Raw genomic sequence first — 105,228 nt, 5'->3', positions numbered from 1 at the left:
ACGGTTTATATCTCATTGGTTTCACGGTATAAATTTTTGCGAGCCGTGATGTGTGAATGCGGTAGTCCCGTGTGGGGCGGGGGCGTGCGGGGCCTTGTCTTCAAACCACCTTTTCGCTGATCAGCGCGCAGTTGTGGGCGTGTTCGTCGATTTCGATCTGCACGGTCGCATGGCCGATGCCGAAATCATGATCGAGCGCATCGGCTAGCCGGTGAAGAAACGCATCGCCCGGATGCCCCGCCGGGATGACGAGATGCGCGGTCAGCGCGGTTTCGGTCGTGCTCATCGGCCAGATATGCAAATCGTGGACCGCCGTTACCCCGGCCTGCTTTCCCAGGAACGTGCGCACCCTTTCCTCGCTGATCCCCGCCGGGACGCCCAGCAGGCCCATGTGCAGCGCATCGCGCGCCAGCCCCCAGGTGCTCCATCCGATCAGCGCGACGATGGCCAGGCTGACCGCCGGGTCGATCCACCAGGCATGGGTCAACCGGATCACGAAAGCCGCCGCGACCACACCGGCCGAAACCGCCGCATCGCCCGCCATGTGCAGAAACGCGCCGCGCAGATTGATGTCGTGATGACGCCCGCCCATGAACATCAGCGCGGTCGCGGTATTGATGGCAATGCCGATCGCGGCGACGATCATCACCGGGCCGGTGGCAATCGGCTGCGGGTCGGCGAGGCGGCGAAAGGTTTCCAGCGTGATTGCGCCCAGCGCCACCATCAGCAGCGCGGCATTGGCCAGCGCGGCCAGAATCGAGCTCGATTTCAGGCCATAGGTAAACCGTGCCGAAGGGGGCCGCGCGGAGAGCACGGCGGCGCTCCATGCAATCAGCAGGCCCAGCACATCGGACAAGTTGTGCCCGGCATCGGCGACCAGCGCCATCGACCCCGCCAGCACGCCATAGATCGCCTCGACCGCCACAAAGCCGGTGTTGAGCGCAATGCCGACGGCAAAGGCGCGGCCAAAGCTCGCCGGGGCGTGAACGTGCCCTCCATGCCCATGCCCATGCCCATGCCCGTGATGGTGGCCATGGTCGTGGTCATGATGGTGCGCGTGGTCGTGGGAATGGGCCATGGGGCGCCTTCTAGCGAGCGGGCGCGGCGCTTGCAAAACGCTTTCGGCCCAAGGATGCCAGGGGGCCTGTAAGCCGGGTTCTGTCGCACCGACGGTATCCGATTGTCGGACCGTATCGGCACGGGCAGCCATTCCTCTAGGCGGCGCATTGCTGCGACGCTCAAGCAACCAACCCGGACGGCGCAGAGCCTTTCGACTCTTGGCGTGAAACCCGCCTGCCGGATACCCCGGCGCGTCGCCCCTATTCGGTCTTGCTCCGGGTGGGGTTTGCCGTGCCGCGGCCGTTACCGGCGCGCGCGGTGCGCTTTTACCGCACCGTTTCACCCTTGCCGCCGGATTGCTCCGGTTTGGCGGTCTGTTCTCTGTGGCACTTTCCCTGACCCCGGAGCAAGTCCGGAGCCGGCGGGCGTTACCCGCCACCCTTGTTTCATGGAGCCCGGACTTTCCTCGGCATCGACAAAGCGATGACGCGGCTGCCCGGCCCCCTGGCGGGCCAGCGCGTAGCAGGCCGGTGCGGCCTTAGCAATCCTGCCCCAGATCCCGCGCGATCAGCAGCTCGAACAGCAAGGCGCCGATCTGCCCGTCGATTTCGCCGGTAATGCGGTGCGGGCGCCAGCGGCGTTCAAAGGCGCGGATCGCCGCCGGACCGTCGGAAATGTCATAGCCCAGCCGTTCGAGCGCAAGGAAGAATGCGCCGTCGTTATCATAGATCAGGCGCATGCGGGGCCTGGGCCGGGCCAGCGCAAGGCGATAGCGCGCGAGCATGTCCCAATCGAACAGTTCGCCCGGATCGGTCTTGCGCGCCGGGGCGACATCGGAATGGCCGATCACGTTGGCCGGGCTTATCCCGTGGCGTCGGACAATGTCGGCGAGCAGCGGGACGAGCGATTCCATCTGCGCGTCGCTGAACGGGCGATAGCCGAATTCGTGTCCGGGATTGACCAGTTCGATGCCGATGCTGGCCGAATTGATGTCGGTGACCCCGCGCCAGTACGACCGCCCGGCGTGCCAGGCCCGCTTGTCCTCGTCGACCAGCCGGATCACCGTGCCGTCTTCGTCGATCATGTAATGGGCGGACACTTCTGCCGCCGGATCGCACAGCCGATCGAGCGCCTCTTCCGCGCTTTGCATGCCCGTATAATGCAGCACGACCATCGAGACCGGCAGCTTGCGCTCGTTCCAGTTCGGCGAGGGGGCCTCGCGATGGACGAGCCAGCGATTCATGTGCGGATCGCTTTCATGGCGAGGCTGCCCCGGCTGAAATTCACGCTGCGGGCAGCACCGCGCCCATGACCAGCGTGTCGGTCGACACATGGATCTGCAGTCCGCCGCCCAGGTCTGCGGCCAATTGCTGGATCATGTAGGCAGGCGCGGTCTTGCTCGACAGCGCATCGGTCGGCAGCGTGCCGTCGAGCGCATGGCCGACCGCCGGATCAAACGCGATCCGCGCGCCCGACGCGCGCACCACGATCTCGCTGGCGAGACCGTGGTCGGTCTGGCGCGTTTCGGCGGCAATATCGAGCGTGCCGCCGCGCACCAGCGCCTCGATCCCGATCAGCGCAAGATTGAGCAGCACCTTGATCGCGGATTTGGGCATCGAATCGCTCGCCAGCGCCCAGTTGACCGCGATCCGGCCATTGTTGCCGACCAGCGCATCGATCACCGCGCGCGGCTCGTTGAGCGGAATGCTTTCGCCAAACCCGCCGCCTGCGCCGAATGCCAGGCGGAAAAAGCGCAATTTGTCCGCCGATGTCTTTGCGCTTTGTTCGAGCAGTTCGAAACAGCGCTGGCGCATGTCGGGGTCTTTTTCCTCGGCAAGCAGTTCGAGGCCGTTGGACAGCGCGCCGACCGGGCTCAACATGTCGTGGCACAGGCGCGAGCAGAGCAGGCTGGCAAGTTCGAGCGAAGCGATGGTCATGATCCGGGGTCGGGGCCTTTTATCGTCTGGCGTTCGGCAAAGTTCAATCGGGAGGGCACGATCGATTGCGCCCCCTCGCAATCCTCCTACGCCTTAACCGGCAACCACGTCATAGGAAAGCGGTTCGAAACCGGATAAGCTATCATGCCATAGCGTGATGGCGTCGCCGGCGACAATGGCCCAGATCCGCCCGTCGCGCGCGGCCATGGCGGCATCGGTCGGCGAAGGGTGGGCGGCGCCCGTCGGGTGCGAATGAAAATAGCCCAGAACCGCCGGGCCGCCCGCCCGCGCGGCGCGGTGCGCGGCGATCAGCGCTGTGGGGTCGATCTCGAAATGGCGCTCGGGCTGCGGGGCGACATTGGCGGCGGGCCATGCCGTGGCGATCGCGTCGCCTTGCCCCAGCAGGATGCCGCAAGCCTCGCACGGGTGACAACGACGCGCTTCGGTCCTGATCGTGTCCAGCGCCCCGGCGGTGATGCAAATCGGCATTCCCCGATTGTAGCCCCGAACATGGGGTCAGACCACCTTCTTGGCGCCCCGCTCTTGCCTGCCTTCTTGCCTGCCCTCTTGTCAGCCCCGCGATATGCTCCATATCGCAAGGCACAATGGGGGCACAGACACAGATCCTGACCGGCACGATCGCCGATGGCGGCCAGCGGCTCGACAAGGCGCTCGCCGATGCCTCGGCGCTGTCGCGCGAACGCGTCAAGGCCTTGATCGGCGAAGGTGCGGTCATGCTCGACGGACGCCCGGTGGCACAGGCTTCGGCCAAAGTCGCGGCGGGCAGCGTCTGGACGATCGCGGTGCCCGCCGCCACCGCCGCCGAGGCGGAGGCGCAGGACATCCCGCTGGTCATCGCCTATGAAGACGATGCGCTGATCGTGGTGGACAAGCCGGCAGGGCTGGTGGTCCATCCCGCCGCCGGAAATCCCGACGGGACTCTGGTCAATGCGCTGTTGCATCATTGCCGGGGGCAACTGTCGGGAATCGGCGGGGTGGCGCGGCCGGGAATCGTCCATCGGATCGACAAGGATACGTCCGGGCTGCTCGTCGTGGCCAAGACCGATGCCGCGCACGAAGGGCTGGCGCGCCAGTTTGCCGACCATTCGATCATGCGCGCCTATCGTGCGATCACCGCCGGAGTGCCGATGCCGCCCGCAGGCACGATTCGCGCAAGCATCGCGCGATCGTCGCATGATCGCAAGAAGATGGCCCTGGTCGAAGAAGGGCGCGGCAAACACGCCGTGACGCATTACCGCACGCTGAAAGCGCTCGATGGCGCGGCGCTGGTCGAATGCCGCCTGGAAACCGGGCGAACCCATCAGGTGCGCGTTCACCTTGCGTCAATCGGTCATTCGCTATTGGGCGATCCTGTCTATGGACGATGCCCTTCCCGATTGCGCCCGATTCTCGCCCGCCTCGATTTCCGGCGGCAGGCCCTGCATGCGGCGGAACTGGGGTTTGCCCATCCGATCGACGGTCGGGCGCTGCATTTCACCAGCGCGACGCCGGTCGACATGGAACAGCTGCTTGTCGAACTGGGGTTCTGAATGGCGCCGCGCACCACCAAAGTACGTCTTGCGCGGCTCCGCTGCGGATGGAAACCTTACGGAATGCAGCATTTTGAAGTTCAGTTGTTGTTTGAAACCGAGTAGAAATCTTGTGTGGTCCCGCCGCACGACGCCCATTAGGGGTTGTTGCCAAGAGGTACTGACGCTCTCGAAAGGAATGTCCGGTGCGTGATACGAACAAGGCGCTGACGGTCCCCGCGCTTGCGGGTGAAGCCAGCCTCAACCGCTATATGTCGGAAATCCGAAAGTTTCCGCTGCTGACGGCGGAAACCGAATACATGCTTGCCAAACGCTATCAGGAACATGGTGATCCCCAAGCCGCCGCGCAACTGGTCACCAGCCATCTGCGACTCGTGGCCAAGATCGCGATGGGCTATCGCGGCTATGGCCTGCCGGTTTCGGAGCTGATCTCCGAAGGCAACATCGGGCTGATGCAGGGGGTCAAGAAATTCGACCCCGAGCGCGGTTTCCGCCTTGCGACGTATGCGATGTGGTGGATCAAGGCGTCGATCCAGGAATTCATCCTGCGCAGCTGGTCGCTCGTGAAAATGGGCACGACCGCTTCGCAGAAGAAGCTGTTTTTCAATCTGCGCCGGATGAAGAAGAATCTCGAAGCGTTCGAGGACAGCGATCTTCATCCCGACGATGTGAAAAAGATCGCCACCGATCTTGGCGTGCCCGAAGCCGACGTGGTTTCGATGAACCGGCGGATGATGATGGGTGGCGATGCCAGCCTCAACGTCTCGGTGCGCGAAGACGGCGAAGGATCGTGGCAGGACTGGCTGGCCGATGATCGCCCCTTGCAAGACGAAACCGTCGCCGAGACGCAAGAGGCGCAGATGCGCCACGGCTTGCTGGTCGAAGCGATGGGCAGCCTGAACGAGCGCGAACGCCACATCCTGACCGACCGGCGCCTGATCGACGAGCCCAAGACGCTCGAAGAGCTGAGCCAGGTCTACAACGTCAGCCGCGAACGCGTGCGCCAGATCGAAGTGCGCGCCTTTGAAAAGCTGCAAAAGGCGATTCAGCACATTGCCGGCGAACGCCATTTGCTGCCCGCGCTCTGAAATATCGGGTTTTGAGCAGGCCGGTTGCAACCTGGCGGCGAATCGGTTCTAGTGGCCCGATGCGGATGATCGGGCGGCGATGAATCAGGAATGGGATGGCCTGCGCAACGAGCGTCCGGCACAGCCTGTCGGGCGTCGGCGCGCGGGCGGCGCGATCGGTCGGATCGGCGCGATCGTCATGCGGCTGGTGCTCGCCTTTGTCGCGCTGAGTCTTGCGCAAGTGGTGATCTACAAGTTCGTGCCGGTGCCGTTTACTTATACCATGCTGTTCGACCACAATGGCGACACGCGGCAATGGGTGCCGATCAACCGGATAAACCGCACCATGGTCGACGCCGCGATCGCGGGCGAGGATGCCAGGTTCTGCCGCCATATCGGCTTTGATCAGGATGCGATGCTCGCCGCCTGGCAACGCAATCAGGAAGGCGGGCGGATTCGCGGCGGCTCGACGATCAGCCAGCAGACCGCCAAGAACACCTTTCTGTGGCAGGGCGGCGGTTATCTGCGCAAGGCGCTGGAGGCCTGGTACACGATTCTGATCGAGGCGATCTGGGGCAAGCGCCGGATCATGGAAGTCTATCTGAACGTGGCGGAAACCGGCATCGGCACTTATGGCGTCGAAGCCGGGGCGCAGCGCTATTTCGGCAAGCCCGCAGCGGGGCTGTCCACGCTGGAAGCGGCGCGAATCGCGGCTGCCTTTCCCCAGCCCAAAGTGCGCGCGGTGGTCGGCGCGACCGGACGCGTGCGCCGCCACGGCAATGTCATCGCCGCGCGCGAAGGCGTGGTGCGCGGCGATTATGACGCCTGTGTTTACAATTGAAGCGCGTTTACAATTGAAGCGCGTTTACAATTGAAGCGCGTTTACAATTGAAGCGCGCCTGTAATTGACAGTCAGGCGGGCGCATTCTCGTTCGCGCCTGGTCCTTCGGCGACCACCAGCCAGCGCTCGGTTCCTTCGAGGCCGATTGCGGTCAGCCGATGGCTGTCAAAGGCGCCGGTGTCGATGCCGATGCGAAAGGGGTGAAGCTCCGGCTCGGAGGTGATCGTGTGGCCATGTACCACGGTGAAATCGCGCGGGGTCGGATCGTCGAGGAATTCGGCGCGAATCCAGCGCAAGTCTGCCCGGCTCTGGTTTTCGAGCGCGATCCCGCCCCGGATTCCGGCATGGACAAAGACATAGTCGCCGATACGGATCAGGTCTTCCATGCTCTCGAGAAAGGCGATGTCTTCCGCCGGGATGCGTTCGCGCATCAGCACCTGCAACTCTTCGAGCGTGACCGGTCCGTATTCTTCGGGCGTGATTGGATAGCTCAGCAGCGTCTCGCGCCCGCCGTGGCGCAGGAAATGGCGCAAGGTGACCTCGTCGGCAAACGAGGCGAGGAACATCTCTTCATGATTGCCGGACAGAAAGCGCACTTTGCGACGGCGGGCCCAGTCGCGCGCGGCGGCGATCACGCCCGCACTGTCCGGCCCCCGGTCGACCAGATCGCCCAGCAGGATCACGGTGGTATCAGCCGGTGCCCGCGCGCTGTCGTCCTGTTCGATTCTGGCGATGATCATCTCGAACAAGTCGAGCCGACCATGGATGTCGCCGATCGCATAGACACGCTGATTCGCGGGCACACTGCTTGGCGATATGGCGCTGCCGGATTCGGGTGCCCGCTGCGGGGCAAAGAGATTGCGAATTTTGTTGAGCATGGGCCGATGATTCACTGTGCGTGGTGCATATCGGGCGCTTGCCCTGCGGTTGCAAGTTCCTTGCGCGCATTTGTCGGCATCGCGCCACGTTTGCCGTGTTCGGGGCGATCGCGTGACGCTAAGTCAATCATTGGGTGGTGCATAAAAGTCACTTATGGTGCAAATCTCGCAACGGTACGAGGGATTGGTCTTGTTTCCGCTTCAGGGTCGGGACAGGGGCTCTGGCGAAAGAACAGGGGCATCGGATCATGCAAGTCGAAAGCCCCGATTCGCCACAGGAAAACTGTGGGAACAAATAAGGGAAAGATGAAAAAGCGTATGACGGCGAAATCACTGTCCATTTTGTCGATGTGTATCGCATTTACTGCAATTTTGCCGTCGCAGGCATTTGCTGACAGCAATCCGACAGCACCTCCTGGTGACTGGACTATAACCGGCAGTGCGGCGGTGGCCAGCCAATACCGTTATCGCGGTATTGCGCAATCGGACAACCGGCCGGTGATCCAGGGCGCGATAACCGTCGCCCATGCTTCGGGTTTCTACGTTTCGACCTGGGGGTCGAGCGCGTCTGCCGGAAACAGCCCGGTCAATATCGGCGGAACCGAACTCGACGTCTATGGCGGCTATACCCATGCCCTCGGCAAGAGCGGGATCACCGTTGACGGCGGGTTGTACGGCTATATCTTTGCCGGTGCGCCCAACGGTAATTTCTACGAGATCTATGGCTCGCTGTCGGAAACGCTGGGCCCGATCACGGGCAAGATCGGCGGCGCCTTTGCCCCGGCGCAAAAGGTTTTCGATTATAACGTGTCATCGCCGTCGCGTTCGAACCTTTACGTCTATGGCGAATTGTCGGGCTCGATCCCCCATACGCCGATCAGCCTGCATTCGCATCTCGCCCATACCGGCGGCGGGCTCGACTATGGCCGGCCCTATTTCGACTATACGGTCGGCGCGACGGTGAAATGGAAAAATCTGGGGCTCGACCTGTCGCTGGTCGGCACCGACATCAGCCACAGCGATTTCGCGAAATCCGGGCTTGCCTCGGATGGCGCCGGCGGGGTCGATCCGCTCAAGCTCGATGCCTTTTACCGCATGGGCAAGCCGGTCGCGGTCATTTCGCTGACAGCCTCGTTCTGATTCAAATCCTGCACGAGGGGGGGTGCCAATCCGCGCGCCCCCCTCTATTCTGGCATGGCGCGGTCCGTTCGGACCGTTCCCATCACCGCCTTGCCAGAGGACGTGCCGTGACCAAGTTCCTCCATTCCATGATCCGGATCACCGACCCGGATGCCACGATCGCCTTTTTTCGCCTGATCGGACTGGACGAAGTGCGTCGCTTTGACAGCGAAGCGGGTCGTTTCACGCTGATTTTTCTTGCCGCGCCGGGGCAGGAAGGCGTGGCCGAAGTCGAATTGACCTATAACTGGCCGCCGGCGGACGGCAGCGCCGAAGTCTATGGCAGCGGTCGCAACTTTGGCCATCTCGCGTTTCAGGTCGACAATATCTACGAAACCTGCGCGCGCATCGCCGCCGCCGGCCACATCGTTCATCGCCCTCCGCGCGACGGACACATGGCTTTCGTGAAATCGCCCGACGGCATTTCGGTCGAACTGCTGCAGGACGGGCGGCTTGAACCGGCCGAGCCCTGGGCCAGCATGCCCAACACCGGCACCTGGTAATGTCGGATCGGCGGGGCGCAGAAGCGATTTTGCGCCCCGCTTGACAGCGCGGAAATCAAAAATATAGTCATCGCTATCGAATCTCGGTTTTGAGAGGAGAATAAGCGTTGCCGAACCATTTCGTGCCCGATTTCGAGCGCGCCTCGCCGCCGGTGCAGGATCGCGCGCATCGCACGCGCGAACGGTTGCTCGATGTCGCGGGCGAACTGCTTGGCGAAGTCGGGATCGAGCGGATCTCGACCAACATGGTCGCCGCGCGCGCCGGGATGACCCCACCCGCGCTCTATCGCCATTTTCGCAACAAATACGATCTGCTCGGCGCGCTGTGCGAACGGTTGATGCGGCGGCAGGACGATGTCCTGATCGCCTGGCTCGATCGCTGGCGTCCGCTGGGGCAGGCGGGGCTGTCGGCCAACCTTGGCGAACTGTTTCGCCTGACCGCGCAAGTGACCGATGCCGAGCCTGGCGGGGTGTGGATCGAACGGGTGCTGCGCGCCGTGCCGCAACTGGCGCCGATCCGTGTTGCCTCGCACCGCTATGTTACCGACCGGATCACGGATGTCTTTGTCGAGCTGGCGCCGGAACGCGATCGGGCCGTGCTGTGGCGCCGCGTCCGGCTGGCGGTGGAACTGGGCTATGCCGTCGACGAGATGGCGCACGAAGAAGACCGCATCGCGCCCGAAGACCTGTTTGCCGAAGCGGCGCGCGCGATCGAGGCGATCTTTGCGGAACGAGAGGGGGATGGCGATGCGTAAGGCGCCCGTGGCGATGGTCGTGTTGGCGCTGGCGGCATGTCATGGCGCGCCCCCGGCCCCGCCTCTGACCGAGGCGCAAAGCGCCGCGCGCCGTCCTGCCGATGCGCATCTGGCGGCGCTCTATGATGGATCGTGCCGCGCCTGTCATACCACGCGGGACAGCGGGGCGCCGCTGTCGGGCGATCATGCGCAATGGGATGCGCGCTGGGCCAAGGGCGCGCCTGTGCTGCTGCAAAGCGCGGTGGCGGGGTACAACAAGATGCCTGCGGGCGGGCAGTGCGCGACATGCACCGCCCATGACTACGAAGCGCTGATCCGCTTCATGGCTGACCAGCAAAACTAGAAAAAGCCACGGGAGAGCGATGATGGGAACGACACGAAGGGCGCTTTTGATAGGCGGCGGGGGCGTGATTGCGGGTGCCGCAGGCCTTGCCGGACGACGGATCTGGCTCGATCGCGAACCGGCGGCTTTGCCTGCGGTCGATGGCTCGGGCCGCCTCTTGTGGCAGAACTGGGCGGCGACCGAGCATTCCTATCCCGCGACCCGGCTTGCGCCGAAAAGCGCGGACGAAGCGGCGCATCTGTTGCGACGCGCGCGCGGCCCGGTCCGCATGGTCGGCGCCAGCCACAGCTTTACCGGGCTCGTCACCACCGATGCCACTCTGGTCAGCCTCGACGGCATGACCGGCGTCCTGGGGCACGACGCCGCGACCTGCCAGGCCAGTGTGCTTGCCGGAACCCGGCTTTATGACCTTGGCCCCGCGCTGGCCGCGATCGGCCAGGAAATGCCCAATCTGCCCGACATCAACAAGCAATCGCTGGCCGGCGGCACCCAGACCGGGACGCATGGCACCGGCCGCGCGTTCAAGGCGGTGCATGGCGGGATCGTCGCGTTCGACATCGCCACGCCGCGGGGCGATGTGCTCGAATGCAGCGCGACCAGCAATCCCGAGGTGTTCAATGCCGCGCGCGTCGGGCTTGGCGCGTTTGGCGTGATGACGCGCTATACTTTGCAGAACCATCCGTTGCAGCGGGTAAAGAAAGTGACCGGACTGCGCCATCGCGAGGAGCTGATGGAGGGGTGGGACGATCTCGTGCGGCGGCACCGCAATGCCGAATTCTATGTCATCCCGTTCAGCCATTACGGCCAGTTGATCACGCATGACGAAACCGACGAGCCGGTGCGCCCGCGCGGCCCCGATACCGATACCGACGGGCAGATGAAGCTGAAAATGGCGCGCGACGTGTTTGAATTCGCCGCGCCCTTGCGGTTCTGGACGCTCGACCGGGTGATCGCCGACATGCCCGACCAGATCGCGATCGACGAAGGCTGGAAGCTGTTGTCCAACGAACGCTCGGTGCGCAATCGCGAGATCGAATACCATGTCCCGCGCGAAAACCAGATCGCCGCGCTGCGCGAAGTGGTCGCCGCGATCGAGCGCACTCGCAGCGATGTGTTCATCCCGGTCGAAGTGCGCAGCATTGCCCCCGACGATGCCTGGCTTTCGCCGTTTTACGGGCGCGAAAGCGGCTCGATCGCGGTGCACACGTATTACAAGGACGACTATGCGTTCTTTTATACGCTGATCGAGCCGATCTTGCGCCGCTATGGCGGGCGGCCCCACTGGGGTAAGCTCAATAGCCTGAAATATGATGATTTTGCAGCGCTGTACCCCCGATGGAAGGATGCTCTGGCCGTGCGTGAGGCGCTCGATCCCGAAGGCAAGCTGCTCAACCCCACTCTCGCCAAGGTGCTGCGTCGTGGTTAGGCTGTCGCGCAGAAAAGCAATGGCGGGCGCCGCGCTCGCAGGCGGCATAGTGGTGCTGGGGGCCGGGGGTTTCCTGCTTCGCCGGGGCGATCATGGCGGCAATCATGATGCCTATTTCGGCGCGCTTCAGGCGGCTCTGGCGCAAGGCGGGCTGGCCCAGCCGACGCTGGTGATCGATGCGGCTCGGCTCGATGCCAATATCGCGCGGCTGCGCGATGCGGTGGGCCAGGCGCATTTGCCGTTGCGCGTGGTGGTCAAGTCGCTGCCCTGTCCGACTCTGCTCGACCGCGTCGCCAAAGGGCTTTCGACCAACCGTTTCATGGTGTTCAACGGGGCGATGCTGTCGGCGATGCTCGCGCTCCATCCCGATGGCGATTATCTGTTTGGCAAGCCGTTGCCGGCGGCCTTGGTGGCCGAGCTTTACGCCCGGCAAGGCGCGGCGGCGCTGGCGAATGTGCAATGGCTGGTCGATACGCCCGAACGCATTGCCGCCTATGCCGCGATCGCCCGCGCCAATGCCGCGCGGATGAAGCTGAGCCTTGAAATCGATGTCGGGTTGCACCGCGGCGGCTTTGCCGATCCGGCTGCTCTGGCCGAAGGGGTGAAAGCGGCGCTCGCGGCGGATTGCTTCGAAATCGGCGGGCTGATGGGCTATGACGCGCATGTTGCCAAACTGGGCAATCCCGATGCCGCCTGGGCCGACGCGCAAAGGCGCTACGGCGCGGCAATTCGTGCCTTGGGCGACATCGTTCCCGGCGATCCCCGGCGGCTGACGCTCAATTCGGCGGGCAGTTATACCGTGATGCGCCACACCCGCGGCACCGTTGCCAACGAAGTCTCGGTCGGTTCGGCATTTGTGAAGCCCCATGATTTCGACATTGCCGAAAACGGTCGGCTCGATCCCGCGCTGTTCATCGCGACTCCGGTGATCAAGGCCGGGCACAAGCTCGATCTGCCCGGCCACGAATATCTCGACGGGCCGCTCGCGTTCATGGACCCCAACACGGCGCAGGCGATCTATATCTTCGGCGGGCACTGGATGGCCGACCCGGTTTCGCCGCCGGGGCTGCAATACAGCGATCTGATCGGCCATTCGAGCAATCAGGAACTGCTCACCGCGTCATGGCGCACGCACCTGAAGCCCGATGACAGCGTGTTTCTGCGACCGCACCAGAGCGAGGCGCTGATGCTGCAGTTCGGCGATCTGGCGCTTTACGAAAAGGGCCGGATCACCGAACGCTGGCCGGTGTTCAGCGCTTCGGCGTAGGCGGATGGGAGGGCTGGGGCGGATGGGAGGGCTGGGGCGGTTGCCAGCCGCCGCCGAGCGCTTCGAACAGCGCGGCGGTATCGGTCAGGCGGGCGACCTGGGCCTGGACCAGCGCCTGTTCGGCCTGCCGCAATGCGGTTTCGGCGGTGAGCACGCTGGCAAAGGGAGTCTGCCCCTGTTCGAACTGGCGCCGTGCGATGGTCAGGCTGGCCTCGGCGGTGTCGCGCGCTTTGCCATCGGCGCGCAGCGCTTCGGCATCGGTGCGCAGCGCGGCGAGCGTGTCGGCGACATTCTGGAATGCGGCGAGCACGGTCGACCGGTATTGCGCATCGGCCTGTTCATAAGCCGCGCGCGCCGCGCGTTGCTTGTGCAGCAGCGCGCCGCCGGCAAAGATCGGCTGGGTGATCCCTGCGCCGACCGACCAGAACGAATTGGCCGCCGACAGGATGTCGGACCATCCGCCCGAACTGCCGCCAGCGCCCGCCGACAGCGTCAATTGCGGCAGGCGATTGGCAATCGCGATGCCCACGCCCGCGCTGGCGACATGCAGGTTGGCTTCTGCGGCGCGGATGTCGGGGCGTTGGCGCACCAGTTCCGAAGGCAGCGACAGCGGCAGGTCTTTGGGCAGCGTCACTGTGTCGAGATCGATCGCGTCGGGCAGCGCATTGGCGGCGCTGCGCCCGGTCAGATAGGCGATCAGATCGCGCGCCTGGGCATGGGCGCGGCGCAAGGGCGGCAGCCCCGCCTCGGTCTGGGCGAGCGCGGCTTCCTGCGCCAGCACGTCGGCACCGGCGGCCTGGCCCTGATCCTGCTGACGCTTGAGAATGGCGAGCGTTTCGCGGCTGATCGCGATCATGCGGTCTTGTGCGGCCAATTGCGCGCGCAGCGAGGCTTCGAGAAAGGCCGCCGCCGCGACATTGTTGATCAGCGAGATTCGCGCGGCCTCGGTCTGAAACGCCTGCATGTCGTATTGGGCATGCGCCTGTTCGACCGTGCGCCGGTTCAGCCCGAACACATCGAGCGAATAGCCGACCGAGACTTGCGCGGTCTGGAGCCCGTAATTGAACGTCGTCGAATTGAGCACCGGCGAGAGGTATTGCGAGCTCTTGTTCCGGCTCGTGCCAAGCCCGGCATCGACCTGGGGCACGAGAATCCCGCGCGTCGCCAGCCATGATTCGCGCGCGATCTTGAGCGCGGCCTGCGCGGCGGCAAGATCGGTATTGGCCTTGAGCGCTTCGTCGATCAGCGTATCGAGCTGCGCCGAGCCATAGGCATGCCACCACATGTCTTGCGGTGCGCCTGCGACCCATTGCTGGGTGCCGCCGGGCGCGGCCATGGCGGCGGTGCCCTCGCGGTCATAGGCGGTTTCGGTCGGTGCCGCCGGGGCATGGAAATTCGGCCCGACCGCGCAGCCGCCCAGCAGCAGCGCGGTGGCGGCGCACAGGCGTGATCGCAGATGGATCGTCATGCCACGCCCTCCTCGTTCAGCTCTTCATGATTGTCGGGCCCCTTGCGCTTCGAAAACTGGTCGATCAGCACGGGAAGCACGATCAGGATCAGCACGGGCGCCAGCAGAATGCCGCCGACCACCACCAGCGCCAGCGGCTTTTGCACCTGGCTGCCGATGCCGGTCGCCACGGCTGCGGGCAAAAGCCCGACGCAGGCGGCGATGCAGGTCATCATGACCGGCCTGAACTGGGTTCGCGCCGCATGGATGATGGCCTGTTCGCGCGCCATGCCGGCGGCGATCATCTGGTTGAAATAGGACAACACGAGAATCCCGCCCATCACCGATATGCCGAACAGGCCGATGAACCCGATCGCCGCCGAGACCGAAAACGGTGTCCCGGTAAAATAGAGCGCGAAAATGCCGCCGACCAGCGCCATGGGCATCACGCTCGCGGCGAGCAAGGTATCGCGCAATGACCCGAAATTGGCGAACAGCAGTACGCCGATGGCCAGGAACGCGATCGGCACGACGATTTCGAGGCGCGCCAGCGCGGCCTGCAACTCGCCGAATTCACCGACCCATTCGATGTGGGTTCCCGCCGGCAAATGAACCTGCTTGTCGATCTTGGCCTGTGCTTCGAGAATGGCGCTGCCGAGATCGCGGCCGCGCACGGCAAACCCGATCGGAATGTAGCGGCTTTGATCCTCGCGATAGATGAACGAATACCCGGCGACGAGCTTGATGTCCGCCACAGTGCTCAGCGGAACTTGTGCCACTCCGCCGATGGCATTGGGCACCGCGACGGGAATGGCGCGGATGGCATCGAGGCTTTTGCGGTATTCCGGGGCAAGCCGGACAACGATCGGGAAATTGCGGTCGGAGCCATACTCATAGAGATTGCTGCCCACGGCTTGTCCGCCGATCGCGGCCTGAACAACCGCGTTCACATCGCCCGGGGCAAGCCCGTAACGCGCGGCCTTGAGCCGGTCGACCTTGATGTTGACCGTTGGTTGGCCAACCGCATCGAACACCGACAGATCGGTAATGCCCTGGACCCCGGCCATGATCGATTTGATCTGATAGGCCGCCTTCTGGATCGCTTCGAGATCGTTGCCATAGAGCTTGATCGAATTCTGCCCCTTCACGCCCGAAGCGGCTTCCTCGACGTTGTCTTCGATCGTCTGCGAAAATTCGAAGGCGACGCCGGGAAACGGTGCCGAAAGCTCGTCGCTGACTTGCTTGGTCAGTTGTTCCTTGGTCGGGTGGCCGGGCCATTCGCCGGCCGGTTTGAGCGGCACATAGAATTCGGCGTTGTAAAAGCCGGTGGTGTCGGTGCCGTCGTCCGGGCGTCCGAGCTGGCTGATCACCGTCTTCACTTCGGGATATTTCATCAGGATGTGGCGCATCCGGTTGGTATAGACTTGCGCTTCTTCGAGGCTGATCGAAGGGGGCAGAGTCGCGCGGATCCAGAAATTGCCTTCTTCCAGCTTGGGCATGAATTCGAGACCGAGGCTGGAGACGCAGATGATCGCCGCGAGCAGGAGCGCGCCCATGCCGCCCATCGCCAGCGTGCGGTTGGCAAGGGCAAAGCGCAGCGCCGGATCATAAAGCGTCCGAATCTTGCGCACGAGCCAGGTTTCGGTTTCCTCTTCCTTGTTTTTCAAAAGCATGGAAGCGAGAACCGGAGTGATCGTGAATGTGGCGACCAGCCCGCCGAGAATGCCGTAGGCATAGGTGCGGGCCATCGGGCCAAAGATGTGCCCTTCGACCCCGGTCAGCGTGAACAGCGGCAGGAACCCGGCGATGATGATCGCCGCGGCAAAGAAGATCGCCCGGTTCACTTCGCTGGCCGACAGCGCGATCGTGCCCAATTTGCCCGAGAACGGCTGGATGCCGCTCATCCGGTCGAGCACCCCGCGGGTAAATCGCTTTCTTGGATCCTGACTGAGATGTCGGAATATGTTTTCGACCATGATCACGGTCGCATCGACGATCAGGCCAAAGTCGATCGCACCGATCGACAGCAGATTGGCGGATTCCCCCCTTGCGACCATGATCAGCACGGCAAAGGCGAGCGCAAAGGGGATCGTCATCGCGACGATCGCCGCCGAACGCCAACTGCCCAGGAAGATCCACTGCACCGCAAAGATCAGCACGATGCCGCTGATCATGTTTTCCAGCACGGTGTGGATGGTGACGTTGATCAGTTCGGTACGGTCATAGATCTTTTCGAGATGGACGCCCGGCGGCAGGATGCCCTCGCTGTTGATGCGATCGACTTCGGCTTCGACGCGTTGCAGCGTCGGCAGGCTTTCTTCGCCCCGCCGCATCAGGATGATGCCCTGGACGATGTCGTCGTCGTCGTCCTTGCCGACAATGCCGAGGCGCGGCTGATTGCCGACCTGGACGGTCGCGACATCGCTGACCAGGACCGGCTTGCCGTTGTTCGGCGCGATCATGGTGTTGCGAATGTCATCCATGGTGTGGATGAGGCCGACCCCGCGCACGACGGCCGACTGCGGGCCGATGTTGATGGTCTGCCCGCCGACATTGACATTGGCGTTGTTGATCGCGCCCAGAACCTGGGAAAGCGACAGGCCATAGGCGACCAGCTTGCGCTGATCGACGGTCACTTCGTAGGTCTTGGACTTGCCCGCCCAGCCGTTGACGTCGATCACGCCCGGCACTGCCTTGAAGCGGCGTTGCAGGATCCAGTCCTGGATGGTCTTGAGGTCGGTAACCGAATAGCCCTTGGGCCCGACGATCTGATAGCGATAGATTTCGCCGATCGGACTGGTCGGCGAAATGACCGGTTGCGCCCCGGTCGGCAGCCCCGACAGCTGCGAAAGCTGATTGAGAACCTTCTGCTGCGCTTCTTCGTACGTATAGTCGTATGTGAACTGCACCCGCACGTCGGACAGGCCGAACAGCGAAATGGTCTCGACTTTCTTGACGTTCTTGATCCCGGCGAGCTGAATCTCGATCGGAATGGTGATCGTCCGCTCGATTTCCTGCGCGGACAGGCCCGAGCTTTGCGTAATGATTTCGACGCGCGGCGGGACCGGGTCGGGGTAGGCCTCGATATTCAGTTGCTTGTACGCGATCATGCCGCCGACCAGGAATACGGCCAGAATCGCAAGCACCATCATCCGCTGCCGCAGCGCGAAATTTACGATCGGGTTCATCTGTGTGGCCCCTCAGTCGGCTTTGGAGCCACGGTCGATAAACAGGCTGCCGGCGGTTACCACGGTTTCGCCCGCGTTCAGCCCGGCGGTGACTTCGACGGTGCCGTTGGTGACTTGCCCGGTGGAAATCTGGCGCAGCGCAAGGCGATGGTGCTTTGCATCGGCGACCCACACGCGCGCGGTCTGGCCTTCAAAGATCACCGCTTCTTCGGGGACGATCAGCGATGGTCGATCCTTGCCGGTCAGCAGCGTAAAGCTGGCGAAAGTCTCCGGCTTGAGATGCCCGTCCGGGTTCGGCAGTTCGGCGCGGACGGTCAGGCGGCGGGTATTGGGATCGATCGACGGCGCGACATAGGTGATCCGCGCGTGAAGCACTTCGTTGCTGCCGATCGGGCGCACTTCGGCGCCCATCCCGACGCGGGCGCGCCCGGCGTCTTCTTCGCGCAGATTGCCGACCAGCCAGATCCGGTCAAACCCGGAAATCGCAAAGGCCTGCGTCGCGCTGCCGCCGCTCGCGCTCGATACATATTGGCCCGGCCCGATCAGGCGTTGCGTGACAATGCCCGAAACGGGCGCGCGCACCACGCCTTCGCCATGTTCCACCGCTCCGCCCAGCGCCTTGCGGCGGCCCGCGGCTGCGGACAGGCTCGCTTCGGCGGCGGCGAGGTCGGCCTGCGCCTGCTGCCAGTCCTTGAGCGCGGCGCCCTTGTGATCATAAAGGTCGTGCTGGCGTGCTTCGGCAGCGCGCGCGACTTTGACTTGCGCGGCGGCCGTGGCGAGGTCGGCATCGCTTTGCGCGGCCTCGTTTGCGGCAACTGCGAACAGGACTTGCCCGGCAGAGACATGGTCCCCGGCCTTGGCCAGAATGCGCGTGACGCGGCCGGTGAACGGCGAAAACACCGCCGTCGTCAGATCATCATCGACCGCGATCTTGCCGTCGCTTGCGGCATTTTCGCCCATCGTCACAGCCTGAGCCTGGGCAAAGCGCAGTGTCTGCCATTCGCGGTCGGTCGCGGCAAAAGTGCCGTCAGCGGGCGCAGCCGGCGGCGGCGGCACCGGGGTCCAGGCGCTGATGACCTTTGGCACGAGCCAGAACAAGGCGATGACGATGACGAGGAGGACAGCGGCGATCCGCCATTGCGTGGCCGGCGTCAGCGTCGCGACCGGCGCATCCTGCCCCTCGGTTGGGCTGTGACTCATTTGCTTGCATGCCCCGCACAATTGGAATTTTCGAGGCGTGCGATGGGTTGCTTGCCGTTCGCTTGCAATGTTTTTTTGCACTGCGGCGGATTAAAGAATCGCAAGGGTTTCGCCATGGCGAGACAAGTGTCGCCCGCGCGCGCCCGGCTGGATTGACAAGACCCCCGGATTGGCGATGCTCGTGGTCAAGCTCGAAAGGCGTTGGGCTCGAAAGGCGTTGGCGGTTGCAGTCTGTTTCCGACACAGTGAATGACCTGGGGGATGATCCGGGGGTTGATCCGGTTGGGGGCCGGGGCAGCGGTCTTTCGCGCGAACAGCGCGCAAAGCTGCCGCCGTTTGCCGCCTTGCGCGCGTTCGAGGCGGTCGGTGCGCTTGGCGGCATCCGCCGCGCGGCGGTCGAACTGGCGGTCGATCATGCCGCGATCAGCCGCCATCTGCGCACATTGGAACAATGGACCGGCACCGCGCTGGTCGAACGCGGCGCGGGGCGCGGCGGGCGGCTGACGCCGCAGGGACTGATCTATTACCGTCATGTCATGCGCGCGCTGGCAGAACTGGCCAACGCGACATCCGATTTGCAGTTTCAGGGCAGCGACACGCATTTGCGCATCTGGTGCATGCCGGGCCTCGCCTCGCAATGGCTGGTCGGGCGCATCGGCGGGTTTCAGGCGAGCTATCCCGATCTCGGGCTCGAAGTGCAGCCAAGCGAAGTCCTGCCCGATTTCGATGCGCAACAGGCCGATGCCTGGGTGCATTACGTGATCGACGGCCAGGTGCCGACCCTGCCCGACCGGCTGCGCAGCGTGACAGTGGCGCGGCCTCGCATCCTCGCGGTGGCGGCGCCATCGTATCTGGCCGCCGCACCCGTTGTCGACCGGCCCGCCGATCTCTTGCGCCACACGTTGCTGCACGAGGCGAACGCCAACCAGTGGCGCCGCTGGCTGGGCTGTCTGGATGTCGAGGCGCCGACGGATTTGCGTGGCTCGCGTTTCTGGCAGGGGCATCTGACGCTCGGCGCGGCGCGCCAGGGGCAGGGGATCGCGCTCGCCAACACGCTGCTCGTGCTGGATGACCTTGCCGAGGGACGGCTGGTCGAAGTGGGTGCCTGGGATCCGGTCTTTCTCGGCAGTTACTGGTTTACCGCGCGCGCCGACGGTTGGCGGGGCCGGGCGATCGGCAATTTCCGCGATTGGCTGGTGCGCCATCTGGCCTCGGTCGCACCGGCCTGAAGTGTTGTCTTGAAGTCACCATGGGGCGGTGACGCAAGGCCTTTCGGCGGGGCGCGTGCCGGAGCATAGTCATGGCGCAGATCGGCAGCGCCACGAGGGCGCTGTCGCGAACGGGAACCAGCCTTGTCACCAGCCGATCGATCGACCAGCCTGACGCGCCGCACGGCGGTTGCGGGGCTTGTGGCCGGCGGATTGGGCGCGGCGATGCTGGCGGGGTGCGGCAAAGCGGCCCGCGATCCGCGCACCGTCGTCATCGGCGCTTCGCCGAGCGGGGTGCCGTTCAGCTATGTCGATCCGTTCAGCAACCGGTTGACCGGCGCCATGGTCGATATTGCCGGGATGCTTGCCGCGCGGCTGGGTCTGGTGCCCGAATTTCGCATCGTGCCGTTTGCCGCGCTGATCCCTTCGCTGACCACCGGACGCATCGACCTGATCGCTGCGGCGATGTTGCGCACCCCGGCGCGCGAGGCGCTGGTCGGGTTTTCCAGCCCGGTGTTCGCTTATGCCGGGGGGCTGGTGCTGCGCGCCGATCATCCGGGGCGTTTTGCCGATCTTGCGGCCTTGCGCGGGATGCGCGTCGGCGCGCAGATCGGCACGCGCTTTGTCGATCAGGTGCATGACGCGGGGGTGGAGCAGGTCATGACCTATCAGGGGCTGGGCGACATGCTGCGCGATTGTGTCCATGGCCGGATCGATGCGGTCTATGGCGATGAACCGATCCTGCGCACGATCTTGCGCGTCGGTCCGCGCTGGCCCTTGCGGCTGGTCGGCGAGTTCCGCTCTCCGGGCAAGGAGCCGTTGTGCCTGATCGGGCGCAAGGATGCCGCGCTGATCGCGCGGATCGATGGCGTGCTCGACGGGCCGGGGCGCCGGGATCTTGCGCCGATCCTGCATCATTGGCGGCTCGATGAAGGGGAGGGGCAGGCATGAGCGACTTTTGGGCCGATACCGTGCTGTTCCTGCCGGTCCTGCTGCGGGGGCTGGCGGTCACGCTGGAACTGACGCTTTGCGCGCTGTCGCTCAGTCTTGTGCTGGGCATGGTCTGGGTGGTGATGGGCCGGGCAAAGGCGGCGCCCTGGCGCTGGACCGCGCGCACGGTGATCACGGTGGTGCGCGGGATTCCGATCATCGTGCAACTGTTCTTCATCTATTTCGTGCTGCCCGACTGGGGGCTCGATCTGCCGCCCTTTGCCGCCGGGGTGATCGGGCTTGGCCTCGCCTATTCGGTCTATCAGGCGGAAAACATGCGCGGCGGGATCGGCGCGGTCGACAAAGGGCTGATCGAGGCGGGCGATGCGCTGGGGATGAACCGCTTTACGCTGTGGCGCCGGGTGATCGCGCCGCTGGGCTTGCGCCATGCCTTGCCCGCGATGGGCAATTCGATGGTCATGCTGTTGAAGGACACCTCGATCGCATCGACCATCACGATTGCCGAACTCACTCGCGAAGGCCAGCTTCTGGCGATTTCGACTTTCAAGAACGGATCGGTCTATGCGCTGATCGCGCTGCTTTATCTCGCCGCCAGCCTGCCGCTTTCGGCGCTGGTGCGCATGCTCGAACGGAAAGGGCGGGTGGCATGATCACGCTCGAAGGCGTCACCAAGCGGTTTGGCGACAGGCATGTGCTCAACGGCGTCGATCTGACCGTCGCACGCGGCGAAGTGCTGTGCCTGATCGGCCCGTCGGGATCGGGCAAATCGACCGTGCTGCGCTGTATCAACGGGCTCGAACGCCACGATGGCGGCACGATCCGCGTCGACGGGACAGTGGTGACCGACGCATCGCTGCCCGCGATCCGCCGCCGCGTCGCCATGGTGTTTCAGCGGTTCAATCTGTTTCCGCATCGCACCGTGCTCGAAAACGTGATCGAGGCGCCGGTCTATGTTCATGGCGAGCCCCGTGCCGAGGCAAAGGCGCGGGCGATGGACCTGCTCGCGCGCGTCGACATGGCCGATCATGCGCACAGCCTGCCCCACGCGCTCTCGGGCGGGCAGCAACAGCGCGTCGGCATTGCCCGCGCGCTCGCGCTGCGGCCCGAAGCGATCCTGTTTGACGAGCCGACGTCCGCGCTCGATCCGGAGCGTGTCGGCGAAGTTCTGGCGGTCATGCGCGAGCTGGCCGAGGAAGGCATGACCATGCTGATCGTCACGCACGAGATCGATTTCGCGCGCGGCGTTGCCGACCGCGTTGCCTTTGTCGATCAGGGCGTGATCGCCGAACAGGGCGTGGCGGCAGACGTATTGACGCACCCGCGCGAGGCACGCACCGCGCGCTTCCTCGCCCGCGTGCTGCACAGGACTTGACCCTTTGGGGCCTTGCACAACGGGAATGAGCATCATGAGCGAGACGGCAACGCGCTATGGCGCGATCTACTGGATGGAAAGCTGCGGCGATGACCTGACGCCGCGCGCGCCGCTGGCGGGCGACGCGACAGTCGATGTCGCGATTCTGGGCGGCGGGTTTTCCGGGCTGTGGACGGCCTATTTCCTGCTCAAGGCCAATCCCGATCTCAAAGTCGCCGTGTTTGAGCGCCATATCTGCGGCCATGGCGCTTCGGGTCGCAACGGCGGCTGGTGTTCCCCGCGGTTTCCGGTGCTGATCGACGAGCTGGAAAAGCAGTTTGGCGCCGATGTCGCGCGCAAGACGATCCGTGCGCAGCATGCGATTGTCGAAGACATCGGCCGGATCTGCGACGAGGAACGGATCGACGCGCATTACACGCATGGCGGCCTGCTCGCGATCGCGCGGACCGAGCGGCAATTGGCTTCGTTGCAAGCGACTTATGCCGCCTATGACCGGCTCGGCCTTGCCGAAGACAGCGCCATGCTCGGCGCGGGCGAGGCGCAGGCGCGCGTGCGGGTCAGCCGGGTGCTGGGCGGGATGACCACGGCGTCGGGCGCTTCGGTGCATCCGGCGCGGCTGGTGCGGGGGCTGGCCCGCGCGGTCGAGGCACGCGGCGGCCGGATTTACGAAGGCACCGAAGTGACCGCCGTGCGCCCCGGACAACCCGCCATGCTGGAGACGCGTGGCGGCATGGTGACCGCGCGGCGCGCCGTGGTTCTGGCGGGCGAGGCCTATCTGTCGGGCCTGCCCGGCTGGCATCGGCAATTGCTGCCGATCTCGTCGATGATCGTGGCGACCGCCCCGCTCGATGCGGCGACCTGGGATCAGATCGGCTGGGCGGGACACGAAAGCCTCAGCTCGCAGGCCTATACCAAGGACTATCTGACACGCACGCGCGACGGGCGCATCCTGTTCGGCAGCCGGGGCGCGCCCTATCTTGCCGGATCGCGCATGCCCGAAGCCGCGCTGGCCGACCCCGCGCTCTATCAACCGATCATCGCGACTTTGCGCGACTGGTTTCCGGTCTTGCGCGATGTGCCGATCGCCCATGCCTGGGGCGGCTATCTCGGGGTGCCGCGCGATGGCCTGCCTTCGGTGCATTTCGATCGTGCGCGCGGGCTTGCCAATGTGTTCGGCTATACCGGTCGCGGCGTGGCAACGAGCGCCTTGGCAGGGCGGACGCTGGCGGGGCTGATCGGCGAAACCCCGGCCTATGCCTGCGATCTGCCGATGGTCCGCGCGCCCGGGCGGCTGTGGGAAATCGAACCGCTGCGCTGGGTCGGCGTGCGCTATATCCAGAACGCCTTTGCCCGGATCGATGCCGCCGATTTCCGCAACGGCGGCGCGCCGGTCGATGCCAAGTTTGCCAAGGCGCTTGCCCCGATCTGATGGTGCGCGGGCCAAAAGCGGATGACAGCCTCGCGGCTCTGGCGTAAGTCGCCTTGGCAATGAACCGTTTGCGCGCCTTTTTTCTGCGGAATCGCGGCATGGCTGTGGCCGTGATCGCGCTCGCGTTGGCGATGAAGGCGCTGGTTCCCGCCGGATACATGATCGGCGGCGAGGCCCACGTGCTGACCGTGCGGATTTGCGACGGTTATGCCGACAGCGAACCCCATTTCGGCCAGGCCGTTGTGCTTGTCGCCAAAGGGCAGGTCGGCAAGCAGGGCGATGCGGGCAAGTCGCTGCACGATCAACAGGCCTGCCCGTTTTCCGCGCTGGGCCACGCCGGTTTGGCCGGGGCCGATCCGATCCAGCTTGCGCTGGCGCTGGCCTTTATTCTTGTGCTGGGCGTTGCGGGGCCTGCCTTCCCGGCGCCGCGACCGTTTTCGCGCCTTCGGCCGCCGCTGCGCGCGCCGCCTGCCCTGGTCTGACATTCTGATCCGCGCGACCGGCTGAATCCTCCATGGGTTGGCCGCGCTCGGGTCCGTTGCCAGACCGGGCCGGTCGTCGGCGAGCCTTCTCCCTTGCAGGCGCACCGGCCCTTCTCCTCATCCGAGGCGAGAGGATGCTTTACTTGATGTACGAAATTCTGCGCCCTGCGGCGCGTGGCGCGTTTGCCGCTTTCACTCCGATCCGTCGTTCGGCACTGACCGGCCTTGCGCTGATGATCGGGTTTGCCCCGGCAAGCGCGATGGCCTGCGCCTGCGGCTGCGGGATCTTTGATGCGGGGGTGACGTCGATCACGCCGCAGGATTCCGACAGCGGCCTGTCGGTGTTTGCCCGCTTCAGCGCGATGGATCAGGACAAGAACCGCGAACAGGGCCATTCCGCGAGCCCCGACGACAATTCCGACAAGCGCATCCAGACCGATTTCTACACGCTCGGCATCAACTATGTGATCCATCACAAGTGGATGATCATGGCCGAATTGCCGCTGGCGCATCGCAATTTCACGACCACCGGCGCCGATGCCAATGGCAACCCGATCACCGAAAAGGTGCCGCTGACCGACCTTGGCGATGCCATGCTGCGCGTGACGTACACCGGCTTTGCGGCGGATATGTCGACCGGGATCGGGATCGGGATCAAACTGCCGACCGGGCGCTATACCAGTCCCACCGATCAATACGGCAACCAGCCTTATGACCGCGACACATTGCCCGGCACCGGCAGCACCGATCTGGAGATCAGCGGCTATCATGTCGGGCATATTGCCGGTGCGGCGCGTTGGTTTGTCCAGGCACAGTACAAATTTGCCGTGGCCACGCGCGACGGCTATCGCCCCGGCAACGAGTTCGACGGCGGACTGGGTGTGACTTATGATCTTCCGGCGGGCAAAGTGATCGTGTCGCCGACGCTGCAACTGCTCGGCTCGGTTCGCGCGCGGGACAGCGGCGACAATGCCGATCCGCTCAATTCCGGCTATCAACGCCTGATGATCGCGCCGGGCCTGCGCGTCCAGATCACGCGCAAGCTGTCGCTCTATGGCGATGTCGAATTCCCGATCGCGCAATATGTCAACGCCGCCCGTCCGTCCGACAATGCGGATACGATGGGGCAGCTGGTTGCTCCGGCGTTGTTCAAGCTGCAGGTCAACTACGGCTTTTGACGCCTCCGTGACGGGATGAAAGCCGCGCGCGCCGGCATGTCATCGACTTGTCGCACGCGGCTGTCACACGCCCCCCATCGCGCCTCGCGGGTTCGGGCAGAACCCGCGAGGCCAATGTCATTCAGCTCGTGGGGGGCATATGTCTATCAAATCGCTGCATCTGGCGTCGATTTCGTTTTTGGGCCTGATCGCTTTTGCGCCGCAATCGGGCTTCGCCGCCGATGGCGCAAAGGCGGAGGACGAAGCGCAAATCGTCGTGAACGCGCGTCTGGAAAAGACCGCGCGCAGCGAGGAAAAGATCGCGCCCAATCTGCAGAACATCCAGGCCGCCGAAGCGATCGCCAAATATCCCGATTACAACGCCGCCGAAGCGCTCAGCCGCATTCCGGGCGTTTCGCTGTCGATCGACACCGGCGAAGGCCGCTTTGTCAATATTCGCGGGATCGACAGCAATCTCAACGGGGCCACGTTCGGCGGTGCGCCGCTGCTCAATACGCAGGCGGGCGGCACGGCCTTTTCGGGCAATGGCCGCGCGGTCGAATTCGACACGATTCCGGCGGGCTCGATCGACCGTCTCGTCGTCACCAAGACCGGCCTGCCCGATCATGAGGCCGAAGGGATCGGCGGCTCGGTCGAGCTGACTCCGCGTTCTGCGCTGACCCATTCGGGCTTCTTCTTCGAAGGCCAATTGGGCGAAGGCTATGAAACCCGGCGCAAGACCACCAATCTGACCGAGGAAGTCGCATTCGGCGACAGCTTTGGCGATAATGGCGATGGCGGCAAGCTGCTGCATATCGTCGTCGCCCAGAACGAACACAACGACGCGCGCGGCTTTGACGATATCGAGATCGGCAATTATGCCGACAGCTTCGACCTTCAGGGCGGGCCGATCACGTTTGGCACCAAGACCGCCGACAAGGTCGTCTCGTCCTACGAACTGCGCCGCTATCAATATCACCGCGAACGCTTCGGCTATTACAGCGAAGTCGACATCACGCCCAACGACGATCATCGGATCTATCTGCGCGGCTCGATGGCCGGGTATCAGGAACGGGTCAATCGCCAGCGCCTGATCATCAACGGGCTCGACGGCAGCCAGGGCACGATCGCGGTCGATCCGGCCAATCCCAACGGCTTTGCCGTGACCGGCGCCTCGGCGGACAACACATTGCGCGATGAAAAGGAAACCCATCGCAACGTCGCGCTGCAAATCGGTGGCGAACACGAGTTTGAAAAGCTCAAGCTCGATTGGTCGGCCAGCTATATCCAGGCGACCTATAACAAGCCCTATGACTACAACTCGACGTTCGTCGGTCCCGGCGATTACAATGCGGCGCAGGCTTTCAACGTCAATTACGACAATATCAGCAATTCCAGCCGTCCGCTGCTGAACGTCAACGGTGCAAACCTCACCGATTCGACTCAATATCACCTGGCCAGCATCTACAATAACAACGAATATGCCAAGGACGCCGAATACTCCTATCGCTTTAACGCCGCTTATGAGCCGGGTCTTACTCACGATGATGAAATCAAGCTCGGCGGTGAACTGCGCTATCGCCACAAGTATGATCTCGTCGGCCAGAAAGTGACCTATAGCGCGGCCGGCCAGACGCTTGCCTCGCTGACCGGCAACGGGCCGTTCACCAGTTTCTATGGTGCCTACAACATCGGCTATGCGGGCAATGCCGCAGCGCTGGAAAGCCTGTTCAACGCCAATGCGAGCCTCGCGCCGCTCGCCGCGGGAACTCCGATCCTGGGCAACAGCGCCTATCGCGGCGGCACGTTCGACGATGTCGAAGACATTACCGCAGGCTATGTCCAGTATCATGGCCATATCGGCGCGCTGGGGTTGCTCGCCGGGGTGCGGGTGGAGCATACCAAGTCGCTGCTCGGCGGCCTGCAGTATAACCAGTCGACAAGCTACACCAACTGGTTCCCCACCGTGCAGCTGCGTTATGAATTTTCGCCCCGACTGGTCGCGCGCGCGACCTATTCGACCGGTATCGCGCGCCCGGGTTTCCTGCAGACCATTCAGGACGGATCGGTCGACGACGCCAACAAGAAAGTCACGCTGGGCAATCCCAACCTGAAGCCTGCGACCAGCAACAATTTCGACGTCAGCCTGGAATATTACCTGCCCGATGACGGGATTGTCTCGCTCGGCTTCTTCGACAAGGAAATCCAGAACTACATCGCCCCGCGCGTGTTCTACGCCTTGCCGCCCGCCGGGGGGGCTGCGCTCTATCAGTGGACCTCGTTCCAGAACGCACAGAGCACCTATGTGCGCGGGGTCGAATTGCAATATGTCAATCGCTTCAAGCATCTGCCTGCGCCGTTCGACGGGCTGGGGATCGATGCCAACGGCACTTTTGCGGACAGTTCCGTTGTGCTGGCGAGCGGTGCGCCTTCGGTGCGCATGCCGGGCACCGGGCGGTTCACCGCCAACACCGCGCTGTTCTATGAAGCCCGTCGCGTCGAATCGCGGCTGTCGCTCAAATATGACGACCGCACGATCTTTGGCATCGGGGGCGCGCCGACAAGCTTTGTCTATGCCTCGATCCCCACGGACGTCTATCTCGATCACCGCCTGACGCTCGACTACACCGGCAGCTATCAGGCGACCTCGATCGTGAAAGTCTACTGGTCGGTCAAGAACATCACCAACGCGCCGCTGCGCTATTACGAAGGCAATTCCGATCGCCCGATCCAGCGTGAATACTACGGTCAGACGTTCGAAGCGGGCGTCAAGGTCAAGTTCTGATCGGCTGCTGATCACGGACGCCGCGTTCCCCCGCGGCGTCCCGCTTGCATTTTCACTGTGGCCGGTTTGCCTTTGACCGGGGGGGGCGCCCCGATGGCAGTCGCATCCCGGGCCTTGTTGTGCTAGGGTGGTGCGATCACGGTGGTTCACATGTATCGCGCGCCGCTTTGGGTGCGCGCCCGTGATCGCAGAAGGGTATCAGTACACACATATGGCAGGATACAAGGAACCGGGCTTTCAGGATCGGGTGGCGGCTGCTGCTCAGGCCCGTGAGAGGGCGCTCGCCCGTTTGAAAGCAAAGCCTCCGATCGATCCGCAGGTCTTGGCCGATCGCGTCGCCAAGGCGCGCGAGCGCGAGGAAGCGCTGGCAAAACGCGCAGCGGAGCGCGCCGAGGCGCGGGAAATCGCCAAAGCAAAGAAGGCCGAGGTGATTGTCCCCGAGCCCGAACCGGAGCCCGTGCCCGAACCGACCGAGGCCGAACGCAAGGCGGCGCGCGACGCACGCTATGCCGCGCGCAAGGCTCGCAAGGCATCTCGCTAGTGGATTGTTTTTGACATTTGCATCCCGCCATCCGGATAGCACGGTCGCAAATGTCAGAATCGGACCACTAGCGGCGGTTCGCTGTCACGCCGGGAGAAGTCGAGAAGTTGATTGATTTCAACACACACTCTCTCAGCCAGATCTGCGATGCATCCGAATCGTTGCTGGCGTGCCAGTAAAGACAGATGCTGATTTCGCCCGTTTCGACCGGGATGTCGAACAGCGTCAGGCCATTTTCAAGGCTGGCCGCGTCGATGAACGGCGAGGCCAGCGTCAGGACAAGATCGGTTTCGCGCACCAGTTGGAGCGCGGACCCGATCAACTGACACCGCGCGGCGATCCGCCGGGTTCTGGTCGTCGAACGGGCGATGAGGATGTCTTCGAACGTCGCGCCCTGTGGCCGGGTCGATACCGCGATGTGGCCGAGCGCCATGTAATCGTCGAGCGAAACAGGCGCTTTGCCGGTGACCACGGGATGGTCGCGCCGCGCGACGCCGACGATCCGGCCCGAAGCGAGGCGCCGGCTGTGGATCATCTCGCCGGGGTTGGCCATTTCGATGTCGATGACGGCGTTGAGCTGTGAACTGGCCAGCGCCATGGCCATGTCGGCCCGGTTATAGCGCACCGCTTCCACGCGGATGCCGGGCGCCTTTGGCAGAATCGCGCAGACGATGCGCGGCAGCAGCGCGGCTTCCATCAAGGCATTGAAGCCGATGCGGAACTGCATTGCGGCAAGCGCCGGATCGAAGCTCTCGATCGCTTTGACCGCTTGCTCGATTTCGCCCAGCGCCTTGCGCACCGGCCCGATCAACTGGTGCGCGACCGGCGTCGGCACCATGCCCTGGCCAAGCCGGACGAACAGCGGATCGCCAAGCTGATCGCGCAACCGGGCCAGCGCATGGCTGACCGCGGGCTGAGTCAGATGCAGCACTTCGGCCGCCGCCGAGACGCCGCCATTGGTGTAGATCGCCGCAAAGACGCGGAACAAGTTGAAGTCGACGCGCATGTCATGCACGCTACGCATGACTGGCCATGCGGGCAATTCATTTTACTAATTGCGCCGCTGCCTGCAATCTTGCCCCGACAGATCAGGACGGCTCGCCAGTGGATCGGGCCGCCGAGCAGGGAAGGACAGGCGATGAAGGGCGGGAAACCGTTCGATACCGTGCGGCTTGCGGATTACCTCGCCGGGCATATCGACCTGCCGGGTACGGGGCTTGATCTCGATGCGATCGGCCATGGGCATTCCAACCCGACATTTGCGCTTCGTTCGGGTGCGACGCCGCTTCCTTATGTTCTGCGCAAGCAGCCGCCGGGCGAGCTGCCCAAATCGGCCCATGCGATCGATCGCGAATACCGCATCATGAAAGCGCTGGCCGGAACGGCTGTCCCGGTGCCGGACATGCTGCATTTCTGCGAGGATCGCGCGGTGATCGGCACGCCGTTCTATGTCATGGAGCGCGTCGCCGGGCGGGTGTTCGAAGACAATGCGCTGCCTTCGGTTCCGCGCGAAGAACGAGCCGCTTTTTTCGAGGCGATGGCCGACACGCTGGCCGATCTCCATGCGCTCGATTGCGATGCGCTGGGTCTGCGCGATTTTGGCCGCGGCGGCGATTTCTTTGAGCGCCAGATCGGCACCTGGGGGCGCCAGCACGCCGCGTTGCGCCTGCCCGAATGTGCCGAACTGGATCGCCTGATCGACTGGCTGAATGCGCATCGCCCGCCGGCCGACGCAGCGACGACGATCGTTCACGGCGATTATCGTCTCGGCAATCTGATGTTTCACCCGACCGAGCCGCGCATCGTGGCCGTGCTCGACTGGGAACTGGCGACCACCGGGCATCCGCTCGCCGATCTCGGCTACAATCTGATGGCCTGGGTCCAGCGCCATGACGAATACAATGGCCTCGGCGGTCTGGATCTTGCCGCGCTCGGCATTCCGGCGATGGCTGATTATGCCGTGCGCTATTGTCGGCGGCGCGGCCTGCCGACCGAGGTCGATCCGTTTTTCATCGCTTTTTCGTTCTTTCGCCTCGCGGTGATTTTCGAAGGGGTCGCCCGGCGCGAGGCCGCAGGTACCGGCACCGGCACCACCGCCAATCACAGCCCAGAGGATTTCGCGCGCATTTTCATGCGCCACGGCCTCGCCATCGCAGGGATCTGAAGCCCATGGACTTTGCCTTTTCGCCCCAGGTCGAAGCGCTGCAGGAAAAGCTGCGCGCATTTATGGATGATCATGTCATTCCGCGCCATCGCCAGTTTGTGCACGAGGCCGAACAGGGCCTTTATCCGCTGAGCTTTCTCGAAGATCTCAAGGCTCTGGCGCGATCGGAAGGGCTGTGGAACATGTTCCTGCCCGCGCTGCGCGAGGATGAGCCGGGCACGCGGCTGAACAATCTCGACTATGCGCCGCTCGCCGAAATCATGGGGCAATTGCCCTGGGCCTCCGAAGTGTTCAACTGTTCCGCGCCCGATACCGGCAACATGGAACTGCTCCATATGTTCGGCACGCCCGAACAGAAGCAGGAGTGGCTGGTGCCGTTGCTCGATGGCGCGATCCGGTCGTGCTTTGCGATGACCGAGCCCGATGTCGCCTCGTCCGATGCGACCAATGTGACGACCGCAATCCGTCGCGACGGCAACGGCTATGTCATCAACGGGCGCAAATGGTTCATTACCGGCGCCGCCAATCCGGCATGCAAGCTGGCGATCGTGATGGGCAAGACCGATTTCGACGCCGAAACCCATCGCCAGCAAAGCATGGTTCTGGTGCCGCTCGACACGCCCGGCGTCCGGGTCGTGCGCAACATTTCGGTGATGAACCACCATAGCCACGAAAGCCATTGCGAGATCGTTTTCGAAAACGTGCGCGTGCCCGCCGCGAACTTGCTGGGCGCCGAAGGCGATGGTTTTGCCATGGCCCAGGCGCGGCTGGGGCCGGGGCGGATTCACCATTGCATGCGCTCGATCGGGCAGGCCGAGCTTGCGCTCAAGCTGATGATCGACCGGTCGATCGAGCGCAAGGCGTTCGGATCGTATCTTGTCGATCAGGGGGTCGTGCAGCAGGCGATCGCGCGGTCGCGCTGCGAAATCGAACAGGCGCGCCTGCTCGTGCTGCGCGCGGCGTGGACGATCGACAAGCTGGGGGTCAAGGCAGCGCGCAACGACATCGCCATGATCAAGGTGGTGATCCCCACCATGCAGGTCACCGTGATCGACCGGGCGATGCAGGTATTTGGCGCGATGGGCCTTTCGCCCGACACGCCCTTGCCTGAACTGTGGACGATGGGCCGCTCCTTGCGCATCGCCGACGGGCCCGACGATGTTCACTTGCGCTCGATCGCGCGTGCCGAAATCAAGCAGGGCCGGGCCACGTTCGGCGACAGCCATCGCTTTCTGGTCGCGCCCGATCGCGCTGCGGAAACCAATATCCGCAGCAAGTTCGAGGCATGACCCGATGACAGGGGCGGTGATGCCCGCAATAGCGATCGATGGGGCGTCGCATCTGGCGGCCGAGGAAGCGCGGTTGATCGCCGGCGCGCGCGCCGCGGTGGCACGGTTGGGGCGGCGCGATTGCCGCCTCGGCGTGGTCGGCGCGGGCACGATGGGGCGCACGATCGCGCTCGCCGGGCTCGAAGCCGGGCTCGATGTGGTGCTGGTCGATAACAATCCGGCGCAATTGCAGGCGGCTCGGGCCGATCTTGCGCGCTGGGCGGCCAAGGCAGGGCTGGCCGCCGTGCCCGCCTGTTCCGACGATCTCGTGGCGCTCGCCGGGGCGTCGGTCGTGGTCGAGTCGGTGTTTGAGGATGTCGCGATCAAGACCGGCGTGCTGCGCGCGATCGAGGCCGTCGTCGATGATCACGCGCTGATCACGACCAACAGTTCCTCGCTCGACATCGATCGGCTGGCTGCGGCGCTCGATCGGCCCGATCGCTTCATCGGCACGCATTTCTTTTTGCCCGCGCATCGTACCCCGGTCCTCGAAATTGTGGCCGGTCGGGCCAGTGCCCCTGCGACAAGCGACCGGGCGCAGGTGCTCGCGCTGATGCTGGGTAAATTGCCGATCCGCGCGGGCAATTGCGACGGCTATGTCGGCAATCGGCTGTTCGATAGTTTCTGGCAGGAAGCAGCCTTTCTGGTCGAGGAAGGCGCCTTGCCCGAAGCGGTCGATGCCGCGCTGACCGGGTGGGGCATGGCGCTCGGTCCGTTGGCGACGCTCGATCGCATCGGCAACGATTTGCTCGCCGCCGTGCTGACGCGCCGCGCGGCGGAGCGGCCGGGGATTCGCCAACCGGCGATCGTGGCGCGGCTGGTTGCCGAAGGGCGCGTCGGCGTCCGCGCCGGGCGGGGCTGGTATGACTATCCCGACGGGGGGCGTCAGGGCGTTCCGTCCGCGCGGTTCGACACGACTGGTCGGGCTGTTGCGCCCGAGGCCATCGTGGCGCGCTGTGTCGGCGCGGTGATCCGCGAAGGTCGCGCGCTGCTGGGCGAAGGCATGGTGCAATCTGCGGGCGACATCGACGTGATGTTTGTCCGCGCTTATGGTTTTCCCATGGCGACGGGCGGTCCGATGTATCTTGCCGCAGAGTGACGGCCCGGATGAAGATCCCCGAAAAAGGGACGCGAGAGAGGAATGACGATGGCCATGTTCGGTTTCGCGATTGGTGACATCGCGATCACGCAAATCGAGGAATTCGTCGATCCGGGCGTTCCGGTCCAATTCCTGCTGCCCGATTTGCCCGACGATGTCATTCCCGCCAATCTCGACTGGCTGGCGCCGCGCTTTCTCGATCCCGCGACCATGGGCGTCGACATCACGATGCAAAGCTGGCTGATCCGCACGCGGCATCACACCATCCTGGTCGATACCTGCGGCGGCAATCACAAGCCGCGCGAGCATTTTCCGGTGTTTCATCAGCGCCGGAGCAGCGCCTGGCTCGACAATCTGTGCGCGGCGGGGGTTTCGCCCGAAGACATCGACTATGTCTTTTGCACCCATCTGCATATCGATCATGTCGGTTGGAACACGCGGCTGGAAAACGGCGTGTGGGTGCCGACTTTTCCCAATGCCCGCTATTTGTGGTCGCAGGCCGAGTATGATCATGCCCGCCCGGCAGGCGATGGGGCCGATGACGGCGAACACGCGATCTTTGTCGACAGCGTCCTGCCGGTGGTCGAGGCGGGGCTGGCGCAGATGGTCGGGCCGAGCTTTGACCTCGATGATCAGATCGCGATCGAAGCCGCCCCCGGCCATACGCCGGGGCACAGCCTGTTGCGCGCGAGGTCGGGCGGGCAGGTCGGCCTGTTTACCGGCGATGCGCTGCACCATCCGCTGCAGATCGCCGCGCCCGACTGCAACAGCTTTGCCTGCGCCGACGCGCATCAGGCGCGCGCGACGCGGCGGCGCATCCTGGGCGAATGCGCCGATCACGGCCATCTTCTGGTGCCCGCCCATTTCGCCGCTCCGCATGTCGGGCGGATCACCCGCGCGGGCGATGCCTTCCGGTTTCATCCCGGCATCTGAAAAACGCGGCTTCCGGCCGGGATAACAAACAAGGGGGTGCCGTGGCGGCATATTCACGCGAGGCGCAATCGTTGATTCCGGCGCCGATTTCGGTGCGCGCGACGACGATCGCGATCATCGTGCTCAGCCTCAATTTCGGCGTGGTGTTCTTCGATCGCAATGCGGTCGGATTTCTGGTGCCGTTTCTTCAGGCCGATCTGAAGCTGTCGAACACGCAGATCGGTGGCCTTGCCGCGGCGCTGGCGTTCAGCTGGGCCTTGTCGGGCTATGTCATCGGGCATCTTGTCGACCGCCATGGCCGACGCAAATTGGCCCTGATCGCCGCGACACTGGTCTTTTCGCTGTCCTCGTTCATCAGCGGGCTGGCCTGGTCGTTCATGAGCCTGTTCGTGGCGCGCCTGGCGATGGGGTTTGCCGAAGGCGGTGTCTTGCCGGTCAGCCAGTCGCTGACCACGCGGCTGGTGTCGGAACGGCGGCGCGGTCTGGCGATGGGCATGATGCAGGCGTTTGGGTCGAACCTGTTCGGGGCGATGCTCGCGCCGGTGGTGCTGATCGCGCTGGCAACGCACTTCGGCTGGCGCATGACGTTTTACCTGACCGCGATTCCGGGGTTGAGCTGCGTCGCGCTGATCGCCTGGCTGGTGCCCGATCCCGGCGATCCGGCACAGGGCCGGGCCGACGGCACAAGGGACAAGCGGGTGGTCTCGCTGTTCCGGCGCAATGTCGTGCTGTGCTGCGTGATCGCGTCGCTGCTGGTCGCCTACAATTCGACGTGCTGGTATTTTGTACCGCTTTTCCTGACGAAAGTGCGCGGGCTGTCGACGGCGGAGATGGGCTGGCTGGTCGCCGTGCTCGGTCTTTCTGCGGTTGTCACCAGCATGCCGGTCCCGGCACTGTCCGATCGCTGGGGGCGCAAGCCGGTGATGATCCTGTTTGCGCTGCTTGGCGCGATCATGCCGCTTTCGGCGCTGGCCCTGCCCGCATCGTTTGCCGTTCTGGCGGTGCCGTTCTTTGTCGGCTGGACAGTGCTCGGGATCTTTCCGATCTTCATGGCGATCATCCCGGTGGAAACCGTCGGGATGGCAGGCGCAGCGCGGGCGCTGGGGTTGGTCGTGGGCTGCGGCGAGATGATCGGGGGGGCCTTGGGGCCGATCGGGGCCGGGATCGTCGCGGACCATACCAACCAGAGCGCGCCGCTGTGGATCATGGCCGGGCTGTCGCTCGGCGCTGCGGTCGTCGCGTTGTTCGTGCGTGAGACAGCGCCGCGCAGGCGTCGCCGGGGGTAAAACGACGCCCCCGGCACGCGGTCACCGGGCGAGGAAAGCCAGCACCAGGTCGTTGAAGCTGTCGGCATGTTCCCATTGCGCCCAATGGCCGCAGCGCGAAAAGACATGCAGTTCGGACCGCGCAATGCCCGCGAGCAGCCGCAGCCCCACATCCATCGGCACGAAGCGGTCGTCGCGGCCCCAGACGATCAGCGTCGGCGCGGCGATTTCGTTGAGCCGCGCGTTCTGGTCGGGAAACTGGCGCGGGTTAACCGTCAGGCTCTTCACGAAATTTTCGAGGTGATCGCGCCGCGACAGCATGTTGGTCAGCCGCAACTGCATCTGCTCTTCGGTCAGCGCGCCCGCGTCGAACACGAAGACGTTCATCATCGCCTTGAGCTTTTCGATGGTCGGGTCGCGATAGAGCCCCTGAAGCAGCTTGATCCCTTCGGTCGGCATCGAGGCATAGAGGCTGGGCCCGCCGGTGCCGCCGCCCATCAGAACCAGCTTGCCGATACGGTCGGGATGGGCGAGCGCAAAGGCGACCGCGCTGTGCCCGCCCATCGAATTGCCGACGAGATGCGCCTTTGCCGCGCCCGCCGCGTCGAGCACGCCGAGCAAGGCCGCCGCGTTGAAGTTCGAGCGCGATCCGGTGCAGACCACGGGATCGCTTTGGCCCCAGCCGGGGCTGTCGACCAGCAGCACGCGGTATCCCGCCGCCAAGAACGGATCGATATTGCGCACGAAATTGGCCCAGCTCGTCGCGCCGGGGCCCGATCCGTGCAGCATGGCGACGACTTTGTCGCCGGTGCCGATCTCGTTGTAATGGACGCGATAGGTGGTGCCGTCGATCACCGCTTCGGCAAAGCGGGTGGTCGAGGCTTCGGTATAGGCGGGCACTTGGGTCATGGTCGGCTTTCTGCTTGGATGGGATCAGGCATGCGGCAAATGGTGAAACGCGCCATTGCAATAAAGCAGCGCTGCGGAATCGTCAGGGCCATCGCCCGGGCCGCGTTCTCGCGTGGCGAGAATCTCGCACAGAAATGCGTGGTGCGTGCTTTCCTCGAACACCTTGATCACGCGGCAGTCGATCGCGACCAGCGCGCCGTCGAGCACCGGCGCGCCGGTGACCAGTTCGCCCCAGCGGCCATGATCAAAACGGGCCGGGCCGATCACGCCCGGAATCATCCCGGCAAAGGCGCGGGCGACCTCTTCCTGATCGCCGGCCAGCACGTTGACGCATACTGCGCCGCTGGCCATGATCGCGCTGTCGGCGAGCGTCTGCTTGTTGATGAAAACGACGATCCGGGGCGGATCGGCCGTGACCGAACAGACGGCGGTCGCGGTCAGGCCAACCGGGTCATTGTCCTTGCGGCTGGTCACCACGGTCACGGGCGAGGCGAAATGGCGCATCGCGCCGCGATGGGTCTGCGGATCGACCGCTTCCAACGTGGCGAGATGGGCCGGGCTTTGCCAATCGCGCAACTGGTTGATGGTTTTGGGCATGGTCTTGCTGCCCTCACTCAGACTTTTACGCCAAACGGATTGCCCGGCGCCAGCGGCACGCCGAGCAGGTGGCCGCCCAGCAATTCGCCGATATTGTCCTGATTCTGGGTAATGTGATTGGCGCCGACCAGAATGTCGCGCATCTGGCGCTGCATCGGGCTCGACAGCCAGATTCCGCGCGTCGAGGTTTTCTTGAAGATCATGTGCGCCGCATCGAAGCATTCGCCGCCGGTGAACTGGTTGGTGGCAAATTGGCGGATGCGCACGTCAAGCGGAACGAGTTCCCCGCGTGAGGCATAGGACCATGCTTCGTCGGTGTTGTAGAGCACGCGGGTCATCGCGCCCAGGATCCTGGCTTCGGCTTCGCCCAGTCGGCCCTTGATGAAAGGGTCTTTCACCGCCGCGCCGATCGCCTGATTGATATTCTGGCGCGGCACCATGTGTTCGATGTAAAGATCGACCATGCCGCGCGCCATGCCGATCACCACCGAGGAAATCGCCGCATAGAAGACCGAGAAGAACGGCATCTTGAAGAGATTGGCGACGTTGCCATGGGTTTCTTCACCATAGGCGGCAATCACATGGGCGCGGTGTTCGGGCACGAACACGTTTTCGAGGAAGATCGACTTGCTGCCGGTGCCCGCCATGCCGACCACGAACCAGTCGTCGATGATGCGGAAATCCTTGGCCTGAATCCAGAACGAGCGGAATTCCACTTCGCCCGCCGCATTGGCCACGCGGCCGCCGACAAAGGCGCCGCCGTTGGCATGATCGCAACCGCTCGACGTTTTCCATTCGCCATTGAGGATATAGCCGCCACTGGTGCGCTCGACCGTGCCGAACGGCGCATAAGACGACGAGATCAGCGCCGAATTGTCCTCGCCCCAGACTTCGTCACCGGCACGCGGATCGAGCAGGCCGAATTCGAACGGGTGAAGCCCCAGCACGGTCACCACCCAGGCGCTCGACGGGCAGCCGCGCGCCAGTTCCATCAGCACGCGATTGAACGTGTTGGGGCTCATTTCATAGCCGCCCCAGCGCTTGGGCTGAAGGATGCGGAAAAAACCGGCTTCCTTGAACAGCGCGATCGTTTCGACGGGCACGGAGCGCGCCTTTTCGCAAGCTTCGGCGCGTTCGCGCAGCAGCGGGATCAGTGCGTTTGCGCGCGCGACGATTTCGTCTTCGGTGGGAATGTCGCGTGACAGAACCGGGGCAACCTGGGTCATGTCTTTACTCCTTTGGATATGATGGCGGAAATTCGGGGAAATAGCGGATCAGGCCGCGTCGGGCTCGGCGCTGACAATGCCGTAACCGGCGATCCAGGCGTTGATCGGGCGATAATAATCGAGCCGCCCGGTGTAGCTGCCAAAGGCCGACAGTGCGGCAAAGGCGGCGACCCAGGTGCGGATTTCATGCGACGACCGACCGGCCTCCTGCGAGGCTTTGGCAATGTCGAACCGGTCAAACGCGGCGAGATCGCCGTCGAGCAGCAAGTCGATGATGCGCTGGTCCCATTCCGGGTTCAGCGGGGTCAGCGTGCTTTCGGGCGTACCGTAGATCGTGCCCGCCGCCAATGTGCGCGCCTGACGTGCGGCGCGCGCTTCGGGGGTGGGATTGCGCCCGGCGATCAGGAAATTGCGGATGTCGTCGGGCGCTGCGGCGATCAGCGGCACGGGCGGTTCGTGCGACAGACCGCCGCTGCCCAGGATCAGGATGCGCTTGTCCAGTCCGGCGAGGAACTGGCCAACGACTTCGCCAAGGCGGCGAATTCGGCGATAGGGGGAAAAGGGCGGCGCCACGCTGTTGATGATGATCGGGATCACCGGATAGCGGGTCAGGCTGCCGGTGGTTTCCTCAAGCGTCTGCGCGCAGCCGTGATCGACTTGCAGGCGGTGCGAAATGGCCAGATCGACGTCATGATCAAGCACATGCACGGCCAGTTGCGCGGCGATGTCGCGCGCGGTGTTGAGCGGCCCGGGCGTGGTCATGTAATCGCCGACCGAGATCGCCTCTGTGGCCAGCACGAACGGCGGCATCAGGTCGTAGAACAGCCCGTTGTAATGATCGGGCGCAAAGATCACGATCAGCTCTGGATCGAACGCTTCGACCTCGGCTCTGGCGCGCGCCAAAGCGCGGTCGACTTCGGCCGTTACGTCGGCGCCGGGATCGTTGAGGCCACGCAAAGGCGTATGGGACAGGCATTTGAGATGAACGGCCATGGCTTGCACTTCCTTGACAGAACGGCCCCGGCGAAAGCGCGCAGCCGTCCGCACGGCGCGGCACGCTGCGCGTCAGGGGACTGCGGTTCCCGGTCCGGGCCGGGGGGATGGCGACGAAATTCAGTCTGCGGCCGGGTCGGGTCGGCGCCTGATCAGGATCGTGTCGTAAAGCGAGAGCAGCGCGCGACCATCTTCGCGCAGCAATTCGCAATAATGGCGAACAATGCCGACGCCGGGGCGCGAATCCGATAGCCGCTTGCTTTCCCAGCGCAGTTTGACCCGCACTTTGTCGCCCGGACGGGCGGGCGCGCGAAAGCGGATCTCGTCAAAGCCGAAGCTGGCGACGACGGTGTGTTCAAACCCGAAATCGTACAGCAGCCGGTGCTTGATCGCGAGCAGGTGCGTGCCCGAGGCGGTAATGCCGTCAAACCCGGCTGCGCGTGCAGCATCGTCGTCGAGATGAACGGGCAGCGGATCCCATGCCGCAGCAAAGGCGATGATCGCCTCGCGCTCGATCACGACTTCGTGCGAAACAATTTCGGCACCCGGTTCGATGTCGTCAAAATAGACCGGTTCGACCTCATGGGTCTGTTGCGACAGCAAAGCGCCTCTCCCTCTCTCGTTGCCGCAATCCTGACGCGGACTTTACGCAGCGGCAATTGCACAATACGGTTTGTGCAACAGGTGAACACCATGACGGACACGGATCGCACATACCCATCGGTCAGAGCGCTCGAACGCGGTCTTGCGCTGCTCGCCGCGCTGAATCAGGCCGGGCGTTCGGACCCCGCCAGTCTGGCGCGGCTGGCCGGGGTGGACCGCACGACCGCCTATCGCATGCTGCACACGCTGGCCGAGCTCGGCTATGTCGCGCGCAGCGAATCCGACGGGCAATTCGTCCTGACCCCGGCGGTGCGCGCGCTGAGTGACGGGCTGACCGAAACCGATCTGACCGCGCGCATCGTCTGCGAGGAAATTTTCGACCTTGCGCCGCAGGTGATGTGGCCGACCGATTTTGCGACGTTTGATGAAGGCTGGATGGTGATCCGCGAGACGACCCATCGGTTCAGCCCTTATTCGGTGCACCGCGCGATGGTCGGGCGTCGGCGCCCTTTGCTCGAAACGGCCATGGGCCGCGCCGTGCTGGCGGGCGCAAGCGAGGCTCATCGCGAGGAAATGCTGGATATTGCGTTGCATCGTGGCACGGTCGGCGGCGATCGCGAAGACCTGCACCGACGCGTGGCACTGCTGCGCGAAGACTTTGCCGCGCGCGGCTATGCCTGGGCGGTCGGCGGCGCCGATCACCGGATCAGCGCGATTGCCCTGCCTGTGCAGGGCCCGACGCAAGTGCTGGGCAGTATCAATCTGTTGTTCTTTTCGACCGCGATGTCGGTCGAAACGGCGGCAGAGCGCTTCCTCGACCCGCTGGCCGCGCGCATCCGCCGGATCGAAGCGCGTCTTAGTTGCTGAGCGTCATGCCGCCGTCGATCACCAGCTTGCTGCCGGTGATATAGCGCGCCTCGTCCGAGATCAGGTAGAGCACAGCGTGGGCGATGTCGCTTTCCTCCTGGAATTTGCCCAGCGGAATGCGCGACAGATTGAGCGCAGCCATTGCGTCATACGTCATGCCGGCATCGACCGCCGTGCGCGCGATCATGTCGCGCAGCATGGGGGTGAGGATATTGCCCGGATGGACGGTGTTGCAGCGGATGGCATGGCCTTTTTCCGCACAATGCAGGGCGACCGAGCGCGTGATGTGCATCACGGTCGCCTTGCTTGCGCTATAGCTGATCAGGAACCCTGCCGGCAGCAGCGCGGCGATCGACGACATGTTGACGATCGATCCCCCGCCCGAATGCGCGAGCAGGGGAATGGCATGTTTGCACCCCAGCACAGTGCCGTCGACATTGACTGCGAACAGGCGGTGCAAGTCGTCGATGGCGATGGTTTCGATGTCGAGGCCGTGGCGGCTGTTGATGATCGCCGCGTTGTTGACCAGCCCGTCGAGCCCGCCCGCGTCCTGTTCGATCGCGGCGATCGTGGCGATCCAGGCGGCTTCGTCGGTCACGTCGAGTTCGAGAAACCGGCCCCCGGTATCGACAGCGAGCGCCGTGCCCCGTTCGCCGTCGATGTCGGCAACAAACACGCGCGCGCCTTCGCCCGCCAGTCGGCGGACAATGGCGGCGCCGAGCCCGGACGCGCCGCCGGTAACGAGCACGCGTTTGCCGGCGACGCGCCCGGCCGTCATGCGATCACCTCGCTCACCTGGCCCAGCACGCCTGCTTCGAACAGTTCGGCGCGCAGCCGGGGAATGCTCATGATCCGGGTTGCGGGCTGGAAACCGGCCACGCTCTGGCGGCTCTGCAACAGCCAGTCGATCAGCGCCGCGCCCAGCGTCCCGGTAAAGACATAGCCGGTGGCGCCGAATGTCACGGTCGAACGGGCGACTTGCGTGCCCCGGCCATGGCAACTGACGATCGTGCGGTGAACCTTGAGATCTTCGCGCGGCATGTCGCCTTCCGGCGCGATCTGGAGCGCCCAGCGATTGGTGGCCGCTTCCTGCTCGGCCTGCCCCAGATGCGCGTATTTTTCGGCGAATTCCTGCATCCAGGGGATCAGCATCTGCATCAGCGCCTGATTGCGAAAGGTGACCAGCGTCTGGCAGTTGCGCACGCGCGGGTCGTTTTCGTACCATACCGATTCGCCGCCGCCGCTCCACGGAAAGGCGATCATCGTCTGGTGAATCCCGGGCACATTCATCAGCATGTGTGTTGCGGCGGGCCATGCTTCCATCTTGCCGTGGACGAGCCGCAATTGCGGCTGGCAGCACATGCGCATGAAGCTGAGCGTCGATGCCGCCGAAGGAACGCCCTCGCCCGCATAGGCAATGTCGACGCTGTCGATGCCCGGCGTCGACAAGACGGATTCGGCCGCCAGCATCCCGCCGGTCCACATGAACGAGCACGATGGCGAGACGATCAGGCCCTTGTCGGCAAAGGCCTCGCCATAGCGATCGCGCACGGTGATCTGCCAATCCTGTTCGCCGGTCGCATCGAAATAGTGGCACCCCGCCGCGAGCGCGGCGCGGACCAGCGGTTCGCCGAACTGGGCATAAGGGCCGACGAGATTGTGGACCACCTTGCGCCCGCGGAACAGCTCGGTCAGCGCGGCTTCGTCATGCGCGACTTCGACGACTTCATAGCGCGCGCCTTTCAATTCGACCTGTTCGGCAATGCGGCGTTCGAGCCGCGCCTTGTTGCGCCCGGCGGCAATGAACGGGATGCCGCGTTCGGCCAGCTTCCACATCAGGTGTTCGCCGGTATAGCCGCTCGCGCCGTAGATCACGACTTCGATAGTGCTCATGCCTGTTCTCCTTGAAGCGTGTGAACCGAGGACGCGTCGTCCGCAAACATCTGCAGCAAAAAGCGTTCTTGCGGCTTTTCGGACGCGGTCTTCGGGATTTCGGTGACGATCTGGACGTAAGTCGGGGCCATGTTCGCTTCGAGCCGTTTGCGCGCCCAGCGCAGGATCGCCTGCGGATCGGGATCGCCTTTGGGCACGATCGCGGCGACGACATCCTTTTCCCCCGGCGCGCCGCCTGCGGCGGGCACGCCATAGACAAACACGTCATCGATCGCGGGGTGTTCGGCGAGCGCGCGCTCGACAAAGGCGGGGTTGATGAAATCGCCGTTGCGGCGAATGCCGCCGCCCTTGCGATACTGGAAAAAGACCCAGCCATCGGCGTCCATCGTCACGATATCGCCCGAGTGCAGCCAGCCATCGACCACTTTGCGCGCCGAGGCCTCGGGCTGGTTGTGGTACTGCACGGGCGGCCAGGGCCCGTCGGCAAGGCGGAACACGATTTCGCCGGGGGTGCCGGGCGGGACGTCGTTGCCCTGTTCGTCGATGACTTTGGCGACTTGTCCGGGGGCGACGCGTCCGCAGCTGCCGATCGGTCCTTCGCCGACCGGATGGGTGGTCATGCCGCCTTCCATCGCGCCGAAGAATTCGAAGATCTCGACGTCAAAGCGGCGGGCAAACTGTTCCCACAGCGCGGCGGGCATTCCGGCGGAAATGACCCGGCGCACCGGATTGTAGGCATCGTCGCCGCGTTCGGGCTCGCTGTAGATCGCGGTGACCATCCCGCCGAGCAGGTTGAACACGGTGCACCCGTGCGCGCGCACGATCGGCCAGAGCCGCGATTTGGTGAAGCGGCGGCTGATGACTGCCCGCAACCCCATCCACAGCGACGTGCCCAGCGTGATGAACTGTGCATTGCCGTGCGTGAGCGACAGCCCGGTATAAGGGCGATCGTCGGCGCGAAAGCCGAAGATGGCGGCATTGCCCGCAGCGACCGCCATGAACCGCGCATGGGGGATGACGATCCCCTTGGGATCGCCCGTCGTGCCCGACGTATACATCAATTCCATCGCCTGCGCCGGATCGGTCACCGCGCTTTCGATCGGCGGATCGGGCAGCGGCGCGGCGAGCCAGTCGGCGAGGGGAAAGCCTTTCAAACCGGCTGGCGCCATGGCGGCATCGACCATCGCCACCCAGCCGAGATCGGGACATTCGTGCGCCGCCTCGGCCAATCCCTCGCTCGAATAGGCGGCACAGACCGCGCCGCTGCATCCGCTGTCGCGCAGCATGAAGGCGAGCTTTTGCCCCCGCGTGCGCGGGTCGATCGGCACGAGCACCGCGCCAACGAGCGCGGCGGCGACCATCATTTCAACGAATTCGGGGTGATTTTGCAGCAAGAGCGCGATGCGCATCCCCGGCCGGACGCCGATTGTGCGCAGGCCGGCGGCGATTTTCCGGCCGTTTTCCCACAGTTGGCGATAAGTGCGGATTTCGTCGCCGCCGCCGCAATCGCCATTGCTTTCAAATGTCAGCACGTCGAGATCGGGATGGGTGCGAGCCTTTTGCGCGATCAGGTCGGCGATCGAAATCGGATTGGTGATGGTCATGTCAGAATGGTCCCGTCTCCACCCGGATCAACGCTCGACAACGGTGATGCACAGCGCGCCGACATCGCCGCGCACATAGCCGCCGCCGTTTTCGGCAACGCCGATGCGCGCGCCTTCGACCTGACGCGGGCCCGAACGGCCCATCAACTGTTCATGGATTTCGACCAGTTGGGCGATGCCGGTGGCCCCGATCGGATGCCCCTTGCGCAGCAATCCGCCCGAGGGATTGACCACCGTCCGCCCGCCGCCGCCAAGCGCGGTCTTGCCCGATTCGATCAGCCGCCCGCCTTCGCCGACCGGGCACAGGCCAAGGTATTCGCTGTGCAGGATTTCCGAGGATGCCGAGGCATCGTGCAATTCGACGACATCGATATCCGCAGGGTCGATCCCGGCCTGGGCATAGGCGGCACCGATCGCGGCGGGAAAGACCGGCGTGTCGAGGTCTTCGGGATAGTCCCAGCCGGATGTCAGCTCGCTTGCCGTGATCCTGACCGGCCTGGTCAGCCCCAGTTCGCGCGCTTTCCGCTCGCTGACCAGCACGATCGCCGCCGCGCCGTCGCCGATCGGCGAACACATCGGCAAAGTCAGCGGCCAGATGATGTCGCGCGCGGCCAGCACGCTTTCGACCGTTTCGACATTGCGGAACTGCGCGCGCGGGTTGAGCGCGCCGTGGCGGCTGTTTTTGGCAGTGACCCCGGCGAACTGTTCGCGGGTCGTGCCGTAGCGCTGCATATGTTCGATCGCTTCGGTGGCATAGATGTCCATGAACAGCGACCGGCTGGCCGCCGTGGCCGGGTCGACGTCCATGCCGATCGCGGCCATCTTGCGGTCGATCCGCGCGCGCAGGCCGACCATGTCCTCGACATCGACCGCGCCGAGAAAAACGGCAAAGCTGCGCGATTTGTCGGCATGGACCAGCTTTTCGTAGCCGACGGCGAGCACGACGTCGTAAAGCCCCGCGCTGATCATCGCGGCGGCCTGGTTCATCGCCGTCGCGGCGGTGGCGCAGGCGTTTTCGACATTGATGACCGGAATGCCGCCAAGCCCGAGCGAGCGCAGCACGATTTCGCCCGGCACGCAGACTTGCCCGGTGATCGTCCCGGCGGCGGCATTGCCCATCCACGCGGCCTGAATATCGCCGAGGCCAAGCCCCGCGTCGGCAAGTGCGGCGGTGATCGCCTCGCCCGCCAGATCCTTGAGGCCGCGGCCGGGGAATTTGCCGAACGCCGTCATGCCGGCGCCTGCAATGATTGCGTTCATTTTCACGATTGGTCGCTCCTGCCTGTCGGGCAAAGATGGTGGGAAAACCAGCGCGTCGCGGCGCCGGAGGCCGCGTCTTCACGCATCGAAGGGCGCCTTTTCTATTGCGCGGTCCAGCCTGCATCGATCATCTGGATCGAGCCGGTGATCGCGCGCGCATCATCCGAAAGGAGAAAGCAGGTCAGCGCGGCGACTTCGTCGACCGAGGGCAGGCGCGGCAGCGGATGGCCCTGAAGCAGTTGTGCCCAAACCTCTTCGGGCACGTCGTCCATCAAGGCGGTGGGCAGGAACGTCGGCGCCACGGCATTGACCCGGATCGCGTGGGGCCCGCCATCGATTGCGGCGACCCGCGTCAGGCCGACAAGGCCGTGTTTCGACGTGGTGTAATGCGCGATTCCCGCCATCCCGACCTGCCCCATGATCGAGCCCATGTTGACGATCGCCCCGCCGTGACCGAGCATGGCTGCCATCTGCGCGCGCAGGCCATAAAACACGCTGTCGAGATTGACGGCGATGGTCCGGTGCCACTGCTCATCGCCCATTTCCCACAACGGCATCATCGCCCCGCCGTTGATCCCGGCATTGTTGACGGCAAGGTCGAGCCGGCCGAAGCGGTCGACACAGGCCGCCACCGCCTCGGCAAAGGCGACCGGATCGGCGACATCGAGCGCGCGCGTCATCGTGCCATGCCCTTGCGCGCGAAGCGCCCCGGCCAGCGCGACAACGCCCGCCTCGTCGCAATCGAGCAGCATGAGCGAAGCGCCTTCGGCGGCGAGCCGCTCTGCCACCGCGCGGCCGACACCTGCCGCCGCGCCGGTGACCAGCGCAATTTTTCCTGAAAAGCGCATGGTGTCCGTTCGCCCCGCGCTCAAAGCAGGTCGGGGTCCATCATGATGGTGCCCCCTTTGATGGCGAGGATCTCGTTGCAGCCGTCCTCGATCATCGCCGCACGCGCATCGCGAAAGATCTTTTCGACCGGGTATTCGCGCGTCACGCCGTTGCCGCCGAGCAACTGGATCGCGTCCGATGCGTTGTCGAACGCGGCCTGGGTGCAGGTGACTTTGCAGGCCATCGCGCTTTGCAGCGCGGGCAGTTCGGCCAGGGTGTTGAATTCGGTCACCCGGCGGACCAGCGCCCGCGCGGCTTCGACGCGGCGATACATGTGGAACAGCCGGTGTGCGACCGACTGATGGCGATAGATCGGCACCCCGCCCTGCTTGCGGCTATGGGCATAGTCCCAGGCGATGTCGAACGCCGACCGTGCGGTGCCGGTCCACACCGCGCCCATCGCCATATTGGCCTCGGTATGCACGGCATAGACCGCGCGCTGAAAATGGTCGGGCCCGACAAGCACGTGATCGAGCGGCAGTTCGACATTGTCGAAAAACAGCTCGCCCTGCGGCAGCCCGCGTTGACCGAGCTTGTCGAGCGGCTTGCCCTTGCCGACGCCTTTCAGATTGAGCGGAACCAGAATCACCGCGCCGCGCTGCGGATCGGGGCCGGCGCCGGTATCGGCCGAGCAATAGAGCACGCAGACTTCGGCGATCGGGCCATTCGACACCCAGGCCGATTTCTGGCCGTTGATCACCACTTTGTCGCCTTCGAAGCGGGCGACGCAGTTCGGCTTTCCATAGGCGCCGCCGGGGTGAAAGATCTGGCGCGAGGGATCGAGCGCGTCGGTGCCGTGGTCGGGCTCGGTGATCGCCCAGCATCCGACTTGTTCGACCGAAAACCGGTCGAGCAAGTAGGCCTTGCCGAACATCAGCGACAACATCGCGGGCAACTGCCCCGACCCGAGCGAGACGGCAAGCCCGCCGTCGCCCCAGCCGAATTCCTCGTTGATGATCGGATTGATCCGCGCGATCTCTTTGGGGCTCAGCTCCGAGAGGGTCAGCGGATTGATCTGCAATTCGTTGTATTTGCTGCGCATCACCCAATAGGGCGAATCCGGCGCGATGACCTGTTCGGGCGTCATGCGATCGAGCTGGCGCCCGATCGGACGCAGCACATCGCGCGCAAAGCCATGCGCCATGTCCTGAAACTGTTGTTCGGTCTCGGACAATTCGGGCTCGGCGCCGGTCCGGCCGAGCTTTACGCGCGGCTGTTCGGGCCAGGAAAAAATTCCGTGAGTGGGCTGTTCGACAGCAATCGCCTCTTGAACCGGCACTTTCTCGTCCCCTCCATGTTGCGCAGCATTGCGGCGCTTCTATCGTGGGGCGGCTTCTGCTAGGCAGCCCCGTTGGAAGCGAAACTAGCAGAAGGCCGGCCATGGCGGTTTACGCCACGGGAAGGGATATTTTGCGGGGCGGGAGTGGATGTGATGCACGCAGAGCCCGGGGCGCGTCGGCCATCGGTGGTCGAGATGCCCACTTACGCGCCGGAAACGATCAGCCGGTTGTTTATCAATCTGGAGGTGGACAGCGCCGAGCGGATCAACAGCCGCTTTCTGGTTTCGCCGATGGGCGAGCTGTCGCTGATCCGGTCGAGCCATATCTCGCGCAATTGCGTGTCGCGCCGGTTGCAGCGGCACATGACCGATGGCGATTCGTCCTATTTCTTCGCCTGCGCCCCGCTTCAGGGACAGCTCAGGATTCAGCATCTTGGCCGCAGCTGCCTGCTCAAATGCGGCGATCTCGGCTTTGTCACGACCGATGAGGAATATGTCATCGAGATGTCGGACACGCTCGATGCGCTGTGGTTGCGGATTCCCGCCGCGTTGCTGTTGTCGCATGTCGCGGGGATGAAAGATGTCGTCGGGCGGACGATCGATGTGTCGCGCGGGATCGGCGTTGCCGCGACCGAGTTGATGCTGGTGTCGTCGCGGACATCGGACGATCTTGGCGATCGCGCCGCGCGGCTGGTCGGGCAATCGATTCTGGGGTTTGTCGGCGAACTGGTCAATTCCACCCAGCCGGGCGACCATTCGCAATCGACCGCTTATCGTCGCAAGATTCTCGGGCGGGCGATGGATTTCATCGAGCAACACCTCGGCGATGAAGCGCTCAATCCCGAAGCGATCGCCCATGGCATCGGTATCGGTCGGCGCTATCTGTCGCAGATCTTTGCGGCCGAAGGGCTGTCGGTCATGCGCTGGGTGCTGCAGCGGCGCCTGGAGCGCTGCCGGATGGAAATCGAGCGGTGCGGCCTTGGCTCGGTGCCGATTCACGAGATCGCCTATCGCTTCGGATTTTCCAATATTTCCAGCTTCAATCGGGCGTTCAAGGCGCATTTCGGATGCTCGCCGCGATTGCTGTTTTCCGGGGCTGATACGCTGCTGCACTGACAGCGTGTAACGGCCCGGCGCGAATATTCCATTCCCGCCCCGATTCCATTCCCGCCCCGCAAAGGATCGCTTCCCCCGGCGCAAACAGCGCCGGGAAGCGTCGTGCTATGATCGTGTTCGAGGGAGGTTGCGCCGTCTCGGGCTCACCTTGACACGCACCATACGCATGCGTATCCATACGCCAGCGAATTGGAAAGATGCTTCGTCGGTTTGACGGGCGCGAACGATAGCGGATGATCCCCGATCGGGCCTCGTCCGTTTCGCGCCCCTGCCAACGAAGTCAAAAAATCCAGACGCATACAGGCAATTGGTCTCGGGAGGGGATTGTGGACGAAGCGGTTTGGCATCGGCATTACACCAAAAGCGCCAAAGCTCGGCTTGAAGGCGCTGATGGCACGATGCTTGACGTGTTTCGCAGCGCCGTTGCCCTTGCCGGTGATCGCCCTGCTATCCAGTATTTCGATACGACGCTTTCCTATGCCGATCTCGACCGGCTGAGCGACGGTCTGGCCGCTGCGCTGATCGCCGACGGCTTTGCGCCGGGCGATCGGCTTGCGCTCATGCTTCAGAACATGCCGCAATTCGTGATCGCCATGCTCGCCGCCTGGAAAGCCGGCGGCATGGCCGTGACGATCAACCCGATGAACCGCGAGCGCGAGGTGGAAGGCATTCTGGCCGATGCGACGCCGCATAGCGTCGTCGTGCTCGATGCGCTGGTGCCGATCGTCAGGGCTGCTGCGGATGCGTTGGATGCTGTCGCGCCGCGTCTGATCGTCGTCGGCGCCGACCGCATGCAGGCGCGCAACGATCGCCGCGTCATCCCGCAGCCTGCGCCCGATGTTTCTGCCGACACGTTCGATGCGCTGGCTGAAACGCCGGTCGGTCCTGGCGGTCTGCCCGGCGTGAGCGATGCGGATGCGGTTGCGCTGCTGGTCTATACTTCCGGCACTACGGGCAAGCCCAAGGGCGCGATGCTGACTCATCGCAACCTTGCGACGAATGCGCGCATCATCATGCATTGGTACGATCTCGACAAAGAGCCCGGCGCGGTGCTGGCCATGGCGCCGTTCTTTCACGTGACGGGGCTGGTCGGGCATATTGCGGTGGCGATTGCCGCGCGGCTGCCGCTGGTGCTGACCTGGCGGTTCGAACCGGGCGTCGTGCTCGATGCGATTGCCGAATATCGCCCCGGCTTCACCATCGGGGCGATGACCGCTTATGTCGCGCTGACCAATGTGCCGGGCGTGACGCGCGATCATTTCGCTTCGTTTCACACCATCGTTTCGGGCGGTGCGGCGGTCCCGCCCGCGCTGGTCGCCTCGTTCAAGGAACTGACCGGGCTCTATATGCACAATGGCTATGGTCTGACCGAGACCAGCGCCGGAGTCATTGCCGTGCCCGCCGGGCGCGAGGCGCCGGTCGATCCGGCCAGCGGTACATTGGCCGTCGGTGTGCCGGTCAGCGAGACGCATGCCTGGATCGCCGACGACGACGGGCATCCGGTCGCCATCGGCGAAATCGGCGAGATCGTCATTTCCGGCCCGACAGTCGCATCGGGCTATTGGCAGCGTCCCGAAGAAAGCGCCGAAGCCATGCGCGCCGACGGCTTTCGCACCGGCGACATCGGCTTTGTCGATGCGCAAGGCTGGGTCTATGTCGTCGATCGCAAAAAGGACATGATCAACGCAGCGGGCTACAAAGTCTGGCCGCGCGAAGTCGAAGACGTGCTTTACGGCCATCCCGCGATCCGCGAGGCCGCCGTGGTCGGCGTGGTCGATGCCTATCGCGGCGAAACGGTGCGCGCGGTGGTTTCGCTGCGCGACGGGCAAGCCCTCGATGGCGCAGCGATGCAGGCCTGGTGTCGCGATCGGCTGGCCGCCTACAAGCTGCCGCGCGAAATGTTGATCGTCGGCGAATTGCCCAAGACGCCCAGCGGCAAGATCCTGCGCAAGGATCTGCGGGGCGACATCGTCGGGGCGGTGCGGGCATGAAGGCAGGAATGGAATATTCGCGCCGGGCGCCGCGGGGGATGCACCATGCAGGTCTATGACCCCCCGTTGCGCGACATGCGCTTCGTGCTTCATGAATTGAGCCGTGACGATGGCTTTGGCGCGTTGGCGGGGCTTGAAGCGATCTCTCCCGATCTGGCCGATGCCGTGCTCGAAGAGGCGGCGCGGTTCAGCCGCGAGGTGCTGGTCCCGCTCAATCGGGTCGGCGATGAGGCAGGCTGCCGGATAGAGGCGGACGGGGTGCGCACGCCTGCCGGTTTTGTCGAAGCCTATCGCGCGTTTCGCGAAGGCGGCTGGGTCTCTCTGGCGGGCAATCCGGAATGGGGCGGGCAAGGGCTGCCCGATTCGATCGGCAAGCTGGTCGAGGAAATGACCACCGCCGCCAATCTGTCGTTTTCGTCCTATCCGGGGCTGACGTATGGCGCGATCGCGGTGGTCGATGCCCATGCCGAGGATGATCTGAAACGGGCATGGCTGCCCCGCATGATCAGCGGCGAATGGACCGGGACGATGTGCCTGACCGAGGCGCATTGCGGGACCGACCTTGGCCTTTTGCGCACAAGGGCAGTCCCGCGCGGAGACGGGGCCTATGCCATTGCCGGCGCGAAGATCTTCATTTCCGCCGGCGAACACGATCTGGCGGACAATATCGTTCACCTCGTGCTGGCACGGTTGCCCGATGCGCCTGCGGGGATCCGGGGCATCAGCCTGTTTCTCGTGCCCCGGTTCCTGCTCGATGCCGACGGCAATCCGGCCACGCGCAACGCGGTCACGTGTACCGCGATCGAACACAAGATGGGCCTCAAGGCTTCGGCGACCTGCCAGCTTGCGTTTGACGATGCGACGGGTTGGCTGATCGGCGAGCCGCACAAGGGGATGGCGGCGATGTTCACGATGATGAACAGCGAACGGCTGTCGGTCGGCATCCAGGGGCTGGGGATCGGCGAGGCCGCCTATCAGGCGGCGGTGTGGTATGCGCGCGAACGGACGCAGGGCCGCTCGCCCGCCGGCGCAAGGCATCCCGAGCAGGCCGCCGATCCGATCATCGTTCATCCCGATGTGCGCCGCATGTTGATGACGATGCGCGCCAACAATGACGGCTGCCGCGCGTTGGGCGGCTGGGTTGCGCGCGCGCTCGATGCCGAACGTCATGCCGAGGATCCCGAAATCCGCGCAAAAGCGGGCGATTTCGTCGCGCTGATGACCCCGGTAGTCAAAGCGCTGTTTACCGATCTCGGCTTTGAAAGCGCCAGCCTTGCCGTGCAGGTCTACGGCGGTCACGGCTATATTCGCGAAAGCGGCGTCGAACAGTATTTGCGCGATGCCCGCATCGGCATGATCTACGAAGGCACCAACGGGGTGCAGGCGCTCGATCTGGTCGGGCGCAAACTTCCCGCCGCAGGGGGCCGCGCGTTTCGCGGCTTTCTCTCGGCTGCGCGCACCTTTGCCGAGGCGCAAGGCGCAAATCCGGCGCTGGCGGGGATCGTGCCGGCCTTTGCCGACGCGCTCGACGAGCTTGACCGGGCCAGCGTGCTGATTGCCGCGCAATCGCAGCGCGATGCCGAGGACGCGGCTGCCGGGGCGAGCGAATTCCTGCGCCTGTTCGGATTGGTCGCGCTGGGCTTTTGCCATGCCCGCGCGGCGCTGGTGGCGAGCGCGGCGTTGGCCGACGGGTCCGGCGAAACCGGGTTCTACGGGGCGCGGATCGCTTCGGCGGAGTTCTTTGCCCAGCGCATCCTGCCCCAGGTCACACCGCTGCGTGCCGCGATCGCGGCGGGCAAGGCGACAGTGATGGCGCTGTCCGAGGCGGATTTTTGAATCATGGCCGAAGCCGCGATTGTCGCCGCCCCGCTGTCCGGAGCGAGTTGATCAAGGATTCGCATAACAAGCTATAAACATTAGAAAAAATAATCAGGAGAGGACACATGGTGGCGCGATCGAGATTCGATCTGCAGGGAAAGACCGCACTGGTCACAGGCGGTTCGCGCGGTCTTGGCTTGCAGATTGCCGAAGCGATTTGCGAATTCGGCGGCCAAGTCGTGCTGGTCGCGCGCAAGGAGGCAGAGCTCGCTTCGGCCCGCGCGTCGCTCGAAGCGACGGGCGGCACTGTCGCGACGATCGCGGCGGATTTGCAGGATCTTGGCGCGATCGACGATCTGGTGGCTGACGCTGCGGGCAAGTTCGGGTCGATCGATCTGCTGGTCAACAATGCGGGCATGAGCCGTTATGCGCCCGCCGAAGACTTCTCGCTCGAGGCCTGGACCGAAGTCATGTCGCTGAACATGACCGCGCCCTTTTTGCTGACGCGCGCAGTCGGCAAGGCCCACTTCATTCCGCGCCGGGCCGGCAAAGTGCTCAATATCGCCTCGATCGGCGGGCTTTACGGCAATCGTCCCGATCTTGGCATGAAGATCATTGCCTATAATGCCTCGAAAGGCGCGCTGGTCAACTATACGCGCGCGCTCGCTGCCGAATGGGGCGCCTACAACATCAATGTCAACGCGCTGTGTCCGGGCTTTTTTCCATCGGAGATGGCGCAGGAATTCATCGACAAGGTCGGTGCCACATTGCTGCCCGGCATTCCGCTTGGTCGCGTCGGCGGCCCGGACGATCTCAAGGGACCGGCGGTTCTCCTGCTCAGCGAAGCGGGACGGCACATCACCGGCCATTGCCTGGTCGTCGATGGCGGCACGGTCGCGGTTTGAACCGGGTTTCACGCGTATTTTCGAAAAATCGTGACGTACAGAGAGGGAAAATCATGAAAACAATCAGATCATTGCGCTTCAAGCCGGTTTCCGCAGCGTCGGTTCTGGCTTTGGCTGCGGCGGCCATGGTGCCGGGCCAGGCCTTTGCCGCCGATGCGCCGCAGAACAGCGGCTCCGCCGCCACGGGCAGTGCCGACAATGGCAGCGTGCTGATCCAGGACATCGTCGTCACGGCCAACAAGCGGCAGGAAAAGCTGCAGAACGTCGGGATCGCGGCAACGGCGTTCAATGCGACGACGCTGGCTCAGTTGGGAATCAACACGACCAACGATCTGGCCAAGATGACGCCGGCGCTCAACATCAACTACGCCAATCCCTCGGTCGCCCAGATCAATATTCGTGGTGTGTCGCAGAACGACTTTGCCGACCATCTCGAAACGCCGATCGCGGTCTATTGGGATGAAGGCTATGTCGGCAGCAGCATGGCGATCGCCACGCCGACGTATGACATTCAGCGCGTCGAAGTTCTGCGCGGGCCGCAAGGGACGCTGTTCGGGCGCAACGCGACCGGGGGCCTGATCCACTACATCAGCGCCGCGCCGACCGACACACTGAGCGGTTACATGGAAGCGAGCTATGGCCGCTTCAACACGTACAATATTCAGGGCGCGCTGAGCGGGCCGCTGGCCGAAGGCATTCGCGCGCGCATCGCCTTTACCCGCAATTCGAGCGATGGTCCGTATTATAACATCGTCACCGGTCGCCACGATGTCGGCAATACCCGCAACTGGGCGGTTCGCGGTCAGATCGAGGCCGATCTCGGCCCCGATACGAAGCTCAATCTGATCGGGTCGTACAACAATGACGATCAGGCCGGTGCCGTATGGCCGTTCGAACCGGCGGTGACCGGGGCCAACGGGCTTGGCACATTGCTTGGATCGAACCAGATCGGTACGTGGTCGAACCTTGTTCTGGGCGGCACGATCTCATCGTGCGCCGGGTGCAATCTCGTCGGGTACAAGCCCGCCAGCAGCAATCCGTGGGTCGTGGCTTCGAACGATCCCGGCTATTATCTGCGCGATATCTACAAAGGTCAGGCAAAGCTGACCCAGCAATTCGGCTCGACGTCGCTGACGGTGATTTCCGACTATCTCAAGGTCGATAATCAGAAAAAATACGACACCGATTCCAGCCCGCAAAACTTCTTCACCTATTCTGCGGACGGTCACTACAAGCAGTTCAGCCAGGAACTGCGCCTCAATGGGACCAATGGCGCGCTGAAATGGGTGGCCGGGCTCTATTACCTCAATATGCGGGGCTATTATACGCAGCCGCTCGATCTCGATTTTGGCGTCTTTGTCGGCAACCCGCTGTGCAGCGGTTTGGCTTGCGGCGTTTCCACGTCGACCATTCCTGTCCATTTCGAGCCGCGCTACACGGTCGACGTCGACAGCTATGCCGAATTTGCCCAGGGCGAATATCAATTCTCACCGGAACTGTCGTTCACCGGCGGTCTGCGCTATACCACTGATGTAAAGCGGTTTCATTATCAGTGGAGCGATACCGAGGCGTTCGTTCCGGTGGTGGATTATTCGGATCGCGAAGTCTTCCGCAATGTTGCCGCCAAGGCCCAGCTCGACTGGCGTCCGATCGACGGCACGCTGCTCTATCTGAGCTATACGCGCGGTCACAAGGGCGGCAACTGGGCGGCGCCCGCGTTCCCGCCGATCACGCCGAGCACTTTCCCGTACAAGCAGGAAGTGCTGACGTCGTATGAAACCGGAATGAAGACCAGGCTGTTTGGCAAATTGGCCACTCTCAACACATCGGTCTATTACTACGACTACAAGAATTATCAGGCATTTTCGCTTCTGGGCCTGTCGCAATCGATCACCAACAAGAATGCGACTGTCTATGGCGGGGAAGCGGAGCTTCGCGTCAATCCGATGCGCGGTCTTGATCTGTCTGCCAACATCGCGCTGATCCACAGCGAGGTGAAAGACGTGACACTGCCCGACGGCGAAGTCGTCAGCCGGAAATTGCCCGATGCGGCGCCGGTGCAGCTGACCGGGCTGGCCCGCTACCACTGGGCATTCCTCGATGGCGATGCTTCGGTCCAGGCGGATTCGAAATATGTCGGCGGTCACTATCTGACGGTTCTCAACGAACCGATCAATTACCAGAAGGGGATCGCTACGCTCAATGCCCGGATCGCCTGGCAGACGGCGGCGAAGAACTTCGAAGTGTCGGTCTATGCCAACAACATCACCGGCGCCTACTACAAGGTCTGGGGGCTTGACGTGTCGGCGCTCGGCATCGGCATGAGCGTTCCGGGCGAGCGCGGTTCTTACGGTGCCCGTCTGCGCTACAACTTCTGATCCCTGACGGGGGGCGCCCCCTTCCATCGCGAAGGGGGCGCCTGCCATGCATTCAGGATCAATCGGCGGCGGTGTCGCGCCTTGTCGGCGCGGACAGGATGTCGGGAAGATCGGCTGTCAGCGTGTGATGAACACGTTCGACATAGCGTTTGCGCGCGGCGAGATCGATATCGCCCCGCTGCGCAACATAGCGCAGCGTCGAATAGGCCTGGTTTGCCCGGAAATCGGCATCTTCGTGCGACAGTTCGAGTTCTTCGAACAGCTCGCAAAGATGGGCGGTCCGCGCGGCGTCGAGGGCGTGCACGGCTGCGCGTGCGGCGTCCGAGCGGCGGGCCCATCCCATGATCGCCAATTCGAGGTCAGCCGCGCGTGCGGCCGATTGTGACCGGAACGGCAATTGCATGATGCGCAGGATGCGCAATTTCACGTTCGGCTCGCTTTGTGCCAGCCGGACTTCGACCGCGATGGTCGAGCGCAGCCGCCATTCTTCAAGGACCGCAGCGAGCAGATCGTCGCGATCCTTGAAATGCCAATAGAAACTGCCCTTTGAAGCCCCGAGGTCGACTGCGAGCGGCTCGACGCGGACCTGCTCGACGCTTCGTGCGACCATGACGTTGATCGCTGCGCGAATCCAGTCGGCGCGATTCAGCCGACGCACCGGTGTCGCCGGTTCTGCGGTTGTCGTCTCCGGTTTGGGTGTTGAACGTTCCGACATTTGAATTCTTTCTGGCGCCGATTGGCCCGGCTGCCGTGGTTTAGGGGCGATTTGCCGTCCGGTCCAGAGCATGGCGCGGCCCTTTTCGGTCTTGACCATGACTGCGACGCAAACCATACGCAATCGTATCGATACGGATGAGTCTGGTCCCGCGCGATCGGCTCGTCACGGTGCAGGGGGATGTATACGTTGGGTTTTGCCTCGACCGTTTCGGCGCTTGTGGCGCATCTTGTCGCTATGCCCGAATTTGCGCGAGTGTCCGCGCTGTCGCCTGATGATGGCTTTGACGAGCCATTCCTGCGTGAAATCATCGGCGCCGCCGGTGCGCTTGCCGAGGGCGAGATCGCTCCGTTCGGGCGGCGCGCCGATGGCGAAGGGTGCGCGCTGGTTGATGGGCGGGTCCGCCTGGCCGCCGGGCACCATGAGGCATGGGCCGCATTCGTCGCGGGCGGCTGGACCGGGACCGAAGGCGCGATCGAATTCGGCGGGATGGGCCTGCCGGTCGCGGTGCATTCGGCGTGCGAGGAACTGTTCAACCGCGCTTCGCCCGGGTTCGGTATGGCGCCGACACCGATGCGGTGTGCCGCGCGGGTGATCGAGAAATACGGGTCGGCGGCGATGCGCGAGGAGTGGCTGCCGCGCCTGATCGACGGCAGTTGGGGCGCGACGATCTGCATTTCGGAGGCCGATGCCGGGTCCGACGTGCCGCGCCTGCGCACCAGCGCGGTGCCGCTCGATGACGGGGCCTGGGCGGTGACCGGCGAAAAGATGTGGATCAGCTTTGGCGATCATGACCTGGCCGAGCGGATCGGCCACATGGTTCTGGCGCGCAGCACCGATCCGGTGACGGGGGCGGGCAGGCTCAGCCTGTTTCTTGTGCCTTCGGTGATCGACGGCGTGCGCAACGCGGTCGTGGTGCGCCGGATCGAGGAAAAGCTGGGGCTGCATTGTTCGCCGACATGCGCGCTGGGTTTCGAAGGCGCGCGCGGGTGGCTGGTCGGGGTCGAGGGGCGGGGCCTGCCGCAATTGTTCGCGATGATCATCGGCATGCGGCTGTCGGTGGGCAGCCAGGGCGCGGGGATCGCGGGGGCGGCGGCTTCGCTGGCCTGGACTTATGCGTCCGAGCGGCGGCAGGGCGGGCGGCCCGATGGCCCGCCGGTGCCGATCGACCAGCATGGCGATGTGCGGCGGATGTTGCTTGCAGCGGCGGCGCGGGCCGAAGTCACGCGCGGGCTGGTGTTGACAGCCTCGGCGGTCAGCGACCTGCAGACGCGCGAGCCCGATGCGGCGGCGCAGGCGGAGGCGGGGCACCTGTTGGCCTGGCTCTTGCCGATTACCAAGAATTTCTGTGCCGAGGCGGCGGTGACTTGCGCCAACGAGGCGATCCAGGTGCTCGGCGGCGCCGGGTACACGCGCGAATGGCCGGCGGAGCGCTATCTGCGCGATGCGCGCGTGCTGCCGATCTATGAAGGCACCAGCGGGATGCAGGCGCTCGATCTGGTCATGCGCCGGGTGCTGGGCGACGAGGGCCGCGCGATGCAGGCGTTCCTCGATCGTGCGCGCGCCGATCTGAACGCGGCGAGCGATCATTGGGCCGCCGGACAGTTTGCGGCGCTGCTGGCTTTGCTCGAAGAGGCGCGGGGGCAATTGGCAAAGGACACCGCGCCGATCGTGGCCTATCCGTTCCTGCAACTGGCCTCGCTGGTCACCACCGGCTGGATCGCGCTGCGCCTGTCCGGGCAAACGGGCAGCCCGATCGCCGATCATCTGGCCGGGCTGGGGCGCCACTGGCTGCGGCTGGCGCTGCCGTTGGCACGCGGAGAGTGCGAACAAGTGGCCATGGGCAGCGACCTGATTGCCGATTTCCCCTCGATCGCCATGGCCGAGTTCGGCTGAAGCGGGTCAGGTGGCTTGCTCGGCGAGGCATGCTGACAGTTCGGCTTGCGCCTCGTCGCCGGGGGCAAGCCGCGCTCGCGCCTGCAAGGCGGGCAGCGCCTCGCGCGGTCGGCCCAGTTGCATCAGGATGCGCCCGAGCAGCCCCTGCGCTTCGGCATGGCGCGGGCGCCGGGCCAATACGGCGCGACAGGCGGCCACGGCTTCTTCGAGCCGACCCGCCTGATATAGCGCGCGGGCGCCGTTGCAATGCGCCGCGATTCGTCCGGGATCGAGCGTCGCCGCGCGCTCGCAGGCCTCAATGGCGCCGCGATGGTCGCCGAGAGTGAGCAATGTCGCGCCGAGATTGTCCCACGCCTTGGCCATGGACGCATCGGCGGTAACGGCGCGCCGATAACACGCTGCCGCTTCGGCGTGTCGGCCCATCTGGCGATAGAGCGTGCCAAGATCGTCGTGCGCTTCGGCATGGCCGGGGGCGAGCGCCAGCGCGCGCGAGAGCAGGGCAAGCGCATGCGCGGTATCGCCCGCCTGCGCATGGACCAGGCCGAGCAGATGCAGCGCCCTGGCATGGTCGGGGGCATGGTTGGGGCCCCGTTGCAGCGCCGATTGATAGCACCGCGCCGCACCGGCATGGTCGCCGAGGCGGTGTCGGGCAAGGCCCGCTTCCAGCAATTGTTCGGGGGTGGCCGACGGGCCGGGCGTGGGGGCTGCGGTCATCAGGCTCGGCTGATCGAAAGGGGTTCCCTCCGGTGCCCGAGACTGCGCGCTGATGCAAGCGGGAAGGCCGGGGCGCCCTTGCGGATGCCCCGGCCTGCTTTCTGCAATGTCAGTACTTGACCTGTATCGTGGCCTGAATCTGGCGACCAACCTGATAGACGGTGTAAACCCCATCGAAGTCGATCGGGGGGCGTTTGTCGGAAAGGTTGAAGCCGGCCAGCTTCAGCTTTACCCGGCCAAGGTCATACGACACCGAGGCGTCGATCGTGGAATAGGAGTTGAGCCAGGTCAGTTGATCGCTGGCCAATTGCGGGCCGATGATCTTGTCCGACACGCTCGCCTGCAGCTTGTGATCGTCATAGATCAGGCCGAACGCGGCGGTGCGCTTGGGGGCGTTCTGGTAATCGATCTGATCGCCGATATCGCGGGCGATGTTGATCGAGCCGTTGGCAAAGGCGGTAAAGCCATAGCCCAGGTGGTAGGCGCCTTGCGCTTCCCAGCCATAATAGCGGCCCTTGCCGGTGTTGAGATAGCAGAAGCAGCCGCTGTGCTTGTTGGGGATGAGCACGTTGTTGGCGTCAATGTAATAGAAATCGCCATCCACCGTCAGCTTGCCCGCCGTATAGACCGATCCGACCTGATAGGTCGTGGTGGTCTGCGGCGCGGTGGTCGATGCCGTGCCATTGGCAACTGCAGCCACCGTCTTGACCGGCGGCACGAGGAAGCCGGTCGCGGCCTGGGCATAGAACGACCAGTTGGGCTGGACCCGGTAGTTGGCGGTGATGAACCACATCGTCTTGTTATAAGTGCGGCTGCCGTTGGCGATAAAAGCAGGGGCGCCGCTGGGCGTCGAGCCGGTTTCCAGCGCGTTGTCCACGCTGCGGACGTAATGCAACTGCTTGATGCCCGGCGTCACGGTCAGATTGGTCAGCGGGCGCCATTCAAAATCGGCAAACAGCTGGAACTGGTTCCAGCTCGAGGGCTCGTAATACTGATAATTGGCCAGTGCGGCGGTCGGCGCAGCGGTTCCGGCCGAGCCATACGTGCCGGTGGTATCGGGCGTGTTGGTGGTCAGATCGTAATTGGCGATGAAGCGCGTGGCGTTCGAATGTTCGTACATGCCGCCCGCGCGCAGCGTGCCAAAGCCGAGATCGCCGTTGACGCGCAGAATATTGCCATAAGTGTCGTACTTGTTCTGCTTGCGATAGCCGGCGATGTCCGTGGTATATGTCGTGCCACCGTCCGGCGAATAATAGCTTGTTCCTGCGCCCGCGCCCGAAGTCGGCGGGTTGAGCAGATCGCCTGCGCTTTGTGCCGAGACGGTCTGGTTGTCGTATGTGTAGTAATACAGGTGGTCTTCAACGGTCACGCCGTGGCCCACTTCCCACTTCAGGTTCAGATAGTTGAAGCTGGTGTTCTTGACCACGTAGTTATAGCCGACATAATGTTCGTCGGTGGGGTCGTTGTTCAACCCGAAGTTCATGCCGTAGGCCGCCTGCTGGGCCCCGCTGATGCCAAAGCCCAGGATCGTGCCCGAAGTGTTGTCGGTCTGGTTATAGCGGATGTGGTTGATCGAGCTGAACGCGGTCAGCGTGATATCGTTGCCGATCGGCACAACCAGCTTGCCCAGGAAATTGCGGCCAATGCCGCCCATGCCCTGAAGCTGGCCGTCGGACGAACGGAAATCGCCGCTCAGCAACAGCTTGGCTCCGCCCAGTTCCTTGATCGCGCCGGTTTGCACCGTGGTGATATAAGACTGGGTGTTGAAGCTGCCGTACGTCGCCTTTTGGCTCACCCCGAACCTGTCATCCACTTGCGGCGAAAACAGGTGGATTGCGCCGCCGAAATTGGCCTGGCCCATGTCGCCCGCCGCGCCCGGGCCGCGATCGACCACAGATGTGCCGATGGTTGAGCTGGGGAAAAAGGCTGCCGGATGGTGGGTGGTGTCATTCGCATCGCCAAAGGCGATCCCGTCGAACGTGATGTTGAACTGGCCATCCTGAAAGCCGCGCATCGTGGCGTTGCCGACATCGCCGACGCCGCCGCCGTTTGCGCCAAAGCTGTTGACCGAAGGGGCGATCGCCACGGTGGTGGTGTAGTCACCGCTTTCCGGCGTTGATTGTTCGATAAATTTGCGCGTGATCAGCGATTCCGGCTGAGTCTCGAGAATCGAGGCCTTGGTCGGCGCATCCGATGCCGCGCGGTTGCGTTCGGCGGTGACAACGATCTGGCGGACGTCGGTGCCTTCTGTCCCGGTGGAGGTGGTCACTTCGGTCGGCGCAGCCGCTGCGGCGCCTGTCTCGGCAAAAGCCGGGGCAGCCGTCATGGTGGCCAGAATCGATGTGCACAACAGTGCGGCGAGTTTCCTCATTGACGTAATCTCCCACACGGTCCCCGTGGGGCGGCTAGCCGCGTCATATGACAGGCTGGCGGCCAAACATCACAAAAATGCAACGTTTGGCCGCCTGTCGCGAATGGACTATTGCGTCGCCTGGCCGGGCACTTGCACCAGCGCGCCGGCGACCGCGTCGCGCCAGCAGGCCGATGCGCGCACCGTGCGGTTGACTTCGGCGAGCGATGTGTCGCCCCCGCCGCACACGGTCAGCGCGGCACGTTCGATCCGGCGGCGGATTGCCCGTGCGGCGGCGGGCGTTGTCGGCGCGGCGCGATGCACGATCACGCGCGCGGTTTCGCCATCGCGGGCGGGCTGTGCATGGGCGGATGCGACCGGAGCCAGCGCGATCATGGCGATCATCACGGCGCCGATCAGATTGGGCGCGAATGCGACCAGGCTGAGCGTGTGTGAAAGGTCGAGCCGGGTGGGGCTGGTCATGATCGGTGTCTCCTTTTGATCGAACCGGGCTGGTTGAACCGGGGGCCCCATCGCGCAAGGGGGGCTGGTCAGGACAGGGACGGATCAATACAATATGATCAAACCGTACTGATAGGATTGCCCGTACAGTGAGCGCCGATTCCACTTTTGCCGCTTTGCCCGAAACGCGCACGGGGCAGGTCATCGCGCTGATCCGGGGGCGGATCGAGCGGCGCGCGCTTTTGCCCGGCGCGCGATTGCCTTCGGTCCGCGCGATGGCCGAAACGACCGGGTTTTCGAAATCGACCGTGGTCGAAGCGTATGATCGGCTTGCCGCCGAAGGGGTCATTCGCGCGCGACCGGGTTCGGGATTCTTCGTTGCGGCCCCGCTTGCCCCGCTCGATCTTGCCGAAGTCGAGCCCGCGCCCCGGCGCGACATCGACCCGGTATGGATGCTGCGCCAATCGATCGAGGATTTGCCCGGCCATATTCGCGCCGGGGCCGGAACCATGCCTGCCGACTGGCTGGCGGGCGATGCCATGCGCAAGGCGCTGCGCGCGGCGGCGCGGGGCGCTGCGTTGCCCGCCGCCGACCCCAGCCTGATCGGCCATGCGCCGATGCGCGCGCTGCTTGGCCGACGCCTCGCCGAACAAGGCGTGGAGGCGAGCCCGGAGCAGATCCTGCTGACCGAAAGCGGCACGCATGCGCTCGATCTCGTATGCCGCTTTCTGTTGCAGCCGGGCGATTGCGTGCTGGTCGACGATCCGTGTTTTTTCAATTTCCTGGCGCTGTTGCGGGCGCATCGGGCCCGCGTCGTCACTGTGCCGATGACACCGGCGGGCCCCGATCTGGCCGCTTTTGCCGAAGTCGTCGCGCGCGAGAGGCCCCGGCTCTACATCACCAATTCGGCGGTTCACAATCCGACCGGGGCAACGCTGTCGGCGGCCCATGCGCATCGCGTGCTCAAACTGGCCGAAGCGCACGACATGCTGATCGTCGAAGATGACATTTTCAGCGATTTCGAGCATACCATCGCCGCGCGCTATGCCGCGTTCGACGGGCTCGACCGGGTCATCCGCATCGGCAGTTTTTCCAAGACCGCGACCAATGCCGTGCGTTGCGGCCATATTGCGCTGCGCCGCGACTGGATCGAGCCGCTGGCCGATCTGCGCATCGTCACGACCTATGTCGGCAATCCGCTCGGGGCGGAACTGCTTGGCGCGATGCTGACCGACGGATCGTATCGGCATCACATGGACATGGTGCGGTCGCGGCTGGCGCGGGCCATGGCGCGGGTGGTGCGGCGGCTGCGCACGCTGGGGATGGAGCCCTGGACCGTGCCCGAATGCGGCATGTTGCTGTGGGTCCGCTTGCCGGGCGGGCAGGACGCGGCGGAACTGGCGCGCGCGGCGCTTGACGAAGGGATCATCCTGGCCCCCGGCGCGGTGTTCAGCCCGGCGGGCGGATGGCGCGATTACCTGCGGCTCAATGTCACGCAATGCGACGACGAACGCTTCTACGCGTTTCTGGCGCGCGTCGCGGGGGCTTAAGAGAAGGCAACGACTGCCGTTCTCGAGCAGGGAACCATTGTCGCGTTCCCGCAGGAGAATGATGATGGGTATGCGTGTAGGAGGCGCCTCGTCGGGCGCCGCCCAGGCCGCCTGGCAACAACAGGCCGCCAGCGCCGCGTCGTCGGCATCGGCCACCCCCGCTCCGGCCGCTGCGGCTGCCGCAGCCCAGGGCGCTGCCAGTCAGCAGATCCAGGCCGACATGCAGTCGCTTGCCACGGGCAGCACGGTCAGCATCATGGCCTGATCGGTGGTTGCAGGGCCGGAAAACACGCCCCCCGTGCGCGTTTCCGGCCCTCTTCTCACGGGGTTTCCCTGATGGCCGCGCGTGCGGTGGGTTAACCATGGCGGTCCCATCCTGTCGGCGTCGACAGTCGGCGCAAAAGGACATTTCATGCATCATATCGGCCCGATTGCCGGGGTTGCCGCCCATGGATCGTGGGTGGCGACGGCGGGCTATGACAATCGCCTGATCCTGTGGGATGCGGCCCTGTTGAATGGAGCAGGGTCGAATGGAGCTGGGTCGGATGGGGTGGGGCGCGTTGCGCTGGCGCGGGTCGATCATGATCATCTCGTCAATGCCTGCGATTTCAGCCACGACGGGCGCTGGCTGGTCTCGGCGAGCAGCGATTATACCGCGCGGATCTGGTCATTGCCCGATTTGCGGCTGTCGGTCGTGCTGGCGGGGCATGGCGATGATGTCGACATGGCGCGCTTTTCCCCCGACGACCGGCTGATCGCGACATGCGCGCTCGATCGCATCGTGCGCGTCTATGCGCGTGACGGGCGGCTGATCCATGCCATGGCCGGGCATACCGGCAATGTCCTGTCGCTGGCCTGGCTCGATGGCGCGCGGTTTGTCACCACCAGTGTCGACGGCACTTTGCGCGAATGGCACGCCGCGACCGGCGTTTGCCGCCGCGTGATCGAGATCGGCATGCGCACCGACTGCGTTGCCATTGCGCCCGACGGGACGATTGTCGCAGGCGATGATCGCGGCCGTATCGCGGTGTTGACGGGCGCCGGATCGATTCCCGAATTCACCCCGGCGCACCGCGCGGGGATCAAGAAACTGGTGCTGTCGCGCGACGGGACAAGGCTGGTCACGCTCGGCTATGACCGTGCGCTCGGCGTGTGGGACATGAGCCACGGCGCGCCGAGGCTGGTGGCGATGAACGCCATGCCCGCCGCCATCTGGGCGCGCGCGGCGGCGGTTCTGCCCGATGGGCGCATTGCGGTCGGCACGTTCGGCGGCACTTATGCGCTGTTTGATCCGGCACGCGAGGCATGGGATTGCACCGGCGTTGCGGCGGGCCCGGCGCTCAATGCCGTGACCGAGCGCTATGGGGCGCTGGTTGCCATCGGCGATGCCGGTGTGGTGCTGACCGAGGGCGTGGCAGGGGCCGATCTTGGCAGTCTGTGCAATTTTGTGGCTCCGGCGGCCGGGCGGCTGTTTGCGGGCGGACATCTGGGTGAACTGTACGATGGCGAAAGCGGCCAGATCCTGCACCGCCATCATGCGCCGCTCAATTGCGCCGCGTCGTTTGCGCGCGGTGGTGTGCCGCATCTTGCTGTCGGGACTTATACCGGCGAAATTCTGGTCTTTGCGCTGGCCGCCACAGTGCAGCTGGTCAAGATAATCGCGGCCCACGGCAATGCGGTCAAGGCGCTTTGCCAAGGCTATGATCGCCTGTTTTCGGTCTGCGCCAATGGCACGCTGGCCTGGCACGATACCGAGACCCTGACCGAACGGCGCCGCGTCGAACGCGCGCACACGCGCATTGCCAATGCCGGTGTGGCGCTGGGAGACGGCGGTTTTGCCAGCGTCGGGCGCGACCGGGTCTTGCGGCTGTGGCTGCCCGGCGGGCTGGGGGGCGGGCTGGGCGGCGGCGATCATGCCTTTGCCACGCCCCATCCCAATTCGGTCAAGGCGCTGGCGGCAAGTCCTTGCGGGCGGTGGATCGCATCGGGCAGCTATGGCGGCACCGTGGTCATCTTCGATCGCGCCGACAACAGCTTTGCGCCCATGCAGCGGATCAGCAAGGCCGGGATCGCCGCGCTGTGCTGGTCGGCCCGCGCAGGAGCGTTCGTCGCCGCCGACTATGCCGGGGCGCTCCATATCGTGGCATTGCCGGTGGCCGATGCTGCAAAGTTTGCGGTTGGGCTGGCGGCATGACCCGCATCCTGCTCGTCTGCGGCAGTCAGCGCGCCGCATCGCTCAATGCGCGGCTGCTCGATGCGCTGGCCGCAGCCTTGCCGGCGGGCGTCGTGGCGGACCGGTTGCGCCCGGCGGAGGTCGATCTGCCGCTGTTTGACGCCGATCGCGAGGATGATCCGGCAGTGGTCGCCCGCGTGCGCGCGCTTCATGCCCGGTTTCTGGCCGCTGACGCGCTGATCGTGGCGAGCCCGGAATATAACGGGCTGATGACGCCGTTTCTGAAAAACCTCGTCGATTGGGTCTCGCGCCTGCCTTACCGTGATCCGGCGCTGGCCGGGGCCTTTGCCGACAAACCCGTGCTGCTGGCCGCGACGTCTCCGGGATGGAGCGGCGGCGCGGTCGGCATTCCCGCCTTGCGCGCACTGTTTGGCTATTGCGGCGCGGTCGTGTTCGGCGAGGCCATCACCCTTCCCTATGGCGATCGCGCGATTGCGCCCGACGGCACGCTCGATCCCGCCTTTGCCGGTATCTGGTGGCGCGATTGCGTGGCCCGTTTTGCCGCATTGGTGCTTTGCCTGAAAGGCCCGCGACCATGACCGCCCAACCTTTGCGCTGGCATATCCCCCGGCTCGATCCGCGCGACTGCGCGGCGGGCACGATGACCGATCGCGAACGATTGGGCCTGCCCGACCGCTTCGTGATGACCGACCTGCAGCGCGAAGTGATCGAGGCTACCGCCGATTTGCGCCAGGGAACGGTGGCGGCGCTGCTGGGCATTATCGGCGATGCACGCGCGGGGCTGCCGTTTCGCATCGCGGCGGGCAATCTGCTGGCGCTGGCGGGCGATCCGCGCATCGATCCGCTGAACCCGGAGATGATCACCATTCCCGGCGGGCGCGTGCCGATCGGGCTCGATCCCGATCAGATCGATGCCGTGGTCACGCGATTGGCGCATCTGGGCATCGTCGAAAGCTGGATCGCCAAGGAAGTGCCGCGCCATTGGGTCATGCTCAAACCCTATCGGCTGGCGCGCTATCCGGTCACCAATGCCGAATACGGCGCCTTTCTGCTCGCCACCGGTTTTGCCGAATTGCCCGGAAGCTGGGCCTTTCGGCGCTATCCGGCCGAGCGGGCGAATCATCCGGTCCATACCGTGTCGCCTTTGGCCGCCGAAGCCTATGCGGCCTGGCTGGCAGGGCAGACCGGGCGCGCCTTTCGCCTGCCGACCGAGACCGAATGGGAACACGCCGCCGCCGGGCCGCAGGGGCTGGACTATCCGTGGGGCGATACATTCGATCCCGCGCTGTGCAACACGGCCGAATGCGGGCTGCTCGATACCACGCCGGTAGGGGTGTTCCTTGGCGGGGAATCGCCGTTTGGCCTTTGCGACATGGGCGGCAATGTCGAGGAATATGTTGCCGATGACTATATGCCCTGGCCGGGCGGCAGTCTGATCGACGATCATCTGGCGCAGATCCACGGCCGCTATCGCGTCGCGCGCGGCGGATGTTTCTCGCGCTTTGGCGATCTGGCGCGGACTCGCCGCCGCCATGGGCACAATCCGCGCTCGGCGGCTTATGCGATGGGCTTTCGGTTGGCCGAGAGCGTGGCATGAGCCACCTGCTGGTCATCGACTTGCCTGGCGGCAATGACAGCGACGTGTTGCAGGCGGCGCTCGCGCTCGGCCATCGGTTTACGCTCGCGAGCGCCGATCCGGCGCATTACCGGGGGCAGCCAGAGCTTGCTCCTTTGCTCGACCGGGCCGAGGCGGTGCTGGCGATGCCTGCCGATGGCGCCGGGTGGGACGGGCCGCTGGCCGCTGCGCATCGGGCCAATCCGTTCGATGCGATTGTGTGCCTGCAGGATTTGCGCCTTGTCGAAAGCGCGCGCGCGGCGCGGGCGCTTGGCCTGCGCCATATCTCGCCCGAAACGGCGGCGCTGTGTCGCGACAAGGCGGCTGTGCGCGCACGCTTGGCCGAGGCGGGGATTGCGCAGCCGCCCCATGCGCTGGTCGAGGCGGGCCCCGGTGCGGGCGCGCGGCTGATCGACGCGGTGGCGCGGGTCGGCCTGCCGGCGATCGTCAAGCCGGTCGACGGCTTTGGCTCGCAGCATGTCTTTGCCTTGCGCACTGTGGCGGATCTGGGAATCTTGCGGCAATTGGCCGATCTCGTGGCGCAAGGGCCGGGCGACTATGGCCTCGGCATGGCCGCGCGCGGCGCTTTGCTGGTCGAGCGGCTGTTTGACGGGCCGGTGCTCGGCTGCGACGTGATGCGCGCGGGGGGGCGTCAGGTGCTGCTGGGCGTCAATGAAAAGATCATGGCCGCGCCGCCGTCGTTTGCCATACTCGGCGGGTGTTTTACCGCGCATTGCGGGCAGTTTGCCGCGCTCGATACATGGCTCGCGCGTCTGCTCGACGCGGTCGGGTTCGATGATGGCGCGGCGCATGTCGAATGCGTGATGACGCAGGACGGGCCGCAACTGGTCGAAATCAATCCGCGTCTCGTCGGCGCGCGCATCGCACGGCTGATCGGGGCGGCGCTGGGCCGCTCGGTCCATGGCGATCTGATCCGGCTGCATCTGACGGGCGGACTGCCCCCGGCGGCCAGGACACTGCGCCATGCCGCCACGCGCTGGCTGATCGCGCCGGAACAAGGCGTGCTGGCAGGGATCGACTGGCCGCCCTGCACCGATCCGGCGCTCGTCGGCGTGGTTGCCAATGCCCATCGCGGCGATCCGGTGCGCCCGGCGCTCGATAATGCCGACCGGCTGGCGATGGTCATGACTGCCGGTTCCGACCGCGCCGAAATCGAGGCTTTGGCCGAGCGGCTCGTCGCCGCAGCGCACGTCAGGCTGCGGGTGCCAGAGCCAGCGTCATGCATTGGCTGAACCCGTCGAGGACATAGTCGGCAAAGGCCGGGCATTCGACGAAGCCATATTTGCGATAGAGCGCGACCGCCGGGCCAAACGCCCCGGTGCGCCCGGTTTCGAGGCTGACCCGCGCATAGCCCCGTGCCCGCGCCACGCCGAGCAAGTGGCGCAAGATCGCCTCGCCCATGCCCCGGCCCAGAAAGGCCGGGGCGACGCGCATCGATTTGATCTCGCCATGATCGTCGGCAAGGCGGCGGATCGCGCCCATTCCGGCCAGATCGTCGGCAATCCACGCCGAATAGAATGTCACATCGCTCGCCCGCAGCGCCGCGATGGGCAGCGCGTGGACTTTGTCGGGCGGGCTGTGCTCGTGCATCGCGGCCAGATGCAAGGCCACGAGCGCGCGGATCGCCTCGCCCGTCAGGTCGTCTTCGACAATACGTATGTCTGCCATGGCCGCTCCGCTGGAAACTGGTGACCAGTCTGCTATCGGATGGGGCATGACCGATGCAACGTCTTATCCCGCCTGGTCGATCGCCATTCATGGCGGCGCCGGATCGATGACCCGCGATGCGATGGACCTGGCCGCCGTCGCCGCGCATGAGGCCGGGCTTGCCGCCGCGCTCGACGCCGGGCGCGCGGTTCTGGCCGATGGGGGCAGCGCGCTCGACGCGGTGACGGCGGCGGTCGCCGTGCTGGAGGATGATCCCCATTTCAACGCCGGGCGCGGCGCGGTGTTTACCTATCACGGCACCAACGAGCTCGATGCCGCGATCATGACCGGCGAAACGCGCGCCGCCGGGGCGGTGGCGGGGATTACCCATACCAAAAACCCGGTGCGGCTGGCGCGCACGGTGATGGAGGCGGGGCCGCATGTGTTCCTGTCGGGCGCGGGGGCCGAGGAATTCGCGCGCGATCACCATGTCGAACAAGTCGATCCAGACTGGTTTGCCACGCCCGAACGCTGGCGCCAGCTTGAGGAATTGAAGGCAAAGGCGCTAGGCTGGTTCGATGCGGGCATGAAATACGGCACGGTCGGCGCGGTCGCGCGCGATGCGGCGGGCCATGTCGCGGCGGCGACGTCGACCGGGGGGCTGACCGGCAAGCGCTGGGGCCGGATCGGCGATTCGCCGCTGATCGGCGCGGGGACTTATGCCGATGACCGGGCGGGCGCGGTCAGCTGCACCGGCTCGGGCGAACAGTTCATCCGCGCGGGCGCCGCGCACGAAATCTGCGCGCGCATGCGGCTGTCGGGCGAAACGGCGGATCAGGCGGCGCGCGCCGTGCTGGCCGAGATCGGCGCGATGGGCGGCGTCGGCGGGGTGATCGTGGTCACCCCATCGGGCGACACCGCGCTGGCCTTCACCACGCCGGGCATGTTCCGCGGCCGCGCCGACAGCACGGGTATGCGCGAGGTGGGCATTTTCGGCGACGATTGAATTTTCAGGTACCGTCGAACTTGTCGGCCTTGCGCTTGCCGAAGCGCATGCCGGTTTCCAGCCGGGCGCGCAGCTGGGTGTAATAGGCTTCGAGAAAGGCGCGTTCGTCGCCGGTGCCGTTGGTCCAGCCGATCTTGCCGCAGATCGTTTCGGCGACTTCGGCCATGACATTGGGGCGATCGTCGCGCAGCACGCGTTCGAGCACTTGCAGCTCGTATTCGCCATAGATCGCAAGGTCGGCATCGCCAAAGCGGTAATGCGCGCCGGTTACCGTGCTGATCCCTTGCGCCCCGTCGCCGAGCGACAACGCGCTGTCGAGCCGCCCGCGCGGCGCTTCGACGACCCAGGTTCCGGCGATGATGTCGCCGCAGCGCAAGGCATCGCGGTTGAAGAACGGAAACAGCGCAAAGATCGCAAACCACACCAGCGAGGCCCAGCCCGCCAGCGTCGTGTCGCTGCCGGCGCGCAGCGCACCGGCGATGAAGATCACCGGCATGAACAGTTCGACATCGCGCAGCAGATTGCGCGCGATCACCGCTTCGGCCGACAGGCGCGTTGCCGCGCCGTCGCGGCCCGGGCGCGCGGCGATGCGGATTCCGGTCATCCGCTTGCCCGGCGTCGCCCCGCGCGGGCCCAGTTCAAACCACAGGAACCACACATTGCGCGCGAGGAACATGGTGATGATCCAGATCACCACCAGCGTCTCGTAAACCGCTTTCACCGTGGCATTGGCATGGGGATCGTCGATCCCGACCCCGCGCGCAATCCACGACAGCACCATCGTGGTCATCGTCATGCCCATGATCAGCGCGACGAGATCGATCATCAGCGCCGCCGCGCGTGTCCCGCGTGAAGCGATCGTCAAAGGCAGGCGCAGACCTTCGGCGGTCAGGATCTCGCGCCGGCGACGGTTGGCCGGCAGCCCCCGCCGGTCGCCGAGCTTGCGCTTTTGCCAGGGCCGCTGACTTTGCCAGGGTCGGGGCGCCATCAGCGCTTTCCGACCAGACCGCGATAGGCGAAGAAATAAGTCAGCCACCAGCCGAGCATGGCCAGCCCCAGCGCCAGCCGGGGCACGGTCGCATCGATCAATTGCCGCGCAAAGCCTTCGAGCAGCGCGGCGACCACCAGCATCAGGACAACGCCGGTCATCACCGTTGCGGCGCGGCGTCCGGCCTCGGCAGCGGCATCGAGGATCGCGCGCGTCCCCGGAAAGGCCATCGCCCGGCCGATATGAATGCCCGCGCCCCCGGCGAGCAGGATCGCGAACAGCTCGGTCGTGCCATGAACCGACAGCCAGCCGATCAGATCGAGCGTCAGCCCCTGCCCGTGATAGAGCCACAGCAGCGCGCCCAGTTGCCCGGTGTTATGAACCAGCAGCAGGATCGGCGGCACGCCAAAGGCAAATCCCAGCGCAAAGCACAGGATCGAAACCCCGGCATTGTTGCTGAACAGTTGGGCGGCAAAGACCGATAGCCCGGTTTGTGCGGTTTTGCCGAACAGCGTTGCGTGAAGCACGGCGCGGCTGGCGCCGGGCAGGCGCGTATCGCCCGCCTGCGGCGGCATCAGCGTATAGAACCAGTCGGGATTGCCCGCGACGAGCAGCCAGCCGATCACCGTCCCGGCGATCATCACTGTCAGCGCGATCAGGATGTCGGGCCCCATCGCGCGCACTGCCGCGCTCCATCCGCCGCCGAAAAAGCGCAGGAACCAGCCGCGAAAGCCCAGTTCCGGGCCATGCACGACAAACCACGCGCGTTGGGCCAGCCCTTCGAGATAGCCGAGCGTCGCGGCATCGAGCGTGGTTTCACGCGCGACCGACAGGCTCGATACCATCATGCGATAGAGCGCGGGCAGCGCCACCAGGTCTTCATCGGACAAGCCGCCGATGCGCCCCGCCTCGATCCGCGAAACGATGTGTTCCAGCCGCCGCCAGTCTCCCTCGCGTTCAAGCCGGAACCGATCCGAACGCAGCGCTGCGGCCTCGGCGGCGGCGATCGCCGCGCCCTGCTTTCGGGAAAACAGTCCGCCGAGCGTTTCGCCCAGCCCTCCGATGCCCAGCCGTCCGATGCCCAGCCGTCCGAATGCGCTTGTGCTCATCCGATGCTGCCCTCGCGCTTGATTGCCAGATAGGTTTCGAGCAGGCGCGTGCCGATCGTTTCCCACGGCGCCTCGACCACGCGAATCCCGGCCTGGCGCAATCGCGTCAGCACGAGCGCGCGCTGACGGATCAGGCCTTGCGCCACGACCGCGCGCGCGACGTCGCCGGGCGTTGCCACATCGGCCCCGGCCAATTGGTCGAGATCTTCATCGCGCATGACCACGAACAGTACGCGGTGCCGCTCGACCAGTCGCGCGCACATTTCGATCATCAGCTCGGCGCCGGTCGGGTCGGTGAAATCGGCAAAGACGACGATCAGCGAGCGGCGTTGCAACCGGGTCGCCAAAGTCGCCATGGCCAAAGTGAAATTGGCATCTTCGTGCCGGTAATCGAGCGCGGCGGCGGCTTCGGCGAGGCGGCGGAACTGATGCGGCGAGGTCACGAACGGGCTCATCACCAAAGGCCTTGCGGCAAAGCCGAACAGCGCGACGCGGTCTTCGGCCTTGAGCGCGACCCATGCCGTGGTCAGCGCGGCGGTCACGGCGCGGTCGATGCGCGCCAGGCCGCCGATCGGTTCGCACATCGCCTGCCCGCAATCGAAGGCAAACACGATCTGGTTGTTGCGCTCGATTTCGTATTCGCGCGCGGTCAGCCGGGCATGGCGGGCGGAGGATTTCCAGTCGATGCGGCGGCGATCCATCCCCGGCTGATATTCGGTCAGCGCTTCGAACTCGCTGCCGTCGCCGCGTATCGCCCGCGCGATCCGCCCAAACCCGGCATCGCGCAAAAAGATCTGCAAGGCCTTGCCGCGCGCCGGGGCAAGATTGGGCCAGACGCGCACGTCGGCGGCGATCGTGCGCGCGACTTGCCGATGCGCCAGGCCCAGCGGCCCCTGCCAGCGCAGCCAGCCGCGCGCGATCTGCCCGGTGCCGCGCCGCGCCGGAGACGGCGTTCCGGTGCCGCGCCAGTGCCCTTCGCCCGCCGGATCGAGCGCAATATCGACTCGCCCGCCATCGGCCAGCCGCACGTCGGTGGCCAGCGCCGCGCTCGGCCGGGTCCAGCCGCCATCGCGCGCCAGCCGTGCCTCGATGCGGATCGGCAAGGGCTCGCCGACTTCGCCGTCGGCGGGCGCCACCACGTCGAACGCGACCAATCCCCCGGCGAGAAACCCGTCGAGCAACACCAGCAGCATAAGCGCGCCGCCCGCCGCCGGAGCCACGGTCCAGGCCCCCGGCGCCAGCGCCCCGATCATCAGCGAGACCAGCGCCAGCCCCACGAGCAGCCGGATCGCCCGCGCCGAGGGCGTCAGCCCGGCCAGATTGATGGACGGCGCGGCGGCCATGATCAGCGCGGCGCCTCGGTCCGCGTGATCAGGTCGGCCACGATCGCCTCGATCGCGCGGCCTTCGATTTCCGCCGCCGGCGACAGCAGCAGGCGATGGCGCAAGACGGCGGTCGCCAGTGCCTTTACATCATCGGGCACGACATAATCGCGCCCGTCCAGCGCCGCGCGGGCCCGCGCGGCCCCTGCCAGCAGCACGGCGGCGCGCGGGCTCGCGCCCGAGACCAGATCGCCGCTTTCGCGCGTGGCGCGCACCAGCCGCACCACATAATCGACAATGCTGTCGGCCATCGTCACCGCGCCGGTGGCCGCGATCGCCGCGCCCAATGTGGCCGCATCGGCGACCGGCGCGATGCCGAGTTCGGCCGGGCGCGGGCTGCCCCGGCCTTGCGCATAGCGCGTGACAATGCGCTTTTCTTCGGCGGCATCGGGGTAATCGACCAGAACCTTGAACAAAAAGCGGTCGAGCTGCGCCTCGGGCAGCGGATAGACGCCCTGGCTTTCGATCGGGTTTTGCGTGGCGATCACGGTAAAGCGGTCGGACAGGCGATGCGCTTCGCCATCGAGCGTGACGCGGCGTTCCTGCATCGCTTCGAGCAGCGCGGCCTGGGTCTTGGGCGGCGTGCGGTTGATTTCATCGGCCAGCAACAGCTCGCGAAAGATCGGCCCGCGCGTCAGCGTGAACTGGCTGGTCTGGAAATTGAACAAGTTGGATCCGAGGATATCGCCGGGCAGGAGATCGGGGGTAAACTGGATGCGCCCGAAATCGAGCCCGAGCGAGGCGGCAAAACACTGCGCGAGCAGCGTCTTGGCCGTCCCCGGCGGGCCTTCGAGCAGGACATGCCCGCCCGAAAACAGCGCGATCAGCAGGTGATCGACCACTGCGTCCTGCCCCACGATCGCCTTGGCCACTTCGCCCCGGATCGCGTCCGCGAGCGTGCGAATGTCGTCTGGTGTCATGATGTCCCCGATGTCCGGTTGATATGGGCAAGTGCCGCTTCGATGGTATGCAATTCGGCGGCGTGTGTCGCGATGGCGCCGGGGCCGCGCGCCGCGCCGAGCCGCGCCGCCGCTTCGCCGAAGGGCACGGTATCGGGCGCGACAGCGCGCTGGATCCGCTCGATCGCGGCATCGGTTTCGCCCGCCGGACGGCGCCGGGGCAGGCCGAGCGCCACGATCAGCCGTTCGCGTGCGGCCTCGGCATAAGGCTGCGCGATCAGGTGATGGCGCCGGGCGCGCAGCAAGAGCGCCGCCCCGCCCTCGACCAGTGCAATCCGGCCCACGCGATCCGCCGGTGATCCGGCATGCGCGGGGCCAAACCGCGCAAATCCGCGCCAGATCGACCCCGCCATGGCCAGCAAAAGGCAGATCGTTGCCGCAAGGAACGGCGGCATGAAGGCCAATGTCAGCAAGTTGCGCGACGTGCCGAGCCCGGCCAGCGACACGTCGAACACGATGCGCCGCTGATCGTTGCCTGCCGCAGCCAGCACCAACCGCCGCGCCAGCAGCCCGGTGGCCTTGTCGGCCAGACCGCGATTGTCGAGCAAGTCGGGCTCGAACACGATCACCAGCGGCTGCGTCGTGGTATTGTCGCCCGTCGGCGCGATCCCGGCCATGGCATCGAGCGTCGGATAGGCGCCGCCATCGGCGAAATACCCGGCCAGAATGCGCCCGTCGCCGCTGCGCACCAAGGGCACCAGCGGGTGATCGTCATCATCGAAGCCACCGCCCGACAGCACGACATGATCGTCGGGCAAAGGGCCGAATGCGCCGTCGGCAGTGCGCCAGCCCTGCGCGGCGGGGCCCTTGGGATGGCCCAGATGAACCCCGACCCGGTCGAGAAAACCGTTCCAGTGCGGGAATTGCCTGTCCAGGATCGTGGTCCACCCGGTTGGCGCGCGCGGCGGGCCGAAGAGGTGCGACCACGCTTTGCCCGGCGCGCTCTGCGGCACGCGCGGATCGGTTTGCAACGGCATGGTCACCCATTTCGGCAAGACCAGAATCGTTGGCCCCATCGCCATGCGGCGCGAATGGATTTGGGCAGCGATCTCCTTGGCATCGGCATCGGCCAGCGGGGTCAGGATGCGCAGTTCGCGGCCGCCGATCTGACGCGGCACGCGGTTGAATTCGACCCGGTGGTCATCGGCGGACAGCATTGCGGCGAGCGCGGCATAGCCGGCAATGCCTTTGCCCAGACCATGCGCACCGCCGTCGTTGCCGGCGGGCATGCCCGTGCCGATCCAGGCGAGCAGGATGATGAACGAGACAAACCCTGCGGCGACCATCGCAAACGTGCCGCGCGGGCCGAATGCCGCCGGATTGCGCGCCCCGCTCATGCCGCGCCCGGCACGGCAAAGGCGGCATAGGCAGCGCGCGCACGGCTCCAGTCGGGCGCGCCGAGCCTGTGCAGCGCATAGCGGCTGCGTTCGACTTCTCCGGCGATCACGGCAAAGGCGGCGCGCGCCGCAGCGGGCAGCGCGGCGATGCGCGCAATTTCGCGCGCGGTACTCGCCGGGGTCAGCCAGTCGGGGCGGGCGGCGGCGATGTCGTCGAAACTGCGCCGCAGCAACAAGTGTACCGCTTCGTCAAAGCGCCCCGCAGCGGCCAGGGCATCGGCATCGGCGAGCAGCGCGCTCGCATGTACGGCATCGGGTGCCCATGGCGCATCGGCTGCGGCGCGCCGGGGGCGTCGGCGGCGGTCGCGCAGCAATCGCCATGCAAACCAGCACAGCGCCAGCGCCGCCAGAGCCGCCGCGCCGATCTCCATGGCGCGCGCATGGACCACCAGCCAATGACCGATCGGGGCAAAGTGCGCCGCCAGCCAGTCCAGAAAAGGGCGCAGCCACGGCGGATCCTGGGCCGGCGGGGTGACGACGGGATCGAGCGGAGCAAACTGGATGTCGCCCATCGCCCGCGCCTGCGCCCATGCTGCCTCGCCCGCGCCGGTGGTGGGCATGTGGCCGTGAGGTAAAAGGGCAGGGGTGGTCACGCCGGTCATGCTGGCATGTCACCGGCGCGGCGGCAAGCGATTGGAACCTAGTCGCGCTCGCGTGCGAGCGGATATGTCCCGAGAATGCGCAAGTTGTTGCAGAAAAAGGCCAGCTCTTCGAGCGCGCGGTTAAGCGGCGTATCCCCCGGCTTGCCCACCACGTCGCAAAAGAACGTCGTCGCGGCAAAGCTGGCGCCTTTTTGATAGCTTTCCAGCTTGGTCATGTTGATGCCGTTGGTGGCAAATCCGCCGAGCGCCTTGTACAGCGCGCCGGGAATATTGCGCACTTCGAAAATGAACGTGGTGATCGCCGGGCCGGTGATCGTTTCCGGATCGAGCGGCTTTCGCGCCAGACGGACAAAGCGCGTGGTGTTGTCGTGCGCGTCCTCGACATTTTCCTCGACCACGTCGAGCCCGTAAAGCTCGGCGGCGATTTTCGGCGCCAGCGCGGCGATCGTCGGATCGCCCAGTTCGGCGACATAGGCGGCGGCCCCTGCGGTATCGGCATGGCTGAGCGGCACGATGCCCTTGTCGCGCAAATAGTGGCGCGACTGACCGAGCGCCTGGGGATGGCTGTAGGCGGCGGCAAACGGCCCTTTGCCCAGCCCCATCAGGCAGGCATGGATGTCGAGAAAGTGTTCGCCGACGATCGACAGGCCGGATTCGGGCAGCAGGAAATGGATGTCGGCCACGCGCCCGTGCTGCGAGTTTTCGATCGGGATGATCGCGCTGGCCGCGCGCCCGTCACGCACCGCGTCGAGCGCGTCTTCGAAACTGAAACAGGGCAGGGGCAGCCCGTCGGGCACCGCCTCGGTCGCGGCGCGATGCGAATTGGCGCCGGGCGCGCCCTGAAACGCGACGGCGCGCGCGGGATCTGCCGCCGCAGCGGCGGTCATCGCTTCGACAAGGGCGAGCGCGGGTTTGGGATAACTGGCCATGGCCAGAGCCGATTAGGCGTGCCGGGCGGGATCGACAAGCCGGTTTGGTTCGATCCCGCGCCGCCTGCGAAACCCCGGATACGCATTAGGGTGGTTACAGGTGCGCAATCGGGCTTGCGCCGGGGCGGGGCGATGACTAGAGCGACTTGAAAAATACGGGTGGTGATCGGCAGGAAATCGGCGCGACACGCTAAGGGAATACGGGGAAAGGCATGAGCAACCGTTTCAATACCATCGCCGGTTGGACTTTGTTTGGCGGTATCGTGGCTCTCGGGTTGTCCAGCCTGTCGAGCCACTACTTCCTGGCAGACAAGCCCGAACCACCAGAAACCATGGGCTACGCTATTGCCGGTGCCGACGCGGGCGCCGGTGGCGCTGCGGCGGTAGCGCCGATCGCCAATCGCCTGGCCAAGGCAGACGCAGCCAAGGGCGAGGCGATTTTCGCCAAGTGCAAGGCTTGCCACACGATCGATCAGGGCGCTGCCAATGGCATCGGTCCCAATCTGTGGGCTGTCGTCGGCGACACCATCGGGCAGGGCCGTGGCGGCTTTGCCTTTTCGGATGTGCTGAAGGCCAAGGCGGCCAAGTGGGATTTCGACTCGCTTGACCAGTGGCTGACCAATCCCAAGAAGTTTGCCGACGGCACCAAAATGTCGTTTGCCGGCCTCGCCAGCCCCGAAGATCGTGCCAACGTCATCCTTTACCTCAATTCCAAGGGGTCGAACCTGCCGTTGCCCGCGCCTGTCGCGGCGGGTGCAGCGCCGGCTGCCGGTGCTGCGGCGCCTGCCGCTGCGGTGGTCGGCGATGCGGCTTCGGGCGAAAAGGTCTTTGCCAAGTGCAAGGCCTGCCACACCATCGATCAGGGCGGTGCCAACGGCATCGGGCCCAACCTCTATGGCATTGCCGGCGATGCGATCGGCGAAGGCCGTGGCGGCTTTGCCTTCTCCGACGGGCTCAAGGCGCACAAGGGCAACTGGGATGCGGCAACGCTCGACCAGTGGCTGACGGGGCCGGCGGCCTTTGCCAGCGGCACCAAGATGACCTTTGCCGGTCTCACCGACGCCAAGCAGCGCGCCGATGTGATCGCCTATCTCAATTCGAAGGGCGGCAAGCTCACGCTTGGCGCGGCAAAGTAAGCCGCTTCGCCTTTTCGCAAGACATGGAAAAAGGGGGCGCCCGGCGCCCCCTTTTTTGTTGCCTGAAAGACTCGTGATTGCGCCGGGATGCATTGTATCGAGTCGGGAAGCGGTAGCCGTTCTTCTCGCCGCAAGCGCCGCGCATGACAAAACGCCGGCCACTGCGTGCATGCAGTGACCGGCGTTTGTCCGGCCTTTGCCTTGCGGCGGGCGGTTATTCGCCGTCGGCGTTCAGACGCAGGCGCATTTCCTTGCCCGGCTTGAAATAAGGCACTCGCTTTCCTGGTACATCGACGGTTTCACCGGTGCGCGGGTTTCGGCCCTTGCGCGGCTCTCGCTCGCGAGTCGAAAATGCGCCAAAACCGCGCAATTCGACCCGGCCGCCCTCTGCCAGGCGCTTGCCGATCTCATCGAAGAACACTTCGACCACGCGTTCGATTTCCTCGCCGCGCATATCGGGGCTTTCCTTGGCCAACGATTGCAACAATTCGGACCTGATCATCCGTAAATCCCTCCACCGGATGTCAACGACATCCCCCATTTCATTCATGCCCCATTTCGAGGCCCAGGATCCGACCGGGTCGTTCCTGTCCATCGTGTGTACGGCGACCCCACTTCGCCATACGCATCTGTTTTGCCAGAGCATGCGCTCTCAGACAATCTATCGAACGTCTGAAATGCGCTGTTTTACGCGAGTTTCAAGCAGAATGCCCCAATATGTGACAAATTTGAGGTCGGATGCCTGCAGGATCGACGAATTGAGCACGCCGGAGGCTCTCGCACTTTGCCCTTTGACCAGGCGGAGCCGGTCGCTAGAAGTGATCGCTTGCCCGATCCGGACAAGGCGAATGCCGCGAGGCCGGATGCGGAGAGCCCTGAAGCGAGAGTCCTGAAATGAGAGTTCGGCCTTGACCACTGCCAATCCCGTATGGTTCGGCCATCCGCGCCAGCTCGCCCGCCTGTTCACCACGGAAATGTGGGAGAGGTTCGGCTATTACGGCATGCGGGCGCTGCTGACGTTATACCTGACCAAGCACTTCCTGTTCAGCGACCGCACCACCAACGGCATCTATGGCGGCTTTACCGCGATGGTCTATCTGACTCCGCTGGTCGGGGGGCTGTTGGCCGATCGCTATCTCGGTGCGAAGCGCTCGGTCAAATTCGGCGCGCTGGTCATGGCTGCGGGCTATTTCGTACTCTGTTTCGGCGGCGATGCGGCGCAACCCTGGGCCAAGATCGACGGTGTGCGGCATGACGTGGTGCAGGAACATGTGGTCGATCGCCCGACGTCGAGCGGGCACGAGGCGCGCTATGTCCTGATCGATCGGCAAAAGCTGCAGATTCACGGCGAAGCCGACGGCACGATTTCGCTGGTCGCGCCCGATGGCCATGTCGCGCGCCATGTCGCGGCCGACCAGTTCCAGTCCGGGGGCGATCGGGCGCCCTGGGTCACTGTGATGATCCTGCTGGCGATCGCGTTGATCACCATCGGCAACGGCTTTTTCAAACCGAACATCTCGACCATGGTCGGGGAACTCTATGGCCCCGGTGATACGCGCAAGGATGCCGGGTTCACCATTTTCTACATGGGGATCAATCTTGGCGCGCTGTTGTCGCAGACGCTGTGCCCGCTGCTGGCCGATGTAATCGGCTGGTGGGCCGGTTTCATGCTCGCGGCGATCGGCATGCTGATCTCGTGGGCGCTGATCCAGTTTGATGGCGGGCGGCTGGCCGCATTCGGCAATCCCCCTGCGGATCTGGCGAAAGACCGCGCGCCGCTGATCTTCATCGGCGCGCTGATTGCGGTTCCGCTGGTCATGCTGTTGTTTCAAAATCTGATGAGCGCGGCCCCGGCCGCGCCGGGCGCGGGAGTCGTGGGCTACGTCCTGGCGCTTCCGGTGATGGGCAAGCTGTTGTTCGGGACGTTCATCGTCGCGGTGCCGGTGATCCTGGGCTATGCCTGGGCCAGCGGCAGCCGCGAAGAATTTCAGATGATGATCGCGGCGATGGTGCTGATCACGTTCAACACCGTATTCTGGACGCTGTTTGAACAGGCGGGCAGCTCGCTGACGCTGTTTGCGGATCGCAATGCCGACCTGCATGTCCTGGGCCTGTTCAGCATTTCCGCGGCGCAGACGCAGTTTTTCAACGCCTTTTTCATCGTCACGCTGGCGCCGCTGATGTCGGTGTTGTGGACCGCGCTCGGTCGGCGCGGGCGTGAACCTTCGACGCCGGTGAAATTCGGACTGGCGCTGGCCGGCGTCGGGGCGGGCTTCCTGTTCCTCGTCTGGGGCACCGGGTTTGCGAACGGCGCGTTCAAGGTTTCGGTGTGGTGGCTGGCGGGGCTCTACCTCATTCATACGATTGCCGAATTGTGCATTTCGCCGGTCGGGCTCAGCATGATTACCAAGCTGTCGCTGGCGCGGATCGTCGGATTGATGATGGGGGTGTGGTTCCTGTCGATCGCGGTCGCGCAATATGTCGCGGGCGTGGTCGCCCAGGTGGCCAGCGTCGATACGGTCGGCGGCGAAGTGACCAATCCAAAGCTCAGCCTCGATACGTATGTCCATGTCTTTACGGTGATCGGCTGGGCGTCGGTGGTGATCGGCGCAGTCCTGCTCTTGCTGGCCAAGCCGATCCGGCGGTTGATGCATGGGGTCAATTGATGGGCAGCAATCCCCGAGGCCACTGGCTGCGCGTGGATATTGTGCCACAGTGAACCGAATGTGCGCCGTGCCGGACCAATCTTCATTCGACGGCAGTCTTTTCGCCTTCTATGCGTGGTAAATATTGCTCAGTCTTTCGGCAGGGGGGGATTTGCCGAATAGAGAAGGCAGGGGGTTTCGATGCCTATGGCCTTGCTGGTATTGATTTTTGCGGTTGCCGGTTTTGTCGGAACCCATTTTCTGTTTTCGCATATTGCGCGTCCCTGGGCGGTCGCCACATTTGGCGGGAGTGGTTTCCGGATCTTCTACTCGCTGGTCGCGACGACTTTTCTGGTCGTCATTCTTGCGGCGTATCACGAGTCACCACATGGGCCGATGGCGTGGTCACCGGACAATTTGGGATTGCAGTTGGTGTTCGACGTGGCGGGCTATTTCGCCGTTGCGCTGTTCATGGCTTCGCTGATCGGAAATCCGGCGCTGGTCGGGGCCAATCTCAACGGCCTGTCGACACGCCAGCCCAGCGGCGTGTTCCTGATCACACGCCATCCGATGATGTTTGCAATCGCGATCTGGCTGGTCGTGCATTTGCTGATCCTGCCTTCGCTGCGCGATCTGATCGCTAGCACAGGCCTGGTCGTGCTTGCTCTGTGGGGTTCCTGGCTCCAGGACGCGAAGAAGACCGCGCAGTCCGGCCGCGAATGGGGTTTGTGGGTCAGCCGCACACCGTTCTGGCCCGATTTGCGCCAAATCGGACATCTGGGCTTGAATTGGGTGGTTGCGGTGGTTCCCTGGCTCTTGGCCACATGGATGGAAATGCGCATCATGCAGTCCCCGGTCGGGGTCTGGTACTTGTTTCCAGATCTGCCTTATTGATCGGCTTTATTGACGCGCGCCCGGGTCAGGAGTTTCCGCTCAGGCGCGCGCTTCCTGTACGCCCGCGCTGTTGTGGCGCAGCGCCTTGAGCACGGTCTCGACGATGTGCGGCGCGGTCAGCCCTGCTTCGTCATATTGCCGATCGGGCGAATCGTGATCCTGAAACACGTCGGGCAGGCGCAATGTGCGGATTTTCAGCCCCGTATCGGTCAGCCCTTCGTCGCTGGCCATAGTCAGCACATGCGCACCAAGCCCGCCGATCGCGCCTTCCTCGATCGTGATCACGACATCGTGCGTCACGATCAGGCGGCGGATCAAGTCGCTGTCCAGCGGTTTCACGAAGCGCAAGTCGGCAACCGAAGTCGGCAGGCCTCGCGCATCAAGCTGGTCGGCGGCCTTCAGCGCTTCGTCAAGGCGTGTGCCGAGCGACAGGATCGCGATGCGCCCGCCTTCGCGCACCATTCGCCCTTTGCCGATGGCCAGGCGTTCGGGAACGGCGGGCAGCGCGACGCCGGTGCCGTTTCCGCGCGGATAACGAAATGCAATCGGCCCTGCATCGTGCAATGCGGCCGTATGCGTCATGTGGACCAGCTCCGCCTCGTCGGCGGGGGCCATGACCACCATGTTGGGCAAGCTGGCAAGATACGTCACGTCAAACGATCCGGCATGGGTCGCGCCGTCGGCGCCGACCAGTCCGGCGCGGTCGATGGCAAAGCGCACCGGCAGATTCTGGATCGCGACATCATGCACGACCTGATCATAGGCGCGCTGCAGGAATGTCGAATAGATCGCGCAAAACGGCCGCATCCCTTGCGCGGCAAGGCCCGCCGCAAACGTGACGGCGTGTTGCTCGGCAATGCCGACATCGAACATGCGTTCGGGAAAAGTCCTGGCAAAGCGGTCGAGCCCGGTGCCCGAGGGCATCGCGGCGGTAATCGCGCAGATCGTCGGGTCGCGCGTCGCTTCGGCGAGCAAGGCGTCGGCAAAGACATTGGTATAACTCGGCGCGCCCGGTGCGCTCTTGATCTGTTCGCCGGTGACCACGTTGAATTTCTGAACGCCGTGGTATTTGTCGGCGGCGGCTTCGGCGGGGGCATAGCCCTTGCCCTTTTGCGTCACGACATGGATCAGGCAGGGGCCCTCGGCCGCATCGCGCACGTTTTCGAGCACGGGGATCAATTGATCGAGATTGTGCCCATCGATCGGCCCGACGTAATAGAAGCCCAGCTCTTCGAACAAGGTGCCGCCCATCGCCAGCCCGCGCGCGAATTCGTCGGTCTTGCGCGCGGCCTGATGCAGCGGGCGGGGGAGGCGGCGCGACAGCCGCCGGGCCAGATCGCGCAGTTCGAGAAAGGGGCGCGAAGAGACCAGCCGCGCAAGATAGGCCGACAGCCCGCCCACCGGCGGCGCGATCGACATGTCGTTGTCGTTGAGAATGACGATCAGCCGGTTGCCCGCAGCGCCCGCGTTGTTCATCGCCTCATAGGCCATGCCCGCGCTCATCGCGCCGTCGCCGATCACCGCGATGCCCTTGCCGGGCTGTCCGGAAAGCTTGTTGGCCATGGCAAAGCCGAGCGCGGCCGAGATCGATGTCGACGAATGCGCGGTGCCAAACGGGTCGTATTCGCTTTCGCTGCGCTTGGTAAAGCCCGACAGCCCGCCGCCCTGGCGCAAAGTGCGGATGCGTGCGCGCCGCCCGGTCAGGATCTTGTGCGGATAGGCCTGATGCCCGACATCCCACACCAATTTGTCATCGGGGGTGTTGAACACATAATGGAGCGCCACGGTCAATTCGACCACGCCCAGCCCCGATCCGAGATGCCCGCCGGTCTGGCCCACGGCGGCGATCATTTCCGCGCGCAGTTCATCGGCGATCTGCCGCAGTTGGGTGGGCTGAAGCTTGCGAAGGTCGGCTGGAATGTCGACTGTGTCGAGGAGCGGCGTGGCCGGATTTGCGGACATCACCACCCCTTACACGCACAAATGCATCCTGTCGAACCTGACGTTAGGGGCAAAAAGCGATTGCGCCGCCGGTGCCGCCGGTCAAGGAAGCAGGGTATGACCACGACCCGTTTTCGCACTGCCGAACCCTGTGACCTCGAAGCCTTGGGCGCCGTAATGGATGCCGCGATCGGCGAGTTGCAGCGCGGCTTTCTTTCGCCCGACCAGATCGTGTCGAGCCGGGCGGTGATGGGGCTCGACCGCCAATTGGTGACCGACGGCACGTATTTCGTCGCGCAGATCGGCGATGCGATTGCGGGTTGCGGCGGCTGGAGCCGGCGCGCGACGCTTTATGGCGGGGATCACAGCGCGGGACTGCGCGAACCGCGTCTGCTCGATCCCGCCTGCGAAGCGGCGCGAATCCGCGCGATGTATACCCATCCCGCCTTTGCCCGGCGCGGCGTCGGTCGCGCGTTGCTGGCGCATTGCGAGGCCGCGGCGCGGGCCGAAGGCTTTGCCGCGTGCGAACTGATGGGGACGATGGCCGGGGTGCCGCTGTACCTGTCGGCAGGATACCACGTGATCGAGGAAATCGAGGACGATCGCGGCGGCGCGCCCGTGCCGATGAAGCGCATGCGCAAGGATTTGTGAGGCTGGGTCTTGTGAAACGGGGTCTTGTGAAACGGGCTCAGGCCGCGACGCAGCGGCTGCACAGCCCGCGAATTTCAACCACCGGGCGCACATCGGCAAAACCGGCTTTTTGCGCGGCCTCGCGCAGCGCGCCGGTCAGGCTGTCGTCATCGATATGCGTGGCCTTGCCGCACGAATCGCAAATCAGGAAAATGCAGTCGTGGCGGCACCCCGGGTGCGGGTTGGCGACATAGGCATTGGCGCTTTCGACCCGCCGCGCCAGATTGGTGCGCACGAACAAGTCGAGAATGCGATAGACCGTATTGGCGGCAACGCGCCGCCCGCGCCGGGCGCCGACGCCCTCGGCGATGTCATAGGCCGAAGCGGGCGTGTCGCGCGCAACCAGCGCTTCGAACACATCGGCGCGCATTTCGGTCCATTGTTCACCGGCCAGGACCAGCGCATCGCGCGCGGCATCAATCAGGCGCTCGCCAATGAGATCACGATGGAGGTGAGCGGTCATGGCTCAAGGATAAGCGCGCCGGACGCACTTTGCAAAGGCTTGCACGCCGGACCTGCCGTCCGCATCGGGCCGAACCGAAGGCCGTCTCGGCTCAGTGAGTGATACCGGAAAAATGGCTGGTTGCGGCCTGCGCATAGCCGACGAGGCCGCCTGCATGCATGGCCATCCCGGCGCACCCGATCAGAAACCCGATTGCGAGCGCGCGGTAAAACTCCTTGCCGAAAGGCGTCATGACAATTCTTTCTGTCCTTCTTGCCGACTCCGGGGGGAGAGTCGGTTCCTGACCGGCGAGGGGGGGGATCGTCGATCGAGACGGCATTGCCTTGCATCTCATCGCAAGGGAGAGATCTGCGACACCGTCGGGTGGGCACATGGCGATCACGCTGCGCCTTTGCAAGTCAGACTTAAGGATTTTGTGACGCTTGTGTCGCAAATGCCGCACCGCGATTTGCGGCACGCCCGGCGCGGATCAACGCGTCAGGCGGACCCAGACGGGCGCGTGATCGCTTGCCTTTTCGCGACCGCGATAGGCCTTGTCGACTCCGGCGGCGACAAGGCGGTCGGCCAATTCGGGCGACAGCAGCGCGTGATCGATGCGAAACCCATGGTCGCGCGGCCAGGCGCTGGCCTGATAATCCCAATAAGTCCACACGCCGCCGCGCGGGTTGTGCACGGCCAGCGCATCGGTCCACCCGGCATTGAGCAGCCGGCGATAGCCGTTGCGCGATTCGGGCTGCATCAGCGCGTCGTCGGCCAGCGCGCGCGGATCCCAGATGTCGCGATCGGTGGGCACGACATTGTAATCGCCAATCACCAGCGCGGGCACTTCCTCTGCCGAAATGGTGGCCATGCGCGCCGCCAGCCGGTCCATCCAGCGCAGCTTGTAATCGAATTTCGGCCCCGGCTGCGGATTGCCGTTGGGCAGATAGATGCAGGCGACGCGAAGGCCGAACACGTCCGCTTCGAGATAGCGCGATTGTTCATCCTCGGGTTCGCCGGCAAGCCCGCGCTGCACTTCGACCGGGCGTTCGCCCCGGGCGAGAATGGCGACGCCGTTGAAGCCCTTTTGCCCGTGCCAGATCGCCTGATACCCGGCCGCCGCGATGTCGGCGGCGGGAAACCCTTCGTCCTGCGTCTTGATTTCCTGCAGGCAGGCGATGTCGGGCTGCGTTTCTTCAAGCCATTCGATCAGACGCGGCAGCCGCGCCTTGATGCCGTTGACATTGAACGTGGCGACACGAAGCGAATCCGTCATACGCTGAAGCTGGCGCCGCAGCCGCAGCCCGAGGCGGCGTTGGGATTGGTCACCCGAAAGGCCGAACCGCCCAGCGATTCGACATAATCGACTTCCGCCCCGGCGATCAGGTCCAGACTGACTGGATCGACCACCAGCCGCACGCCATCGGTTTCGCTGATCAGATCGTCGCCATCGGGCGCATCGGCCAGCCCGAAGCGGTATTGAAATCCCGAACAGCCGCCGCCTTCGACCGACAGGCGCAGAATCGCGGGTTTTGCCTGACGCGCGGCAATGGCCGCGATGCGGGCGGCGGCGCTGGGCGACAAGGTGACGGTCTGGGTGTTCATGCGCACAAGATAGGGGCACGAGGGCCCCTACTCAAGTCGCGAGGTGCAGGTCGACCGGATTCAGTCTGGCCAGAGCTTAGGCCGATTGAATATAGTGCCGCATGGCGTCGGCTTCGGCCTCGATCCGCTCGATGCGGAATTTGACGAGATCGCCGATCGAGATGAATGCGACCATCCGGCCATTTTCCATCACCGGCAAGTGGCGAAAGCGCCGCCGCGTCATCAGCGCCAGCGCCTCCATCACGGATTGTTCGGGGCTGACCGAGATGACCGGCGAGGTCATCACCTCGCGCACTTTGCGGCGGAGCATGTCGCCGCCATGGCGACGCAACGAATAGATCACATCGCGCTCGGAAAAGATCCCGGCAATTTCCACTCCGGCATCTTCCACAGGGACTGCACCAATGCGCCGTTCGGCGAGGAGTTCGACCGCGTCGGCAACGGTGTCTTCGGCATGAATTTTCCACACCGGGCCCGAACGCCCGGCAATCAGCCTTGCAATCGTCATCGAATCCTCCTTCCGATTTCCCAAATGTCGGTTTTGTCCCGCTTCTTGTTGCGCCGAGCATGACACAACTGCCGACCGGCGCAAGCCCGGATAAGACCAGACTATTGTCGGGGCATGCGGATTGGCGCATGACCACGCCATGCCCGATCCCCGCCGCTCGCTGCTCGATGATCCTGCCGGTGCCGCGCGCGCCTGGGGCCATTTTCGGCGCGTGTTGCGCTGGACGGCGGAATTCGCGCTGGGGGTGATCGGCGTGGTCTGGGTCGTGCTCTACCACGAATTCGGGCTGGTCTCGATCCACCTCTATATCGCCAGCGCGCTGGGCCTCGGGCTGATGATAATGTTGTTGGGCGCGCTGATGGGACTGGTATTCCTGTCGCACCGCACCGGGCACGACGATTCGATCGAAGACCGGCTCGACGACGACACCTGGCGGTAGGGTTTGCTATCAAGTGGGCCAGTGCCGTGTTCCCAAGCGGCGTCGACAAATTCCGCTCGCGGCTGAACGGCGATTTCTGGGGCTTACCCGTCATTCACGAGATGCCCTGTGAACGACTGGTTGCGGCCCGACTCCGGTCATTGAAAAGTTCGGAATTGGCTTCCGGGACTGGGTGAGACTGGGCCGATTGCCGACTGGCGAAAGAAGGATAGCTGCCCTTCGCTGGCATAGGATGGACCGGGTAGGTCTCGCCTTCATTGCTAACGTGCGCGCTCTCAAATCAGGTCGCCGAATGCGGTTCTTCATTCACAAGATCGTCTTGCGCAACGTACCATCTTCCCAGTCTGAACCGGGAACCAGCTTCTTCATTGCCTCAATTGGATATACTGACTCCAGGATTCTCAGAATTCCATGGTAGGATGTATGTGCCGAAACTGCTTTGCGGGAGGCAGTGCCGGGCCGGTGCTGCGTTGCGATGTTCCGGCATGGTCAGATTTTGGGCATGTCATCTTACATGATCGGGTTTGCGTGGTCCTTGTCGATAGTGCCTTGCACAGTAAAGTCCCGCGCTCCGAAGCCTCCGGCCATATTGGGTGGCGTTTGCGGCGCGTGACTGAAACCAGGGTTTCCCGGATTCGTGGGGGCCAGCCAAGGTAAGCGATGCTCGATGCCTGTGCTCGCCGGTGCGTCCGTCAATTCAAGAACTATCTCCTTCAACTTGTAGCCCTTACCCAGTGTGTGCCCGGTCTGGTCTGGATCAATGACTGTCAAAGTGCTCGGGTCATTGGGATCGCGGAACGTGACAAGAAAGGGATAAGGCGTCGGTTGAGGGAGCGTCTGTATTGGCGGGGGCGCGAAGGGGGATACGCGGGTTGGTTTAGGCCATTCGCGCGGCAGCGTCTGCGGTCCTTTCAGTCGCATGGCCAGTTCATACGGGTCGGGACGGTGCACAGGCACGTCGTTTGGGTTAATGAAGCTAAATTTGTAAGCCCGATACTTATCGTTCGCCAAATTAAAAAATGCGCTTTCAGCCCAGCGCTGATCATCGTGCGATGACAGCAAGGCGAACACCGTTTTGCCGTTCGGCAGATCCACCGCGACAGCCTGTCCGTTGAACCCCGCCGGTCTGAACTCTGCAAACTTGGGTTTGTCAGGGTACGTCGGATGCTCCAGAATCACTTCGATTACTGACGATCCACTGCGCAAACCTTGCGGCGTTTCGACGACAACGGTTTCCTTGTATTGATAATGGATAGTCGTGTAGACGTTTTGCGGGCCAGAGCATCCCATCGGCGTTAACGTTGCCAAGGCAATAGCGCTACGGGCGCATTGTCCCAATCGATCACGCCAAATTCGGGAAATCATATTGGGACCTTGCTTTTGGATGTAATAGATTGGCTACATCTATCTTTGGCTCTCTTAATAATTACGTAAAAAATGCCACCAGGACAGGGAAATTTTTGGGCCTCTCACTCGGAAATTCCGAGGGCAGTATTCGAAATTGGCGATGATGCCCGCATTGAGGCTACGCTCGCAAACCATCAAACGGCGCGAACGAATCGGACCAAGCCGTTCGCGACGGCGGGGCACGCCTTTCCGGCTTTCTCGATTTGAACGGCTTGTTTCCCAATAACCGGCCTTTCGCTGGTGCCATATTGAACGACGGGCATTGGTCGTATCCAGTCACTCGGCAGGCTTTCACAAGCGGCGGAATGTGTTTGCGTCGCCTAATCAATAGCTACGAAGCGGGCGATGTCGCTGGTGTGCAGCCAGCGGACGCGGGCGTTGGGCGCGGAATTGGTCAGCGCATAGAATGCTGCCGCCTGCGCTTCGCTCATGCCCATCGCGCGGTAATAGTCGACATAGGCGCGGTTGACCGGGGCGTTGGCGGGGTAATCGCCCGGCCCGCGCCCGGCGTCGTCTTCCCAGGCATGAACGCCGAAATCGGCATCGGGCGCGGCATGGCGGTCGGCACCGGCAAGGAACAGCTCGACCGCGCCCGATCGCACCGAGCCGCCCGGCGGGACTTCGGTGGCGATGGCGCGCGCGCGGATCATCCGGCCCAGCCGCAAATTGGCATTGTCGTCGAGCGTGCCCGGGCAATCGACCATTTCGAGCACCTGAATGCCGGGATAGGCGCGCAGCATCGCGGCAAAGCGCGCGGGACTGGCGCCATCGGTGGCATCGACCAGCGCGGCATGCCTGCCGTCGAGCACGACAAACGGGCCGAACCGGGCGATTCCGGGCATGGCGGGCGCCGCGCTGCCGACCAGGCGATCGGCGCCGTCGTTTTCGGTCTCGACGGTCGTTGTCTCGGTCCAGACCACGCCTGCGGCATCGGTCCATGTGCGCGTCGAAACCTCGCGCGCCTGAGCGGTCACGCCCAGCGTGGCGATCAGCAGCGCAAACAGCGCGAGGGCACGGCGCATCATCATCGCGCCCAGTGACCACGCGCGGCCTTGTCATCGTGCAAAGATCTGCGGTGAATTTGGCGTTTACCCAGTCTTAGACAAAATCACGCCAAATTGGCTGAATTCCGGGCCTTTGCCGTTCGGCCTTCGGCGCGCTAAGGATCAGGTCAAACACGGGGGTCATGAAACACAATGGTCGCAGTCGTGGCGACAGTCGCCTATCTCGGGCTTGAGGCGCGCGCCGTCGAAGTGCAGTGCCAGCTCTCCGCCGGGCTGCCCAGCTTTCGCGTTGTCGGTCTGCCCGACAAGGCGGTCGGCGAAAGCCGCGAACGGGTTCATTCGGCGCTGGCCGCGATGGGCCTGTCGCTGCCGCCCAAGCGCATCACGGTCAATCTGTCGCCCGCCGACTTGCCCAAGGAAGGCTCGCATTACGATCTGCCGATCGCGCTCGCGCTGCTGGCGGCGATGGGCGTGGTCGATCGCGAGACGCTCGCCGATCAGGTCGCGGTCGGCGAACTGGCGCTCGACGGGCGGATCATCGCCAGCCCGGGCGTCCTGCTCGCCGCATTGCATGCCGGGGCCACCGAGCGCGGGCTGATCTGCCCGGCGGCGCAAGGGACGGAGGCGAGCTGGGCGGGGACGGCGGTCATCGCCGCGCCCGACCTGATCGGCCTGCTCAACCATCTCAAGGGCACGCGACATCTGCCCCCGCCGCAGCCGGGCGAGCCCGAACCGCCCGCGCGCGGCCCCGATCTCAAGCAAGTCAAAGGGCAGGAAGTCGCCCGCCGCGCGCTCGAAATCGCCGCCGCCGGGGGGCACAATCTGCTGATGGTCGGGCCGCCGGGCGCGGGCAAATCGCTGATGGCGGCCTGCCTGCCGGGCATCCTGCCGCCGCTGACACCGGGCGAGGCGCTGGAAGTGTCGATGGTCGCCTCGGTCGCCGGAACGCTCGACGAAGGCCGGATCAGCCGGGCGCGCCCGTTTCGCAGCCCCCATCATTCCGCCTCGATCGCGGCGCTGACCGGCGGGGGGCTCAAGGCGCGTCCGGGCGAAGTGAGCCTGGCGCATCTGGGCGTGCTGTTTCTCGACGAATTGCCCGAATTTCAGCGCGCCGCGCTCGATTCGCTGCGTCAGCCGCTCGAAACCGGCGAAGTCACCGTGGCGCGCGCCAATGCCCATGTGACGTTTCCGGCGCGGGTCCAGCTGATCGCGGCGATGAATCCGTGCCGCTGCGGGCATCTTGCCGATCCGGCCCTGGCCTGCAGCCGCGCGCCGCGCTGCGCCGCCGATTATCAGGCGAAAATTTCGGGCCCCTTGCTCGATCGCATCGACCTCCATGTCGAAGTCGATCCGGTGGCGGCAAGCGATCTTGCGCTGCCGCCGCCGATCGAAGGGTCCGCCGAAGTCGCGCGCAGGGTTGCCGCGGCGCGGGCGATCCAGACTGCGCGGCTGGCCGGAACCGGGCGGCGCAGCAATGCCGAACTCGACGGCGACTTGCTCGAAACCCACGGCCAGCCCGATGCCGCCGGGCAGGACCTGTTGACCCGCGCGGCGACCGCGATGAAGCTGACCGCGCGCGGCTATACCCGCATGCTGCGCGTTGCCCGCACGATCGCCGATCTGGCCGGGACGGACGAAGTGGGGCGGGTCCATGTCGCCGAAGCGCTGAGCTACCGCCGCTTGCCCCCGCGCGCGTAACGTGCTGCAACAAAGCGGATGCATTGCGCCGGGGAGAGGTTAAGCCCCCTCGACCGCAACGGATTGAGGACGCAGGCCCGATGACATTCAGCGACGCCTCCCTTGGCATGGGCCGACCGATCCAGCGCCGCGATTTCCTCAATGGCGCGCTGATGTCGGGCGCGGCGATCCTGGCGCCGGGCGGTCTGGCGCGCGCGGCGGGCGATCCGGGGCCTTATCCCCCCGCGCTGACCGGCATGCGCGGCAGCGGGTATCCGACCGCGTATTCGACCGGCCATGCGCTGCGCGATCATGTCTTTGCGCCCAAGGGCCTGGCGAGCGAAACCGCCGACAGTTACGACCTGATCGTGGTCGGCGGCGGGATCAGCGGGCTTGCCGCCGCGTGGTTCTATCAGCAGCGCCATGGCGGCAAGGCGCGTGTGCTGGTGATCGACAACCACGACGATTTCGGCGGCCATGCCAAGCGCAACGAATTTGGCGAAGGCGCCGGGATGCGCCTGTCGAATGCGGGCAGCTTCAACATTTTTGCCGACGATCACGATAGCGGCGCGCATGTCGATCTCTATCGCACGCTGGGCATCGACATCGCGGCGCTGGCGCGTGATACGGTCGATCCCGGATTCTATCACCGGCTGGGCATGGGGCAGGGGGTATTCTTCGATCGCGAGACGTTTGGCCGCGATGTCCTGCTGCCCGATCCCGCGCCCTGGACCGATTTCGGCTTTCTCTATGCGCCCAATGTGCCCCCCGATGCGCAAAGCCGCTGGGCGCGTTTCATGGCCGAGGCGCCGCTGTCGGAACGCGCGCGCGCCGATCTCCATCGGCTCTATCACGCCGCGACCGATTATCTGCCGGGGATCAGCGTCGAAGAGAAAGTCCGCCGGCTCGATACGATGAGCTATGCCGATTATCTGACCGGGCCGGTCGGTTGCGACCCGATGGTGGCGACCTATCTGCGCGATCGCACATTCGGCAGCGGGCGGGGCCTGTCATCGACCACTGCGCTGTCGGCGCATCAGCGGTTCGGCTTGCCGGGTTTTGCCGGGCTCGGCCTGCCCGCAGCGTATGATACCGACGAATCGGGCACGAGCTATCACTTCCCCGAAGGCAACGCGACCGTTGCGCGGCTGCTGGTCGGGCGGCTGATTCCCGGCGCGCTCAAGGGGCGCGATGCGGCGGCGGTCATGCTCGAACGCGTCGATTATGCGCGGCTCGACGATCCTGCCAATGCGACGCGCATCCGGCTCAACGCCACGGCCTTTCATGTCGCCAACGGGCCCGGCGGGGTGGAAGTCAGCTATACGCTCGGCGGGGTCGACGGGCTTTTGCGCAAGACGCGCGCAAAGCAATGCGTGCTCGCCTGCTGGAACTATGTGATCCCCTATATCTGCCCCGATCTGCCCGCGCCGCAGCGCGAGGCGCTGGCCTATAACGTCAAGACGCCCAACTTGTGGGTCAATGTCTGGCTGAACAACTGGCGCGCGTTTCACCGGGCGGGGACGTGTTTCATGAATGCACCGGGCAGCTATTTCGCCTCGCTCATTCTCGAACAGCCGGTGTCGATCGGCGGCTATGCGCATTCGGCGACGCCCGACGATCCGACCGTGATGACCATGTTGCGCGGCTATGAAACGCCGGGGCTGCCGATCAAGGACCAGTTCCGCCTTGGCCGCGCCGAACTCTACGCGACCCCTTTCGAAACGTTCGAGCGCGAAACCCGCAGCCAACTGGCGCGCGCGCTTGGCCCCCATGGCTTCGATCCGGCGCGTGACATCGCGGGGCTGACGGTCAATCGCTGGGGCCATGGCTATTCGTATTGGTATTCGGCGCTTTATGACGATTTCCTGAAAACCGGGGCACCGCCGCCGCACCTGGCCGCGCGGCAACCGTTTGGGGCGATCGCGATTGCCAACACTGATTCGGGCGGGACCGATTCGACCGAACTGGCGATCGACATGGCGGCGCGCGCGGTGGCCGAACTGGGCTGATTGTCTTTGCGCAGGGTGCAGGACGTGGCATAATTCATCCAACGGGCGCCTTGCGGGTATTGTTCCCGGCGAGCAGCCCGGTCGGAGACATCGGACCATGGAAACCACCAACCGTCGCGAGATCCTGCGTGCTGCCGTCGCTGTCGGCGGGGTGGCGCTGTCTGCCGGGGCTGTTCCGGCACGGGCCGCAGCGCCGCACGGGGCGTCGCCGCATGGGGCCTCGCCCCAGGTGCAGCCGCCCTTGCCTTATGCGCCCGATGCGCTTGCCCCGGCGATTTCCGCGCGGACGGTCGATTTCCATTACAACAAGCATCACAAGGGCTATTTCGCCAATCTTGCCAAGCTGGTTGCCGGAACTGCGCTGGCGCAGGCCTCGCTCGAAGACATCATTCTGGCGACGGCGGGCAAGGCCGACAGCCACGCCATTTTCAACAATGCGGCGCAGGCGCTGAATCACAACCTCTATTGGCAAAGCCTGACGCCGCATGGATCGGCGCCCTCCGCTGCGTTGACGGCGGCGATCGCGCGCGATTTCGGCACGCGCGCGGCGCTGGAGGCAGACCTGACCAAGGCGGCGATCGGCCAGTTCGGCAGCGGTTGGGCCTGGCTCGCCGCTGACGCGGGCAAGCTCAAGGTCGTGGCGACATCGAATGCCGACACGCCGCTGGCTCAGGGAATGACCCCGCTGCTGGTGATCGACGTGTGGGAACACGCCTATTACCTCGACGAACAGAACCGGCGTGCCGATTATGTCGGCGCGATCGTGCCGCTGCTCGATTGGGCGGGCGCCTCGCAGCGCTTCGCCGCCTGATTGCGAGCGTTTGTGCCTTTCTGCGCGTACGCCCCACGCACGCGATTGTGATTGGCCAAAACATTTCTGCCCGATGGGGTCCGCGATACCTCTTGGCAGCCTCCTGAAATGATGTATGTTGCACATACTAATTCGGACTGGGGCGGATCACAGCCCCAGCCGGTCAGGAGAGGGAAAACGCATCGCGTCGTTGAAGCCGGGCCTTTGCCCGGATCAGGTCCGAACAAAGCTTCAACCATCTGGGAATATTATGTTTTCAGAGTGCGGTAGCGGCGGTCGCCTGGTTCATCGACTCGATTTTCCCCTCCTGCGGGACAGGAGAGGAGAAAGGCATGACCAAGTATACCCGTTCGCCCATTTCGGGGCGCACCCGGCTGCTGTGTGGCGGCGCGATCACACTTGTCGCGGCTGTTGCGCTCGCTTCGCCGGCTTGTGCGCAACAAGCGGCGAGCGCGAAGGCGTCCGACACCAGGACCGGCGGCATCGAGGAAATCGTGGTGACCGCGCAAAAGCGGTCGGAAAACGTCCAGACCGTGCCGATTGCGATTTCCGCCTTTACCGCCAATGCCCTGAAAGAGCGGGCGGTCGGCGACGTGTCGCAATTGTCGAGCCTGTCGCCCAACGTCACGCTTGACGCGTCCACGCCGTTTTCGGGGTCTTCGGCGGTTTTGGGCGCCTCGATCCGCGGCGTCGGCGCGGCCGACTTTGCCTTCAACATCGATTCGGCTGTCGGCGTCTATGTCGATGGTGTCTATCTGGGCCGTTCGGTCGGCGCGAATCAGGACTTGCTCGACGTCGATCGCATCGAAGTGCTCAAGGGGCCGCAAGGCACGTTGTTCGGCCGCAACACCATCGGCGGCGCGATCAGCGTCGTCACCCATGATCCGGGCAACCAGTTCCGCTTTATCGGCGATTTCACCACCGGCAGCTACAACCGGATTCAGGCACGCGCCACGGCGGACATTCCGCTGACCGAAAACCTGACCTCGACGGTGTCGGTCGGCGTGATGAACCGTGAAGGCTATCAGTATCGCCTTTCCTACCCGGGGCAGTATGTCACCGATGCCTATACCTCGTTTGCGGCAGCCGGCTATGGCAGCGGCGGCGACCGGCAAGGCGGCGACAACAACTGGAACGCCCGGATCAAGCTGAAATACACCGGCCCCAACGGCTTCATCGCGCGGCTGGCGTTCGATTATACCCACGTCAATCAGGAATCGACCGCCAACACGCTGCTGGGGACCGGCGGAAGCATCGAGGGGCTGTACAACCTCTGCGTTTCAACGCCGGCAAGTGTGCTGTCGGGTATCGGGGTCGGCGGGATTTGCGGGCCGCGCACGGGCGTCGGCGGTTATGGCACTTTGCCGGGCCTCGCCGGACAGGGGGCCAACGGTTATCTGACCTACGGCAATCAGTTCATCACCAAGAACATCGATACGACCTATGCCACCGGCAACAACTATTCGAAAGTCCAACAGCTTGGTGTCGGGCTGACGCTCGAACAGCCGATCGGCAATGCGGTGCTCAAATCGATCACCGCGTTCCGCAAGGTCGATCTCAACGCCGGGATGAATCAGGACGGCTCACCGCTCAACATGCTGCTGCTCAGCTTTACCGTTGACCAGCACCAGTGGAGCCAGGAATTCCAGCTGTCGGGCAAGGCTGTCAACGACAAGCTGAAATACGTTGTCGGGGCCTATGTCTTCAACGAAGCGGGCAATCTGCACGACTATGTCACGTTCGACGACGGGCTGTTGCAGGTCGACGGGCCGGGCCGCATCAACACGATGGCCCTCGCTGCCTACAGCCAGCTCGACTATCGCTTCAGCGATCTTGTCGGGGTGACCTTGGGCGCGCGCTATACCCATGAAAACAAGGATTATTACGGGGCTCAGGCGGATGATAACGGCCTAGCCTACAAAGGCGCGCAGATGCCGGTCAATGCCGCCAGTGCAGCAATCCTCGGCTTTCCGTACAACAACAACTTTGCCGCGTCGTCGACTTATGGCTCCAACCTGGGCGCGCTGGCGCAATACCTCGATTATTACCCGGCATCGCCGACCAACCAGCAGTTCAACAATTTCAGCCCGAAGGCCGGTATCCAGCTCTATCCGAGCCAGGGGCTGATGCTCTATTTCAGCTGGTCGCGCGGGTATAAATCGGGCGGCTGGACCACGCGTCTGTCGAGCCCTCTGCTTGCCGCGCCTGAATTCGGTCCGGAAAAGGCGCAGACGTTCGAACTGGGCGTCAAATCCACCCTGCTCGATCACAAGCTGCAATTGAACGCGGCGGTGTTCGACACCGATTACACCGGGATTCAGCTCAACGAACAGATCGGCGCCTCGCCGACGGTGTTCAACCTTGGCAAGGCGATCAATCGCGGGGTCGAGGTGGAAGCCACGGTTGCGCCCGGCTATGGCTTCTCGCTGACGTCGTCGCTGTCCTATCTCGACGCGCATTATACCTATGTGTGCGGCCAGGATAATGTCTTCCAGAGCTTCTGCGCCGGCAATTCGGCCTATCTCAAGCCCGATAGCAACTCCGCCGGGGTCGCGGCGGGCGATCCGCTGCCCAAGGCGCCGCACTGGAAGATCAATCTCTCGCCGCGCTATGAAATCGATCTGCCCAAGGGCAAGATCGTGCTCCTGGCCGACTGGACCTATACCTCGACCATGCGCAATGACTCGCTGGGCACGTATCTGATGGACCGCAAGGCCACCAATATCGTCAACGCCAGCGCCACCTACAAGGCGCCCGACGGCAACTGGGATCTGACCGTCGGCGGCACCAATCTGACCAACGAACGCTACATCATCACCGGACAGTCGAATTCGGCCGCCGGCGTGATCAGCGGCACGTATAACCGCCCGGCGGAATGGTATGCCCGTCTCGGCGTGAAGTTCTGAGGACCTGGCGGGGCGTTAGCGCCCCGCCATCGCCTTGGCACGGGGCAGATAGGTCCGCCCGATGCGCAGCGCCGTGCCGTCGGCGAGTTCCGCAGACCACACGCCCAGACCATCGTGACGTAGGCCGGCGATGCGGTCGCGGCGCACGATGGTCGAGCGGTGCAGGCGAATGAAGCGCGCCGGATCGAGCCGGTCTTCAAGCCTCTGAATGGTGTGCAGCAAGAGATACGAGCGCGCGCCGACGTGAAGCCGGACATAATCGCGCTCGGCGTCGATCCGTTCGATGTCGCCCGCCGCCAGCCGGATCAGCTCGCTTTTGTGCGGCACCCAGAATTCTTCGAGCCATTCGCCCCTGTCGATCGGAGTGCCCGCCGGGCCCGCTTCGCGCGGTTCGGCCAGGCGACGCGCCAGGGCCCGCTCGATCGCGCGGGCGAGGCGGTCTTCGGCGACGGGCTTGAGCACATAGTCGACCGCGTCGCAGTCGAAGGCCTCGACCGCGAACTGATCGTGCGCGGTAATGAAGATCACTGCGGGGCGCGTGGTTTTCGCCACAAGTTGTCGCGCCACGGTCAGCCCGTCGACTTCGGGCATGGTCATGTCGAGCAGCAGGAGGTCGGGCGCCAGAGCTTCGGCCAGCCGCAGCGCCTGCGCCCCGTCGCTGGCGGTGCCGACGACATGGAGCGTGGGGATTCGCGCCGCGAGGATCTGCAGCCGCTCGATCGCCAGCGGTTCGTCATCGACGATCAGTGTGCGCAAGGGGGGCTGGGTGCGCAAGGGCGTGGTTTCGGTCATGACAGGGTCCGGCGCGAAAGGGGCAGGGTCAGCGTCGTGGCATAGCCGCCGTCGGGCAGCGGGCCGCTGGCGATATGTGCGTCAGACCCAAACCGCACGGCCAGCCGGCTGCGCACATTGGCCAGGCCAATGCCGGTGCCGGATTCCATGCCCGTCTTGCCCGGGCCATCGTCCGATATCGTCAGGACCAGGCGATCGCCATCGGCGCGCGCGACGATCCTGACCGTGACGGCGCGGGTCGTGGCGGCCACGGCGTATTTGATCGAATTTTCCACCAGCGGTTGCAGGATCATCCCCGGCACCGGCGCTGCGGTGAGCGTGTCGGGCACGTCGAACACGGGTTTGAGCCGTTCGGGAAAGCGCACCGCCTCGATGTCGAGATAGTGCCGCTGCAAGGCGATTTCGTCGGCCAGCGACACATCGGCGCTGGGATCGGCGGCCAGGCTGTGGCGATAAAAGCTCGACATCGTCTGGATCATCCGCTCCGCTGCCTGGCCACGCCCGCTCATCACCAGCGCCGAAAGCGAATTGAGCGTGTTGAACAGGAAATGCGGATTGACCTGATAGCGCAGCGAGCGCAGCTCGGCAGCCTTGGCGGCGCGACGATATTCGCCTTCGCGGCGTTCGGCGGCGCGCACCATTTCCGCATTGCCGAGCGCGAGATAGAGCGCGGCCCAGGCGATCAGCAGGAAATACCGCCCGAGCGCGACATCGGTCAATTGGCGCCATAACCCTTCGTGCTCGATCGGGTTCTGAATCAGCGTGATCGGGCGGGCGTCGGTGGCGGCCTTGGTGCCGGACCTGGCACCCGTGGTCGGATCGTCGATGTCGATCAGCAGATTGCCCGAAAGATCGTGGCGCACGCGGACATTGGATGCGCCCCCGCCGGGATGAGGCTTCGGCTGGGCGGTCTGATCGGTCAGGCGCGCGATCATCTGCGCCTCGACCGGGGCAAAGGCCTGTTGGTTGACCACTGCGAGCGCCAGCGCGGCGGGCAACATGATCAGCAGCGCCGCCGCGAGTCGCACCCCGGTCGGACGCCCGTCAAACCGCCGCAGCAGCGGCCAGGCGAGCAAGGTGACGACGATTCCCGCCAGTGTGACCAGCGCACGGCGCCAAAGCAGATCGCTGAATTCGCCCAGTTCGACCACCAGCGCGCGCATGGTGATGAGCACGAAATAGCATAGCCACAAGGCTATCGCGGATCCCAGCACCTGCCGCGTCGGCACATGCGGGATCGTCGTGTCGGGCAAGTCATCTAATCGCTCGGGGGATCGGTCGGCCATCGACACACGCTAAAACGAAAGGCCCCGACTGCGCCAGTGCAACGGTCGGGGCCAGTCATGCGTTGGTCGATTCGTGCGTTGGTCGATCGGAAAATCGCGCCGATCAGCCCGGCAGCAAGTGTTCCTCGGCGATTTTCTTCTTCCACACCAGCGGTGCAAGCTGGTGCACGTTCTGGCCTTCGCAATCGACCGCGACCGTTACCGGCATGTCCTCGACGGTGAATTCATAGATCGCTTCCATGCCCAGATCCTCGAACCCGACCACTTTCGACTGCTTTATCGCGCGCGCGACCAGATAGGCCGCGCCGCCCACTGCCATCAGATAGGCCGACTTGTGATTGGCAATCGACTGCGTCGCGGCGGGGCCGCGCTCCGCCTTGCCGACGCAGGCGAGCAGGCCCTGATCGAGCATCATGTCCATGAAGCTGTCCATGCGCGTTGCGGTCGTCGGACCGGCGGGGCCGACCACTTCGTCGCGCACGGGATCGACCGGGCCGACGTAATAGATCACCCGGCCCTTGAAATCGACCGGCAGCGGCTCGCCCTTGGCCAGCATGTCCTTGATCCGCTTGTGCGCGGCATCGCGCCCGGTCAGCATCTTGCCGTTGAGCAACAGGCGATCGCCCTGCTTCCAGCTTTGCACGTCTGCGGCGGTCAGCGTGTCGAGATTGACTCGCTTGGCCGAGGCGTCGGCGGTCCAGTGAACATCGGGCCATTCGTCGAGCTTTGGCGCTTCGAGGAACGCAGGCCCCGACCCGTCGAGCACGAAATGCGCGTGGCGTGTCGCGGCGCAATTGGGGATCATCGCCACCGGCTTGCCTGCGGCATGACAGGGCGCGTCCATGATCTTCACATCGAGAATGGTCGACAGCCCGCCAAGACCTTGCGCGCCGATGCCCAGTGCGTTGACTTTGTCAAAGATCTCGATGCGCAGGCGCTCGATGTCGGTCCGGGGGCCGCGCTCCTTGAGCTGGGCCATGTCGATCGGCTCCATCAGCGCCTTTTTCGCCAGCAGCACGCAATGTTCCGCCGTGCCGCCGATGCCGATGCCGAGCATGCCCGGCGGGCACCAGCCCGCGCCCATCTGCGGCAGCATTTCCAGCACCCAGTCGACGATCGAATCGCTGGGGTTCATCATCTTGAACTTCGACTTGTTTTCGCTGCCGCCGCCCTTGGCCGCGACATCGACGCTGATCGTGTTGCCCCGGACCATTTCGACATGGAGCACGCAAGGGGTGTTGTCGCGGGTGTTGCGGCGGGTGAAGGCCGGGTCGGCCAGCACCGAGGCGCGCAGCTTGTTGTCGGGATTGAGATAGGCGCGGCGCACGCCTTCATCGACCACGTCCTGCAGGCTCTGGTCGCTGTCGAGCCGGCAATCCTGGCCCCACTTGATGAAGACGTTGACGATGCCGGTGTCCTGGCAGATCGGGCGGTGGCCTTCGGCGCACATCCGGCTGTTGGTCAGGATCTGCGCGATCGCGTCCTTGGCCGCGGGGCCTTGTTCCGCCTTGTAGGCTTCGCCCAGCGCGCGGATGTAATCCATCGGGTGGAAATAGCTGATGTACTGCAACGCGTCGGCGACGCTGTCGATCAGGTCCGCCTCGCGGATCGTTACCATGTCTGCCATCTGTCTTGCACCTTTCATCGCGCGGCAGGGCTCGCCAGGGATGGTCGGAGCGCCTGCGATTTGCCGGTCCATTCGTCGAAAGGCCCCTTACGCCTCGACGCACGACATGCAAATAACTTGGCGCGGCCCAGACGATAATCTAGAGCTTTGGCCAAGATCGGGGGACAGCCCCCCGATGGCGCGCTTGCGCCGGTACATCAGCTAACGAGGGAATTCATGACCTTGGTGGAAGAACGCGTAGGGTTTGACGCGGCGCGCCGCGCGATGATCGACAGCCAGCTTCGGGTGAGCGGAGTCAACGATCTGACGATTCTGGCCGCTTTTGCCGCCGTTGCACGCGAAGATTTCGTGCCCGAGGCTGCCCGGTCGATCGCCTATATCGATCGCGCCGTGCCGCTGGGCGACGGCACCGTGCTGGCGCCGGCGCTGACCCATGGGCAGATGCTGATCGCCGCCGAACCGGTGGCCACCGACCACATCCTGGTGATCGGCAAGCCCGGTGCCTATCTCGGCGCGCTGGCCGCAAGGCTGGCGCAAAAAGTCACCGTGGCGGCGCCCGATGGCGACTGGAGCGCGAATGCGCCCTATTCGCTGATCCTGATCGACGGCGCGATCGAAGTTGCGCCCGAATCGCTGGGCGCTGTGCTGGCCGATCAGGGCCGGGTGATCACCGGGCTGATCGAGCGCGGCGTGGCGCGGCTGGCGATCGGTCGCCGCGTGCTGGGCGAGCTGGTGTTCACCAAGCTGTCCGAGGCCGATTTTGCCGCCTTGCCCGAATTTGCGGCCAAGAAGACCTGGAGCTTCTGAATTCCATGCAGCGGAGAGGATGGGGCCGTCTGCTGATCGGTGCGGCGATGTTTATCGCACCGACGGCGGCGCTGACAGAAACAGCCGGGGCGGAAACGCTGCGCGAAGCGTTGATCGCGGCCTATGGCAACAATCCGGATCTCGCCTCGGCGCGCGCCAGCCAGCGCGCGACCGACGAGACCGTGCCGATCGCCCGCGCGCAAGGCCTGCCCAGCCTGCAAGGCTCGGTCAGCTATGCCCATACCGTCGAAAAGACGGCTTATGGCGCCTATGACTTCTATCCCAGCGACACGTTTCAGGCATCGACGTCGTTCAGCGCGCCGATCTATTCCGGCGGCGGAGTCAGAAGCGCGATCGATGCGGCCAAGACACGGGTGAAGCAGGGCCAGGCCAGTTTGCTCGGCACGGAAACGGGCGTGTTTTCGCAAGTCGTGGCGGCCTATCTGGATGTCACGCTCAATGCCGCGATCGTCTCGCTCAACCGCAACAATGTGCAGGTGCTCGAAGTCAACCTCAAGGCGACGAGCGACCGCTTTGAAATCGGCGATGTCACCCGCACCGACGTGGCCCAGTCGAATTCGCGCCTTGCGCAGGGCCGCGCGGCATTGCGCAATGCGGAATCAAACCTGATCGCGGCGCGCGAACGCTATATTCAGGCGGTCGGCCATGTCCCCGGCCAGCTTGAAACGCCGCCGCCGCTGGCCGGATTGCCGCATGCGCCCGACGATGCCGTGCAAGTCGCGCTCGAAAGCAATCCTGACCTTGCCGCCGCGCGGCTGGCGACCAGGGCGGCGGGCTATGACGTGAAAACCGCCGATGCCTCGCGGCTGCCCAAAGTCGCCGTGGTCGGTTCGGCCGCTTATGCCAACTATCTCGGCACGCTTCCGGCGCAGGCGCTTCAGGTCGGCAGCCTGCCGCATAGCGGCACCGCGCAGATCGGGTTGCAGGCGACGATCCCGTTCTATCAGGGCGGGTTGCCCAGCGCGCAGATCCGCCAGGCCCAGGCCAACGAAGGCGCCGCCGACGAACACGAGATTTCGGTCGAGCGCGAAGTGATCGCCACCGTGCGCGCCGACTTTGCCGCGTGGAAAGCCGCCAACGATGCGATTTCGCTCAATCAGACCGCCGTCGATGCCGCCGCGCTCAGTCTCGAAGGCGTGCGTGCCGAAAACACCGTGGGCAATCGCACGATTCTCAATATCCTCGATGCCGAGCAGGAATTGCTCAACTCCCAGGTCAATCTGGTGACGGCAAAGCGCAACGCCTATGTCGCCGGGTTCAACTTGCTGGCAGCGATGGGCAAGGCGCAATCGAAGGATCTCGCGCTCGATGGCGATCTCGGCGCCGCGCTCTATGATCCGCAAGTGCATTACGATCATGCGGCGGGCGATGCCAACGACTGGCACCGCGATCCGACGCCGGTGCGCCAATCGACCGCGACGGCAAACACCCCTGCGCAAGATGCCGAGGTGCCGCCGCAGCCCCTACCGTAATGAAAGGGGCCGTGATACTCGCTTGCCTGTGGGCAGGCTTTGGTGATTCGCAAAGCTCGCACGGTTTTTTTAGCAGGGGATCGCGACAAGCATGCGTCAGGCGGGTGAACCCTCGGTCGAGGAAATCCTTTCGTCGATCAAGAAAGTGATCGCGCGCGACAGCCGGATCGAATCCGGTCGGCGTGACGATGCGCGCCGCCGTGGCGGCGATGTGCTCGATCTTGGCGAAGTCGCCGCGCAAGTGCTGGGGGCCGAACGCAAGGGCCCTGCGCGTGGATCGGCGGCGCACGATGATGGCGCTTTCGAGGACGACGATGAAGAGAGCGGCGATAGCCCGCTGCTCAATGATGTGACGACGTCGGCCATGCGCGATTCGCTGGCTGCGCTGGCCATGCTGGCCGAACCGGGCGCCCGGCCGCAGATCGTGCGCGCCGGTGAAACCTCGCTCGAAGGGCTGGTGCGCGAGCTCCTGCGGCCGATGCTGGCCGAATGGCTCGACACACATCTGCCGCCGATGGTCGAGCGGCTGGTCGCTGCGGAAATCGCCCGAATCGTGCGCAAAAAGGGCTGATCGGCATCACGGGGATCGGGTCATGAACGAAGACGCCGCTGCTGATCCTGCAACGGCCGATCCTGAAACGATCGAACAGGCCGAGCGCGCGCTGGCGCTGTTAGGCGGGTTTGCGCCCCGGCGGCACATCTTCTTGTGCGTCGATCCCGAACAGGACAAATGCTGCCCGCGCGAAAAGGGGCGCGAAAGCTGGGCCTATCTGAAACGGCGGCTCGGCGAACTCGGGCTTGGCGGCCATGTCGGGGTGTTACGCAGCAAGGCGGGTTGCCTGCGCGTCTGTCTCGCCGGGCCGGTTGCGGTGGTCTATCCCGAAGGGGTCTGGTATCATTCGTGCAGTCCGGCAGTGCTCGAACGGATCATTGTCGAACATCTGGGGCAGGGCCGCCCGGTCGAGGACTATCGGCTCACCCCGCCATCGCCGCTCACCCCGCCATCGCCGCTCACGCCCCGATCATCGACTGGAAGTCGGTAAGCCCGCGGCCGGGATGGCGCGGGATGACATCGCGATAGGTTTCGGCGATGCGCATCATGTCGGCGCGATAGTCGCCGGTGGGCATGATCGCCGGGCCGACTCCGCCGATGCGTTTGGCATAGTCCATGAAACCGGGCACGATCGGCACTCCCGCGCCCATCGCAATGTGATAGAATCCGCTGCGCCATGAACGGACCTTGCTGCGCGTGCCTTCGGGCGCGATGGTCAGCGCAAAGCGGTCGCGGCGGGCAAATTCGTCGATCATGGTGGCGACCATGTCGCTGCGCCCCGCCCGGTTGACCAAAATTCCCCCCATGTCGCGCATGAAACCGCCCATGGGCCAGCGAAACAGGCTGTCCTTGGCCATGAAATGCGGATCGATCCCCAGCGATTCGGCCAGACCGAGGAAAAACACGAAATCCCAGTTCGACGTGTGCGGCGCGGCGATCAGGATATAGCGACCGCCGGGCGGGGGCGTGCCGACCGCGCGCCATCCCTGTCGGCGATAGAATGTCAGCAGCGCGGCCTTCGTCAGGCGCGACATCGCTCCGATGGCGGGGCGTGCCGGATCGCGAGACCCGTCGGAATGTGGTACGTCGTTCATGGTGATCCCCCCGGTTGCGGGGCGCTTACACCGCGAACGCCGCCAAGTCGAACGGCTTGCCGGGCGGTGCCGTGGTGGCGTACAACGTTGCAACAACACAGATAACGGGAGATGCGGCCTTGGGCTTGATTCACAATGTTAAGCTCAAGCGCATTCTGCGGTCCGGCTGGAACGGCACGTGCCCCGAATGCGGCAAGGCGTCGATGTTCAACGGCTGGCTCAAACTGGCCGATCGCTGCCCCAAT

The 105,228-nt window shown here is 64.7% G+C and carries 96 protein-coding genes and 1 other RNA gene (1 of these 97 running past the window's edge); 51 read left to right on the top strand and 46 right to left on the bottom strand.

Annotation, left to right across the window (positions count from 1 at the left end):
- Positions 1 to 100: 100 nt before the first annotated feature.
- The 5 genes from AQZ50_RS07220 to AQZ50_RS07200 all read right to left on the bottom strand — a co-directional run bounded on the left by AQZ50_RS07220 (position 101) and on the right by AQZ50_RS07200 (position 3,485).
- A complete protein-coding gene (locus AQZ50_RS07220) occupies positions 101 to 1,078 on the bottom strand; it encodes a cation diffusion facilitator family transporter (RefSeq protein WP_067744644.1) in 978 nt (325 codons plus the stop codon).
- Positions 1,079 to 1,131: 53 nt separating this feature from the next.
- Positions 1,132 to 1,567, bottom strand: an RNA gene (gene rnpB, locus AQZ50_RS07215) — RNase P RNA component class A.
- Positions 1,568 to 1,597: 30 nt separating this feature from the next.
- Entirely contained in the window at positions 1,598 to 2,302 is a 705-nt protein-coding gene (locus AQZ50_RS07210) for an N-acetylmuramoyl-L-alanine amidase (protein ID WP_067744642.1), read from the bottom strand.
- A gap of 40 nt (positions 2,303 to 2,342) precedes the next feature.
- Positions 2,343 to 2,996 carry a histidine phosphotransferase family protein gene (locus AQZ50_RS07205; RefSeq protein ID WP_067744640.1) on the bottom strand — a complete coding sequence of 218 codons (654 nt, stop codon included), beginning with the start codon at positions 2,994 to 2,996 and terminating at the stop codon, positions 2,343 to 2,345.
- Between the two features lie 93 nt (positions 2,997 to 3,089).
- A complete protein-coding gene (locus tag AQZ50_RS07200; RefSeq protein ID WP_067744637.1) occupies positions 3,090 to 3,485 on the bottom strand; it encodes a M67 family metallopeptidase in 396 nt (131 codons plus the stop codon).
- Positions 3,486 to 3,601: 116 nt separating this feature from the next.
- On the opposite strand from AQZ50_RS07200, the gene AQZ50_RS07195 reads away from it, so the two are divergent.
- From AQZ50_RS07195 to mtgA, 3 genes are all read left to right on the top strand, one after another.
- Entirely contained in the window at positions 3,602 to 4,546 is a 945-nt protein-coding gene (locus tag AQZ50_RS07195; RefSeq protein ID WP_067744634.1) for an RluA family pseudouridine synthase, read from the top strand.
- A gap of 185 nt (positions 4,547 to 4,731) precedes the next feature.
- Entirely contained in the window at positions 4,732 to 5,634 is a 903-nt protein-coding gene (rpoH, locus tag AQZ50_RS07190; protein ID WP_067744631.1) for an RNA polymerase sigma factor RpoH, read from the top strand.
- A 79-nt stretch (positions 5,635 to 5,713) separates the two neighbouring features.
- Positions 5,714 to 6,454, top strand: a complete 741-nt coding sequence (mtgA, locus tag AQZ50_RS07185) for a monofunctional biosynthetic peptidoglycan transglycosylase (RefSeq protein ID WP_156427258.1) — start codon at positions 5,714 to 5,716, stop codon at positions 6,452 to 6,454.
- 71 nt (positions 6,455 to 6,525) lie between these two features.
- Here mtgA and AQZ50_RS07180 read toward each other — a convergent pair whose 3' ends face one another.
- A complete protein-coding gene (locus tag AQZ50_RS07180) occupies positions 6,526 to 7,332 on the bottom strand; it encodes a metallophosphoesterase family protein (RefSeq protein WP_067744628.1) in 807 nt (268 codons plus the stop codon).
- A 306-nt stretch (positions 7,333 to 7,638) separates the two neighbouring features.
- Between AQZ50_RS07180 and AQZ50_RS07175 the strand changes: the two genes are divergently transcribed.
- The 6 genes from AQZ50_RS07175 (at position 7,639) to AQZ50_RS07150 (ending at position 12,805) form a co-directional block, all read left to right on the top strand.
- On the top strand, positions 7,639 to 8,472 hold the full coding sequence (locus AQZ50_RS07175; RefSeq protein WP_067744625.1) for a TorF family putative porin: 834 nt from the start codon (positions 7,639 to 7,641) through the stop codon (positions 8,470 to 8,472).
- 107 nt (positions 8,473 to 8,579) lie between these two features.
- Positions 8,580 to 9,014, top strand: a complete 435-nt coding sequence (locus tag AQZ50_RS07170) for a VOC family protein (RefSeq protein ID WP_067744623.1) — start codon at positions 8,580 to 8,582, stop codon at positions 9,012 to 9,014.
- Between the two features lie 107 nt (positions 9,015 to 9,121).
- Complete coding sequence (locus AQZ50_RS07165; protein ID WP_067744618.1) at positions 9,122 to 9,769, top strand: TetR/AcrR family transcriptional regulator; 648 nt, start codon at positions 9,122 to 9,124, stop codon at positions 9,767 to 9,769.
- Positions 9,762 to 10,112: a c-type cytochrome gene (locus AQZ50_RS07160; protein WP_156427257.1), complete on the top strand. Its 351-nt coding sequence runs from the start codon at positions 9,762 to 9,764 to the stop codon at positions 10,110 to 10,112. Before AQZ50_RS07165 ends, AQZ50_RS07160 begins: the two co-directional genes overlap by 8 nt.
- Positions 10,113 to 10,176: 64 nt before the next feature.
- Positions 10,177 to 11,538 carry a D-arabinono-1,4-lactone oxidase gene (locus tag AQZ50_RS07155; protein WP_197412405.1) on the top strand — a complete coding sequence of 454 codons (1,362 nt, stop codon included), beginning with the start codon at positions 10,177 to 10,179 and terminating at the stop codon, positions 11,536 to 11,538.
- Between the two features lie 19 nt (positions 11,539 to 11,557).
- Entirely contained in the window at positions 11,558 to 12,805 is a 1,248-nt protein-coding gene (locus AQZ50_RS07150) for an alanine racemase (protein WP_067744612.1), read from the top strand.
- Here AQZ50_RS07150 and AQZ50_RS07145 read toward each other — a convergent pair.
- The 3 genes from AQZ50_RS07145 to AQZ50_RS07135 are packed head-to-tail and all read right to left on the bottom strand — an operon-like array spanning position 12,789 to position 18,640.
- Entirely contained in the window at positions 12,789 to 14,273 is a 1,485-nt protein-coding gene (locus AQZ50_RS07145) for an efflux transporter outer membrane subunit (RefSeq protein WP_067744609.1), read from the bottom strand. The two genes, AQZ50_RS07150 and AQZ50_RS07145, sit on opposite strands and share 17 nt — an antisense overlap.
- The gene (locus AQZ50_RS07140) at positions 14,270 to 17,440 is read right to left on the bottom strand and encodes an efflux RND transporter permease subunit (RefSeq protein WP_067744606.1); all 3,171 of its coding nucleotides are present in this window, start codon (positions 17,438 to 17,440) and stop codon (positions 14,270 to 14,272) included. The genes AQZ50_RS07145 and AQZ50_RS07140 overlap by 4 nt, the downstream gene beginning before the upstream one ends.
- Positions 17,441 to 17,452: 12 nt before the next feature.
- Positions 17,453 to 18,640, bottom strand: coding sequence for an efflux RND transporter periplasmic adaptor subunit (locus tag AQZ50_RS07135; protein WP_067744603.1), 1,188 nt, complete (start codon positions 18,638 to 18,640; stop codon positions 17,453 to 17,455).
- A gap of 224 nt (positions 18,641 to 18,864) precedes the next feature.
- Between AQZ50_RS07135 and AQZ50_RS07130 the strand changes: the two genes are divergently transcribed.
- The 9 genes from AQZ50_RS07130 (at position 18,865) to AQZ50_RS07090 (ending at position 28,565) form a co-directional block, all read left to right on the top strand.
- Positions 18,865 to 19,869, top strand: a complete 1,005-nt coding sequence (locus tag AQZ50_RS07130) for a LysR substrate-binding domain-containing protein (protein ID WP_197412404.1) — start codon at positions 18,865 to 18,867, stop codon at positions 19,867 to 19,869.
- Between the two features lie 123 nt (positions 19,870 to 19,992).
- Positions 19,993 to 20,799: a substrate-binding periplasmic protein gene (locus AQZ50_RS07125; RefSeq protein ID WP_067744597.1), complete on the top strand. Its 807-nt coding sequence runs from the start codon at positions 19,993 to 19,995 to the stop codon at positions 20,797 to 20,799.
- Positions 20,796 to 21,449 (top strand): amino acid ABC transporter permease, encoded by a 654-nt coding sequence (locus tag AQZ50_RS07120; RefSeq protein ID WP_067744594.1) that lies wholly within the window; start codon positions 20,796 to 20,798, stop codon positions 21,447 to 21,449. The genes AQZ50_RS07125 and AQZ50_RS07120 overlap by 4 nt, the downstream gene beginning before the upstream one ends.
- Positions 21,446 to 22,171 carry an amino acid ABC transporter ATP-binding protein gene (locus tag AQZ50_RS07115; protein ID WP_067744591.1) on the top strand — a complete coding sequence of 242 codons (726 nt, stop codon included), beginning with the start codon at positions 21,446 to 21,448 and terminating at the stop codon, positions 22,169 to 22,171. The genes AQZ50_RS07120 and AQZ50_RS07115 overlap by 4 nt, the downstream gene beginning before the upstream one ends.
- A gap of 34 nt (positions 22,172 to 22,205) precedes the next feature.
- The gene (locus tag AQZ50_RS07110; protein WP_067744801.1) at positions 22,206 to 23,600 is read left to right on the top strand and encodes an NAD(P)/FAD-dependent oxidoreductase; all 1,395 of its coding nucleotides are present in this window, start codon (positions 22,206 to 22,208) and stop codon (positions 23,598 to 23,600) included.
- Between the two features lie 98 nt (positions 23,601 to 23,698).
- Complete coding sequence (locus tag AQZ50_RS07105; protein WP_231730147.1) at positions 23,699 to 24,082, top strand: DUF2946 family protein; 384 nt, start codon at positions 23,699 to 23,701, stop codon at positions 24,080 to 24,082.
- A gap of 146 nt (positions 24,083 to 24,228) precedes the next feature.
- The gene (locus AQZ50_RS07100; RefSeq protein WP_067744585.1) at positions 24,229 to 25,260 is read left to right on the top strand and encodes a hypothetical protein; all 1,032 of its coding nucleotides are present in this window, start codon (positions 24,229 to 24,231) and stop codon (positions 25,258 to 25,260) included.
- Positions 25,261 to 25,399: 139 nt separating this feature from the next.
- Positions 25,400 to 28,024 carry a TonB-dependent receptor gene (locus tag AQZ50_RS07095; protein WP_067744582.1) on the top strand — a complete coding sequence of 875 codons (2,625 nt, stop codon included), beginning with the start codon at positions 25,400 to 25,402 and terminating at the stop codon, positions 28,022 to 28,024.
- A gap of 211 nt (positions 28,025 to 28,235) precedes the next feature.
- On the top strand, positions 28,236 to 28,565 hold the full coding sequence (locus AQZ50_RS07090; RefSeq protein WP_067744579.1) for a DUF6481 family protein: 330 nt from the start codon (positions 28,236 to 28,238) through the stop codon (positions 28,563 to 28,565).
- Positions 28,566 to 28,632: 67 nt separating this feature from the next.
- Here AQZ50_RS07090 and AQZ50_RS07085 read toward each other — a convergent pair whose 3' ends face one another.
- Positions 28,633 to 29,589, bottom strand: a complete 957-nt coding sequence (locus tag AQZ50_RS07085; RefSeq protein ID WP_082703467.1) for a LysR family transcriptional regulator — start codon at positions 29,587 to 29,589, stop codon at positions 28,633 to 28,635.
- Between the two features lie 114 nt (positions 29,590 to 29,703).
- Between AQZ50_RS07085 and AQZ50_RS07080 the strand changes: the two genes are divergently transcribed.
- Genes AQZ50_RS07080 through AQZ50_RS07060 form a run of 5 tightly spaced genes read left to right on the top strand, consistent with a single transcriptional unit; the run spans position 29,704 to position 35,375 of the window.
- On the top strand, positions 29,704 to 30,729 hold the full coding sequence (locus tag AQZ50_RS07080) for a phosphotransferase family protein (protein ID WP_067744574.1): 1,026 nt from the start codon (positions 29,704 to 29,706) through the stop codon (positions 30,727 to 30,729).
- A 5-nt stretch (positions 30,730 to 30,734) separates the two neighbouring features.
- Positions 30,735 to 32,018, top strand: coding sequence for an acyl-CoA dehydrogenase family protein (locus tag AQZ50_RS07075; RefSeq protein ID WP_067744571.1), 1,284 nt, complete (start codon positions 30,735 to 30,737; stop codon positions 32,016 to 32,018).
- Between the two features lie 19 nt (positions 32,019 to 32,037).
- Positions 32,038 to 33,156 carry a 3-hydroxyacyl-CoA dehydrogenase gene (locus AQZ50_RS07070; RefSeq protein ID WP_197412403.1) on the top strand — a complete coding sequence of 373 codons (1,119 nt, stop codon included), beginning with the start codon at positions 32,038 to 32,040 and terminating at the stop codon, positions 33,154 to 33,156.
- A 42-nt stretch (positions 33,157 to 33,198) separates the two neighbouring features.
- Positions 33,199 to 34,089: an MBL fold metallo-hydrolase gene (locus tag AQZ50_RS07065; RefSeq protein WP_082703464.1), complete on the top strand. Its 891-nt coding sequence runs from the start codon at positions 33,199 to 33,201 to the stop codon at positions 34,087 to 34,089.
- Between the two features lie 41 nt (positions 34,090 to 34,130).
- Entirely contained in the window at positions 34,131 to 35,375 is a 1,245-nt protein-coding gene (locus tag AQZ50_RS07060) for an MFS transporter (RefSeq protein WP_197412402.1), read from the top strand.
- 21 nt (positions 35,376 to 35,396) lie between these two features.
- On the opposite strand, the gene AQZ50_RS07055 is transcribed toward AQZ50_RS07060, so the two are convergent.
- From AQZ50_RS07055 to AQZ50_RS07035, 5 genes are all read right to left on the bottom strand, one after another.
- Complete coding sequence (locus tag AQZ50_RS07055) at positions 35,397 to 36,263, bottom strand: alpha/beta fold hydrolase (protein WP_067744562.1); 867 nt, start codon at positions 36,261 to 36,263, stop codon at positions 35,397 to 35,399.
- A gap of 24 nt (positions 36,264 to 36,287) precedes the next feature.
- Positions 36,288 to 36,860, bottom strand: coding sequence for a flavin reductase family protein (locus tag AQZ50_RS07050; protein WP_067744559.1), 573 nt, complete (start codon positions 36,858 to 36,860; stop codon positions 36,288 to 36,290).
- Positions 36,861 to 36,877: 17 nt separating this feature from the next.
- Positions 36,878 to 38,086, bottom strand: coding sequence for an acyl-CoA dehydrogenase family protein (locus AQZ50_RS07045; protein ID WP_067744556.1), 1,209 nt, complete (start codon positions 38,084 to 38,086; stop codon positions 36,878 to 36,880).
- Positions 38,087 to 38,134: 48 nt separating this feature from the next.
- Positions 38,135 to 39,079 carry a 3-carboxyethylcatechol 2,3-dioxygenase gene (locus AQZ50_RS07040; RefSeq protein WP_067744553.1) on the bottom strand — a complete coding sequence of 315 codons (945 nt, stop codon included), beginning with the start codon at positions 39,077 to 39,079 and terminating at the stop codon, positions 38,135 to 38,137.
- Positions 39,080 to 39,199: 120 nt separating this feature from the next.
- Positions 39,200 to 39,682, bottom strand: coding sequence for a MaoC/PaaZ C-terminal domain-containing protein (locus AQZ50_RS07035; RefSeq protein WP_067744551.1), 483 nt, complete (start codon positions 39,680 to 39,682; stop codon positions 39,200 to 39,202).
- A gap of 90 nt (positions 39,683 to 39,772) precedes the next feature.
- Between AQZ50_RS07035 and AQZ50_RS07030 the strand changes: the two genes are divergently transcribed.
- On the top strand, positions 39,773 to 40,549 hold the full coding sequence (locus AQZ50_RS07030; RefSeq protein WP_067744549.1) for a helix-turn-helix domain-containing protein: 777 nt from the start codon (positions 39,773 to 39,775) through the stop codon (positions 40,547 to 40,549).
- On the opposite strand, the gene AQZ50_RS07025 is transcribed toward AQZ50_RS07030, so the two are convergent.
- The 6 genes from AQZ50_RS07025 to AQZ50_RS07000 form a co-directional block, all read right to left on the bottom strand.
- A complete protein-coding gene (locus AQZ50_RS07025) occupies positions 40,539 to 41,327 on the bottom strand; it encodes an SDR family oxidoreductase (RefSeq protein ID WP_067744547.1) in 789 nt (262 codons plus the stop codon). The genes AQZ50_RS07030 and AQZ50_RS07025 overlap by 11 nt on opposite strands.
- The gene (locus AQZ50_RS07020) at positions 41,324 to 42,442 is read right to left on the bottom strand and encodes a saccharopine dehydrogenase family protein (RefSeq protein WP_067744544.1); all 1,119 of its coding nucleotides are present in this window, start codon (positions 42,440 to 42,442) and stop codon (positions 41,324 to 41,326) included. The genes AQZ50_RS07025 and AQZ50_RS07020 overlap by 4 nt, the downstream gene beginning before the upstream one ends.
- Positions 42,439 to 44,046, bottom strand: a complete 1,608-nt coding sequence (locus tag AQZ50_RS07015; protein WP_067744541.1) for a class I adenylate-forming enzyme family protein — start codon at positions 44,044 to 44,046, stop codon at positions 42,439 to 42,441. The genes AQZ50_RS07020 and AQZ50_RS07015 overlap by 4 nt, the downstream gene beginning before the upstream one ends.
- Before the next feature lie 27 nt (positions 44,047 to 44,073).
- Entirely contained in the window at positions 44,074 to 45,306 is a 1,233-nt protein-coding gene (locus AQZ50_RS07010) for a thiolase family protein (RefSeq protein WP_067744538.1), read from the bottom strand.
- Between the two features lie 101 nt (positions 45,307 to 45,407).
- Entirely contained in the window at positions 45,408 to 46,154 is a 747-nt protein-coding gene (locus AQZ50_RS07005; protein ID WP_067744535.1) for an SDR family NAD(P)-dependent oxidoreductase, read from the bottom strand.
- Positions 46,155 to 46,174: 20 nt separating this feature from the next.
- Positions 46,175 to 47,473, bottom strand: coding sequence for an acyl-CoA dehydrogenase family protein (locus AQZ50_RS07000; RefSeq protein ID WP_197412401.1), 1,299 nt, complete (start codon positions 47,471 to 47,473; stop codon positions 46,175 to 46,177).
- Between the two features lie 153 nt (positions 47,474 to 47,626).
- Between AQZ50_RS07000 and AQZ50_RS06995 the strand changes: the two genes are divergently transcribed.
- From AQZ50_RS06995 to AQZ50_RS06975, 5 genes are all read left to right on the top strand, one after another.
- Positions 47,627 to 48,589 (top strand): helix-turn-helix domain-containing protein, encoded by a 963-nt coding sequence (locus AQZ50_RS06995; RefSeq protein WP_067744532.1) that lies wholly within the window; start codon positions 47,627 to 47,629, stop codon positions 48,587 to 48,589.
- A gap of 326 nt (positions 48,590 to 48,915) precedes the next feature.
- The gene (locus AQZ50_RS06990) at positions 48,916 to 50,580 is read left to right on the top strand and encodes a class I adenylate-forming enzyme family protein (RefSeq protein ID WP_197412400.1); all 1,665 of its coding nucleotides are present in this window, start codon (positions 48,916 to 48,918) and stop codon (positions 50,578 to 50,580) included.
- A 45-nt stretch (positions 50,581 to 50,625) separates the two neighbouring features.
- Positions 50,626 to 52,416 carry an acyl-CoA dehydrogenase C-terminal domain-containing protein gene (locus AQZ50_RS06985; protein ID WP_067744529.1) on the top strand — a complete coding sequence of 597 codons (1,791 nt, stop codon included), beginning with the start codon at positions 50,626 to 50,628 and terminating at the stop codon, positions 52,414 to 52,416.
- 110 nt (positions 52,417 to 52,526) lie between these two features.
- On the top strand, positions 52,527 to 53,303 hold the full coding sequence (locus tag AQZ50_RS06980; protein WP_231730146.1) for an SDR family NAD(P)-dependent oxidoreductase: 777 nt from the start codon (positions 52,527 to 52,529) through the stop codon (positions 53,301 to 53,303).
- Between the two features lie 53 nt (positions 53,304 to 53,356).
- Positions 53,357 to 55,681 carry a TonB-dependent receptor gene (locus tag AQZ50_RS06975; protein ID WP_067744523.1) on the top strand — a complete coding sequence of 775 codons (2,325 nt, stop codon included), beginning with the start codon at positions 53,357 to 53,359 and terminating at the stop codon, positions 55,679 to 55,681.
- A 58-nt stretch (positions 55,682 to 55,739) separates the two neighbouring features.
- Here AQZ50_RS06975 and AQZ50_RS06970 read toward each other — a convergent pair whose 3' ends face one another.
- Positions 55,740 to 56,396 carry a TetR/AcrR family transcriptional regulator gene (locus AQZ50_RS06970; RefSeq protein ID WP_197412399.1) on the bottom strand — a complete coding sequence of 219 codons (657 nt, stop codon included), beginning with the start codon at positions 56,394 to 56,396 and terminating at the stop codon, positions 55,740 to 55,742.
- Positions 56,397 to 56,585: 189 nt separating this feature from the next.
- Between AQZ50_RS06970 and AQZ50_RS06965 the strand changes: the two genes are divergently transcribed.
- Positions 56,586 to 58,292 carry an acyl-CoA dehydrogenase family protein gene (locus AQZ50_RS06965; protein WP_231730145.1) on the top strand — a complete coding sequence of 569 codons (1,707 nt, stop codon included), beginning with the start codon at positions 56,586 to 56,588 and terminating at the stop codon, positions 58,290 to 58,292.
- Between the two features lie 6 nt (positions 58,293 to 58,298).
- Here the strand turns inward: AQZ50_RS06965 and AQZ50_RS06960 are convergent, their stop codons facing one another.
- The 3 genes from AQZ50_RS06960 to AQZ50_RS06950 all read right to left on the bottom strand — a co-directional run bounded on the left by AQZ50_RS06960 (position 58,299) and on the right by AQZ50_RS06950 (position 61,839).
- The gene (locus tag AQZ50_RS06960; RefSeq protein WP_067744515.1) at positions 58,299 to 59,006 is read right to left on the bottom strand and encodes a tetratricopeptide repeat protein; all 708 of its coding nucleotides are present in this window, start codon (positions 59,004 to 59,006) and stop codon (positions 58,299 to 58,301) included.
- Between the two features lie 109 nt (positions 59,007 to 59,115).
- Positions 59,116 to 61,377, bottom strand: coding sequence for a TonB-dependent receptor (locus tag AQZ50_RS06955; protein WP_082703459.1), 2,262 nt, complete (start codon positions 61,375 to 61,377; stop codon positions 59,116 to 59,118).
- Positions 61,378 to 61,485: 108 nt separating this feature from the next.
- A complete protein-coding gene (locus AQZ50_RS06950; RefSeq protein ID WP_082703482.1) occupies positions 61,486 to 61,839 on the bottom strand; it encodes a UrcA family protein in 354 nt (117 codons plus the stop codon).
- Between the two features lie 128 nt (positions 61,840 to 61,967).
- Here AQZ50_RS06950 and AQZ50_RS06945 point away from each other — a divergent pair, with 128 nt between their 5' ends.
- From AQZ50_RS06945 to AQZ50_RS06920, 6 genes are all read left to right on the top strand, one after another.
- On the top strand, positions 61,968 to 63,368 hold the full coding sequence (locus tag AQZ50_RS06945) for an aminotransferase-like domain-containing protein (protein ID WP_231730144.1): 1,401 nt from the start codon (positions 61,968 to 61,970) through the stop codon (positions 63,366 to 63,368).
- Positions 63,369 to 63,432: 64 nt separating this feature from the next.
- Positions 63,433 to 63,633 (top strand): hypothetical protein, encoded by a 201-nt coding sequence (locus AQZ50_RS06940; protein WP_156427256.1) that lies wholly within the window; start codon positions 63,433 to 63,435, stop codon positions 63,631 to 63,633.
- Between the two features lie 147 nt (positions 63,634 to 63,780).
- The gene (locus AQZ50_RS06935) at positions 63,781 to 65,562 is read left to right on the top strand and encodes a WD40 repeat domain-containing protein (protein WP_067744504.1); all 1,782 of its coding nucleotides are present in this window, start codon (positions 63,781 to 63,783) and stop codon (positions 65,560 to 65,562) included.
- Entirely contained in the window at positions 65,559 to 66,140 is a 582-nt protein-coding gene (locus AQZ50_RS06930; RefSeq protein WP_067744501.1) for an NADPH-dependent FMN reductase, read from the top strand. The genes AQZ50_RS06935 and AQZ50_RS06930 overlap by 4 nt, the downstream gene beginning before the upstream one ends.
- A complete protein-coding gene (locus AQZ50_RS06925; protein WP_082703458.1) occupies positions 66,137 to 67,159 on the top strand; it encodes a formylglycine-generating enzyme family protein in 1,023 nt (340 codons plus the stop codon). The genes AQZ50_RS06930 and AQZ50_RS06925 overlap by 4 nt, the downstream gene beginning before the upstream one ends.
- Entirely contained in the window at positions 67,156 to 68,430 is a 1,275-nt protein-coding gene (locus tag AQZ50_RS06920) for an ATP-grasp domain-containing protein (protein ID WP_067744498.1), read from the top strand. The genes AQZ50_RS06925 and AQZ50_RS06920 overlap by 4 nt, the downstream gene beginning before the upstream one ends.
- Here the strand turns inward: AQZ50_RS06920 and AQZ50_RS06915 are convergent.
- Positions 68,390 to 68,866 (bottom strand): GNAT family N-acetyltransferase, encoded by a 477-nt coding sequence (locus AQZ50_RS06915; RefSeq protein ID WP_067744495.1) that lies wholly within the window; start codon positions 68,864 to 68,866, stop codon positions 68,390 to 68,392. The two genes, AQZ50_RS06920 and AQZ50_RS06915, sit on opposite strands and share 41 nt — an antisense overlap.
- Positions 68,867 to 68,912: 46 nt before the next feature.
- Here AQZ50_RS06915 and AQZ50_RS06910 point away from each other — a divergent pair, with 46 nt between their 5' ends.
- Entirely contained in the window at positions 68,913 to 69,851 is a 939-nt protein-coding gene (locus AQZ50_RS06910; RefSeq protein ID WP_067744492.1) for an isoaspartyl peptidase/L-asparaginase family protein, read from the top strand.
- 4 nt (positions 69,852 to 69,855) lie between these two features.
- Here the strand turns inward: AQZ50_RS06910 and AQZ50_RS06905 are convergent, their stop codons facing one another.
- From AQZ50_RS06905 to AQZ50_RS06875, 7 genes are read right to left on the bottom strand one after another with little or no spacing between them, the layout of a single operon-like run.
- Complete coding sequence (locus tag AQZ50_RS06905; protein ID WP_082703457.1) at positions 69,856 to 70,839, bottom strand: RDD family protein; 984 nt, start codon at positions 70,837 to 70,839, stop codon at positions 69,856 to 69,858.
- Positions 70,839 to 71,948: a stage II sporulation protein M gene (locus AQZ50_RS06900; protein ID WP_067744489.1), complete on the bottom strand. Its 1,110-nt coding sequence runs from the start codon at positions 71,946 to 71,948 to the stop codon at positions 70,839 to 70,841. The genes AQZ50_RS06905 and AQZ50_RS06900 overlap by 1 nt, the downstream gene beginning before the upstream one ends.
- Positions 71,945 to 73,291, bottom strand: a complete 1,347-nt coding sequence (locus AQZ50_RS06895; protein WP_067744486.1) for a DUF58 domain-containing protein — start codon at positions 73,289 to 73,291, stop codon at positions 71,945 to 71,947. The genes AQZ50_RS06900 and AQZ50_RS06895 overlap by 4 nt, the downstream gene beginning before the upstream one ends.
- Positions 73,292 to 73,293: 2 nt before the next feature.
- Positions 73,294 to 74,250 (bottom strand): AAA family ATPase, encoded by a 957-nt coding sequence (locus tag AQZ50_RS06890; RefSeq protein ID WP_067744483.1) that lies wholly within the window; start codon positions 74,248 to 74,250, stop codon positions 73,294 to 73,296.
- Positions 74,247 to 75,626 carry a hypothetical protein gene (locus AQZ50_RS06885; RefSeq protein WP_067744481.1) on the bottom strand — a complete coding sequence of 460 codons (1,380 nt, stop codon included), beginning with the start codon at positions 75,624 to 75,626 and terminating at the stop codon, positions 74,247 to 74,249. The genes AQZ50_RS06890 and AQZ50_RS06885 overlap by 4 nt, the downstream gene beginning before the upstream one ends.
- Complete coding sequence (locus tag AQZ50_RS06880) at positions 75,623 to 76,288, bottom strand: hypothetical protein (protein WP_231730143.1); 666 nt, start codon at positions 76,286 to 76,288, stop codon at positions 75,623 to 75,625. The genes AQZ50_RS06885 and AQZ50_RS06880 overlap by 4 nt, the downstream gene beginning before the upstream one ends.
- 38 nt (positions 76,289 to 76,326) lie before the next feature.
- The gene (locus AQZ50_RS06875; RefSeq protein ID WP_067744475.1) at positions 76,327 to 77,217 is read right to left on the bottom strand and encodes a prephenate dehydratase; all 891 of its coding nucleotides are present in this window, start codon (positions 77,215 to 77,217) and stop codon (positions 76,327 to 76,329) included.
- A gap of 212 nt (positions 77,218 to 77,429) precedes the next feature.
- Between AQZ50_RS06875 and AQZ50_RS21130 the strand changes: the two genes are divergently transcribed.
- Positions 77,430 to 78,353: a c-type cytochrome gene (locus AQZ50_RS21130; RefSeq protein WP_082703456.1), complete on the top strand. Its 924-nt coding sequence runs from the start codon at positions 77,430 to 77,432 to the stop codon at positions 78,351 to 78,353.
- 214 nt (positions 78,354 to 78,567) lie between these two features.
- Here AQZ50_RS21130 and AQZ50_RS06865 read toward each other — a convergent pair whose 3' ends face one another.
- Positions 78,568 to 78,855 (bottom strand): integration host factor subunit beta, encoded by a 288-nt coding sequence (locus AQZ50_RS06865; RefSeq protein WP_067744473.1) that lies wholly within the window; start codon positions 78,853 to 78,855, stop codon positions 78,568 to 78,570.
- Between the two features lie 406 nt (positions 78,856 to 79,261).
- Between AQZ50_RS06865 and AQZ50_RS06860 the strand changes: the two genes are divergently transcribed.
- Positions 79,262 to 81,019 carry a peptide MFS transporter gene (locus AQZ50_RS06860; protein ID WP_156427255.1) on the top strand — a complete coding sequence of 586 codons (1,758 nt, stop codon included), beginning with the start codon at positions 79,262 to 79,264 and terminating at the stop codon, positions 81,017 to 81,019.
- A gap of 186 nt (positions 81,020 to 81,205) precedes the next feature.
- Positions 81,206 to 81,892, top strand: coding sequence for an NnrU family protein (locus tag AQZ50_RS06855; protein ID WP_067744470.1), 687 nt, complete (start codon positions 81,206 to 81,208; stop codon positions 81,890 to 81,892).
- Positions 81,893 to 81,931: 39 nt separating this feature from the next.
- On the opposite strand, the gene dxs is transcribed toward AQZ50_RS06855, so the two are convergent.
- Positions 81,932 to 83,854, bottom strand: coding sequence for a 1-deoxy-D-xylulose-5-phosphate synthase (gene dxs / locus AQZ50_RS06850; protein WP_067744467.1), 1,923 nt, complete (start codon positions 83,852 to 83,854; stop codon positions 81,932 to 81,934).
- Positions 83,855 to 83,950: 96 nt separating this feature from the next.
- Here dxs and AQZ50_RS06845 point away from each other — a divergent pair, with 96 nt between their 5' ends.
- Positions 83,951 to 84,484 carry a GNAT family N-acetyltransferase gene (locus AQZ50_RS06845; RefSeq protein ID WP_067744464.1) on the top strand — a complete coding sequence of 178 codons (534 nt, stop codon included), beginning with the start codon at positions 83,951 to 83,953 and terminating at the stop codon, positions 84,482 to 84,484.
- A gap of 37 nt (positions 84,485 to 84,521) precedes the next feature.
- Here the strand turns inward: AQZ50_RS06845 and AQZ50_RS06840 are convergent, their stop codons facing one another.
- From AQZ50_RS06840 to AQZ50_RS06825, 5 genes are all read right to left on the bottom strand, one after another.
- Positions 84,522 to 84,986, bottom strand: coding sequence for a Fur family transcriptional regulator (locus AQZ50_RS06840; RefSeq protein WP_067744461.1), 465 nt, complete (start codon positions 84,984 to 84,986; stop codon positions 84,522 to 84,524).
- 91 nt (positions 84,987 to 85,077) lie between these two features.
- Positions 85,078 to 85,218: a hypothetical protein gene (locus tag AQZ50_RS20710; RefSeq protein ID WP_197412398.1), complete on the bottom strand. Its 141-nt coding sequence runs from the start codon at positions 85,216 to 85,218 to the stop codon at positions 85,078 to 85,080.
- 237 nt (positions 85,219 to 85,455) lie between these two features.
- Positions 85,456 to 86,241 (bottom strand): exodeoxyribonuclease III, encoded by a 786-nt coding sequence (gene xth / locus AQZ50_RS06835; RefSeq protein WP_067744458.1) that lies wholly within the window; start codon positions 86,239 to 86,241, stop codon positions 85,456 to 85,458.
- On the bottom strand, positions 86,238 to 86,570 hold the full coding sequence (gene erpA, locus AQZ50_RS06830) for an iron-sulfur cluster insertion protein ErpA (protein ID WP_067744455.1): 333 nt from the start codon (positions 86,568 to 86,570) through the stop codon (positions 86,238 to 86,240). Before erpA ends, xth begins: the two co-directional genes overlap by 4 nt.
- A 76-nt stretch (positions 86,571 to 86,646) precedes the next feature.
- Positions 86,647 to 87,078, bottom strand: coding sequence for a CBS domain-containing protein (locus AQZ50_RS06825; RefSeq protein WP_067744451.1), 432 nt, complete (start codon positions 87,076 to 87,078; stop codon positions 86,647 to 86,649).
- 139 nt (positions 87,079 to 87,217) lie between these two features.
- On the opposite strand from AQZ50_RS06825, the gene AQZ50_RS06820 reads away from it, so the two are divergent.
- Positions 87,218 to 87,517 carry a hypothetical protein gene (locus tag AQZ50_RS06820; protein WP_067744448.1) on the top strand — a complete coding sequence of 100 codons (300 nt, stop codon included), beginning with the start codon at positions 87,218 to 87,220 and terminating at the stop codon, positions 87,515 to 87,517.
- Positions 87,518 to 88,027: 510 nt separating this feature from the next.
- Here the strand turns inward: AQZ50_RS06820 and AQZ50_RS06815 are convergent.
- Positions 88,028 to 88,882 (bottom strand): hypothetical protein, encoded by an 855-nt coding sequence (locus AQZ50_RS06815; RefSeq protein ID WP_156427254.1) that lies wholly within the window; start codon positions 88,880 to 88,882, stop codon positions 88,028 to 88,030.
- 362 nt (positions 88,883 to 89,244) lie between these two features.
- Positions 89,245 to 89,949, bottom strand: coding sequence for a hypothetical protein (locus tag AQZ50_RS06810; RefSeq protein WP_231730142.1), 705 nt, complete (start codon positions 89,947 to 89,949; stop codon positions 89,245 to 89,247).
- Positions 89,950 to 90,120: 171 nt separating this feature from the next.
- Here AQZ50_RS06810 and AQZ50_RS06805 point away from each other — a divergent pair, with 171 nt between their 5' ends.
- From AQZ50_RS06805 to AQZ50_RS06790, 4 genes are all read left to right on the top strand, one after another.
- Positions 90,121 to 91,626, top strand: a complete 1,506-nt coding sequence (locus tag AQZ50_RS06805; RefSeq protein WP_067744440.1) for a YifB family Mg chelatase-like AAA ATPase — start codon at positions 90,121 to 90,123, stop codon at positions 91,624 to 91,626.
- A gap of 80 nt (positions 91,627 to 91,706) precedes the next feature.
- Positions 91,707 to 93,614, top strand: a complete 1,908-nt coding sequence (locus AQZ50_RS06800; RefSeq protein ID WP_067744437.1) for a flavin monoamine oxidase family protein — start codon at positions 91,707 to 91,709, stop codon at positions 93,612 to 93,614.
- A 97-nt stretch (positions 93,615 to 93,711) separates the two neighbouring features.
- Positions 93,712 to 94,425: a superoxide dismutase gene (locus tag AQZ50_RS06795; RefSeq protein WP_067744434.1), complete on the top strand. Its 714-nt coding sequence runs from the start codon at positions 93,712 to 93,714 to the stop codon at positions 94,423 to 94,425.
- A gap of 332 nt (positions 94,426 to 94,757) precedes the next feature.
- Positions 94,758 to 97,331, top strand: a complete 2,574-nt coding sequence (locus AQZ50_RS06790) for a TonB-dependent receptor (RefSeq protein WP_067744431.1) — start codon at positions 94,758 to 94,760, stop codon at positions 97,329 to 97,331.
- Between the two features lie 15 nt (positions 97,332 to 97,346).
- Here AQZ50_RS06790 and AQZ50_RS06785 read toward each other — a convergent pair whose 3' ends face one another.
- The 3 genes from AQZ50_RS06785 to AQZ50_RS06775 all read right to left on the bottom strand — a co-directional run bounded on the left by AQZ50_RS06785 (position 97,347) and on the right by AQZ50_RS06775 (position 101,036).
- Positions 97,347 to 98,123 carry a LytR/AlgR family response regulator transcription factor gene (locus AQZ50_RS06785; RefSeq protein ID WP_067744428.1) on the bottom strand — a complete coding sequence of 259 codons (777 nt, stop codon included), beginning with the start codon at positions 98,121 to 98,123 and terminating at the stop codon, positions 97,347 to 97,349.
- Positions 98,120 to 99,409 carry a sensor histidine kinase gene (locus AQZ50_RS06780; RefSeq protein WP_067744426.1) on the bottom strand — a complete coding sequence of 430 codons (1,290 nt, stop codon included), beginning with the start codon at positions 99,407 to 99,409 and terminating at the stop codon, positions 98,120 to 98,122. The genes AQZ50_RS06785 and AQZ50_RS06780 overlap by 4 nt, the downstream gene beginning before the upstream one ends.
- Before the next feature lie 103 nt (positions 99,410 to 99,512).
- Positions 99,513 to 101,036 (bottom strand): fumarate hydratase, encoded by a 1,524-nt coding sequence (locus tag AQZ50_RS06775; protein WP_231730141.1) that lies wholly within the window; start codon positions 101,034 to 101,036, stop codon positions 99,513 to 99,515.
- Positions 101,037 to 101,252: 216 nt separating this feature from the next.
- Between AQZ50_RS06775 and AQZ50_RS06770 the strand changes: the two genes are divergently transcribed.
- The 4 genes from AQZ50_RS06770 (at position 101,253) to AQZ50_RS06755 (ending at position 104,379) form a co-directional block, all read left to right on the top strand.
- Positions 101,253 to 101,843: a protein-L-isoaspartate O-methyltransferase family protein gene (locus AQZ50_RS06770; protein ID WP_067744423.1), complete on the top strand. Its 591-nt coding sequence runs from the start codon at positions 101,253 to 101,255 to the stop codon at positions 101,841 to 101,843.
- Between the two features lie 5 nt (positions 101,844 to 101,848).
- On the top strand, positions 101,849 to 103,336 hold the full coding sequence (locus tag AQZ50_RS06765) for a TolC family outer membrane protein (protein WP_067744420.1): 1,488 nt from the start codon (positions 101,849 to 101,851) through the stop codon (positions 103,334 to 103,336).
- A 91-nt stretch (positions 103,337 to 103,427) separates the two neighbouring features.
- The gene (locus AQZ50_RS06760; protein ID WP_067744418.1) at positions 103,428 to 103,907 is read left to right on the top strand and encodes a DUF2497 domain-containing protein; all 480 of its coding nucleotides are present in this window, start codon (positions 103,428 to 103,430) and stop codon (positions 103,905 to 103,907) included.
- A 22-nt stretch (positions 103,908 to 103,929) separates the two neighbouring features.
- The gene (locus AQZ50_RS06755; protein WP_067744415.1) at positions 103,930 to 104,379 is read left to right on the top strand and encodes a (2Fe-2S) ferredoxin domain-containing protein; all 450 of its coding nucleotides are present in this window, start codon (positions 103,930 to 103,932) and stop codon (positions 104,377 to 104,379) included.
- Here AQZ50_RS06755 and AQZ50_RS06750 read toward each other — a convergent pair.
- Positions 104,348 to 104,983 carry a lysophospholipid acyltransferase family protein gene (locus AQZ50_RS06750; protein ID WP_156427253.1) on the bottom strand — a complete coding sequence of 212 codons (636 nt, stop codon included), beginning with the start codon at positions 104,981 to 104,983 and terminating at the stop codon, positions 104,348 to 104,350. The genes AQZ50_RS06755 and AQZ50_RS06750 overlap by 32 nt on opposite strands.
- Before the next feature lie 128 nt (positions 104,984 to 105,111).
- Here AQZ50_RS06750 and AQZ50_RS06745 point away from each other — a divergent pair, with 128 nt between their 5' ends.
- Positions 105,112 to 105,228: the 5' portion of a DUF983 domain-containing protein gene (locus AQZ50_RS06745; RefSeq protein WP_067744778.1), read on the top strand. Its footprint extends 291 nt past the window's final position; only the first 117 of its 408 coding nucleotides appear in the window; its start codon is at positions 105,112 to 105,114; the stop codon falls past the right edge of the window.

It is taken from the genome of Novosphingobium sp. Fuku2-ISO-50 (assembly GCF_001519055.1).
Taxonomy (GTDB): Bacteria; Pseudomonadota; Alphaproteobacteria; order Sphingomonadales; family Sphingomonadaceae; genus Novosphingobium.
This window is presented reverse-complemented; position numbering and strand designations above follow the sequence as displayed.

Excerpts from the sequence above, each read along its gene's own strand:
- AQZ50_RS07220 (WP_067744644.1), bottom strand. The coding sequence starts at position 1,078 with ATGGCCCATTCCCACGACCACGCGCACCATCATGACCACGACCATGGC.
- AQZ50_RS07210 (WP_067744642.1), bottom strand. The coding sequence starts at position 2,302 with ATGAATCGCTGGCTCGTCCATCGCGAGGCCCCCTCGCCGAACTGGAAC.
- AQZ50_RS07205 (WP_067744640.1), bottom strand. The coding sequence starts at position 2,996 with ATGACCATCGCTTCGCTCGAACTTGCCAGCCTGCTCTGCTCGCGCCTG.
- AQZ50_RS07200 (WP_067744637.1), bottom strand. The coding sequence starts at position 3,485 with ATGCCGATTTGCATCACCGCCGGGGCGCTGGACACGATCAGGACCGAA.
- AQZ50_RS07195 (WP_067744634.1), top strand. The coding sequence starts at position 3,602 with ATGGGGGCACAGACACAGATCCTGACCGGCACGATCGCCGATGGCGGC.
- mtgA (WP_156427258.1), top strand. The coding sequence starts at position 5,714 with ATGAATCAGGAATGGGATGGCCTGCGCAACGAGCGTCCGGCACAGCCT.
- AQZ50_RS07180 (WP_067744628.1), bottom strand. The coding sequence starts at position 7,332 with ATGCTCAACAAAATTCGCAATCTCTTTGCCCCGCAGCGGGCACCCGAA.
- AQZ50_RS07175 (WP_067744625.1), top strand. The coding sequence starts at position 7,639 with ATGAAAAAGCGTATGACGGCGAAATCACTGTCCATTTTGTCGATGTGT.
- AQZ50_RS07160 (WP_156427257.1), top strand. The coding sequence starts at position 9,762 with ATGCGTAAGGCGCCCGTGGCGATGGTCGTGTTGGCGCTGGCGGCATGT.
- AQZ50_RS07150 (WP_067744612.1), top strand. The coding sequence starts at position 11,558 with ATGGCGGGCGCCGCGCTCGCAGGCGGCATAGTGGTGCTGGGGGCCGGG.
- AQZ50_RS07145 (WP_067744609.1), bottom strand. The coding sequence starts at position 14,273 with ATGACGATCCATCTGCGATCACGCCTGTGCGCCGCCACCGCGCTGCTG.
- AQZ50_RS07140 (WP_067744606.1), bottom strand. The coding sequence starts at position 17,440 with ATGAACCCGATCGTAAATTTCGCGCTGCGGCAGCGGATGATGGTGCTT.
- AQZ50_RS07135 (WP_067744603.1), bottom strand. The coding sequence starts at position 18,640 with ATGAGTCACAGCCCAACCGAGGGGCAGGATGCGCCGGTCGCGACGCTG.
- AQZ50_RS07120 (WP_067744594.1), top strand. The coding sequence starts at position 20,796 with ATGAGCGACTTTTGGGCCGATACCGTGCTGTTCCTGCCGGTCCTGCTG.
- AQZ50_RS07115 (WP_067744591.1), top strand. The coding sequence starts at position 21,446 with ATGATCACGCTCGAAGGCGTCACCAAGCGGTTTGGCGACAGGCATGTG.
- AQZ50_RS07110 (WP_067744801.1), top strand. The coding sequence starts at position 22,206 with ATGAGCGAGACGGCAACGCGCTATGGCGCGATCTACTGGATGGAAAGC.
- AQZ50_RS07105 (WP_231730147.1), top strand. The coding sequence starts at position 23,699 with ATGGCTGTGGCCGTGATCGCGCTCGCGTTGGCGATGAAGGCGCTGGTT.
- AQZ50_RS07100 (WP_067744585.1), top strand. The coding sequence starts at position 24,229 with ATGTACGAAATTCTGCGCCCTGCGGCGCGTGGCGCGTTTGCCGCTTTC.
- AQZ50_RS07095 (WP_067744582.1), top strand. The coding sequence starts at position 25,400 with ATGTCTATCAAATCGCTGCATCTGGCGTCGATTTCGTTTTTGGGCCTG.
- AQZ50_RS07090 (WP_067744579.1), top strand. The coding sequence starts at position 28,236 with ATGGCAGGATACAAGGAACCGGGCTTTCAGGATCGGGTGGCGGCTGCT.
- AQZ50_RS07085 (WP_082703467.1), bottom strand. The coding sequence starts at position 29,589 with ATGCGTAGCGTGCATGACATGCGCGTCGACTTCAACTTGTTCCGCGTC.
- AQZ50_RS07080 (WP_067744574.1), top strand. The coding sequence starts at position 29,704 with ATGAAGGGCGGGAAACCGTTCGATACCGTGCGGCTTGCGGATTACCTC.
- AQZ50_RS07075 (WP_067744571.1), top strand. The coding sequence starts at position 30,735 with ATGGACTTTGCCTTTTCGCCCCAGGTCGAAGCGCTGCAGGAAAAGCTG.
- AQZ50_RS07070 (WP_197412403.1), top strand. The coding sequence starts at position 32,038 with ATGCCCGCAATAGCGATCGATGGGGCGTCGCATCTGGCGGCCGAGGAA.
- AQZ50_RS07065 (WP_082703464.1), top strand. The coding sequence starts at position 33,199 with ATGACGATGGCCATGTTCGGTTTCGCGATTGGTGACATCGCGATCACG.
- AQZ50_RS07055 (WP_067744562.1), bottom strand. The coding sequence starts at position 36,263 with ATGACCCAAGTGCCCGCCTATACCGAAGCCTCGACCACCCGCTTTGCC.
- AQZ50_RS07050 (WP_067744559.1), bottom strand. The coding sequence starts at position 36,860 with ATGCCCAAAACCATCAACCAGTTGCGCGATTGGCAAAGCCCGGCCCAT.
- AQZ50_RS07045 (WP_067744556.1), bottom strand. The coding sequence starts at position 38,086 with ATGACCCAGGTTGCCCCGGTTCTGTCACGCGACATTCCCACCGAAGAC.
- AQZ50_RS07040 (WP_067744553.1), bottom strand. The coding sequence starts at position 39,079 with ATGGCCGTTCATCTCAAATGCCTGTCCCATACGCCTTTGCGTGGCCTC.
- AQZ50_RS07030 (WP_067744549.1), top strand. The coding sequence starts at position 39,773 with ATGACGGACACGGATCGCACATACCCATCGGTCAGAGCGCTCGAACGC.
- AQZ50_RS07025 (WP_067744547.1), bottom strand. The coding sequence starts at position 41,327 with ATGACGGCCGGGCGCGTCGCCGGCAAACGCGTGCTCGTTACCGGCGGC.
- AQZ50_RS07020 (WP_067744544.1), bottom strand. The coding sequence starts at position 42,442 with ATGAGCACTATCGAAGTCGTGATCTACGGCGCGAGCGGCTATACCGGC.
- AQZ50_RS07015 (WP_067744541.1), bottom strand. The coding sequence starts at position 44,046 with ATGACCATCACCAATCCGATTTCGATCGCCGACCTGATCGCGCAAAAG.
- AQZ50_RS07010 (WP_067744538.1), bottom strand. The coding sequence starts at position 45,306 with ATGAACGCAATCATTGCAGGCGCCGGCATGACGGCGTTCGGCAAATTC.
- AQZ50_RS07005 (WP_067744535.1), bottom strand. The coding sequence starts at position 46,154 with ATGCGCTTTTCAGGAAAAATTGCGCTGGTCACCGGCGCGGCGGCAGGT.
- AQZ50_RS06995 (WP_067744532.1), top strand. The coding sequence starts at position 47,627 with ATGCACGCAGAGCCCGGGGCGCGTCGGCCATCGGTGGTCGAGATGCCC.
- AQZ50_RS06985 (WP_067744529.1), top strand. The coding sequence starts at position 50,626 with ATGCAGGTCTATGACCCCCCGTTGCGCGACATGCGCTTCGTGCTTCAT.
- AQZ50_RS06975 (WP_067744523.1), top strand. The coding sequence starts at position 53,357 with ATGAAAACAATCAGATCATTGCGCTTCAAGCCGGTTTCCGCAGCGTCG.
- AQZ50_RS06970 (WP_197412399.1), bottom strand. The coding sequence starts at position 56,396 with ATGTCGGAACGTTCAACACCCAAACCGGAGACGACAACCGCAGAACCG.
- AQZ50_RS06960 (WP_067744515.1), bottom strand. The coding sequence starts at position 59,006 with ATGACCGCAGCCCCCACGCCCGGCCCGTCGGCCACCCCCGAACAATTG.
- AQZ50_RS06955 (WP_082703459.1), bottom strand. The coding sequence starts at position 61,377 with ATGAGGAAACTCGCCGCACTGTTGTGCACATCGATTCTGGCCACCATG.
- AQZ50_RS06950 (WP_082703482.1), bottom strand. The coding sequence starts at position 61,839 with ATGACCAGCCCCACCCGGCTCGACCTTTCACACACGCTCAGCCTGGTC.
- AQZ50_RS06940 (WP_156427256.1), top strand. The coding sequence starts at position 63,433 with ATGGGTATGCGTGTAGGAGGCGCCTCGTCGGGCGCCGCCCAGGCCGCC.
- AQZ50_RS06935 (WP_067744504.1), top strand. The coding sequence starts at position 63,781 with ATGCATCATATCGGCCCGATTGCCGGGGTTGCCGCCCATGGATCGTGG.
- AQZ50_RS06930 (WP_067744501.1), top strand. The coding sequence starts at position 65,559 with ATGACCCGCATCCTGCTCGTCTGCGGCAGTCAGCGCGCCGCATCGCTC.
- AQZ50_RS06925 (WP_082703458.1), top strand. The coding sequence starts at position 66,137 with ATGACCGCCCAACCTTTGCGCTGGCATATCCCCCGGCTCGATCCGCGC.
- AQZ50_RS06920 (WP_067744498.1), top strand. The coding sequence starts at position 67,156 with ATGAGCCACCTGCTGGTCATCGACTTGCCTGGCGGCAATGACAGCGAC.
- AQZ50_RS06915 (WP_067744495.1), bottom strand. The coding sequence starts at position 68,866 with ATGGCAGACATACGTATTGTCGAAGACGACCTGACGGGCGAGGCGATC.
- AQZ50_RS06910 (WP_067744492.1), top strand. The coding sequence starts at position 68,913 with ATGACCGATGCAACGTCTTATCCCGCCTGGTCGATCGCCATTCATGGC.
- AQZ50_RS06905 (WP_082703457.1), bottom strand. The coding sequence starts at position 70,839 with ATGGCGCCCCGACCCTGGCAAAGTCAGCGGCCCTGGCAAAAGCGCAAG.
- AQZ50_RS06900 (WP_067744489.1), bottom strand. The coding sequence starts at position 71,948 with ATGAGCACAAGCGCATTCGGACGGCTGGGCATCGGACGGCTGGGCATC.
- AQZ50_RS06895 (WP_067744486.1), bottom strand. The coding sequence starts at position 73,291 with ATGGCCGCCGCGCCGTCCATCAATCTGGCCGGGCTGACGCCCTCGGCG.
- AQZ50_RS06890 (WP_067744483.1), bottom strand. The coding sequence starts at position 74,250 with ATGACACCAGACGACATTCGCACGCTCGCGGACGCGATCCGGGGCGAA.
- AQZ50_RS06885 (WP_067744481.1), bottom strand. The coding sequence starts at position 75,626 with ATGAGCGGGGCGCGCAATCCGGCGGCATTCGGCCCGCGCGGCACGTTT.
- AQZ50_RS06880 (WP_231730143.1), bottom strand. The coding sequence starts at position 76,288 with ATGACCGGCGTGACCACCCCTGCCCTTTTACCTCACGGCCACATGCCC.
- AQZ50_RS06875 (WP_067744475.1), bottom strand. The coding sequence starts at position 77,217 with ATGGCCAGTTATCCCAAACCCGCGCTCGCCCTTGTCGAAGCGATGACC.
- AQZ50_RS21130 (WP_082703456.1), top strand. The coding sequence starts at position 77,430 with ATGAGCAACCGTTTCAATACCATCGCCGGTTGGACTTTGTTTGGCGGT.
- AQZ50_RS06865 (WP_067744473.1), bottom strand. The coding sequence starts at position 78,855 with ATGATCAGGTCCGAATTGTTGCAATCGTTGGCCAAGGAAAGCCCCGAT.
- AQZ50_RS06855 (WP_067744470.1), top strand. The coding sequence starts at position 81,206 with ATGGCCTTGCTGGTATTGATTTTTGCGGTTGCCGGTTTTGTCGGAACC.
- dxs (WP_067744467.1), bottom strand. The coding sequence starts at position 83,854 with ATGTCCGCAAATCCGGCCACGCCGCTCCTCGACACAGTCGACATTCCA.
- AQZ50_RS06845 (WP_067744464.1), top strand. The coding sequence starts at position 83,951 with ATGACCACGACCCGTTTTCGCACTGCCGAACCCTGTGACCTCGAAGCC.
- AQZ50_RS06840 (WP_067744461.1), bottom strand. The coding sequence starts at position 84,986 with ATGACCGCTCACCTCCATCGTGATCTCATTGGCGAGCGCCTGATTGAT.
- AQZ50_RS20710 (WP_197412398.1), bottom strand. The coding sequence starts at position 85,218 with ATGACGCCTTTCGGCAAGGAGTTTTACCGCGCGCTCGCAATCGGGTTT.
- xth (WP_067744458.1), bottom strand. The coding sequence starts at position 86,241 with ATGACGGATTCGCTTCGTGTCGCCACGTTCAATGTCAACGGCATCAAG.
- erpA (WP_067744455.1), bottom strand. The coding sequence starts at position 86,570 with ATGAACACCCAGACCGTCACCTTGTCGCCCAGCGCCGCCGCCCGCATC.
- AQZ50_RS06825 (WP_067744451.1), bottom strand. The coding sequence starts at position 87,078 with ATGACGATTGCAAGGCTGATTGCCGGGCGTTCGGGCCCGGTGTGGAAA.
- AQZ50_RS06820 (WP_067744448.1), top strand. The coding sequence starts at position 87,218 with ATGCCCGATCCCCGCCGCTCGCTGCTCGATGATCCTGCCGGTGCCGCG.
- AQZ50_RS06815 (WP_156427254.1), bottom strand. The coding sequence starts at position 88,882 with ATGATTTCCCGAATTTGGCGTGATCGATTGGGACAATGCGCCCGTAGC.
- AQZ50_RS06810 (WP_231730142.1), bottom strand. The coding sequence starts at position 89,949 with ATGATGCGCCGTGCCCTCGCGCTGTTTGCGCTGCTGATCGCCACGCTG.
- AQZ50_RS06805 (WP_067744440.1), top strand. The coding sequence starts at position 90,121 with ATGGTCGCAGTCGTGGCGACAGTCGCCTATCTCGGGCTTGAGGCGCGC.
- AQZ50_RS06800 (WP_067744437.1), top strand. The coding sequence starts at position 91,707 with ATGACATTCAGCGACGCCTCCCTTGGCATGGGCCGACCGATCCAGCGC.
- AQZ50_RS06795 (WP_067744434.1), top strand. The coding sequence starts at position 93,712 with ATGGAAACCACCAACCGTCGCGAGATCCTGCGTGCTGCCGTCGCTGTC.
- AQZ50_RS06790 (WP_067744431.1), top strand. The coding sequence starts at position 94,758 with ATGACCAAGTATACCCGTTCGCCCATTTCGGGGCGCACCCGGCTGCTG.
- AQZ50_RS06785 (WP_067744428.1), bottom strand. The coding sequence starts at position 98,123 with ATGACCGAAACCACGCCCTTGCGCACCCAGCCCCCCTTGCGCACACTG.
- AQZ50_RS06780 (WP_067744426.1), bottom strand. The coding sequence starts at position 99,409 with ATGGCCGACCGATCCCCCGAGCGATTAGATGACTTGCCCGACACGACG.
- AQZ50_RS06775 (WP_231730141.1), bottom strand. The coding sequence starts at position 101,036 with ATGGCAGACATGGTAACGATCCGCGAGGCGGACCTGATCGACAGCGTC.
- AQZ50_RS06770 (WP_067744423.1), top strand. The coding sequence starts at position 101,253 with ATGACCTTGGTGGAAGAACGCGTAGGGTTTGACGCGGCGCGCCGCGCG.
- AQZ50_RS06765 (WP_067744420.1), top strand. The coding sequence starts at position 101,849 with ATGCAGCGGAGAGGATGGGGCCGTCTGCTGATCGGTGCGGCGATGTTT.
- AQZ50_RS06760 (WP_067744418.1), top strand. The coding sequence starts at position 103,428 with ATGCGTCAGGCGGGTGAACCCTCGGTCGAGGAAATCCTTTCGTCGATC.
- AQZ50_RS06755 (WP_067744415.1), top strand. The coding sequence starts at position 103,930 with ATGAACGAAGACGCCGCTGCTGATCCTGCAACGGCCGATCCTGAAACG.
- AQZ50_RS06750 (WP_156427253.1), bottom strand. The coding sequence starts at position 104,983 with ATGAACGACGTACCACATTCCGACGGGTCTCGCGATCCGGCACGCCCC.